The sequence below is a fragment of the Sphingomonas sp. PEI4 genome, assembly GCF_056679955.1.
Window position 1 is genome coordinate 3,491,333 of the sequence record NZ_CM155258.1, and the last position, 96,168, is coordinate 3,587,500.

Here is a 96,168-nt window from a genome sequence, read left to right on the forward strand (position 1 = left end):
GCGCGGCGACGTCGTCATCTCGGTCAACGGCACCCCGGTGCGCACCGCGGCCGACGTCCAGAACGCGGTCAACGTCGCCAAGTCCGCCGGGCGCCCGCAGGTCCTGCTACAGGTCAAGCGTGGACGTGGTCCGGCTCAGTTCCTGCCGGTCAAGATCAAGTAGGACAGACCGAACCGACCGACCTGAAAGGACCGTCGCTCACCCGAGCGGCGGTCCTTTTTCTTTGCGGTGCGCGGGATTAGGGTCGCGGCGGGTAAAGAGGACGAGACCATGAGCGACGGCATCTTCATTGGCGCGAGCGTGGACGGCAAGCCGCAGGCGCTGGAATTGAAGCGCGCCAACCGCCACGGCCTGATCGCGGGCGCGACCGGTACCGGCAAGACGGTGACGTTGCAGGGGATCATCGAGGGATTCTCCGCGAACGGCGTGCCGTGCTTCGTCGCCGATGTGAAGGGCGACCTGTCCGGCCTCGCCATGGCCGGCTCGCCGACTGCCAAGACGCATGCGAGCTTCGCCGAGCGCGCCAAGGCGATCGGTGACGACGGCTGGGCCTATGCGGACAACCCGGTCCAGTTCTGGGACCTGTTCGGCGAGCAGGGCCATCCGATCCGCACCACGATCAGCGAAATGGGGCCGCTGCTGCTGTCGCGGCTGATGGACCTCAACGAGGTTCAGGAGGGCGTGCTGACGATCGCCTTCCACGTCGCCGACAAGGAAGGGTTGCTGCTGATCGACCTCGACGATCTCCAGTCCATGCTGACCGACTGCGCCGGCCGTGCGGACGAACTGACGACGACCTATGGCAATGTGTCGAGGCAGTCGATCGGCGCGATCCAGCGCTCGCTGCTCCAGTTGCGCACGCAGGGCGCGGAGAATTTCTTTGGCGAACCCGCGCTGGAGATGAACGACTTCATCGGCACTGACGACCGGGGCAGGGGCATCGTCAATATCCTCGCCGCCGACAAGCTCATGGCCTCGCCAAAGCTCTATTCGACGTTCCTGCTCTGGCTCATGAGCGAGCTGTTCGAGCATCTCCCCGAGATCGGCGATCCCGACAAGCCGGTACTCTGCTTCTTCTTCGACGAGGCGCATCTGCTGTTCGACGAGGCCCCGAAAGCGCTGCTGGAGAAGATCGAGCAGGTGGTCCGGCTGATCCGGTCGAAGGGGGTCGGCGTGTATTTCATCACGCAGAACCCGATCGACATTCCCGACGGCGTCGCGGGGCAGCTCGGCAATCGCGTCCAGCATGCGTTGCGTGCGTTCACACCGCGCGATCAGAACGCGGTACGCTCGGCGGCGGAGACGTTCCGTGCCAACCCCGGCGTCGACGTCGCGACGATCATCACCGAGTTGAAGGTCGGCGAGGCGCTGGTGTCGCTGCTTCAAGCGGACGGCGCGCCGACGCCGGTCGAGCGCACGCTGATCAAGCCTCCCGCCTCCCGCGTCGGCCCGATCACCCCCGCCGAGCGCAAGGTCATGATCGAAACCGACGCTGTCGGTGCCAAATACGACACGCTGGTCGATCGCGAATCCGCAGAGGAACTGCTCGCGGCAAAAACGCAGGAGGCGAGCGCAGCCGCGGCAGAGGCGAAGGCGACGACGGAAGCGGAGAAGGTGGAGGCAGCGCGGGCGAAGGCGGACGCCAAGGCAGCCAAGGAGGCCGAGCGGGCTCGCGTCGCGGACCAGCGCGAGGCAGATCGCCAGCAACGCGAAGCCGACCGCGAGGCGGCGAACTCGCCTTGGACCAAGATGGCCTCGTCGGCGACGCGGGCGGCAAGCTCATCGATCGGGCGGCAGGTGGCGAACGAGATCGGCAAGCAGGTCTTCGGCACGAAGTCGCGGCGATCTTCGTCGAGCGGCGGTCTGGTCGGTACGGTGCTGCGCGGGGTTTTAGGCGGGCTGTTCCGGGGGTAGAATGGCTGCATGATCGGGGATGAGCTGTCCCCACAAGCATACCACCCCGGCGGAGGCCGGGGCCCAATTGGGGAACGGAGGTAACGTCGGACGGCGCTCCGTTACATCGACCTTTCCAATTGGGCCCCGGCCTTCGCCGGGGTGGAAGCCAGTTTTCAAGGAGCCAGACGATGTCCCTCGATTTCGAATCCACCACCGATTGGACGCCAACCGACTGGACCGCCGTCGGCGAGGACAGCCTCGACGACGCGATCACGTTGCGCCGCGCGATCCATGCCGACCCCGAAGTCGGCCTCTACTGCCCGCGCACCTCGGACAAGGTGAAGGCGGCGCTCGCCGGTCTCCCGCTCGAAATCCGCGAGGGTACTTCCACCACCGGCTTCGTCGCGATCCTGCGTGGCGGGCGCGCCGGCAACGCCGGCGGCAACGGCCGCACGGTGTTGCTCCGCGGCGACATGGACGCGCTGCCGATGCAGGAGGAAACCGGCCTCCCGTTCGCCTCGAAGATCGACGGCGCGATGCACGCCTGCGGCCACGACTCGCACACCGCAATGCTGGTCGGCGCGGCGAAGGCCCTGTGCGCGCGGCGTGACGAACTGCCCGGTACGGTCGTCTTCATGTTTCAGCCCGGCGAGGAGGGCCATCATGGCGCGCGCCACATGATCGCGGACGGCCTGCTCGACGCGCCGCTGCCCGAAGCCGGGTTCGCGCTCCACATCTCGCCCAACATGCCGATGGGCCATGTCGTCAGCCGCGCGGGCACGCTGATGGCCTCGACCGACACGCTACGCGCGACGATCACCGGGCGCGGCGGCCATGCCGCGATGCCGCACGACTGCCTCGACCCGCTGCCGATCGCCTGCGAGATCGTCATCGCGCTCCAGACCTATATCGCGCGCCAGATCGCGGTCACCGACCCCGCGGTCCTTTCGATCACCAAGCTCAACGCCGGCAGCGCGCACAACGTGATCCCGTCGACCGTCGAGATGCTCGGCACGATGCGGACGCTGTCGGAGCGCACCCGCGAACAGGTCCGCGCGGCGTTCATTCGCATGGTCGAGGGGATTGCCGCCGCCCACGGCGCAGTCGGCACGCCGACGATCGAGGAAGGCTATCCGGTCACCGTCAACGACGAGCGCGCCACCGATCTGATGAAGGCGTGCGCGACCGCGATCGGCGGCGAGGGTGCGTATCAGGTCATGCCGCCGATGATGGGCGCGGAGGACTTCTCGTACGTGCTGCAGAAGTTGCCGGGCGCGATGGCCTTCATCGGCGCCGCTCCCGAAGGCAGCGATCCGCACACCAACCCGCCGCTCCACAACACGAAGATGACGATCGACGAGCGCGTGATGGCGCACGGTATCGCAATGCACTGCGCGGTGGCGGAGCGGTTCCTGGCGAACGGGTTCGACTGACACCGTTTTGGAAGACGTCGCCTACTACACCATCATCCTGACGAAAGTCAGGACCCAGAGCCAAATGCGGTATCGCCCGTGATCCTGGGTCCTGACTTTCGTCAGGATGACGGCAGGGGTAGGCTTCCCCCCGATATCGCCGCCGCGCTCAGCTTAGAGGCCGCGTGGTCCCGGCGTAGTTCGCGACAGCCGCCGCCGCCGCCTGGATCAGCCGCTGCCGCTCCGGCATGGGGCGAATCGTATCCCCGATCATCACCGCGATCGCATAACGACGCCCATCGGGCGCGGTCAGCAACCCGACGTCGTTGAACCCCGCATTGCGTCGCCCGAGATCCTGCCCCGTCCCGGTCTTGTGCGCGATCTCCCAGCCACCGGGGAGCGCGGCGCGCAGGCGGGCGCGGCCGGTGACCGAACGGCCCATCGTGTCGAGCAGGATCTTGGTCGAGGTTTCCGACAACAAGTCCCCCTTCGCCAGCCGTGAAATCGCATCGGCAATCGCGATCGGCGCGGCGCCATCGGGCGGATTGCGGACATAGGCGTTCAGCGCAGCCTCGCGCACGGCTGGCGGCAGCCCGTTGCGTGCGGTCATGAAGCCTCCGTTGACCGCGTAGGACGGCTGCCAGACCAGCCCCGCCGTGCCGCTCTGCAACAGCCGCTCGCCCGGCCCGAACCGGATCGCGCCCAACTGCTTGCGCTCGATCATCGACCGCACCGCGGAAGGTCCGCCGACGCGCGTGAGCAACCGGTCGTTCGCGGTATTGTCGCTATGCGTCAGCGCCCGCGTGAGCAGCTCGCCGACGGTGGTGCGATAGCCGTCGCCCTTGACCAGCATCGCGATCGGCTGATGGAACAGCGTCAGGTCCTGCGGACGGACGACGATCGGCTCGTCGAGGCGGATCTTGCCCTGGTCGCGCAGGTCCATCACCGTCATCGCGACCCACAGCTTGCTGACCGACTGTTGTGGGAGCAACTGGCGCCCACCGGCCTCGACCGTCCAGCCGTCGTCGACCGCACGGACGGCAATCCCGGCCTTGCCCTGGAACCCGCTCTGCAACTCGGAGATCGCGTTGACCAGGCTGGCGGGCGCGGGTCGCGGCGTACGCGGCAGGGGCGGCGGTACCGGGATCGAAACGAACCCGTCGGCCTGATGCACCGGCGAAACGGCGGGTGGGGTCGGCCGCGACGCCGATCCGCATCCAGTGAGCGCCACGCCGAACAGGGTGGTTGCCAGAAGACGCTTGAACGCACTCGCCGATGTCATGATGGATTGAACGCCCTGCACTGAAGCAGCGACCCTTATCCGCTGATCGGGCGCGGGAAACAGCGCGCGCGCGCCACTGCGACGAAGCGCGCCGACGGTGCGCTGAGTCGCCATCATGCTATGGAACGAGAACCGTATCGACCGCGGTTGGCAGCGTTTCGGGATAATCGAGCGTGAAGTGGAGCCCCCGGCTTTCGTGCCGGTGCAGTGCCGATCGCACGATCAGTTCGGCGGTCTGGAGCAGGTTGCGCAACTCGATCAGGTCAGGCGTGACGCGGAAATGCTGGTAATATTCCGCGACCTCGTCGTTGAGCAATTCGATGCGGTGCTTGGCGCGTTCGAGCCGCTTGGTGGTGCGGACGATGCCGACGTAATTCCACATGAAGCGGCGGATTTCGGTCCAGGTCTGCTTGATCACGACCTCCTCGTCGGAATCGGTGACGCGGCTTTCGTCCCAGGGGCGGATCGGCGGGGGCGGGGGGAGCTTGTCCCAGTTGGCCGCGATGTTGTCCGCCGCCGCCTCGCCGAACACGAAGCATTCGAGCAGCGAGTTGGACGCGAGGCGGTTCGCGCCATGCAGGCCGGATTCGGTGCATTCGCCCGCGGCATACAGGCCGGGAAGATCGGTCTTGCCGTGTTCGTCGATGACGATCCCGCCGCACGTATAATGTTGCGCGGGGACGACCGGGATCGGCTGCGTCGTCATGTCGATGCCGACCGTCAACAGCTTCTCGTGGATGTTCGGGAAGTGATGGCGGATGAATTCGGCGGGCATGTGGCTGATGTCGAGATGGACATAATCGAGGCCGTAGCGCTTGATCTCGGCGTCGATCGCGCGCGCGACGATGTCGCGCGGGGCGAGTTCCATGCGCGCCGGGTCGTAATAGGTCATGAAGCGCTTGCCGGTCGACGGGTTGATCAGCCGCCCGCCTTCGCCGCGAACCGCCTCTGTGATCAGGAAATTCTTGACCTCCAGATTGTAGAGGCAGGTCGGGTGGAACTGCATCATCTCCATGTTGGACACGCGGGCGCCTGCGCGCCACGCCATCGCGATACCGTCGCCGGTCGCGCCGCGTGGCGCCGTCGAGAACAGGTAGGTGCGGCCGGCGCCACCGGTCGCGAGAATGGTTGCGCGCGCCGTGTAGAGGGCGACCCGCTCGGTCTTGCGGTCGACGGCATAGACGCCCCAGACGTTGCCCGATCCCGAATAGCGTTCCTCGTGGCGGCCGGTGGCGAGGTCGATCGCGATCTGGTCGGGGACGAGCGTGATGTTCGGATGCGCCTCGGCCGCCTTCTGCAAGGCCTCCTGCACCGCCCAGCCGGTCGCGTCGGCGACATGGACGATGCGGCGATGGCTGTGGCCACCCTCGCGCGTCAGGTGAAGTGCGTTGCCTTCGGTCTCGAACGGGACGCCGAGATGCGTGAGCCGCTCGATCGCGGCGGGTGCGCCTTCGACGACCATCTCGACGATCGCACGGTCGTTAAGGCCGGCGCCGGCGACCATGGTGTCCTCGACATGGTTTTCGAACGTGTCGCCGGGTTCGAGCACCGCGGCGATTCCGCCCTGCGCCCAGGCGGTCGAGCCTTCGTTGAGCGCGCCCTTCGCTAACACCGTGACCTTGAAGCGGTCGGCGAGGTTCAGCGCGGCGGTAAGACCTGCGGCGCCCGAGCCGACGATCAGGATATCGCTCGTCATGCGTTGGCGGCGCGAGTCAGGCTGAGGAAGACGTCCTCGAGATCGGGTTCCTTGGTCGAGACGTCGACGATGCCAAAACCGCCGGACTGGATTGCCGCCAGGACTTCGCCGGCGTTCACGCGGTCTTTCTTGTAGGTGATCTCCAGTGTGCGATTGCCCTTGAGCGCGATCTTCTGGAAGCAGGCGTTGGCGGGGATGTCGACCACGTCGCGATCGACGGTGACGGCAACGATCTTTTCCTGCGCCTTGCCGACCAGTTCGCGCGTTGGTTCGTTCGCGATGAGCCGGCCGTTGTTGATGATCGCGATCCGGTCGCAGAGTTCCTCGGCTTCTTCGAGGTAATGGGTGGTGAGGACCACCGTGACGCCGGCCTGGTTGAGGCTGCGGACATAGGTCCAGAGTTGCTGGCGGAGTTCGATGTCGACGCCTGCGGTCGGCTCGTCGAGAACGAGGACGGGGGGCGAATGGACCATCGCCTTGGCCACCATCAGGCGCCGCTTCATCCCGCCCGACAGCGTGCGCGCATAGGCGTGCGCCTTGTCCTCGAGATGGACTGCGCGGAGCAGTTCCATCGTGCGGCGCTTCGCCTTGGGCACGCCGTAGAGGCCGGCCTGAATCTCGAGCGTCTCGAACGGCGAGAAGAACGGGTCGAACAGGATCTCCTGGTTGACGATCCCGATCGATGCCTTGGCATTGCGCGGGTGGTCGTCGATGTCGAACCCCCAGATCGCGGCGCTCCCATCGGTCTTGTTGACGAGGCCCGCCAGGATGTTGATCAGCGTCGACTTGCCCGCTCCGTTGGGGCCGAGCAGGCCGAAGATCTGGCCGCGGGGGACGTCGAACGTCACGTCGTCCAATGCACGCTTGGGCGGGGCGGTGCCGACGGGCGCGTAGGTCTTGCAAAGGTTCGAGATTGCGATCGCAGCTTCGGTCATGGCTGCGACATAGCGGGGCGGGCGGGGCTGGTCATCCCCTCGGGCGTTGCAAAGAGAATTTGTTCACGCGGAGACGCGGAGACGCGGAGATGTTGCGTTTGTCGCGTAGCGGCCGCTCAATCATCTACCTACGGAACAGAGTATGATGTCTCCCGACCGACAGGCTGGATGCAACACCTCCGCGTCTCCGCGCCTCCGCGTGAACCCATTCTTCCTTCTCGCCCACGCCGAAGAACCAATTGCCCGGCCGGCGCGCGCTTGCTATCGACTGCGCATGCATCCGCCGCTCGAAACCACCCGCGTCACCCACGCCCGCGTCGCCTGCGATGGCGCCACCGACATTCCCGGCGGTGCGGCACTCGGCCATCCGCGCGTCTGGTTGCAGATCGACGAGACCGGCTATGTCGATTGTGGCTATTGCGATCGCCGCTTCATTCTGGTCGGCGGCGCGGCTGACGGCGCGGACCAGTCGACTTTGCGCGATCACGGGGATGGCGCAGGGCGCTAAGCCTCTTATATCTATCGGATGACGATAGCCGCAGACCCTCGTTCTTTTCTCTACCGCGATACTCTGGACCCCGAGCAGGCGCAGGCACTGACCGCCAAGGCGCTCGGCAAGGCCGATGACGGCGAACTCTACCTGCAGTATCGCAAGGCCGAGGCGTTCGGCTTCGATGATGGCCGGCTGAAGACCGCATCCTACGACACCAGTTCGGGCTTCGGCCTTCGCGCGGTGTCGGGCGAGATGACCGCGTTCGCGCATTCCAACGAGATGACACCGGCCGCGATCCGCCGCGCCGCCGAGACGATGGCACTGATCGAGCCGGGCGTAGCCGCAAAGGCCGGTCCGCCGCAGGGCACCAATCAGCGGCGCTACACCGCCGCCGATCCACTCGACCTCGTACCGTTCGCGGACAAGGTGAACCTGTGCCAGACGATCGACGCCGCCGCGCGTGCGCGCGATCCGCGCGTCGCGCAGGTGTCGGTGAGCCTGTCGGGAACATGGTCGGTGGTCGAGATCGTCCGCGCGGATGGTTTCGTCGCGACCGACGTTCGGCCGCTGGTGCGGTTGAACGTATCGATCGTCGCCGAGCAGAACGGGCGTCGCGAGACCGGCAGCTACGGTATCGGCGGCCGCTATCTCTACAACGATTTGTTCGAGCCCGAGACGTACAACCGCGCAATCGACGAAGCGCTGTCGCAGGCGCTGGTAAACCTCGATTCGATCGCGGCCCCGGCAGGCGAGATGACCGTGCTGCTCGGCAATGGCTGGCCCGGCATCCTGCTCCATGAGGCGATCGGCCACGGGCTCGAAGGCGATTTCAACCGCAAGGGCACGTCCGCCTTTTCCGGCCGGATCGGCGAGAGGGTTGCGGCCGAGGGTGTGACGGTGGTCGACGACGGATCGCTCCAGGATCGGCGTGGGTCGCTGACGATCGACGACGAGGGCACGCCGACGCGTGAGACCGTGCTGATCGAGGACGGTATCCTCAAGGGCTATATGCAGGACCGCCTGAACGCGCGGCTGATGGGCGTCGAGGCGACTGGAAATGGGCGGCGCGAGAGCTATGCACATGCGCCGATGCCGCGAATGACCAATACCTTCATGAAGGCCGGCAACGACGATCCCGGCGAGCTTTTGTCGCGTGTCAAGAAGGGCATCTTCGCCAAGGCGTTCGGCGGCGGGCAGGTCGACATCGTCTCGGGCAAGTTCGTGTTCAGCTGCACCGAGGCGTATCTGATCGAGGATGGCAAGCTCGGCGCGCCGATCAAGGGCGCGACGCTGATCGGGGACGGGCCGAGTTCGCTGACCAAGGTGCGCGGGATCGGCAACGACTTCGCGCTCGACCAGGGCATCGGGATTTGCGGCAAGGGCGGGCAGTCGGTGCCGGCCGGGGTCGGGCAGCCGACGTTGCTGGTCGATGGGCTTACGGTTGGCGGGACGGCGGCTTAATACCCCGAGATCAACATATCGAGCGCGGCCTTTATGTCGAATTGCGCCGTATCGAGCGTCGCCACGGTGTCTTCGATGTCGCGGACGTCGATCGCGCGGGCTAACGTCGTGATCATCGTTAGAACTTCGCCATTGATCGTGAATCTGGGCGTCAGCCTTTTGAAAATCACGGCTTCGGTTGTGCGAAGCGGCACCACGAATCGGGTCTGCAGGTCGGACAGCAAATCCGATTGGCAGTCGACCACGAGCACGTTGCCGCGGATGCGGTAGACGTCGAACTGTGCCAATCAGAGCGGCCGCAGATGGCCGAGCGGATCGCCATTCTGTTCGTACCAGCGGTTCCAGCCTTTGATCGCCTCGCGATTATCTTCCTTCCAGCGCCGCTCCTGTTCGATTTTTGTTGCGTGCCGGATAGCATGTTCGCTGATCTGAGAAAGGTTAAGCCCTGCTTCGCGCGCCGCCGCAACGATGCCGGTATCCAGCGACATGTTGACCGATTTGCGCTTGCCGGTAGCAATTGGATCATGCTTCATGCGCACAAGGTATGCGCGGATGTGGCGCGCGTCAATTCGGAGCCGACTGATGGACTTCTTCCCCGCGCTCACCGATGATCACCGTGCGTTCGTCGCCCGCCAGCCGGTGTTCTTCGTCGCGACGGCCGCCGAGGGAGCGCGGATCAATCTCAGTCCCAAGGGCATGGACAGTTTCCGCGTGCTCGATCCGAAGACTGTCGCGTACCTCGACTTCGGCGGTTCCGGTAACGAGACGAACGCGCATCTGGGCGCGGACGGGCGCATCACGATCATGTTTTGCGCATTCGACCAGCCGGCGCTGATCTTTCGCATCTATGGCAAGGGTCGTGCGGTGTTGCCGCAGGACGAAGGCTGGGCCGAGCTGTACGCGCGGTTCACGCCGTTGCCGGGGACGCGGCAGATCTTCGTGATCGCGGTCGACGAGGTGCAGACGAGTTGCGGCTGGGGCGTGCCGTTCATGACGCTGGACCGTGAGCGGCAGACGCTGTCGAAATATCACGCGAAACAGACCGAGGCCGAACGGATCAAGGAACTGGCGGGACCAACCGAGAGCATCGACGGGTTGCCGGTTCGACTCGGCACCGTCCTGCCGGACCGCGTCGGCGCATGAGCTTGGTCGAACTCGGGCGGTACGTGCGCAACGAGGCTCATATTATCGTCGGGCGGCTCGAGAGCGAAGGCATCCCGGCGGTCGCGTTCGATGGCGGGATGTCGATCATGGAGGGAAGTTGGCTGCTGATCCCGGTCCGCGTCATGGTCGACGAGGGTGATCTCGACCAGGCTCGGGGAATTTTGGCGGGGTGAGCGGGTGCGTCGAGCGTCCTTGAAGAAGCGCTGAGCTACTCCCGCAATGTCATTCCCGCGCAGGCCGGAACCCATATTTGGCAAGCTCCCGATTGGTCGATAGCCCTTGGGGATATGGATCCCCGCCTACGCGGGGATGACGAAGAGTTGGGTGTCGGTCGTGCAGACTAAGAAGGGCGGAGCCAACACCCCGTCCCGCCGGATCAGCCCCCGGCGCTGACCCGCCAGATCACGTTGCCGACATCGTCCGCGACGAGCAGCCCGCCGGTCTTGTCGGTGATGACGCCGACGGGGCGGCCTTGTGCGTCGCCGTCCTTGTTCAGGAACCCGGTGAGCACATCCACTGGCTTTGCATTGGCCGCCGGGAAGCCTGTGTCGCCGAACGGGATGTAGGTGACCTTGTAGCCGGAGACCGGCTTGCGGTTCCAGGAGCCGTGCTCGCCGACGAATGCCCCGTTTTCAAAGCGGGTGCCGAGCTTTGCATCCGCCGAGAAGGTCAGGCCGAGCGCCGCGACGTGCGGTCCCAGCGCGTAGTCCGGGCGCTTGGCATATTGCTGGAGCGCAGGGTTCTTCGGTTCGACGCGGCTGTCGGGATAGCCGCCCCAATAATACCAGGGCCAGCCGAAGTGATCGCCGAACTCGACTTGTGTCAGGTAATCGGGTGCGAGATCGGAGCCGAGCATGTCGCGCTCGTTGACCACGGTCCACAGCCCGCCCGACTTCGGGTTGATCGCCATGCCGTTGGGGTTGCGCAGGCCAGCGGCGTAGATTCGCCAGTTCTTGTCCTTCGGCCAGACCTGCAGGATGTTCGCGCGGTATTTCTCGGCATCCATGCCGTTCTCGGCGATGTTCGAGGACGAGCCGACACCGACGTACAGCGTCTTGCCGTCCGCTGCCGTGATGACGTTGCGCGCCCAGTGGTTGCCGCCTGGGTTGAGCTTGATGACAAGCTCGGGTTTAGCGGTGATCTTCGTCGCGCCGTCGGTGTAGGGGACGCGAACGAGCGCGTCGGTGTTGCCGATATAGAGCTGGCCGTCGAGCAGGGTCATGCCGAACGGCGAGTTGAGGCCGGTCATGAACACCGACTTGGTCTCCGCCACGCCGTCGCCATTCGCGTCGCGGAGCAGCGTGATGCGGTTGGCCGACGGCACGCCAGCACCGGCGCGGCCCATCAGGACCTTCATCACCCAGCCGGTGATCCCGCCACCCTCGCGCGGCGGCGAGTTGGTCTCGGCCACCAGCACGTCGCCATTGGGCAGCCGGTACATCCAGCGTGGATGATCGAGTCCGGTCGCGAACGGCTGGACCTTCAGTCCTGCGGCCGGCGTCGGCATCGCGCCGTTCTGCCAGCCGACCACCTTTGCGACCTTCACAGTCGGGATCGTCTGGATGCGCGGATCGGTGATCTTGGGCAGCTTGCCGGCAACCTGATCGACCGACAGCTCGGCCGTGTCGGGCCAGGCGACATAGGTGACGCCGGCGGCGATCACGAGCAGGATCAGGCCAAGGACGATGAGGATGTGTTTGCGCATGGGGGGAGATTAGGGGGACGAGGGGGCGGGGGCAATCTCTACCCCGCCGTCATCCCGGTTTTCGCTGGGATGACGGGTGATGGGGGTAAATCCTCACCGCCGGGGAGGAATCAGAATGGGCCGCCGGCAGTGTCGACGGCGGCCTCTGTTCGTTCGTCAGGGGCCGCGTTTACCAGATCGCCACGTCCTGCTTGGCGTGCACCTTGGCGAGGTCAAAACGGTCGGCGTTCATGACCCTTGTTCCAGGCCTTCACAGACGGACGCGGCTGCCGGTCATCGTCGTCTCGCCGGTCTTGCGATCACGCGCTTCGAAGGTCCCGTCACCGACCGCAGCCCGCTTTGCCGTGAAGCTCGTCGGCAGCAGGTTGCGCAAGAAGTCGTTGGTCAGCGTCTCGGGACGATCGGTGAACACGCCGAGCTTCGAGTCGCCATGGTTGGCGCCGAGTAAACGAAAACCACCGACCAGCACGGTCATCTCAGGCGCCGCGAGGCCCATCAGATGCGCGCGGTCGACCATCCGTTCCTGTGCCGAGTCTCACCGACAGAGTTGCGGAACGCATCGGTGCGGGGCTCGAGCGGTGCGAAAGAGATCGCATCGGTCTGCTCCTGCGACGCATCGGTACGACCCGGCGTGTTTTGGGCCTACCCTTCGACTTTGTTCAGGGCGAACGGAAATGGGGTCAGTCGTCGTCCTCGACCGGGACCACCGGTGGATGAAGGCGCAGGCGATTGATGCGGCGCTCGTCCGCGTCGGTAATTTCCAGCTTCCAGCCGCTTGGATGATCGACGCACTCGCCGATCTGGGGCACGTGGCCGGCCAACAACGCCGCCAGCCCCCCTAGCGTATCGATATCGCCATCGACCTCCGCGAGACGCGGATCGATCAACTCGGCGGCATCCTCCAGTTCGGCGCGCGCGTCCGCATCCCAGGCGCCGCCCTCGATCGGCGTCATCAGTACCTGTGGTGCCTCGTCATGCTCATCCTCGACTTCGCCGACGATCTCCTCGATCAGGTCCTCGAACGTCACCAGCCCTTCGGTGCCCGAATATTCGTCGAGCACGATCGTCAGATGGACGTGCTTCTGGCGCATGTCGGCGAGCAGATCGAGCGCACCGCGTGACATCGGCGCATAGAGCGGCTCGCGGATCAGCCCTGCGATCGATGTCGGATGTTCGGCACCCGTTGCGAGGATGTTGAAGACGTCCTTGATGTGGACCATGCCGATGATCGTATCGAGGTTGTCGCGGTAGACCGGCAGCCGGCTATGGCCTGCTTCTGCGAACAGCTTGACGAGATCGGCGAACGGCGTGTCCTCCTCGACCGCGATGATGTCCGCACGCGGCACGCCGACGTCGCCGGCATCGCGCTCGCTGAAGTGCAGCAGGTTGCGGACCATCTGGCGTTCGAGCGGGGTGAGATCGCCCTTGGCATCGGGGGCGGGATCACCTTCGTGCCGGTCGATCGCGTCCTCGAGCTGGTCGCGGAGGGATTCATCTTGAGCACCGAAGATCAGGCCCTTGAGCCCGCGCCAGATACTGTCGCTACTATCGCCGCTACCGGCATTGGGGCCATCGGCCATCGTGGTCGTCAGTCCTCTGTTATCAAATAGGGGTCGTGGAGACCAAGGGCAGCGAGCGCATCGCGTTCGATCTGCTCCATGCCTTCGGCCTCGTCATCGTCGATGTGATCATAGCCTAGCAGATGCAGCGTGCCGTGCACCATCAGATGCATCGCATGATCCTCGACCGAAATGCCGCGCTCGGCAGCCTCCGCGACGCAGACGCCATGCGCGAGGATGATATCGCCGAGCAGGACCTCGCCGTCGTCCGAATTCTGACTGACGGTGTCGAGCAGGTCGGGCTGGACCATCGGGAAGGACAGGACGTTGGTCGGCTTGTCCTTCTGGCGATACTGCTTGTTGAGCGTGTGGACTTCGTCGTCCGACGCGAGCCGGATCGAGATTTCGATGGTCGCGGTGCTGGTGAGGAGTTCGCCGTGCGGCGTCCGCTCGATCGCCGCCGTCGCCGCACGAAGCGCGAGGGCGTCCCAGTCGTGGTCTGGCCAGGGGGCGTCGGAAGAGAGCGCGATTTCGAGCATGCGGGTCCTTCAGGCGAGATCGGTCTGGGCGAAATCATTGCCCTTGTAGAGAAGTTCCGCACCATTGGTTTTCGCGCAGGCATAGGCGAAACAATCGCCCATGTTTAGCTTGGCGGGATGATAGCCCCTGCCGTATGTTTCGTGCACCGCGATCGCAAGGCCACTCTCGTGTTCGCCGATCGGCACCAGCCGAATATCGAGATCCGACACCAGCAGCTTTAGCGCGCGGTTTGCTTCCAGCGGCGTAACGGAGCGGATTCGCGCGATAGCGATCGAGGCTTCCCACGCGCCGACTGCGCAGTATATCCGGTTTTCGTCGCAATCGAGACGATCGATAAACGCCTGCGCCTCGGGCTCTTTCACGGTCAACGCGACGAGCGCCGAAGCATCGAGAAAAATCGTCAATCGTCATCCTCGTCGTAAAGCGAATCGTAGAACGCCTTGTCCGCTTTCAGCCCGGTTGGATTGCCCAACGGGTTCTCACGCCAGAACTTCTCCAGCTTCTCGCGTACGGAGGGGAGCGGCTTGGCGCGATCGAGTTCGGCTTCTCGCGCGGTCGCCAGTTCCTTTACAAGCGCAGTCTTGGTCATGCCGCTGCGTTCAGCGACCCGGCTTACCAGCGCCGCAGTTTCCTGGTCCTTGATAAAGAGAGATGCCATTATCGGTCTCCGGGGATATCCTGGAAATATAGTCCGGGATATCCCCGTTATCAACCATCGGTTCCTTCGTAGGCCTCGACGACGCGGCCTACGATCGGGTGGCGGACGACGTCGCCGACGGTGAAGCGGCACATCGCGATGCTCTCGACACCTTCGAGCCGGCGGACCGCGTCGGCCAGACCCGAGGCGGCGACGCCGCCGGGGATGTCGACCTGCTTCGGATCGCCGCAGATCACCATGCGGCTGTTCTGGCCGAAGCGGGTGAGGAACATCTTCATCTGCGCCGGCGTGGTGTTCTGTGCTTCGTCGAGGATCACGAACGCATCCGCCAGCGTGCGGCCGCGCATGAAGGCGATCGGTGCGACCTCGATCTCGCCGCTCGCGATGCGGCGTTCGACCTGCTCGGCGGGGAGGCAGTCGTAGAGCGCGTCGTAGAGCGGGCGGAGATAGGGATCGACCTTCTCCTTCATGTCGCCGGGAAGGAAGCCCAGGCGTTCGCCGGCTTCGACCGCGGGGCGTGAGAGGATCAGGCGTTGGACGCTGCCGTTGATGAGCTGCTGCACGGCTTGCGCGACCGCGACATAGGTCTTGCCCGTGCCTGCCGGCCCGAGAGCGAAGATCATGTCGTTGTTGGTCAGTTCGCGCATGTAGTGCGCCTGCGCCGGCGTGCGCGGGACGATCGTCTTCTTGCGCGTGCGGATCATGATCGGGGGCGCAGCGCCGCCGCCGGCATCGGCGCGGATGATGCCTTCGAGCACGGGCTCGTCCGCCATCGCGATCGACGCATCGACGAGGCCGGTGTCGACGTCCTCGCCGCGCTGGATGCGGGCATAGAGATCGTGGAGGACGTCGCGGGCCTTTGCGACCTGTTCGGCGGTGCCCTCCAGGCCGATCTTGTTCCCTCGCGCGGTGATGTAGACGCCGAGGCGATTCTCGAGCGCCACCAGGTTCTGGTCGTACTGGCCGAACAGCCGGACGAGCAATTGGGGCTTGTCGAACAGAAGCTCGACTCGGGCGCGGTCACCGGACTGGGCGGGAACGGGTTTACGGCTCATGCGGTCCTTTCAGGGGCAGGCTTTTGAAAAAAATGGGCTTTTGGAAAAGAAGATTAGCCCGGGTTAGGCCAACGCACAGTGCGATCGAGGTGGCGTCGGACTGAAGATGAGCACGCCAAGCGACGCGTTCAAGCCGCGCCGGAGCGCTGGCCGAAAGATGGTTCGAGTCGCGTGGGCGAAGCTGCATCGGAGGCGAGTGTGACAGGCGATCGCGGTGTAGGACAGCGAAATCGCGGGAGTGCGAGCGATGGCGTGTTAGCGTTGCCTGGACGGCTCAACGACAGGCGGTATCAGGCTCCGCATTTGATTTACTACCCTCCGTCATGCCGGGCCCTTCGACAAGCTCAGGAGAGCCTCGTTCCGGCATCCACAGCGCAGCGTGCTCTCCGAACGGTTGGTTTGCGGCACGGTGGACCCCGGAACAGGTCCGGGGTGACGGAGTCTTTGGGAAACGACGGTTTCTGAGGTCACCGACCGTCGCCGTTAAGCCGCCTCGCGCACGCGCTCCACGCCGGTCAGCGAATTGGGGCCCGCAGCCGCCAGCGTCACGTCGACGAGATCGCCGATCGCGTGGTTGCCGATGAGGTGGACCGATTGCAGCCAGGGGGATTTGCCGATCAGTTGGCCGGGAAGTTTGCCCGCACGTTCGAGCAGGACCGAGCAGGTGCGGCCGACGGTGGCGGCGTTGAAGGCGTGCTGGTCGCGGTTGAGCGCGGCTTGGAGTCGTTGGAGGCGCTCGTCCATGACCGATTCCGGAACCTGCTCGACGATCGAGGCGGCAGGCGTGCCGGGGCGGGGGCTGTATTTGAAGCTGTACGCCTGTGCGTAGCCGACCGCGTCGACCAGGCTCAACGTGTCCTCGAACTCGGCGTCGGTCTCGCCCGGGAAGCCGACGATGAAATCGCCCGACAGCGCGATGTCGGGGCGGACTTCGCGGACCCGGTCGAGCAGGCGCAAGTAGGAGTCGCGGGTGTGGCTGCGGTTCATCGCTTTCAGCACGCGGTCGCTGCCGCTTTGCACGGGCAGATGAAGGAACGGCATTAAGCTCTCGATGTCGCGGTGTGCGTCGATGAGGCCCTGCGTCATGTCGTTGGGGTGGCTGGTGGTATAGCGGATGCGCGCGAGGCCGGGGATGCGATCGAGGTCGCGGATCAGGTCTTGCAGGCCGCGCTCATTCTCCGACCAAGCATTGACGTTCTGGCCGAGCAGCGTGATCTCGCGCGCGCCGGCGTCGACTAGCGCCTTCGCCTCGTCGACGATGGCTGCGAACGGGCGGCTGATCTCGGCGCCCCTAGTGTAGGGGACGACGCAGTAGGTGCAGAATTTGTCGCACCCTTCCTGCACCGTCAGGAACGCGGAGGGGGCGACCTTCCGGCGGGCGGGGAGCGCGCCGAACTTCGACAGCAGCGGCATGTCGGTGTCGAGCGAGGGCGTGCCGGCTGCGGCCTTCGCGACGAGATCGGGGAGGTTGTGATAGGCTTGCGGGCCGACGACGATGTCGACTTTCGCGCGGGTGAAGATTTCCTCGCCCTCGGCCTGCGCGACGCAGCCGGCGACGGCGATCATCGGCGTCTTGCCGGACTTGCGGCGCTGGTCCTTCCGCAGCCGACCGATGTCCGAATAGACCTTTTCGGTGGCGCGTTCGCGGATGTGGCACGTGTTGAGGACGACGACGTCCGCGTCGACCGCGTCGGCCTGGGTTAGGCCCTGGGCGACCATGAGTTCGGCCATGCGCTCGCCGTCGTAGACGTTCATCTGGCAGCCGAAGGATTTTACGTGGAAGGTTTTGGGAGGGGACATGCGGGGGCCGTACCAAATTTGTGCGGGCGGGGGGAGGGGGCGTTGTTGAGGTGCCTCCCGGGCATCACGCCTCGCCGGCATCAGGCACTATCGCGGCATCATGCCCCACCCCGGCGAAGGCCGGGGCCCAATTGGAAAGGTCGCAGTAACGGAGCACAGACCTTCACCAGCAACGTCCCCCAATTGGGCCCCGGCCTTCGCCGGGGTGGTGTTTCAGTTTGGCGATAGGTGGGAGCTTCCCTCCTTGTTCTCCCGCGAAGGCGGGAGTCCAGTCTGGATCCCCGCCTTCGCGGGGAAACACTCTACGCTAGTGCTTCCATGCGGCGGCGTGCTTCGGCTGCTATGGCTTTACGGTCGCCATACTCTGCGGGATCGAATGGTTCGGCGAAGTTGAGCGTAGCCGCGAAACTGCCCTTGCGCTTCAGGACGCGGGCGGCGTGGTGTTGGCCGGGCTCGTCGCCGACCCAGGCAAGTTCGCTCGTCGCCGTGCCATAATCGACGCGGACGGGTTGGACCTTCACACTATGCGGGGGCGGGTCGAGGGCCGCCAGCAGCGCGGCCTTGAACGGGAGGAGAGCGGTGCCGTCTCCCGTCGTGCCTTCGGGGAAAAGGGTCACCGGCCAATCCGCGGCGAGGGCGTCGCGGATCTGGGCGATCTGCGCGGTTACGGCCATGCGGTCGGCGCGGCTCACGAAGATGGTGTGGTTGAGCGTGCAGAGCCAGCCGACCAGCGGGGCCGCGCGGAGTTCGGATTTCGCGACGAACGCGCTGCCGGTTGCGCCGGAGAGGAGCAGGATGTCGATCCAGCTCAGGTGGTTCGAGACGAAGACGACGTCGTGGCGGAGTGGGGTGCCCTCGACTCGGGCTCTGGCGCCGACGATCCGCGCGACCAACCCCAGGAAGCGTGGTGGCCATGGCGACTTCTGCCCGAACAGTCGCCACGCTCCATGCAACGGCAGCGCCAGAATCAGAGCCAGCACTAGCGCGGCCAGTCGCGCGCCAAGGCGGATCGCGCCGATCGCGTCAGTCCTTGCGGGTGAGGGCGACGCCGTAGAGTTCCATGCGGTGATCGACCAGGCGGAAGCCAAGCTTTTCCGCGATCGCCTTCTGCAACTGCTCGAGTTCGGGATCGACGAATTCGATCACCTTGCCGCTCTCGACGTCGATCAGGTGATCGTGATGCGCTTCCGGCGCGGGTTCGTACCGTGCGCGGCCGTCGCCAAAATCGTGGCGGTCGAGGATGCCGGCCTCCTCGAACAATCGCACGGTGCGGTACACCGTCGCGATCGAGATGCCGGGGTCGATCTGCGACGCGCGCTCATAGACCTTCTCGACGTCGGGATGGTCGTCGGCTTCCGATAACACGCGCGCGATGACGCGGCGCTGCTCGGTGATGCGCAGGCCCTTCTCGTTGCAGAGTGCTTCCAGATCGATCTTGCGCGGCATGTGTCGTTCCCTTGTTGATCCCCATGTAGGGCGTTCGCTCTGTTGCGAAAAGGGATAGTGACTCGCAATAAGCCTTAGGCGTTGATAACTTTCGAATATGTATGTGCGTCGTACGCTACGCCGGTCTTGCCGCGGTAATAAGCGCGGCGTTCGCCGACCTTCGTGAAGCCGTGCGCGTCGTAAATCTTGACCGCATCGTTGCCCGCGCGGACCTCAAGGTGGAGCTTGGCGATGTTGCCGACCGAGCAATCGGCGATGGCGGCGCGGATAAGAGCCGTGCCGACGCCGCGGCGGCGATAATCCGGGGCGACCGCGATCAGCAGGAGTTCTGCTTCATCGGCCACCGACCGCGTCATCGTGAAGCCGGCGGGCAAGTCGTCGACGAACGCGAGGGTGAGATGGACCCCGGTCAGCGCGAGCACCCCGAGGCACTGGCTGCGCGTCCAGGCCTCGCCGTAACGCGGGTCAAACGCGTCGATCATCAGCGCGTCGACGATCGCAAGATCGCGCGCGTCGCCGGTGCGGAGCGTGACGGTGCGCGTGGCGGCCTGGCGCGTGGCCATTATTTCGGCACCGACGGCTTGGCGTCTGGCGCGCGGCCGTAGATTGGGCTTGGCGCTAGCGCGGTGAGTGTTGATGAGAGCAGGATCGCGGAGGCTGCGTCGGGGAGCGCTTCGGTCAGGTCCAGGCTGTCGTCGAGCGCGGCGAGCCAGCGGACGCCGTTGCCGACCGCGCGCCGTCCTGCCAGCGCGGCGAGCGCGGCGTCGGGCTTCAGCGATATCATGTCGGATCGCGGCGACAGATCGGCGGAGAAGGCTTGCATGAAGACCTCGCCATGCCCGCCTTCCATGATCACCGCAACATCGTGGGTTGGTTGGTCAGCGAAACCAGCCGCCGCGATGAGGGGAAGCGAGGAAAAACCGGCGATTTCCGCACCCCAGCCGAGCGCGAGGCCGCGCGCGGCGGCGATCCCGACGCGGACGCCGGTGAAGCTGCCGGGGCCGCAATCGACGATGATGCGGTCGGCGCGGCCGCCGTTGGGAAGCTCGGCGATCATCGGGATGAGGCGCTCTGCATGACCGCGGCCGACGACTTCGTGCGCGCGGGCAATGATCGCGCCGCCTTCGATGAGTGCGACCGAGCAGGCGGTGGTAGATGTTTCGATGACTAAAGTGCGCATTACTTCTTACCCTCTCCCCTCAGGGGAGAGGGCAGGGTGAGGGGCGCCGCGAGCGCTGCCCTTCCCAACTGCCCCTCACCCCGACCCTCTCCCCGCAGGGGAGAGGGAGCAGGTCCCGCCTCAAGCGACTCTGTTGAACTTCGCGAAATCGGGGCGGGGCGAGCGGGCGAAGATCGTCGCCGGATCGCCGTGGCCGAGCGTCGAGATGAAGTTGGTCCGCACCGCCGGCGTGTCGTGGAAGAACGCCGCATCGACCTTGCCCGCGTCGAAGCCCGACATCGGCCCGGTGTCGAGCCCGAGCATCCGCGCGGCGATGATGAAATAGGCGCCCTGCAACGTCGAGTTGCGGAAGGCGGACGCTGCGCGCAATTCCGCGTTGCCGTCGAACCACGACTTCGCATCGGCGTGCGGGAACAGCTCGGGAAGATGTTCGTGGAAATTGGTGTCCATGCCGATGATCACCGACACGGGGGCCTTGAGGATCTTGGGCTGGTTCTGCGCGCTGCACGCATCGGCCAGCTTCTGCTTGGCCACGTCGCTGACCACCCAGATCAGGCGCGCCGGGAGCTGGTTGGCGGACGTCGGCCCCCACTTCATCAGGTCCCAGATCGCGTGAAGTTCCGACTCGGCGACGGGCTGATCCGTGTAGCCATTGTAGCTGCGCGCTTCGCGGAAGACGGCGTCGAGTACGCTATCGTCGAGAATCATCAGACGGCTCTCACTTCGGTGACTTCGGGGACGTAATATTTCAGCAGCTGCTCGATGCCGTTCTTCAGCGTAGCGCTCGACGAAGGGCACCCTGAGCAGGCGCCCTGCAACTGGAGGAACACCTTGCCCTTGTCGAAGCCGCGATAGACGATGTCGCCGCCGTCGTTGGCGACCGCAGGGCGGACGCGCGTGTCGATCAGTTCGCGGATTTGCGCGACGATCTCGGCATCGGCCGGGTCGTCGGTGAGGATCGCCTCTTCGCTCGGGACCGAGAAGCCTGCGCTCGCCGGGCGGAACAGCGGCATCGCAGCAGAGAAGTGATCGAGCAGGATCGCAAGCACGTCCGGCTTCAGGTCCGACCATGCGGTGCCCGGAGCGGCGGTGACCGATACGAAATCGCGACCGAAGAACACGCCGGTGACGTCGCCGAGGCCGAAGATCGCATCGGCGAGCGAACTCGCTTCGGCTTCCTCGGGGGTGGCGAAGTCGCGCGTGCCGGCTTCCATGACGGTGCGTCCCGGCAGGAACTTCAGCGTCGAGGGGTTTGGGGTGGATTCCGTTTCGATGAGCATGAGGGTCATGTGGCCCGGCGGGGGCGGGGGATCAAGCGCGGAACGGGAAACGGTTTCTTTCGGGGGGTGTGGGGAGGGGCGTTCCCCGGAGAAAGACTGTTCTCCCGCGAAGGCGGGAGCCAAGACTGGACTCCCGCCTTCGCGGGAGAACATTAAACGTCGAGCTGTTTCACCGCGGCGTTCCAGCTGCCGATATTGCGGACCGCGTCCTGGACGAAGGCGGAGCGGCGGACGATTTTCAGGAACAGGTCGGCGATCCACTTGCCGGGATTGCGCAGGGGGCGTTCGAACTGGATCAGCAACACCACCCGTGTTCCGGTCGTGTCGTTCCAGACCTCGTGCTGGTAGGTGTCGTCGAACACCAGCGTTTCGCCTTCCGCCCAGCGGACGGTGCGGTCGTGGACGCGCATCCGGACGTCGCCGTCGCGCGGGACGATCAGGCCGAGGTGGCAGGTGATGAGCCCCTTGGTCACGCCGCGATGCTCGGGGATGTGCGTGCCCGGCGCGAGGATCGAGAAGAACGCGCTGTTCAGGCCGGGGATGCGCGCGACGGCGGCGGCGGTATTGGGGCAGCGCGCGAGGCTCTCCTCGATCGGATAGCCGTAGCCGTAGAGGAAGAACGAGCGCCATTTGTCGATCTCGGCGATCGAGCGGTGATCGGGCGAGATCGTCGCGAGGCTGGGGGATGCCTCGCCTTGCAGCGCCACATGCACCGCCTCGTCGCGGATCGCGGCCCAGTTCTCGCGCAGGCCCGCAGTCCAGGCGAAGTCGCGGACGTCGAGCACCGGGTCGTTGGCGACCAGCGAGGACGAGGCGATCATTCGGTCGAACACGCCGCGCAGGTGCTTGCCGACGCGGATGATCAACGGGCGGTTGGCGTCGGCGACCATCGGTGCGCCGGGTTTCGGTGCACCGGATATGACGTTCAGATCGGGCACGCGCGCGCTGCGGCGCACGGCCGGCTCGCCCGAATCCCGCCACAATGAAGACTGCCCCAGTTCGTGGCCCAGTTCGGCTTCGACCGTCATCTCTACCCTGCATCCCGGCGCGTCGCGGCGCCGATCCCCTTGTTCGGGCACGATATACCGGCAGTGTTGGACGAAATGATGGCATCGGCGTGCTCGGTGCGAAGGCGGGGCACTGGCGAGCGACGCCTGCGACCGCTACAGATGCGCCATGGTGTCTTTCTCGCGCTTGTACCGCGCTCCCGTCCTCCTCCCCGTCATCCTTGGCCTCGCGATCCCCGCGAGCGGCCAGATGGCGACACAACAGGCCGCATCCACCCCCGCGAAGGAAGCGCCGACGCTTCCCGAACTGAGCGGGATCGATACGACCGCGTGGCTCTACAAGGGCAGTGATCTCACCCGTGATCCGGAGTGGAAGTTCGGCACGCTGCCGAACGGCATGCGGTTTGCGGTGCGCAAGAACGGCGTGCCGCCGGGCCAGGTGTCGGTGCGCGTGCGGATCGACGCGGGGTCGCTGAACGAGACCGACAGCGAACGCGGCTTCGCGCATTTCATTGAGCATCTGTCGTTCCGCGGCTCGGAATACGTGCCGGACGGCGAGGCGAAACGGGTTTGGCAGCGGTTTGGCGCGACCTTCGGCTCGGATACCAACGCGCAGACCACGCCGACCTCGACCACGTTCAAGCTCGACCTTCCGTCCGCGACCGAGTCGGGGCTCGACGAGAGCCTCAAGATCATGTCGGGCATGATGGAGAAGCCGACGATCACGGACGCGTCGGTTGCCGCCGAGCGTCCGATCGTGCTGGCGGAACAGCGCGAGCAGCCGGGGCCGCAGGTGCGGTTCGGCGATGCTATCCGCTCGACGTTCTTCGCCGGACAGCCGCTCGCGGATCGCTCGCCGATCGGCAACATCAAGACGCTGGAGGCGGCGACCGGCGCGACCGTGAAGGCGTTCCACGATCGCTGGTATCGGCCGGAGAACACCGTCGTCATCATCTCGGGCGACATGGATCCGGCGCTGTTCGGACGGTTGATCGTCAAGAACTTCGCGGATTGGAAGGGCGTCGGGCCGTTTACGCCCGCACCCAGTTTTGGGAAGCCCGATCCGAAGGCGCCGGTCTCCGCGACGATCGCCGAACCGGCGATTCCAGCGGTGGTAACGCTCGGCGTGGTGCGCCCGTGGGAGTATAAGGACGACACCGCTATCATGAACCAGAAGCGGTTGGTCGATGTGCTGGCGACGCGGCTGATCAGCCGGCGGCTGGAAACGCGCGCCCGCGCCGGCGGTAGTTACCTGCAGGCAGGCGTGTCGATCGACGACGTGTCGCGCTCGGCGAACCTCACCAGCGTCAACATCGTGCCGATCGGCACAGACTGGGAAGCGGCGTTGAAGGACGTTCGCGCGGTGATCGCCGACGCACAGACCAACGCGCCGAGCCAGGCCGAAGTCGACCGCGAATACGCCGATTTCGACACGATCATGCGGACCAGCGTGGAGACCGCGCGGGTCGAGGCGGGGTCGAAGCAGGCGGACGACATGGTCGGCGCGCTCGACATCCGCGAGACGGTGGCCGGGCCTGAAACCTCCTACAAGATTTTGCAGGACGCCAAGGCGAAGGGCATGTTCACGCCCGCCACGCTGCTCGCGTCGAGCAAGGCGATCTTCGAAGGCACTGCGACTCGCGCGCTCGTGAACACGCAGACGCCTGATGCGGGCGCGGCGGCGAAGCTGGAGACTGCGTTGAAGGCGGATGTGTCGGGGTTGGCGGGGAAGCGTCGCGCGCAAGGTGCGGTCGATTTCTCGAAGCTGCCGTCGCTCGGCAAACCCGGGACGGTCGCCAGTCGCGAGAAGATCACCGCGTTCGACATGGAGCAGGTGAACTTCGCCAACGGCACGCGCCTGCTGCTGTTCCCGAACGCCGGCGAAACCGGGCGCGTGTATGTGCGCGTGCGGTTCGGTGGTGGCTATACCGCGATACCCTCTAACCGGCCGACGCCGGCTTGGGCGGGCGATCTCGCGCTGGTCGCAGGCGGCATCGGCAAGCTCGACCAGGGTGATCTCGACCAGTTGACGGCGGGGCGCCGGATCGGTCTCGATTTCGGAATCGACGACGATGCGTTCACGCTTGGCGCGATTACGTCGCCGGCGGATTATTCGGATCAGTTGCGGTTGATGGCGTCGAAGCTCGCATTCCCTGCCTGGGATCCGGCGCCGGTGGCGCGTGCTCGGGTGGCTGCGCTGGCCGGGTTTGCCGGGTATGACTCGTCGCCCGACGGCGTGTTGTCGCGAGACCTTGAAGGGTTGCTCCGTGCGGGCGATCCGCGCTGGGGAACGCCGTCCAAGCCGACCGTCGAGGCGCTGAATGCGAAGGACTTCCGCGCGTTTTGGGAGCCTATCCTGAAGACCGGACCGATCGAGGTCTCGATCTTCGGCGACGTGAAGACGGAGGAGGCGATCGCGGCGGTCGGCAAGACGTTCGGGGCGATGAAACCGCGGACGGCGGTGTCCACGGTCGGTGCGCCGGTTGGTTTCCCTGCGCATAATGCGACGCCCGTGATGCGCGCGCATACCGGCCCTGAGAACCAAGCGGCGGCAGTGATCGCCTGGCCGACCGGCGGCGGGATCGACAATATCGTCGAGGCGCGACGTCTCGACGTGCTGGCGCAGGTATTCAGCGATCGGCTGTTCGAGCGGCTGCGGCAGGCGGCGGGCGCGAGCTACAGCCCCAACGTATCGAGCCAGTGGCCGGTCGGGATGACGACCGGCGGGCGGATGGTCGCGATCGGGCAGGTCGCGCCGGACAAGGTGTCGTTCTTCTTCCAGATCGCTCGCCAGATCGCGGCGGAACTCGTGTCGACGCCGATCGCGGCGGACGAGCTCGACCGGATCAAGAAGCCGATGGGGCAGTATATCCTGCGCGCCTCGACCGGTAACCAGTTCTGGTTGCAGCAGCTTGGCGGGGCGACGTTCGACCCGCGACGGATCGCGGCGACGCAGCGGATTGCGAGCGATCTGGTGGCAACGACGCCGGTGGAGTTGCAGGCGACCGCGGCAAAGTATCTGCGGCCGGAGAAGGACTGGACGATGGCGGTGGTGCCCGCCGCAGTGCCAACCAAAAAATGAGCGCGTGGTCCGTCGTCGGACAGGATCGAGTTCGGGCAAAGCGTCTGTAGCACGTGGTCCGTGTGCTAGGCTGCTGGGGCGGGGGCCGCGGCGTGCTCTGCCGTACACCCACAAGATCTCGTCGAGACATGACGATCATCACCCGTGCGACGTGTCACGGATCTTGGGGGCAACAGCGGCTTGATCACAGCCCATTTAGAGGCGGTCTGCTTATACCAGCTCTTGCCCCCTGCGACTCGACAAAGCCTCAGTCGTAAATTGCAAACGTGATTCAACGCTCAGGTGGCGAGCGCTTTGCCCATCGAGCGGATTGCAGCGACCTTGGCATCCAAAAGCGTCCAATCGTCATGCTCGGCGATCGGGGTCCAGATCGCTTCGACCTCGTCGATCAGCATGCTGCACGGTGCGCCGGACCAATAGGGGTGCGAGCGGTCCTTGCGGGGCTCGTAGGACCGCAGTGCGGCGCGGACCTCGGTCCAGGGTTCGGTGTAGGAAGCGGGCAGGTCTCCACCGAATGCGTCGAAAAAGAAGCGGTCGATGCCGACGCCGGAGGTGCGGAGCGCCCGTTCGGTGGCCTGGACGAGGTCGCGGTCGGTGTCCGGATCGCGCGGGCGGACGCCTAGGCGCCAAAGGATCGCCTGCGTGACTTCGGGCTGGTAGCGCGGGCCGAACTGGTCGAGTGCCGCGACGAGCGGGTCGCTCCCGGCGATCTGACGGAGCGCGACGGCGAGCTGCATCACGTCCCAGTGGATCGCCTCGGGCTGGCGGCCGAACGCATACAGGCCCTGGTGATCGAAATAGGCGGCGGTGAAGGCTGGGTCCCAGGTCGGGGCGAAGCGCCATGGGCCGTAATCGAAGCTCTCGCCGGTGACGTTGATGTTGTCGGAATTGAGCACGCCGTGGACGAAGCCGGCGGCCATGTAGCGCGCGGCGAGACGCGCGGTGCGGCCGACGACGAGGTCGAGCAGGCGGACCGGGTCGTCGCTGTCCTCGTCGTAGAGGTTGCGCAGCGTGTAGCCGACGAGTTTGCGCAAGGCGGCTTCGTCGCGTTCATAGGCGAGCCGCTGGAAGCTGCCGATGCGGACATGGCTGTGGTTGAGGCGGACGAGGACGGCGGAGCGGGTCGGGCTGGGCTCGTCGCCGCGCTGGAGTTGCTCGCCGGTCTCGATAAGCGACAGCGTGCGCGAGGTGGGGACGTTGAGCGCCTCGAGCATCTCGGTCGCGAGGATTTCGCGGACGCCGCCCTTGAGGGTTAGGCGGCCGTCGCCGGCGCGACTCCACGGGGTCTGGCCCGAGCCCTTTGTGCCGAGGTCCATCAGGCGATCGCGATCATCGCGCATCTGGGCGAAGGTGAAGCCACGGCCGTCGCCGAGATCGGGGTTGTAGCTGCGGAACTGGTGGCCGTGATAGCGCAGCGCGAACGGCTGGGGGAGCGTGTCGGGCAGAGGCTCGAACCGGCCAAAATGGCGGTTCCACTCGTCGTCGGTCAGCGCGTCGAGGCCGATCTGCGCGGCGGCGCGATCGTTGCGAAAGCGGAGCCGGGTCTCGGGGAAGTCAGCGGGCGCGACGGGATCGAAGAAACCGTCGCCCAGATCGAGGAGCTTTGCTTCGGGGCGATAGGCTTGCGGGCGGATGGGCATGCGGCGATATGGTGGGCGCTACCCGAAGGACGCAACCATGGCCGCTTACGAAAACCTCTATTGGTGGTCCAATGATGGGCTGAGACTGCACGCGCGGGACTATCCGGGCGGGTCCGAGGGCAAGCCGCCGATCATCTGCATGCCCGGCCTGACGCGGAACGCGCGCGATTTCGATGCGCTGGCGGCGCGGCTTGCGGGGCGCTGGCGGCTGATCGCGCTGGATTTGCGCGGGCGCGGCGAGAGTGCGTATGCGAAGGATCCGATGTCGTACGTGCCGCTGACGTACGTGCAGGACGTCGAGGCGCTGCTGACCGAACAGGGGATCGACAGGTACATCGCGTTCGGCACGTCGCTCGGCGGGATCGTGACGATGCTGATGGCCGGGCCGTCGCGGGGCCGGATGATGGCGGCGCTGCTCAACGACGTCGGTCCGGAGATCGATGCGCAAGGGCTGTCACGAATCCGCGGCTATGTCGGCAAGGCGAGCGTCTTCCCGACCTGGATGCACGCCGCGCGCTGCGTCGCGGAGAATAACGGCGACGTGTATCCCGACTGGCAGATCGAGGATTGGCTGGCGATGGCCAAGCGGCTGTATCGGCTGAACAGTTCGGGTCGGATCGTGCTCGACTATGATTTGAAGATCGCCGAGCCGTTCCGCGTGCCGGGGAGCGAGGCGGGGCCGGACATGTGGCAGGCGCTGGCCTCGCTCCGCGACGTGCCGACGCTTATCGTGCGCGGTGGGCGCTCCGATCTGCTCTCGGCGCCGACGGCGGAGCGGATGGCGGCATCGCTCGACCATGCCGAACTGGTGACGGTGCCCGGCGTGGGCCATGCGCCGACGTTGAGCGAACCGATGCTGCACGATCCGATCGACCGGTTGCTGGCGCGCGCGCTTGAGGGGGCCGCAATCCGCGCTTAGGGACCCCCCGCTAGGGCTGCGCGTTGAGCGTGGACGTTACTGACAAGCCGGGAACCTCGATGACCGAACGCGCCGACCTCCACACGACCGTCCGCCCGCTGAAGGGCCGCCGCGCGATCATTACCGGGGGGACGACCGGGATTGGCCGGGCGATCGCGGTATCGCTTGCAGCGAACGGCGCGAAGGTCTTCATCTGCGGACGCGAGGAGCGGTATCTGCAGGACGCGCTGACGCACATTCGGCAGGTCGGCGAGGGCGACGGGATGGTCACCGAGCTGGCCGATCCCGACAAGGTCCGCGCGTTCTTCGATGCGGGCGAAGCGTATCTCGGCGGGTTCGACATCACCGTCGTCAACGCAGCGGTCGCGGCTGGTGGGCTGATGCAGATGAGCGAGGACGAACTGCGCTATGCGATCGCGGTCGACTTCACCGCGTATCTGCTCAGCGCACACCATGCGGCGCACCGGATGACGCCGATCAGCGACCTCGTCATCATCGGCTCGATGAGCGCCCACGTCCTCGGGCCCAGCTCCACGGTGTATGCCGGGATCAAGTCGGGCATCGCCGGTTTCTCGGAGGCGCTGCGGCGTGAGCTGGGGCCGAAGGGCGTCAAGGTTTCGCTCGTCGAGCCCGGCAAGGTCGGCTCGAACATGCAGTATCCCGACGTGCCCGACGACAAGCAGCGCCAGATGATCGAGGCGGAGCAGATGCTGCGCGCGGAGGACATCGCGGCGGGGGTTGAGTTTGTGCTCACCCAGCCAACGCGCTCGGTGATCCAGCAGATCGTGATCGTACCGCGGGCGCTTGAGGGGGAATAACCTCTCCTTCTAGTTCTCCCGCGAAAGCGGGAGCCCAGGGTACGATAGGGCAGCGTTCGTGGCCCTGGGCCCCCGCCTTCGCGGGGGAACACAGATGGAATACGTATCAAGGAGAATAGCATGTTCGACCAGCTCGTCTTCACCCCCGCCGATATCGACCTGTCGCGCTCGCCGCTGGCGGGGAAGGTCGGCGCCGAGACCTATGTGCTGGGTGCATTCAATCCGGGGATGACGCGGCTGGCGAACGGCAATCTGCTGCTGATGGTGCGCGTCGCCGAAGCCCTGAAGCAGCCGGTCAAGGGCGGCAACGTCCACGCGATCCGCTGGCAGGATGGCGCGTACCTGCTTGATGCGTGGCCGTTGCAGATGGTTGATACGAAGGATCCTCGCAAGTTCCTGATCCCTGGGGGCGGGTGGAAGGTGATGGCGTTGACGTCGTTGTCCTGGTTGCTGCCGGTCGAGCTGGACCCTGAGGGACGATCGGTCGTCGCGGTGCATTACGACAAGGCGATCGCGCCGCGGACGTCGTACCAGTGCTACGGCGTCGAGGATGCGCGGATCTCGAAAGTTGGGGATCGGTATCTGATGACAACCTGTTCGGTCAGCCCGGAGCGACATTCGACGACGCTGTATTCGTCCGCCGATGCGCTCGACTGGCAGCTCGAGGGCATTGTCCTCGATCATCAGAACAAGGACATGCTGATCTTCGAAGGGCTGATCGAGGGGCAATACTGGGCGCAGACGCGGCCGCTCGGCGATCTGTATTTCGCGTATCCGCCAAATAGCGAGTGGCGCGCGGGGCCTTCGATCAACCTGTCGCGCTCGCCCGATGCGCTGCACTGGAAGCCGCACGACAAGCCCGGCATCCGGCCGCATGCGGCGACCGTGTCGACCGCGCGGATGGGCGGTGGTTCGCCGCCGATTCTTACGGATCGCGGTTGGCTGACCTTGTGGCACGGTGTCGAGCCGTCGGGCGTGGTCGGCATCTACCGGACCTATTGGTCGATCCTCGACAAGGACGACCCCTCGACCACCGTCGCGACCGATCACACCGCTTTGCTGGAACCGAACCCGGCGCTGACCGAGCCGCTGAAGGACAGCATGTATGTCGATAACGTCGTCTTCACGACGGGCATCGCCGATGCGGGCGACTTTTACGTCGTCGCGAGCGGCGAGGCCGATCTGGCGTGCCGGATCACGCATATCCGCAAGGACGTGTTCGCCGCCGCCCCGTAAACCGATGCGCGATAGCGCTTTCCACGTAACCCCGGACCGCCTAAGCGGCGCTATCCCCGGGGGGCCGCTGATGTGCGGCTGAGAGGTGGGCAGCAGCCCATGACCCGCTGAACCTGATCCGGCTTATACCGGCGTAGGGAGGGTCTGCGGCTGGCCCGTCGTCCCTCCGATTGGAGTGGACGTGACGGTTTTCAGTGCTGGTTTTTCGTTGTGACGCGCGCATTGGTAGCGCGGGGCCGTCCTGCCCTCCGGGTCGCGTTGGCCCTGACGGCAACCCTGGCCGCCAGTGCGGCAGGGGCGCAGGTCGCGTCCGAGCCGGTCGAACCCGCCGAAATCCGCGTGGTCGGTAAGCAGGACCCGGCCGGTTTGCTCCCGGACCAGAAGGTGCCGCGCGCGCAGAGTGCGATTTCCGCCGACTTCATCGTCAAGCAGGCGCCGACGCTGAACGCGTTCCAGCTCGTCACGCTGCTGCCCGGCGCGAACGTCGCGTCGAGCGATCCGTACGGCCTGTCGACGAGTTCGAGCCTGACGCTGCGCGGTCTCGGCCAGGACGAGATCGGCGTGCTGATGGAAGGCGCACCGCAGAACGACATCGGCTATTATTACGCCTACCCGTCGCAGTTCGCCGACCCGGAGAATTTAAAGCGTATCTCGCTCGCCCAAGGGTCGGTCGATATCGATTCACCCACGCTCGGCGGTGCAGGCGGGCTGTTGTCGCTGTCGCTCGACGATCCGAAGGCGCGTCCCGGTGCGCTCGTCGACCTGTCGCTCGGCAGCTATGCGGCGCGGCGCGGCTTCTTCCGCGTCGATAGCGGGACGATCGGCAATACCGGGCTGAAGGCATTCCTGTCCTATTCAAACACCCGCGCCGACAATTGGCGGGGTGCCGGCTACGACACGCGCCAACATATCGACGCCAAGATCCTGGGCGAATGGGGCGCCGGCAACCGCGCCAGCCTCGCGCTGTCGTACAATGATGCGAACTCGTCGAGCTATCCGAGCCCGACGCTCGCCGAGTGGAACGCGCAGGGTCGCGGGTTCAACTACGACAAGCGCTACACGGCAGGGAACACCAACTATTGGCGCCTGTACCGCGCGCCGTTCCGCAACCTCTACGCCTCCGCGCCGGTGCATCTGGCGCTGACCGATCGGCTTGCGCTCGACACCACCACCTATCTCCAGTTCGGCTACGGCAACTCGCCTTACGGGACGCAGCTGACCACCGAAGGAAACTTCCTTGGCACCGAAGAACTGGCAGCGCCGATCGAGCTGCCCGGTGCGGTCGACGGCGTGGCGACCGTGCTTGGCAATTATACCGGCGACCAGATGCGGACCGGCAACGTCAGCAAGCTCACCTTCAAGACCGGCGCACACACGCTCACCGCCGGGCTCTGGTTCGATTACGGCACTGATCGCGTCACGCAGTCGTACACCTCGGTCGACGAAAACGGGCAGCCGACCGACCGTTGGGGCTACCGCGCCAAGGCGATCCGCACCGCTGACGGCCGCCTGCTCGCCTATGAGAACCAGCGCACCGTGACGGTCACGAAGGGTTTCTTTCTCGCCGACAGCATCGCGCTCACGCCGCGGCTGACGATCGATGCCGGGTTCAAGGGCGTGAACGTCCTGCGCAACGGCCGCAATTATTTGCCCGGCCCGCAGGACAAGGTTCGCAACGACAGCTTCGCTGCCCTGCCGCGGGCCGCGATCCACTACCGGCTCGACGATCGCCAGCAGCTGTTCGCCAACATCACCACCAACTTCCGCACGCCCAACGAGTTCACGCTCTACAACAGCTATTACGGTGGCGAGGTGGTCGTGCAGGGGACGAACGCGCTCAAGAACGAATATTCGGTCTCGCAGGAGATCGGCTATCGCTTCATCGGCGAGCAGTTCTCCGCCTCGGTGACCGGCTTCCACTACAAGTTCCGCAACCGCCAACTCGCCACCGTGCTCGACCAGGGCGGCGCACAGGTCAACGCGACGCTCAACGCTGGTGGTCAAACCTCGTACGGCGTCGATGCGGAGATCGACTACCGTCCGGTCGCCGGGGTCAGCCTGTATCTTTCGGGCGAATATCTGCGCGCGCGGATCGACGACGATCTGCCGGTCGGCGCGGACTTCCTGCCGACCAAAGGCAAGCACGCGGTGTCCAGCCCGACCGTCCAGTTCGGCGCCGGCGGGATCTATGACGATGGCCGCTTCTTTGGCAGCGTCGCGTCGAAATATATCGGCCGGCAATATGCGAGCTTCATGAACGACGAACGCATCAAGGGCTATGCGACGCTCGACCTGTCGGTCGGCATGCACCTGGCCGACTGGCTCGACGGCAAGCGCACCGACCTGCGCGTCAATGCGATCAACGTCACCGATCCGCACGTCCTTGCCGGCGTGCAGTCGGTCAGCACCAATGCGCGGGACACGATCGGCCGTGGCGGCACGGTCATCGCCGGGTCGCCGCCCGCCTATTACATCGGGAGCGGTGCTGCGGTCATGGCGACGATCTCACGGGCGTTCTGAGATGGCGACGCAGCCGATGCATCTGGTTCACGGCATGGGCACCGCGATGGAGGCGCCGACCTGGCCTGCGATAACCGCGGACGAAGCCGAGGCGGTGCTCGCTCGCTTTCCCGCGGCGGGGCGGATGACCGGGCTGCACTGGCATTCCCCGCGACCGTTCTCCGCGGCGACGCTGGTTCACGCGACCCAAGGCGTGTTCTTGCTGAAACGTCATCACGCTCGCGTCCGCTCGATCGAAGGGCTGGCCGAGGAGCATGCATTCATCGCGCATCTTGCCGGTACCGGCGTTTCCGTCGCCGAAGTGATGGCGACCGCAGACGGCGGGAGTGCAGTTGCGAGCGGCGAATGGTCGTACGAACTCTTTCGCGAGGCGCCCGGCGCGGACCTGTACCGCGACAGCCTGTCGTGGACGCCGTTCTTCACGCACGCCCACGCGCATGCCGCGGGTGTCGCCCTCGCGACGCTGCACCGTGCCGCACGCGATTTTGCGGCTCCGGCGCGTCGACCGCAGCCGCTCGTGGCGAGTTTCACGATCCTGCCCGCAACCGATCCGATCGCGGCGGCCGAAGCCTATGTCGCCGCCCGTCCCACACTGGCCGCGGCCCTCGCAGCTCGGTCGTGGCGGCGTGACGTTGCGAGACTGTTCGGAGCGTTGGGTGGCGGGCTTTCCGTGCTGCTGGCCGCGCAAGTGCCGCTATGGACTCACAACGACTGGCATCCGTCCAACCTGCTCTGGGCAGCCGACGGCAGCGTGCGAACCGTGTTCGACTTCGGTCTCGCCGATCGCACCTGCGCCGTCCATGATATCGCCACCGCGATCGAGCGGACCGCGGTACAGTGGTTGAAGCTGGGGCAGGGGGACGACGCGGCGATTGCGGACCCGGAGGCCGCGATCGCGCTCCTGTCGGGCTATGCGACGATCCTGCCGCTGAGTCGCGCGGACATCGCGACGATCGTCCGCCTGCTGCCGCTGGTCCATATCGAGTTCGCGCTGTCGGAAATCGATTACTTTGCCGGCATCGTCGGCGACTCGAACTCCGCGATGCTGGCGTGGGACGACTATCTGATCGGTCATGCCGACTGGTTCCTGTCCGCAGCCGGGCAGGACTTCCTCCAGCGCATCGATGGCGGGAACCTGGTCCGATGACGTGGTTCGAAATCACCGCCGTCGTCGTCAGCTTCGCGGGCATCTGGCTGACCGCGACGCGACGCATGCTGTGCTGGCCGGTCAATTTCGTCGCCTGCGCCCTGTACTTCAAGCTCTTCCTCGACGTTCGCCTGTATGCGGACATGGTCCTGCAGGCGCTGTTCGGGATCGCGATCGTCTATGGCTGGATCGCGTGGGCGCGCGGCAAGGCCGATACCGGCGAGATCGTCGTAAGGCCGCTGCATCCCGCGCAGGCTTGGGCTGGACTGGCGGCTGGCGCAGTCGGCGCGCTCGCGATCGGTTGGTCCATGAGTCGCTACACCAATGCCGCACTGCCCTGGATGGATGCCGGGCTGAGCAGTTTCAGCCTGGTCGCGCAATATTGGACAGCGCGGCGCCACGCCGCGAGTTGGTTGCTCTGGATTGTGGTCGACGTGCTCTATGTCGGGATGTTCGTCGTCAAGGGGCTCATGCCGACGGCGGGCCTCTACGCGGTGATGATCGCGCTTGCGGTCATGGGGTATCGGCGTTGGCGGGCGGCGTAGCGACGGTGTTGCCGAGGGGGCGTCGACCTCGTCGCTTGCCTATCGGCGCGGATGATGGCAGCCGAGCCGCCATGATATCCGATGCCGCAGCCCGATGACGCCCTTATGACACCGCCGACCGAGACCGTGCTGGATCTTGGCTGGAACGACCATTTCAGCGTGCAGCTTTCGAACGACGAAGCGGCGCACTGCCATCCGGTCCGCGTGATGTCCGTCCACCGCGGCCAGATCGCGGTCGCAGGCGATGGCGGCCAGCGTTTCGTCTCGCCGTATATCCCCGGTGCCTTGCCGTCGGACGATCATCCGACCGTCGGCGACTGGCTGCTGATCGACAACGCGACGCTGGAGCCGGTTCGCGTGCTGCACCGGATGAACCTGTTCAAGCGGCGATCGCCGGCCGATCCACGCAAGGACCAGATGATCGCCGCCAACGTCGACACGGTGTTCCTCGTCGCCTCGTGCAACCAGGATTTCAGCGTCGCGCGAATCGAGCGCTACCTCGTGCTCGCGCGCGAGGTTGGCGTGAACCCGGTCGTTGTCCTGACCAAGATCGACCTGACGGACAGCCCGGAGACGTTCGTGGCGGCGGTGCTGGGAATTGAGCCGGGGCTGCGCGTCGAGGCGATCGACGGGCGCGATCCGGCCAGCGTCGCACACCTCGCGGCCTGGTGCGGCAGGGGCAAGACGGTGGCGTTTCTCGGCTCGTCGGGGGTTGGCAAGTCGACGCTCGTCAACACGTTGCGCGGGTCGGCGAGCATCCTTACCCAGGCGATCCGCAAGGGCGATTCGACGGGACGGCATACGACCACCGTGCGCGAGATGCACCGGCTGGAGGAGGGCGGCTGGCTGCTCGACCTGCCGGGCATGCGCGAACTGCAGCTGTCGGACGCGTCGACGGGTATCGCCGAGGTGTTCGACGATTTCGAACTGGCGGCGCAGGCGTGCAAGTTTTCGGACTGTTCGCACACCGTCGAGCCGGGCTGTGCGGTCCAGGCGGGGATCAAGGCCGGCACGCTGGCGCCGGACCGGTTCGCGCGCTGGCGCAAGCTTGCGGCAGAAGAGAAGGCCAATGCCGCGCGCTCGGCCGGGCGGCGGCCGCATTGATGCAGGGCTCGGTATCCAGGGACGTGAGCGCAGGATGACACCTCGGGAATTGATTGCCGTGGCGACGGTGCCGGGCGGCGGCGAAGAACTGCGCCTGTACAGTCGTGGCGGCGACTTCATGATCCTGCTCGATCGCGCCGAATTGATGAGTACGCGGATGACGGGCTCGGAAGAGGCGCTCGCGGTGATGACCTGTGAACGGCTGGGGAAGCGACTGGGACCGCATCTGCTGATCGGTGGATACGGCATGGGGTTCACGCTGCGCGCGGCGCTGGCGGCACTCGGTGGCGACGCGCGGATCACGGTGGTCGAACTGGTGCCGGAGATCATCGACTGGGCACGCGGACCTATGGCGACGCTGATGGCGGGCTGTCTCGACGATCCGCGCGTGACATTGGTGCAGGGCGATGTCGGCGCGGCGATCGCGGCGGCGCCGTCGATGTACGACGCGATCCTGCTCGACGTCGACAATGGCCCCGACGGGTTGACGCGGACCGACAACAACCGGCTCTACTCGGCGCGGGGACTGGCTGCGGCGAAGCGGGCGCTTGCCCCCGGTGGCGTCCTGGCGATCTGGTCCGCGGCACCGGATCCGGTCTTCGTCCGTCGTCTCGCCTCGTCCGGCTTCCGCACCGAGGAGGTCGTCGTCCGGGCACGGAGCAACGGCAAGGGACCGCGGCACGTCATTTGGTTCGCCACCTCGGCCGATTGAGCGCGGTGCTATCATAGGCGGCGCTTCGATCGCTATATGGCGCTTTGGCGACGCGAAGGGGACATGATGACCGCGGCTTTTCGAGCGCTTCTCGCGATCGTCTTCCTGATGATCCCGTCGGTCGGCTTCGCCGAGGATCAGTTCCGGGTTCTGGTGATCGCGACCCCGAGCAAATATCATTACGAATATATCCCGGTCGCGCGCGACAGTATCGAGCACCTCGCAAAGCTGCATGCGTTTCACGTCGAGTGGACCAGCGACCCTGCGGTGTTCGATCGCGACCTCAAGCAATATGCGGCGGTGATGTTCCTCAATATGCCGGCGGAACAGTTGAGCGAGACGCAGCGTCGGCATTTCGAGGCGTATATGCGTGGTGGCGGCAACGCGATCGTCGTGCACCGCGCCGCGATCATCCCGAAGAACGGCTGGCCGTGGTACGAGAGACTGGTCGGTCGCAGTTTCGTCAATCATCCGATGCTGCAGACCGGCGTCGTCACCGTGGTCGACAAGAGCTTTCCGGCGGCGTTCGGCGTGCCCGATCGCTGGATCTGGAGCGATGAATTCTACGTCACGAGCAATCCGTTTGCGGTCGCCATCGATACGGTGCTGACGGTGGACGAGACGAGCTATGATCCGACCAGGATCTGGCCGGGCCAGGTGGCGAAGCCGATGGGGAAGGACCACCCCGAAGCCTGGTATCACCGGTATGAGAAGGGGCGGGTGTTCGTCACGCTGCTCGGCCACGATGCGGAGGCGTATCGCGACGAGCGCTATCTCCAGCACCTGCTGGGCGGAATCTACTGGGCCGCGACGGGCCGGGGCCAGCGTCACTGACCTCCGGCGCCGCGCGGTCGATGCTGGTTGTCACCCGCCGCCCGCCGGCGTCTTGGCGATCTTGCCGCGGTGCATGACGAAATCGACGTGTTCGAGCCGCGTGACGTCCTGCAGCGGCGAGCCCGTCACGGCGATGATGTCCGCGGTCTTGCCGGGCGCGAGCGTGCCGATGTCATCGCGTCCCAGCAGGTCGGCGGCGCCGATGGTGGCAGCGGCGATCGCCTGCGTCGGGGTGAGGCCGTTCTTCACCATCAGCGCGAACTCGGTCGCATTGTCGCCATGCTTCGACACGCCGGTATCGGTGCCGAACGCGACCTTTACGCCGGCCACGTAGGCACGGTGGTGGCTGTCGGCCATCGCCGCGGCGGCGGCTTCGGCCTTGACGATCGTCGCGGGGGGCAAGGCGCCGCCACGCGCCTGTGCGAGCGCCGCGACCGGTGCGATCTCGGTCGGCACCAGATAAGCGCCCGTGGTCTTGAACAGCTTGATCGTGTCCGCGTCGAGGAAGGTGCCGTGCTCGATCGAATCGACACCGGCCTCCAGCGCCGCGCGCGTGCCTTCGGTCGCATGGCTATGGGCGGCGACCTTGCGACCCAGCGTATGCGCAGTCTCGATGATCGCGCGCATTTCCTCCGGCGTCATCGCCCGGCCGAGCCCACCGCTGACGTTCGAGAGAACCCCGCCGGTCGCGGCGAACTTGATGACGCGGGCGCCGAGCGCGACCTGCGCGCGCACCGCGCGGCGGCAATCGTCGGGGCCGTCGCACAGGTTCACTTCCTTGGCATGCACCATGTCGGCAAATTCCTCGGCGAGCCCGTTGCCGCCGTCGCCGTGCCCGCCGGTCACCGAGATCATCTCGCCCGCGTTGGTGATGCTCGGTCCCTCGACCGTCCCCGCGTCGATCGCGTCGCGCAGCGCACGGATGCCGCGCGGATCGCCGCCGAGATCGCGGACCGAGGTGAAGCCTGCGTTCAGCGTCGTGCGGGCGTTGGCGACGGCGGTCATCTCGTCGTCGAACCGGTCGCGGTTCAGCGCCTCCAGCCGCGCGCGCATCGGATCGCCGCCGATGCCCCAGAGATGGACGTGCATGTCGACGAGCCCCGGCAGGACGAAGGCGTTGCGCAGATCGACCAGCGTCGCGCCTTGCTCGGGCGCGACGAAGCCATCGCGCAACTCCGCCACCTTGCCGTCGCGGACGATGATCGTCGTGTTGCCGCGCGGCGCCTGGCCGGGACGATCGAGCAGCGTGCCCGCGTGGATATACGTCGTGGTCGAGGGCTTGGTCTGCGCCAGTGCCGGTACCGCGACGGTTGCCGCCAGCCCGATCAGCAATGCCTTGATCATCATTCTCTCCCCTTTGCGTACCATGCTCGCCCAACCACGGGGCGGCTGCAAGAGGGCATTGCGCGACGGACGAATGCGCGCTGCCCGGCGCGAATGTTCGATCCGACGACGACTGGTACCTTGAAAGCGCGCGCCGAAATCGGCATCGGATTGCCATGGCCGCTCCCCTGAACATCCTGCATCTCCACTCGTCGTTCGACCTGGGCGGCAAGGAGGCGCGGGCGGTTCGGCTGATGAACGCGTTCGGCGATCGCGCGAAGCACACCATCGTGTCCGCGATGCCTGACGCGTTGAGCGCCCGCGATTCGATTGCGAAGGGCATTCGCTACGAGATCGCGCAAAATCCGCCGCCGCTGACCGGCAAGCCTTCCGTGAAGCGCTACGAGGCGATCGCGCAGTATATGCGGCGGTTCGATCTGGTGCTGACGTACAATTGGGGCGCGATCGACGGGGTGATGGCGCGGCGCGCGTTCGGGAAGGGGGCGCCGCCGGTCGTCCATCACGAGGACGGGTTCAATGTCGATGAGGCTGGCGGCCTCAAGATCGAGCGGAACATCTATCGCCGGCTTGCGCTGGGCGCGGCGCACGCGCTCGTGGTGCCGTCGGAGGTGCTGGAAGGGATTGCGCTCAACACCTGGAAACAGCCCCGCGCGCGCGTGCATCGGATCGTCAACGGGATCGGCACGGCCTATTACGCGCAGAAGCCCGAGCCGAAAGCTATTCCGGGGTTCACGCGTAACGCCAAGGAGGTCGTGATCGGCGCGCTGGCGGGGTTGCGCGAGGTGAAGGATCTCACCGCACTCGTCCGCGCGGTCGGCGGCGTGTCGGGGCGCGTACGGCTCGTGATCGTCGGCGAAGGGCCGGAGCGCGCGAACATCCTGCAGGCGGCGGCGGCGATGGGGATGGCGGACAAGCTGGTGCTGCCGGGATTCCTCGATCGGCCGTACCGCTATATCGGCCATTTCGACATGCTGGCGGTGTCGTCGCGGAGCGAGCAGTTTCCGATTTCGGTGGTCGAGGCGATGGCGGCAGGCCTGCCGATCGCGAGCTATCCGGTCGGTGACCTGAAGCGGATGGTCTCGCCCGAGAACCTGCCGTTCGTGACCGATATCGCCAACGAAGTGCGGTTGCGCGATGCATTGCAGGCGCTGGTGTCCGACCCGGCGCTGCGGGCCTCGGTCGGTGCCGCGAACCAGGCCAAGGCACGGGCCGAATATGACGAGGGGGTTATGATCGCTCGCTATCGCACGCTGTACGAAGACGCCCTGAACCGTCCGGGCGCGCTAACCTAGGTCGTAATATTGCTCGCACGCTGCGTCCTTGCGATATAGGGGGCCGTATTTTCCGGGAGAGGTGACGTCGTGTTCAAGGGCCTGAAGCCTATCGTCTATAACGGTCGGGAAGTCTGGCCTCTGGTTGAAGGCGGCAAGGGTGTCGCCGCGACCAACCACGCCTCTGCCGGCGCCTGGGCTGCGGCCGGAGGCATCGGCACGGTTTCGGCCGTGAATGCCGACAGCTACGATCCCGAAGGCAAGATCATCCCGCAGGTCTACGAGGCCCTGACGCGGCGGGCGCGTCACGAGGAACTGGTCCAGTACGCGATCGAGGGTGCGGTCCAGCAGGTCGAGCGCGCGTACGACATCGCCGACGGCAAGGGCGCGATCAACATCAACGTCCTGTGGGAAATGGGCGGCGCGCAGCGGATCCTGCACGGCGTGCTGGAGCGCACCCGCGGCAAGGTCGCCGGCGTCACCTGCGGCGCCGGCATGCCGTACAAGCTGTCCGAGATCACCGCGTCGTACGGCGTCAGCTATCTCCCGATCGTCAGCTCCGGTCGTGCCTTCCGCGCGCTGTGGAAGCGCGCCTATTCGAAGGCAGCCGAGTGGCTCGCTGCGGTGGTGTACGAGGATCCGTGGCTCGCCGGCGGGCATAACGGCCTGTCGAATGCCGAGGACCCGTTGAAGCCGCAGGATCCGTATCCGCGCGTGAAGGAACTGCGCGACGTGATGCGCGAAGGCGGCATCAGCGACGACGTGCCGATCGTGATGGCCGGCGGCGTCTGGTATCTGCGCGACTGGAACGACTGGATCGACAATCCCGAGTTGGGGACGATCGCGTTTCAGTTCGGAACACGGCCGCTGCTGACGCGCGAGAGCCCGATCCCGCAGGGTTGGAAGGATGCGCTGACGCAGATCGAGGAAGGCGACGTGCTGCTGCACAAATTCTCGCCGACCGGGTTTTATTCGTCGGCGGTGCGCAATCCGTTCCTGCGCTCGCTGGAGGCTCGGTCCGAGCGCCAGATCGCGTTCTCGACACAGGAGGCTGGCGATCACGTGTTCCAGCTCGACGTCGGCGTGAAGGGCAAGAACTTCTGGGTCACGCGCAACGACTTGCTGCGGGCGCGCCAGTGGTTCGGCGAGGGGTATACCGATGCGCTGAAGACGCCGGACAACACGCTCGTGTTCGTCAGCCCGACCGAAAAGGGCATGATCCGCAAGGACCAGGCCGACTGCATGGGCTGCCTGTCGCAATGCTCGTTCTCGAGCTGGGCGGATACCGAGACCAACTCGACCGGGCGCCTCGCCGACCCGCGCAGCTTCTGCATCCAGAAGACGTTGCAGGACATCGCGCACGGCGGCGACATCGATCAGAACCTGATGTTTGCGGGCCATGCGGCGTATAATTTCAAGAAGGACCCGTTCTATTCGAACGGATTCGTGCCGAGCGTCGGGCAGCTGGTCGATCGGATTCTGACGGGGGACTGAGGCAAGGCTACCGAGCACTTTCAGGCTCGGCCGTTGTCCTGCGCACGCAGGAGTCCAGGGTAGCATGCGGCGCTGTTCTTGATCCTGGCCTCCTGCGTTCGCAGGAGAACGGGACGGTGAAGGAAAGACGATGACGTTGCATCTGTGGTGGCTGTTCGTGGTCGCGGTGTTCCTCCTGTCGGGGACCCCCGGTCCGAACATGCTGCACGTGATGACGCGGAGCGTGGCGTTCGGCGCGCGGCGCAGCATTGCCGCGATGGCCGGGTGCCTGACCGCGCTGATCCTCGTGCTGGCCGCGTCGGCGGCGGGCGTATCGGCGTTGCTCGCGGCATGGCCGCGCGTGTTCGATGCATTGCGCTATGCGGGCGTCGCGTACCTGATCTTCCTTGGTATCAAGGCGTGGCGAGGGGCCGGCTCGCCGATCGACGTCGGCGAAGGCGTTCTGCCTGTCACGCTGTCGGCACGGCGGCTGTTCCGGGGCGGGTTCGTGATCGCCATCAGCAACCCGAAGCTGCTGCTGTTCGCCGCCGCCTTCCTCCCGCAGTTCGTCGATCGCGCTTCACCGCAGGCGCCGCAGTTCGCAATCCTGGTGGTGACCTTCGCTGTGGTCGAGAGCTTCTGGTACGGCGTGTATGCGGCCGGTGGGCGGACGCTTGCCAGATACCTGACGCGGCCCGCATTGCGACGTGCGTTCGACCGCGCCACGGGCGTGATCTTCGTCGGCTTCGGTCTGGCTTTGCTGCGCGTGCGAACGTAGCCGGCGAACCGCGGCATTGCCGTTTCGGCCAATTGCGTGCATGACGACCATATTGCGGCGCTTCGTACGGGCAGGCCGCGACTGAGAGATGCTTTGCGCTCCCGCTCCAAGCCGGGAATGCCGCATGACACTCTATTCTATCATCGCAACCGCGGGCGTCACGTCGTGACGACGGGCACCGAAAAGGTCGTGCCGATCTCGCGTGCGGTGAACGTGACTGTCGAGCAGCCGCAAGTCGTCGCGATGTGCAAGAAACATAACGCGATCATCAGCGCGATCGAGACGCTGCCATCGGGCGGTACGCGCGTGGTGCTGATGAATAGCGACGATGCGGCCAAGATCATCAAGGCGTTCGGGTCGAAAGTGATGACCGGGACGGTCACGCGCACGCATTGGATGCGCGCGATTTAAGAGCGTTGCGATCCTCCCCCGCCAGGGGGAGGTGGCTGGTATTTGCCAGACGGAGGGGGAGGCAAGCGACGACCGCTGTTCCGTGTCCTCCCCTCCGCCACCTTCGGCGACACCTCCCCTGGCGGGGGAGGATCGTCCATTTCGTACGACGATCGATCAGTCGGCGACGGTGCCGACGACTGCACCGCCTGCGCCGCCGACGGCTGCACCCTTTTCGACGCTACCACCGGTCGCGGCGGCGACGCCTGCACCACCGGCTGCACCGATACCCGCGCCCTTGAGAGTCGAGCACGCGCTCATCGACACGGCTGAGGCGACCAGCAGGGCGGAAACGGCAAATTTCTTCATCTTGGATACTCCTGTTAATCCGGGGATATCCAACAAATGCTGCACCGCGGCATGAGTTCCGAAATATTGATGCAGATTGTATCGCGGGACTCAAACCCAGCCGTCGAGCACCTGATCCGGCGGGCGGTGGCCGTCTGCCCACATCCGGATATTCTGGATGACCCGCTCGCCCGACGCCATCCGCCCTTCGAGCGTCGCGGAGCCCATGTGCGGCAGCATCACGACATTGGGCAGCGCCAGCAGCCGCGGATCGATCACCGGCTCGTGTGCCCAGACGTCGAGACCGGCGCCCGCGAGCCTGCCCGCCTCGAGCGCATCGACCAGCGCGACCTCATCGACGATACCGCCGCGTGCTGCGTTGATCAGGTAGACGTGCGGCCGCATCAGGCCGATCCGGCGGGCGTCGATCAGGTTGCGGCTGTCGGCGTTCAGTGGCGTGTGGATCGTGACGATGTCGATCGCCGCGAGCATGTCGTCGAGCGAGGCGTGGAAGGTCGCCGCCAGTTGCGCTTCGCGGACCGCGGGCAGGCGCGTGCGGTTATGATAATGAATGGTGAGCCCGAACGCGCGCGCCCTGAGTGCGACCGCCTGGCCGATCCGCCCCATGCCGACGATGCCGAGCGCCTTGCCGCCGATCCGGTGGCCGAGCATCCCGCCGGGGCTCCAGCCTTTCCACTGGCCGGAGCGTACGAGCTTCTCGCCCTCCGCCAACCGCCGCGGTACCGACAGGATCAGTGCCATCGTCATGTCCGCGGTGTCCTCGGTGAGCACCCCGGGCGTATTGGTCACGATGATCCCGCGAGCGCGCGCGGCCTTCAGGTCGATGTGGTTCACGCCGGCGCCGTAGTTGGCGATCAGCTTCAGGCGGTCGCCCGCGCCGGTGATGAGTGCCGCATCGATGTCGTCGGTGACGGTCGGCACGAGCACGTCGCAGTCCGCCATCGCCGCGGCCAGTTCATCGCGCGTGCGCGGCGTATCGGCACGGTTGTTCCGCGTGTCGAACAGCGCCTCCATCCGGTCCATCAGCGTGTCCGCCAACTCGCGGGTGACGACGACCTTCGGGTTCGGACAGCGGCGTGTGTCGATCATGCGGACGGCTTGGCGAAGGTGCTCGTGCCCGTCAACGTCGGGACGTCAACTTCGGTTGAGGAAAGCGGTTCGTCGCGATAGGACGTCGGCTCGCCATTAGGACATGACCATGCGCATTCTCGCCGCCGCGCTTTCCGCTCTTGTTGCCACCGCGCTGGTGCCCGACCCGGTGGCCGCGGCCGATGCGACGAAGCGGACGCTGCCCTATTACGCGTCGATCTCGGCAACGCGCGCTCGGATGCGGACGGGGCCGGCGCGCACCTATCCGGCGAGCTGGCTGTATCAACGCCAGGATCTGCCCATCAAGGTGGTCGCGATCTTCAAGGAATGGCGGAAGATCGCCGATCCCGACGGGACCGAAGGCTGGATGCAGGCGAACCTGCTGAGCGGCACGCGTACTGCGATCGTGCACGGCGCGGGTCCCGTCGAACTCCGCGAGAAGCCCAATAGCGCCAGCCGTCTGCTGTGGCGGGCCGCGCCAGGCGTGGTCGGTCGGTTGAGCCAGTGCGGCGATGGCTGGTGCCGGATGGACGTGAAGGGGCAGGCGGGGTTCGTGCAGATTGGCGGGCTGTGGGGCGTCGAGGCTGGCGAGACGTTGCCCTGAGCCTGACGACGGGGACCAGACTATGCGGATCATTCGAGATGCGTTGGAGAACGCCGACGTCGTTGCGCTGGTCGCGCTGCATCTGCGTGAGGCCTATGCGAACTCGCCCCCGGACAGCGTCTTCGCGCTCGACATGAGTGGCTTGCGCGATCCGGCGGTGACCGTGTGGTCGTGCTGGGACGACGATGTTCTTGCCGGGATCGGAGCGCTGAAGCAGCTCGACCCCCTGCACGGCGAGCTGAAGTCGATGCGAACGTCCCCCGACCGGCTTCGACGCGGTGTCGGCCGCACGATGCTCGATCATCTGATCGCCGAGGCACGCGCGCGGGGATATGGTCGTGTCAGCCTGGAGACCGGCAGCACGGCGGCCTATGCGCCAGCGCGGTCGCTGTACGAGCAGGCGGGGTTCGTCGCGTGCGCTCCGTTCGATACGTATGAGGACACTGTATTCTCGCGCTATTACAGCCTGGAACTACAGGCGCTGCCACCATGCGCCGCGTGTTGACATCGCTCAGTATCGAACCGCGCAGAACCGCGTAAAGCGGAGCGATGGAAACTCTCATCACGACGCTCAAATGGTCCGCCGCAGCATCCGGCGTAATCGCCGCGTTCATGGTCTCGCTCGATTTCGGGCGGCGCGTGACAGGGTGGGGGTTCGTGCTGTTCGTCGCGTCGTCGATCGCGTGGCTGAGCGGTGCGGCCTTGACCGGGGACTGGGCGCTGGGCACGCAGAACATCGTGTTGTTCGGCATCAACCTCCTCGGCGTGTATCGCTACCTGGTCCGCAAGACGGGTGTCTGAGGCGGCATTCTGGGCGGTGTTGCTGGGGATGCTCGGGGCGATCATCGGGAGTTTCGTCGCAGCGCTGGTGACGCGCTGGCCCGACGAGCGATCGGTGATGCAGGGACGCTCGGCGTGCGATGGTTGCGGCCGAACTCTCCGCGCGGTCGAACTGGTGCCGTTGCTGAGTACGCTCGTTCTACGCGGTCGTTGCCGAGGGTGCGGCGTTGCGATCAGTCCCGTGCATTGGCGGATCGAACTGACCGGCCTCGTCATCGGCGTTGCCGCCGGGACGATCGCGCCGGGGGTAGTCGGCATCGCCGGCGCGGTGTTCGGATGGCTGCTTCTGGCGCTGGCGAGTCTCGATCTCGTCGCGTTCTGGCTGCCCGATCGACTGACTATCCTCCTCGCTGCGACCGGGCTCGTCGGCGCCGCGCTCGATATCGACCCGCCGCTCCCCGAGCGCCTGATCGGCGGGCTCGCCGGGTTCGGGACGTTGTGGCTGGTCGCGTTCGGCTATCGACGTTTGCGTGGACGCGACGGGATGGGCGGCGGCGATCCCAAGCTGTTCGGGGCGATCGGACTGTGGCTCGGATGGCAGATGTTGCCCGCCGTCCTGCTGATCGCGAGCATGATCGGACTCGGCGTCGTCCTCGCCGCGCACCTGAAGGGACGCAGCATGGCGGCGGACACCGCGCTTCCGTTCGGCGCGTTGCTGGCGATCGCGGCTTATCCCGCGTGGCTGTTCATGATAGGCCTGACGCCATGATATCGCTCGCTCTTATGCTCGCGCTGCAAGTCGCGACGCCTGCGCCTGCCGCCAATCCGGGGCCGAATCCCGGTCCGGGTCCCCTCGGCGCGATCGGCAAGCAGAAGCTGCCAGCGAAGGGGTGCGCCGCGTATCTCTGGAGCATGGACGCCGGACGGCAACTCGTCGCGATGGCGACCGCCGACCCCGCGCAGATCCGCCTCGCGATCGACGGCAAGACGACAGATTACGCGATGACGACCCAGTCGCCCGCGATCGGCTTCGGCTTTGGCGGCGTTACCCAGTATCGCGGCGGCGACGTGACCGCGACGCTCGACATGGCCGTCGCCGTCCGTGCGGATATCTCGGCAGGCGCGACCGTGACGTCCGCGACGCTACGGATCGATCGCCCCGGACGCGATACCGTCGTCATGCCGGTCGGTGGTCTGATCGGCTGTGTCTGAGGTAAATTTGTTGGAAACCAAGCCGTCCTATGTGCGTTACGTGGACGAAGATGGGGGTGAATCGAGCACGATCGCTGCCTGTAAAGGGGATCGTGTGACAGCTTCGAACAGCCGGCATCATTGGCTCGCTCTGGCGTTGGTAGCGTCGACAACGGGATTCGCGGGCACCGGTTCCGCACAACTCGCCAAGCCGGGCACCGCCCCTGCAAAGGGCCCCGACGCCCCCAAGCCAAGCGATCAGCCGCAGTCGAACGATCCGAGCACCGATGCGCCGATCGTGCCCGATGCCGAGTTTTCCAGCGCGTTGCCGCCGTTGAGCGGCGACCTGAATGCGCCGCTGGAGGCGATGGCGCCGCTGCCCGCTCCATCGACCCAGGCACCCGCCCAGACACCCGCGACACCCGCAACCGCGACGACCCCCGCGACCACCGTGGCGGGCGATGTCCTGCCGCCGACCGGCCCCGCAGATCCGCAACTTGCGCAACCGCTGACGCCGCTGTCGAGCTTCGACACGACCCCGCTCCAGACCGCGGCGGACATCAAGGACGAGGATGCGCCGGACATCCGCTACGAGACCGCGACCAAGGGTCTCGACAAGGCGGGCGACGGGCTCGAAGGCGAATACAAGGCATTGTCCGCGCTCGCCGAGGGCAACGGCAAGGCCGCGAACGCCACGCAGGTCGCGGCACGCGCGCGTGAGGACGAGGCGCTGGCCGTCCGGTTGCTGAAGTCGCTCGGCTATTACGATGCGACCGCGATCTCGACGATCGAGACGATTCCCGATGCCGACAAGACCAAGCCCGCGCGGCTGAAGGCGACGGTCAGCGCACAACCTGGCCGGCTCTATTCGCTGTCGTCGATCACCGTGAAGGCGGACGCCACGACGCCCCCCGATCTGGTTCGCACGCAGTTACCGTTGAAGGTCGGCGATCCGATCGAGGCTGCCCGCATCCAGGGGGCGGAGGCGAACGTCAGCCTGACGCTGCCGCAGCAGGGCTATCCGTTCGTCAAGGTCGGCGAGCGCGACATCCTGCTCGACGACCAGACCCCGACAGGTGCGTACACGTTGCCCGTCGATACCGGCCCGCGCTCGTCGTTCGGCCAGCTTCGTACCGAGGGCGATCCGGTGTTCAATCTCGAACATCTGAACCTGTTCCCGCGGTTCAAGACGGGCGAACTTTACGACAATCGGATGACCGACGATCTGCGCGACGCGCTGGTTGCGACGTCGCAGTTCTCGACCGTGTCGGTGGAGCCGGTCCGCACCGGCACGATCAATTCCGACGGCACCGAGCAGGTCGACCTGCTGGTCCGCCAGAGCAAGGGCAAGCCGCGTTCGCTTGGCGGCAATGTCGGTTTCTCGACCGGGCAGGGCTTCCGCGCGGAAGGTACGTGGCAGCACCGCAACCTGTTCCCGTACGAGGGCGCGCTGATCGGATCGGTGATCGCGGGTACGCAGGAGCAGGGCCTGTCAGGAACGTTCCGCCGGGCAAATGCTGGTCGTCGCGACCGCACGTTCAGTCTGACCGCAGGCGCGAACCATTCGAATTACGACGCATACGACGCGTTCACGACCAGCGTCGGCGTCCGCTGGAGCTACGACTCCACGCCGATCTGGCAGAAGCCGCTGACTTATTATTACGGTGGCGAACTCGTCGGCACGAACGAGAGCGTCTATGATTTCGGCCGCGGCGAGAACGTCCGCCGGACCTACGGCATCGTCGCGTTGCCGGGTCAGGTGCGGTTCGATCGCTCGGACAGCCTGCTCAACCCGACCAAGGGGTATCGCCTGACGCTGAACCTCAGTCCGGAGACGTCGGTGCAGGGTTCGGTAAGGCCGTACATCCGGACGATGATCGAGGGGACGTTCTACTACCCCGTCTCGAGCAGCATCGTCATCGCCGGTCGTGCCAAGGCCGGCTCGATCCAGGGCGTCTCGCGCGACGACCTTGCGCCATCTCGGCGGTATTATGGCGGCGGCGGCGGATCGGTGCGCGGCTATGGCTATCAGCGGCTCGGGCCGTTCGATCCCAACGGCGATCCGGTCGGCGGGCGTTCGCTCAACGAATTCGCGCTTGAGGCCCGCTACCGGTTCGGCGATTTCGGCATCGTGCCGTTCATCGACGCCGGCAACAGCTATGAGAGCAGCACGCCGAACCTGTCGTCGCTGCGCTACGGCGCGGGTATCGGCGGGCGCTTCTATACCAGCTTCGGCCCGATGCGTTTCGATGTCGCGACGCCGCTGAACCCACGCGAGGGCGACGGCAAGATCGCCCTCTACATCTCGATCGGGCAGGCATTCTGATGGCCGAAAACGGCACTCCACCTGCTGGGCGGGACCAGTTCGAGCAGACCGAAACGGTGATCGTCGAACGTCGCCCGTTGTGGCAGCGCATCCTGAAATGGCTGGCGATCCTCGTCGTCGGCTTGGTCGCGCTCGTGCTGATCGTGTTGTTCGGGATCAACACCGATCCGGGCCGGCGCCTCGTCGCGGACCAGATCGGCGGCTACACCACCGCGTCCGGCCTGAACATCAAGGTCGGCCGGATCGACGGCTCGATCTACGGCGCGATGACGCTCAGCGACGTGCGCGTGTCGGACCCCAAGGGCGTGTTCCTGACCAGCCCGAAGCTCGGCGTCGACTGGCGTCCGTTCGCGTTTGCCAAGAATCATGTCGACGTGCGCTCGTTGACGACGCCGCTCGTCACGTTGCAGCGCCGCCCGGTGCTGAACGCGACGCCGACCGATCCCAACGCGCCGCTGCTCCCCGATCTCGATATCGACGTGAACCGGCTGGTGATCGATCGCTTCCTGATCGCCAAGCCGGTCACCGGCCAGACGCATATCGTGAAGATCGACGGCGCGGTGCACATCGCGGACAAGCGCGCGCAGTTGACCACCAACGCCGCCGCGCTGACGGGGCCGGGGATTGCTGGCGGCGACCGCCTCGTGCTGAAGCTCGATGCGGTGCCCGAGCAGAACAAGCTCGACGTCAACGTGAAGCTGACCGCACCGGTCGGCGGCGTCGTGTCGACGATGGGCTCGTTCAAGGCGCCGCTCACCGCGACCGTCGATGGCCGTGGTAGCTGGGCCGCGTGGCAGGGTCGTGCGGTCGCGACGCTCGGTGGCGGGCAGTTGGCGAACTTGGGGCTGACCGCGAAGAACGGTCATATCGAAGTGCGCGGCTCGACGCGGCCCGGCCTGTATCTCGAAGGCCCGGTCGAACGCTTGACCGCGCCGCAGCTCGACGTCGCGATCGACACCACGCTCAACGACCGCAAGGCCGACACGCGGATGACGCTGAAGTCGGACGCGCTCGCGGTCGACGCTGGCGGCCTGATCGACCTCGCGAACAGCCGGTTCGGCAATTTCGCGGTCAATGCGAAGCTGCTGACGCCGGGCGCGATCCTGCCGAACCTGCGCGGCCGCGACGTTAGCGCGCGCGTCGTGCTCGACGGTGCGTTTGCGACGCCGACTGTGGACTACAAGTTGCGCGCGGCAACGATCGCGTTCGGCGACATGGGGGTGGAGAACCTCTATGCCGAGGGGCTCGCACGCGTGAACTCGGACAGAATTCTTGTGCCGGTCAAGGCGCGCGCGCGTCGCGTGACCGGCTTGAACGCGGCAGTCGGCGGGCTTGCGACCAACGTCGCGATCGACGGCGATTTCGCGATCTCGGGCGTCAACGTCCTGTCCGACAACCTCAAGATCCGGTCCGACAAGATCGATGCGACCGCGGTGGTCGTCGCGAACATGGCGACCGGACGCTACACCGGCGCGCTGAAAGGACGGATCAACAACTACCGCGTCGACGGGATCGGCATCGTCAACCTGACGACCGACGCCAAGCTGGTACCGGGGCCGAATGGCGGCTTCGGGATCACTGGCCGGGTCGTCGCGCAGACCTCGCAGATCTTCAACGAAGGCGCGCGCAGCTTCCTCGGCGGTAACGCGATCGTCCGCTCGGACATCGGCTACAGTCCCGAGGGCATCGTCACGTTCCGCAATCTTCGGATGAACGCGCCACAGTTCCGCGTCACGCGCGGCGAAGGCCGGTTCGATCCGGCCACCGGCGCCGTTCTCGTGAATGCCGATGCGTATTCCACAGCGTACGGCCCGCTGTCCGCCCGCGTGACGGGCAGCGCGACCGCGCCGGTCGTCGTCCTGCGCGCACCGCGTCCAGGCGTCGGAGTCGGGCTCGTCAACCTGAACGCGCGGATCGTCGGCCGCGGTGGCGCCTATGCCGTCACCGCCAGCGGCGGCACCAATTACGGGCCGTTCACCGCCGACGTGCTGGTCAAGCCGGGCACCCAACTCGCGGTCGACGTGCGCCGCGTGGTGTTCGCCGGGATCGTCGGCAGCGGCCGGATCGTGCAGACCGCCGCAGGTCCGTTTGCGGGCGCCCTCCAGTTTGCCGGTCAGGGCCTTTCGGGCAATGTCCGCTTGGCCAACCAAGGCGGCTATCAGCGCGCCGACGTTGCCGCGCGGGCCAATGGCGCCAAGATCCCCGGCATGGTCGACTTCACCATCGGCCGCGCGATCATCTCGGCGAGCGCAGTCCTGACGCCGACGCCGCAGATCGTGGCGGACGCGCAGATCGCCGACATGCGTTACGGCGCGATCGTTCTCTCCGCGGCGCGCGCGAAGGTGAACTACGTCGGCGGTAACGGCACCGCGCAGGCATTGCTGACCGGTTCGAACGGCGTACCGTTCCGCCTCGCGGTCAACGCCAAGCTCAGCCCCAACAATTACCTCGTCGCGGCACGGGGCCAGGCGAACGGCATCGACTTCCGCACCGTCAATCCGGCACGCATCCAGGCGGTGAAGGGCTTGTATCGCCTGTCGCCGACGCGGATCGATTTCGGTGGCGCAGGCGGCGGCTCGGCGCGTCTGGCAGGCAGCTATGGCCGCGGCACGAACGCGCAGGTCCGGCTCGATCGCCTGGACCTGTCGACGCTCTCCGCACTGGTCCCGAACCTCGGCATCGGCGGCAAGGCAACGGGCAGCCTCGACTTCTCGCAAGCGAACTCGGCCGCTCTGCCGACCGCGGACGCGCGCGTGACCGTCACCAACTTCACCCGCTCAGGCCTCGCCGCCGTTTCCGACCCGGTTGACATCGTGTTCGCCGGGACGCTTGGCGGTGAGGGGGGTACCGGCCGCGCGCTGGTGCGCCGCGGCACGTCCGTCATCGGCCGCATGGTTGCGAACCTGCGGCCGCTACCGGCCGGCAATGGCTCGTGGAGCACGCGCCTCATGGCAGCGCCGCTCTCGGGCGGCATCCGCTATAACGGCCCGTCCGCAGTGCTGTTCAGCTTTGCCGCGATCCCCAACCAGCAACTGTCGGGGCCGATCGCGGTTGCCGCCGACTTCTCGGGACGTCTGCAGGCACCGCAACTGAACGGCGTCGTTCGTGCCGACAACCTGACCTACGACAACGAGACCTATGGCACGCGTCTGTCGCAGATGCGGATCGCCGGACGGTTCTCGAACACCGACCTGCAACTGACGCAGCTCAACGCGAAGGCCGGCGACGGTACCGTGCAGGCGCAGGGCATGATCGGGTTCGCGGCGGACAGCGGTTTCCCGATCGACCTCCGCGCGACGCTGAACAATGCGCAGCTCGCCAAGAGCGACGCGATCAGCGCGACCACGACGGGTACGGTGCGCCTCACCAACGGGCGTGACGGTGGCCTGATCCAGGGCGATCTCCTGATCCCCGAGGCACGCTACCAGATCATCCGCCAGGGCCAGGCCGAGGTTCCCGAACTGACCGGCGTCCGCCGCAAGAGCGATATTCGCACGCCGCTTTCGACCGATCGCTCGCAGGTGCCCGAGGTCGGCAAGTTCAAGCTCGACCTCCGCGTGCGTGCGCCGAACCAGCTGTTCGTCTCGGGCATGGGCCTCGAATCCGAATGGGAGATGGACATGCGGATCGGCGGCACCTCCGCCGCGCCGATCGTGACGGGCGGGCTCGACATCGTGCGCGGCACGTATTCGTTCTCGGGCAAGCGGTTCGAGGTCACCAAGGGCCAGATCCGCTTCCGTGGCGGCGCGCTGACCGATCCGGACATCAATATCCAGGCGTCCACCACGACCAGCGACATCACCGTCATCATCAACGTCACGGGTACCGGCCAGCGTCCGCAGATCGCCTTTACGTCGACGCCGGTGTTGCCGCAGGACGAGGTGCTCAGCCGCCTGTTGTTCGGGTCGAGCCCGGCCAATCTCTCGGCGACCGAGGCGATCCAGCTAGCGTCCGCGCTGAACTCTCTGCGCGGGTCGGGCGGCGGTGGTCTGAACCCGCTTGGCAAGCTGCGCTCGGCAACCGGGTTCGACCGGTTGCGCGTACTCGGCGCCGACGAGGCAAGCGGGCGTGGCACCAGCCTGGCCGCCGGCAAGTACATCACGAAGAACATCTATGTGGAGATCGTGACCGACGCGAAGGGCTTCACCTCGACCCAGCTCGAGATCGCGCTGACCAGGGCGCTCAGCCTGTTGTCGGCAGCGGGATCGAGCGGCGGGCAGAGCGCCAGCGTCAAATATACGAAGGACTATTGAGTTCGGAACGGAGTCAGATAGGTTCGGTTATGAAACCTACGGCGTAACGCCGGGGCGAGGGGATGCAGCATGACCGAGCATGTCGACGTGATCGTGGTGGGCGCCGGCATTTCCGGGATCGGCACCGGCTACCACCTCCAGACGCGCTGCCCCGACCGGACCTACATGATCCTCGAGGGCCGGCAGTCGATGGGCGGGACGTGGGACCTGTTCCGCTATCCCGGCATCCGCTCCGATTCGGACATGCACACGCTGGGGTTCGCCTTCCGCCCCTGGACCGCCGCCAAGTCGATCGCCGACGGCCCTTCGATCCGGGCGTATGTCGAGGACACTGCGCGCGAATACGGAATCGACCGGAAGATCCGCTACGGCCATCACGTGAAGTCGGCCGCGTGGTCGACCGAGGACGCGCGCTGGACCGTCGAAGCTACGGGACCCGATGGTCCGGTAACGCTGACTTGCAACTTCCTCTCGATGTGTGCGGGCTATTACAATTACGCCAAGGCCTATTCGCCCGAGTTCGAGGGTGCGGAGAGCTTTGCGGGACAGATCGTCCACCCGCAATTCTGGCCGGAGGATCTCGAATATAGCGGCAAGCGAGTCGTCGTGATTGGCAGTGGCGCGACGGCGGTGACCTTGGTGCCGACGATGGCGAAGACCGCCGCGCACGTGACGATGCTCCAGCGCTCACCGACCTACATCGTCGCGCGACCCGGCGAGGACGGCGTGGCGAACTGGCTGCGCGGGAAACTGCCGGCCAAGGCCGCGTATGGCATCACGCGGTGGAAGAACGTGCTGATGGGCATGTTCTTCTACCGGATGGCGCGGAGGAAGCCCGCGGTCGTGAAGGAACGGATGATCGGCATGGTCCGCGATCATCTCGGCCCAGACTATGATGTCGCGACGCATTTTACGCCGCGCTATAACCCGTGGGACCAGCGCGTCTGCCTGGTGCCCGATGGCGACCTGTTCACGGCGATCAATGCCGGCACTGTTTCGATCGTCACGGACACGATCGCGCGGATCACCCCCCAGGGCATCCATCTCGATTCGGGAAAAGACGTGCCCGCCGACGTGATCGTCACCGCCACGGGCCTCGAACTGCAACTGATGAGCGGTGTCGCGTTCAGCCTCGACGGCAAGCCGATCGAACTCGCCGGGCGGCTCCAATACAAGGGCATGATGTTCGACGGCGTGCCGAACCTTTCGTCGACCTTCGGCTACACCAATGCCTCCTGGACGCTGAAGGCGGACCTGACGGCGGTGTACGTCTGCCGCTTGCTAAACACGATGACCAAACGCGGCCTGCGCCAGGCTACCCCACGCAATGACGACCCGACCATGAAGAGCGAGTCCTTCCTCGACTTCACCTCCGGCTACGTGCAGCGCGCCGCCGCTGCGCTGCCGACCCAAGGTGAGCGCAAGCCGTGGAAGCTCAACCAGAATTACGCGTTGGATCTGATGGCGTTGAAGTTCGGCTCGGTCGACGATGCCATGGTGTTTTCCAATCCGGTACACGCCGATCGGCAGACAATACGCCGCGAGGGTTCGAGGGTGAACGCAGCTTAGGGGCGGACGGGACGGAATGTCAGAGAACTCATTCCGACCTGTAATCTTCGCCCATCCATGACTGGTGGCAAGCGCAAGACTTCTGGCAAGCTTCGAAGTCTAATTATATCTTTAAGCGCATGGCAGTGTGACGACGCTGGCAGACAGTCGCTACTAGACTCAGCGCGTATGGCAAGGCGTCGATACTGAGCCATATTGCCAACATACACGGGTTAATGCGTCAAGTGTCGGCCCGAAATCTACGATCAGGTTAAGTGACCTGCCGTATTTCTCGAGCCGACGGAATCATTCACCAGGGGCGAATGGTACCATAAACGAGCGAGATCAAGAACTTCAGCATTTTTATGCTCCCTTATTGACACTCTTTGGAGTGCCCCCGAGTCTTAATCCCTAACGAAACGTTAAACAATAAAATTTGTAAGTTGTTAACCATCAATGTGGGTGGGCGATCTCCGGCCCATGCTTAAGAGTATGTTTATGCCTCATGTTTATCCGAAGAAGGATGAACGAGTTTCCACATTCGCAGTTCAGGCGGGCCGACCCGCGAACCGGCGCCAGGCTGGATGATTCCCTGGTGTTTCTAAACGGAAACCATGACCTCGCAGCGCAGGCGACCTACACGAGGTGGCGCTTTCTGATCCTCGCGGAGATCGCGAATTTCTCGACGTTGCGCCGGCATTTGGGACGGTCGCGGTCGGACTTGTTGATCGTAGATGTCGCGACCCGGGTATGCGAAGCGTTACCCGACGCGCGGGTCATGATCGCCGGGCGTAGCACCGCCGAAGTAGCGTTTGAAAGCGACGCGCGACTGGCGCTCGACGTGGCGATCGCAACGCTGCAAACGGTATTTGAACGGCCTTTTGACATCGATGGCGAAGCGCACGTGGTTCGTCTGCAGCTAGGCGCGGCCGCGGCTGACGGACGTCGCGACGAAGTTCATCTGGTCGAGGAAGCGGAGAACGCGTTGGCGGAGGCGCAGGTCCAGCGTGTGGCCATCGCTCGCGACGTCACGGGAAACACTGCCGCGATTGATCGGATGGAACTCGCGCTAAACCTGACGACGGCGATCGCCGACGAAGAACTGTTCCTCCAGTATCAGCCCAAGGTGCATCTGCGACGCCAGCAGATCACCAGTGTCGAGGCGCTCGTGCGCTGGAACCATCCGACGCGGGGCCTGGTCCTTCCCAGTGATTTCATCCCGCTTGCCGAAGAGTCCAAGGACATCGTCGATCTGACGCTGTGGACGATCCGACGATCGATCGCCGACCAGAAAATCCTTCTGGAACACGGTCATGACCTGCGAATCTTCATCAATATCTCAGGCGTGCTGTTGGCGGACGAAAGTTTCGTCAGCAAAGCCTGTGCCCTGGTAGAGTCCAGCGGAGCCAGTCTCGGGTTCGAAATTACCGAAACCTCGGTCATTCGCGATCCCGACAGCGCCATCGCAAATCTCAAGATATTTGCAGAGATCGGCATCGTCATAGCGATCGACGATTATGGTGCCGGTTTGTCCTCGCTCGCCTACCTCAAACAGCTCCCGGCGCGTGAGCTGAAGATCGACAAATTGTTCGTGACGCAACTGACCAGCTCGAACCGCGACCCGCTGATCGTCCGCTCGACGATCGACCTGGCACATGCGCTCGAGATGGAGGTGGTGGCTGAGGGGGTCGAGACGCAGGCGGCGATGGCCCTGTTGTCGGTCATGGGCTGCGACATGATCCAGGGCTTCCTCATCAGCCGGCCGATCGACCTGGATGCGTTGATCCGTTTTCTCGAAGACGGCAAATCGCTGGATGTCGCGGCCAATGTGCGGGCACCGTTCAACCGGCTTGCCACCGTGTGGAAGCGCGGCTGATCGGAATGCGACAGCGCCATGGGACGATCATGGGTGCCGCCGCGCTCCTCTGCCTATGTCTGGCCGCGTTGGCCGCTCCTCTGCAGGCCCAATCTGCCACTGGTGGGACGGTGGATACATCCTATGAAGCGGTAATCGCCGACGCAAAGGCGTCGATGATGATCAACCCCGATGGTGCCAGGGCGAAGGCGGTTAGAGCCGAGCGCCTCGCATCTGCACTACCCGATCCCAAGGCGCGAGGGCTCGCGATCGCTACGGCAGAGTGGTTGCAAGGCGAGGCGCTGCTGCGCGGTAACAACTCCCTGCAAGCCGACAGGCCGATTGCACATGCGCTCCAGCTCGCCACGCGACTTGCACCGCAGACCAAGCTGCATGCCGATATCCTGTTCGCCCGCGGGGGCATTGCAAGCGACCAGGGCCGCGCCGGCGATGCGCAGAAGGATTACCACGCCGCGTTCGACATCTACTCCAAGCTTGGTGATACGCGGGGCCAGGCGATGGCGCTGTTGTACATATCGATCATCTACACCGATGCGCTGGATCAGGAATCCGCGCTGAAATATTCGAAGCAGGCGCTGGATGTCTACAAGTCGGATCCCAACCTGTCGGTCTCGATATACAATAACCGCGGCGTTGCGTTCGGCGAGCTTGGTCAACATGAACTGGCGGTATCGCAGTATCTGCAGGCACTGCGATTGGCGAGGCAGCTGAAAAGTGGGCCGCTTCAAGCAAAAATCCTCAACAATATCGCCCGCGTCCGTCTCGCCCAGAACGATCTATCGGCGGCCGATCGCGCGATTGACGAAGGTATGGGTTTTGCAACGGATCATGACATCGCAGGCACGAAAGCCGAATTGACCGCGACTGCTGCGCAGGCAGCCTTGCAGCGCCGCGATTTAGCCAGAGCGGCTACCTTGATCAAACGAGCGTTCGGCAACGTCGATCTGGTACATACCAGTCTGGCGTACAGGGACTTCCACAGGACGGCATACGATGTCTTTCGAGCGATCGGCGACCCGCAAGCCGCGCTGATACACCTGCAGGCCCTGAAGCGACTCGACGACAATGCCACGAAATTGGCGACTGATACGCAAGCCGCGCTGATGTCCGCACGGTTCGATTTCGCGAACCAGGAACTGAAGATAAGCCAACTCAAATCTACCGAACTGCAACGCAGCATAGCGTTCGAACGCGCGCGGGCGCAGACGCAGCGCAACGTCTTCATCGGCGCCTCCGCCGCGGTTGCGGTGGTGATCGCGATGCTCGCGTTCGGGCTGCTGACGATCCGCCGGAGCCGCAACCAGGTGCGGGCCGCAAACGACGACCTGGCCATCACCAACGCTGCACTGGGCAAGGCTCTTGCCGCCAAGACCGAGTTCCTCGCCACCACCAGTCATGAAATACGCACGCCGTTGAACGGCATTCTCGGCATGACCCAGGTGATGCTCGCGGACGCGAAGCTTTCGCCCGAGATGCGCGATAGACTCGGCGTCGTGCACGGTGCCGGCGTGACGATGCGCGCGCTGGTCAATGACATCCTCGACGTCGCCAAGATGGAGACCGGGAACCTGACGATCGAATCCGTACCGTTCGACATCTGTGCGACGGTGACGGACGCGGCTCGGATGTGGGAAGAGCAGGCACGCGCAAAGGGGCTCTCGTTCGCGGTCGACCTTGGTAATTGCCCTGTGATGGTCATGGGCGATTCCGCACGCGTGCGCCAGATCGTGTTCAATCTCCTGTCCAATGCCCTGAAATTCACCAAGGCGGGCCGTGTGACGCTGACGATCGACGTCGATGACGGTGATACGCTGTCGGTCGCGGTCTCCGATTCGGGGATCGGTATTCCCGGCGACAAGCTCGAGGACATATTCGAATCGTTTCGCCAGGCGGACGCCGGTACGACGCGACAATATGGCGGAACCGGCCTCGGGCTCTCGATCTGCCGAAATCTCGCGCGTGCCATGGGGGGCGACGTATCGGTCAGCAGCGTCGTGGGGCAGGGCGCAACCTTCACATTCCGCCTGCCGCTGGTACGGGCCGAGCCGACCAGCGTCGCTGCGGCGGCCACGGATACCCGCCCGGCCACGCTCATCCTCGATCGCAATCCGATTACCCGAAGCATGTTCAAGGCTCTCCTTGCATCCTACGGCGGTCCCATCGTCTTGGCAACGTCGATCGATGAAGCGGTGGCGTGTCTTATCGACAAGGGTGTCGCCCACGTCCTGATCGACGACGCCACCGTTCGAGCCGGCGGTACGCCACATGCCGGCCTGTCGAGGATCGCGCGGGCGGCCACGGCATCGGGCGCGCAGACCACCTTGCTTTGGCCCGTGGCGGCGGAAGCGGAGCGCGAGGAACTGCTTGCGACCGGCGTTACGCGCGTGGTCGCCCGGCCGGTCAGCGGCGGCGCGCTCGTCGCTGCGATGTTCGGATTATCAGTTGCGAAAAACAACCTAATTCCGGACCTTGTATCGCACGCCGCATGACGCGTAGATGCGCAATGATCACCGTCTTCCCACCGCTCGCCGACGCACCGCGAACGCGGTCATGAACGTACTGTTCATCGAGGATGATCGGATGAACCGGCGGGTCGTGAAGGACATGCTCGACGTTGCCGGCGCCACGATGGTCGAAGCCGAAACTGCGGAGCGCGGCCTGGAAATCATCGACGAGCAGGAGTTCGCGATCATACTCGTCGATCTGCGCATGCCCGGCATGGACGGCATAACGGCGATCGAGCACATTCGGGCGCGTGGCGATGCCAAGGGCCGGGTTCCGATCATCGTCGTCACGGCCGATATCGCTCCCGATCTGCGCGAGCGCTGTCTGGTGGCGGGGGCGGATGACGTGATCTTCAAGCCCGTTGCGATGGATGCGCTGTTCGAGGCGATGGGTACGGTTCTCGCCCGCGATGCAGAGGGCGAAGGAATGATCGGCTGACGACCTTGGTCAGCGTCTCATCCTGGGTCAGCGTCTCAGGGCGTTGCCAAGCGATGCGGTAGCGCTGCCGCGTCTTGCCGGCTTGGGTTGCGACGGGTCCGGCGACCAGCCCGTCAGGAAGACGATCTGGAATTTCTCGTGGGTCCGGCCGCGATCGTCTGCGGCGTCGGCAAATGCGCCGATGGTTCGGCCGAGGGTTGCCGACGACAGAGGCTGGCGCTGGGCCAGGGTATTGCTGGCCGCCATGCCGCGCAGATCGCCTAACAACCGACCGAGATCGCGATAGCCGACATCGAGCGTCTCGACGTCGGCGACCGGTAAAGCGAACCCCGCACGCATCAACAGGTCGCCCGCCGACCGCACGTCGATCTGTGGATGGAGCCGCGCGGCGGGACGTTCGCTTTCCGCGGTGCGCAACGCGCTGCGCAGCGCAGGCAGACTGCCCGCGCCGACGAACGCGCCCAGGAACAATCCGTCGGGCCGCAGCGCGCGGCGAATCAGCGATAACGCACCCGGAAGGTCATTGACCTGATCGAGAACGCCGGCGCTCACCACCAGATCGAACGAGCCGTCCGCAAACGGCAGGCGATCCTCGTCGCCCTGGACGCCGGCAGACCGCGCGGCGAACGCGAAGCCCGCGTCGCAGCGGGCTACCCGCGCACCCGGCGCGGCAGCGAATGCGCCGTCGAAACACCCGAGATCGAGGATATCGGTAAAATCGCGCGTTACCGCGTCGAGCCGTTCGGCAATGCCGTCGAGCATCGTCGCGCGCAGGAAATCATGCTCGGCATAATGGGGCGCGGCACGATCGCGACGCAGGCGACGCACGGTGCGATCGAAGATTTCGGGAGCGGTTTCGGACACGGTCGCGCTTGTGACGCGTTCTAGCTTCCACGACAAGGTCCGTGTGGCAATCCGGGGAGGGGGCGGCGTGAAGATATTCGAGCCGTTTCGCCATATCGTCGGGATCGCCCTGCCGCCGCGATGCCCCGGATGCGGCTTGCCCGTCGCCGAGGATCACCGGTTCTGCGCGCTGTGCTGGACGAGCCTGCGGTTTCTGGGGCTGCCCTGGTGTGCCGGGTGCCACCGGCCGTTCGCGTTCGATCGCGGGGAGCAGGCGCTGTGTGCGCTTTGTCTCGTCGCCCCGCCGCGGCATGCCGGGGTGCGTGCCGCGGTCGCTTACGGCCCCGTCGCGCGCGATCTGGCGCTGAGACTGAAATACGGCGGTCGGATCGCGTTCGCCGGGACGATGGCGCGGCAGATGCGGAGATTTCTGCCTGCCGAGACCGACCTGCTCGTACCCGTGCCGCTGCATCGCAGGCGGCTATGGTCGCGCGGCTTCAACCAGGCGGCGCTGATTGCGGATGCCGTCGCCGAGCTGTCGGGCGTCGCCCATGATCGCGAGGTCCTGGTCCGCAGCCGTCGTACCGTGTTGTTGCGCGGGCTTGGCGGGAAGCAGCGTGCCAAGGCGGTCGCAGGCGCGTTCGCCGCCTCGAACACGGAGCGCGTGTGCGGGAAGACGATCGCCTTGGTCGACGACGTCTATACCAGCGGCGCGACGGCCGATGCGTGTACGCGCGTGCTGCTCAAGGCCGGCGCCCGGTCGGTCGTCGTGTTGTGCTGGGCGCGCGTTCTTTCGTCCGCCGCCGACGATTGACAAGCGCGAACCGAGACCACATTTCCGCCTCATGGCTAAAGTCGAAATCTACACCAAGGCGTTCTGTCCGTATTGCACGCGCGCGCTGAAGCTCCTCGCATCGAAGGGTGTCGAACCCGAGCAGTTCGACGTCACCATGGGTGGGCCGAAAAAGGCCGAGATGGTCGAGCGTTCGGGTGGCCGCATGACCATGCCGCAGGTCTTCATCGACGGAAAGCATGTCGGCGGATCGGATGATCTGGCGGCACTCGATGCAAAGGGCGGCCTCGACGCACTGCTCGCCTGATGGCGAAGATCGGCGTCCTCCAGATGACGAGCGGGATCGATCCCGCCGTCAACGCCGCAACATTGGTCGACGCGGTCCGTGACGCTGGAAAGGCCGGCGCCGAAGTCCTGTTTACGCCTGAAATGTCCGGGCTGATCGATCGCGATCGGGCTCGCGGCGCGGTCTCCATCGTCGCCGAGGACTCGGACCCGGTGCTGGCCGCCGTGCGTGCCGCAGCCGCTGACGCCGGTATCTGGGTCCATCTCGGATCGCTGGCGGTGCGGCGGCCGGATGGCAAGTTCGCCAATCGCGGGTTCGTGATCGATGCGACGGGCGTAATACGCGCGCGCTACGACAAGCTCCATCTATTCGACGTCGACCTGCCGACCGGCGAAAGCTGGCGTGAGTCCGCGGCGTATGTCGGCGGCGACACGGCGATCGTCGTTGACACACCGGCGGGCATGCTGGGTACGTCGATCTGTTATGATTTGCGTTTCGCAGACCTTTACCGCGCGCTCAGCGATGAGGGCGCCACGGTCCTCTCCGTTCCGGCCGCCTTCACTCGCCCGACCGGCGCCGCGCATTGGCATATCCTGTTGCGCGCGCGTGCGATCGAGGCCGGCGCATTCGTCGTTGCGGCGGCGCAGACGGGCGTTCATGCGGACGGACGCGAGACATACGGTCATTCGCTGGTCGTCGATCCCTGGGGGGACGTGATCCTCGACATGGGCGAGACGGCAGGGCTCGCCTTCGTCGATATCGACCTGTCCCGCGTGGAGCAGGTCCGGTCCCGCATTCCGGTGATCGCCCATCGTCGCGCGATCCCCGCCGTTACGACCCTGTCGTGATCGTCTTCGACCTCAAATGCGGCGGCGGGCACGTGTTCGAGGCGTGGTTCGGATCGAGCGACGCGTATGAAAGCCAGCGCAAGGCGGGGCAGGTGCAATGCCCGGTCTGCAACGATGGCGATGTGACCAAGGCGGTAATGGCGCCCGCGATTCCTTCGAAGAGCAACTCCAAGCCCTCTCCACCTAGCCCGGGCGCGTTGAAGGCCGCGATGAAGATGCTTGCCGCGCGACAGGCGAAGGCGCTCGAATCGTCGGAATGGGTGGGCACCGCATTCGCCGATCGCGCGCGCGCCATGCACTTGGGCGAGGAGAAGCAGGCGACGATCCACGGTCAGGCCAGTCTCGCCGAAGCGAAGGCACTGGTCGAGGAGGGCGTGCCGGTCGCCCCTCTGCCGCTACCGGTCATTCCGCCCGAAAAGACCAACTAAGCCGCGCGCGGGCGGCGCTTGGCGGAAGAGGTGGGATTCGAACCCACGGATGAGTTACCCCATCGCTGGTTTTCAAGACCAGTTCCTTAAACCACTCGGACACTCTTCCGTACCGCCGCGCTATCGCGCCGGACGATGGCGTCTAAGCGGAGAGCGTCGTGATCGCAACTGTTGCGATACGCCTTCTACACGGGCGCAACCGATTGCGCCGACGGCCGGCCATCGGCTAGGTCGCGGTCATGGACCTGGACGCGATCTCGCAGCATTTCTTCGGCACGACCGACATCGATACGCTCGATCCGGAGGCGCTGGAGGCGGGACGCGAGCGTGTGTCGATCGCGTTCGGGACCGAACGGGATGCAGGGCGACGGTTTGCGCTTTGGGCGGTTCTGCGCGCGACGGGCAACGCACCTGCGCCCCACGTCGCGTTCAAGGATGCTCGTGAGATCCGGGCTGCCGAAGCCTATGCGGCGGCGATCGGTTTCGCCGGAGGATCGGACGACTAGCCCAGTTGTCAGGCGGCGCGGCGTTCCAGCAGCGCGCGGTCGATCCGGCGGATGAGGTCGGCGATCTGCGGCCGATCATAGCTCGCGGCCAGATCGTGATGGCTCGGCGACGCGCACATCCGCTTGCCGACCAGCGTGAAGATATCCTGTTTGCGTGCCATCGATCCGCTTCCTTTCCGATCCCGCGGTTATGCCGGGCAAGCGTTAACCAAAGGTTCGGAACGGATTCGGATGCTGTTAACCGTTGTCCGCGGCTCCATACGCAACGCTCGCGGCGGTCGGCAGCCCGGACCCGACCGGTGGGTGCTCGACGGCCGCAAGAGTTTCGCGACGGGGGCGGGGCATCTCGACCGCATCCTGGTGACCGCGCGAGACGCGATCGGCGGCGAGCAGCTCGTGCTGGTGCCGATGGCGATCGCCACCGCACGCTGGGCGTGCGGTGGCGAGAACCTGGACTTCACCGAAGGGATCAAGCGGCCTCGGGGTTTTCGAACGCGGCGGCGTCCAGATCGACGTTCAGTTCGCGTTCCCAGATGCGCAGCTTGCCAAGCGTCTTCAGGAACTTGGCGACGTCATCCTTGCCACCGAGCGCGATGACGCCGTCGTCCATGTCCTCGTCCTCGATGCCGGCCTTTTCCAGGAACGGCTTGGCTTCGGCGTTGAAGCCGATGAACTTGGCATGCCCGAACGCGTCGCTGACGAAGTCCTTGGCCGGCTTGTCCTTGCCGAGCTTCTTCGCACCGTCCGCCGACACGACGATCGCGACGGCATCGTAGAGTACCGACGGCGCGCCATCGATCTTCTGCTTGCCTTCCGCGAGCGTCCCGTCGTCGAGCGTCGCGCCGGCAACTTTCGGTGCGATGATCTCGTACGTGGCTTTCGCCGCGACGATACCGTCGACCAGTGCCTGCACGATCGCCGCCGGTGCCCCGTCGGTGACGAGGATGCCGAGCTTGCGACCCTCGAAGCTGCCGCTGGTGTTCTTCAGGATGCTGAGCGCGTCCGAAGCCGGCAAGTCCTTCCGCGGCTCGACCGCAGCCTTTACCGCCTTTGGCATCGTCTTCAGGCCAAGCCCGGTCGCAACCGTCTTCGCCAGCTTCTCGTCGATGTTGAGCAGATGCCCGACCATCAGCTCGCGGATATCGACCCGCTCGACCTTCGACAGCTCGAACGTCAGCGCATCGCCGATATGCTTCTTCTCGATCTCGGTCTGGCTGATGAAGAACTGCCGCGCCTGGCTGTAGTGATCGGCGAACGTCGCCGATCGCACCTGCGCCTTGCGCCCCGTCTCCTGCGAGGGGAAGTGCTTGTACCCCTTGGTCGGGCTCTCGCGCGGGCCGTCCCAGCTGTTCGGCTCATAGTTCACGCGACCCTTGGGGTTGCGCATCGCCATGTGGCCGTCCTGCTGGTAGTTCTTCACCGGGATCTTCGGCGCATTGATCGGGATATGCGTGAAGTTGGTGCTGCCAAGCCGCTTCAGCTGCGTATCGAGATACGAGAAGTTGCGCCCCTGCAGCAGCGGATCGTTGGTGAAGCCGATCCCCGGCACGACATTCTGCGTGCAGAACGCGACCTGCTCGGTCTCGGCGAAGAAATTGTCGACGAGGCGGTCGAGCTTGAAGCTGCCGATCATGCGGACCGGGATCTGCTCCTCGGGAATGATCTTGGTCGCATCCAGGACGTCGAATTCGAAATTGTCCGCGAACTCGTCGTCGAACAACTGGACGCCCATGTCCCACTCGGGGAAATTACCTTGGTCGATCGCATCCCACAGGTCGCGGCGATGGAAATCGGGATCCGCGCCGTTGATCTTGACCGCCTCGTTCCAAGCGACCGACTGGAGGCCCAGCTTCGGCTTGAAGTGGAACTTGACGTAGGTGCCCTTACCCTCGGCATTGATGAGCCGGAACGTGTGCACGCCGAAACCCTCGACGAAGCGGAAGCCGCGCGGGATGGTGCGATCGGACATGATCCACATGACCATGTGCATCGATTCCGGCGTCAGGCTGATGAAGTCCCAGAAATTGTCGTGCGCGGTCTGCGCCTGCGGGAAGCCGCGGTCGGGCTCCTGCTTGGCGGCATGGATCAGGTCGGGGAACTTGATCGCGTCCTGGATGAAGAACACCGGGATGTTGTTCCCGACGATGTCCCAATTGCCCTCCTTGGTATAGAATTTTGCCGAGAAGCCACGCACGTCGCGCGCCAGATCGGCCGAACCCTTGTTGCCCGCGACCGTCGAGAAACGCACGAACATCGGCGTCTGCTCGCCGACTTCGGTCAGGATGCCGGCGCTGGTGAACTCTTCGAGGCTCTCGTTCAGCGTGAACGTCCCGTGTGCGCCGTAACCGCGCGCGTGAACGACACGCTCGGGGATACGCTCGTGATCGAAGTGGAAGATCTTCTCGCGGAAATGGAAGTCCTCGAGCAGCGTCGGCCCGCGATCGCCGACTTTCAGCGAGTTCTGATCGTCGGAAACCGGGATGCCTTGCTGCGTGGTCAGCACATCGCCCTCGCCGCTGGCGATCTGATGGAGTTCGCCGCCTTGGCCAACCTGCGTCTCGAACGTCGCGCCCTGCGGTGGCGTGCCGGTATCCTTGGCGATGGTCTTCGTCATGTACAGTCCTCGTAGCGTCTCAGGACCAACAGCGCGTGGCGAGGGATAAGAGTTGCAACGAGAACGGCAACTTAACACAGATCAACCCGAATGAAGCGCGGTTGGTCGCGGCGGGGAGAAACTTTCATAGGAGCGCGTTGAACGGGCGATATCCCCCAACGAAGGACCAGCCATGCACATCGACCTGACCGGCCAGGCCGCGATCGTCACCGGCGCGAGTTCAGGCCTCGGCCGCGCCTCCGCCATCGCCTTTGCAAAGGCCGGTGCGAAGGTCGCGATCAACTACAACAGCAGTGCGGACAAGGCGCACGAAGTGGTTGCCGAGATCGAGCAGGCGGGCGGCGAGGCGTTCGCGTGCGAGGCGGATACGTCGGACGAGGCGGCGGTGTTGAAACTGTTCGACGAGACGGTCGAGCGGTTCGGTGGCATCGACATCGTCTTTGCCAACGCCGGCATGCAGAAGGATGCCGCCTATGCCGACCTGACGCTCGAAGACTGGAAGCGCGTCATCGACGTCAACCTTACCGGGCAGTTCCTGGTTTCGCGCGAGGCGGTGCGCCGCTTCCGCAAGCAGGGCGACCGTGGCTTCAGCCGGTCGATCGGGAAGATCCTGTTCATGAGTTCGGTGCACGAAGTCATCCCCTGGGCGGGCCACGCCAATTACGCCGCGTCGAAGGGCGGCAGCGGGATGCTGATGCGGACGCTCGCGCAGGAGATCGCCGGCGATCGCATCCGCGTGAACGGCATCGCCCCCGGCGCGATCGCGACCGAGATCAACGCGGACGCGACCGCCGATCAGGACAAGCTGCTCAAACTGATCCCCTACGGCCGGATCGGCGATCCGGAAGATGTCGCCCGCGCGGCCCTGTTCCTGGTGTCGGATGCGGCGGACTATATCGTCGGATCGACGCTGACGATCGACGGCGGCATGAGCCTGTATCCCGGCTTCCGTGATAATGGATAACCACAGCGTATCGATCGCGGATCACGGCGCGATCGGTAACCTGGAGACGATCGCGCTGGTCGATACGGCGGGCACGATCGATTATCTTTGCTGGCCGTGCCTCGACAGCGCGTCCGTCTTCGCGCGGTTGCTCGACGGCGACAAGGGCGGGCATTTCTCGGTCGAGCCTGACCTGCCCGGTGCGAACATCGTCCAGATGTACCTGCCCGAGACCAACATCCTGCTGACCCGGTGGATGGCGGATGCGGCAAGCGTCGATCTGGTCGACCTCATGCCGGTCGGCAACGAGGCAGACGACGCGCCGTCGCGGCTGGTCCGCCGGCTGACCTGCACGCGCGGATCCGCGACGGTCCGCGTCCGCTGCGCACCGCGGTTCGACTACGGCGTGACGGGACGCACGGCCTCCGTCACGACGACCGGCACGGACGTATCGCGCGGGCGGTTCGATCACGAAAGCGGGCTCGCACTGGCACTCCACGGCGCAGCGGCGCTCGTCGCGGACGGCTGCGACCTGACCGTCGAGATCCACCTCAACGAAGGCGACACCGTCTCGCTGGTCCTCAGCAACCCCGACGACGTCTCGCTCGACACCGACGCACTCGATGCGATCGTCGAGAAGGACATGGCCTATTGGCGCGCGTGGAGCCGCAAGTCGCGCTACCGCGGCCGCTGGCGCGAGACGGTCGAGCGGTCGGCGATGGCGCTGAAACTGCTCACCTCGCGCAAGCATGGCTCGATCGCGGCGGCGGCAACCTTCGGCCTGCCCGAAGCACCCGGCGGCGTCCGCAACTGGGATTACCGCGCGACATGGATCCGCGACTCCTCGTTCATCGTCTACGCGCTGCTCCGGCTCGGCTATCAGGACGAGGCGGTCGGCTTCCTCCACTGGACGATGGACCGCGCGCAGGCCTGCTCGAAGGGTCATCTCGGCGTCATGTACGCGCTTGACGGCGGCGAGGTCGCGGACGAACGCAAGCTCGACCTCGCCGGGTTCGGAGGCGCGACGCCGATCGTCGTCGGTAACGAAGCCAAGGTCCAGACGCAGCACGACATCTACGGCGCGCTGCTCGACGCGACCTATCTCGGCAGCAAATACGGCGAACCGATCGCGCATGATTCCTGGGTCGCGATCGGACGGATCGTCGATCAGGTCTGCGAGACATGGGAGACGCCGGACTCCGGCATCTGGGAAGTCCGCGGGCCGAAGAAACACTATCTCCACTCCCGCCTGATGAGCTGGGTCGCGATCGACCGCGCCGTGCGGCTCGCGCAGAAGCGCTCGCTTCCCGCGCCGCTGGTGCGCTGGTCGGAGACGCGGACCGCGATCCACGACGACATCTGGGCGAACTTCTGGAATGACGATCTCGGCCGCTTCGTCCGCGCCATCGGTGATACGCAGGAGGATCTTGCGGTCGACGGCGCCTTGCTGATGATGCCGCTGGTCCGGTTCATCGGCGCGACCGATCCCAAATGGCTCGCGACGCTGGAGGCGATCGGCGACGACCTGTCCGACGATGGCCAGGTCTATCGCTACCGGATCGACGACGGCTTGCCGGGGACGGAGGGGACGTTCGTCGCCTGCTCGTTCTGGTACGTCGAATGCCTCGCGCGGGCCGGGCGGCTCGACGAAGCGCGGCTGAACTTCGAAAAGCTCCTCGCACACGGCAACCATCTCGGCCTGTTCGCCGAGGAGATCGCGCAGGACGGCAGCTTCCTCGGCAATTTTCCCCAAGGGTTCAGCCACCTCGCGCTGATCAGCGCCGCCTTCTACCTCGACCGCGCGCTCGATAGCGATGGTCCGAGGGAATGGGCATGACCTTTTCATCGACGTAAGGGCGACAGCATGAACCTCGATGTTGCTGTGCTCGGAGCGGGCGAGCTTCATCGCCGGTGCGGATATCCAGGTGGATTCGGCTCGGTGATGACCGTCGCGGGCTGACTGCCGGCAAGACAGCACCGTTCCCCCGCGGAGGCGGGGGCCCAGGATCTCAAGCGACACCGCCCGTAACCCTGGGCCCCCGCCTCCGCGGGGGAACGGCAAGGCGGCGGGGTAGGGCGGGGCGTGACGGGGCTCTCTACCCTTCGAACAGATCCTTATACTGCCGCGGCTGCGAGCGAAGATACTGGTTCGGCGCCTTCACCTTGCCGCCAAGATGCGCCGCCGCGTGCCACGGCCAGCGCGGATCGTACAGGATCGTCCGGGCGAGCGCGATCATGTCCGCATCGCCCGTGCCGATGATTGCCTCGGCCTGTTCGTAATCGGTGATAAGCCCGACCGCGACGACCGGAATCGACACCGCCTGCTTCACCGCACGCGCGAGCGGCACCTGATAGCTCGGCCCGACCGGGATCTGCTGCGCGGCCGAATTGCCGCCACTCGAAACGTGGATCGCGCCACATCCGCGCGCCTCCAGGGCCTTCGCAAACGCCACCGTCTGCTCCGAATCCCAGCCGCCCTCGGCCCAGTCCGTGCCCGACACGCGCATCGTCACTGCGCGATCGGCAGGGAATGCGGCACGGACGGCATCGAACACTTCGAGCGGGAACCGCATCCGGTTCTCCAGGCTGCCGCCATATTCGTCCTCGCGGCGGTTCGACAGCGGCGAGAGGAACTCATGCAACAGATATCCGTGCGCACCGTGCAACTGGATCACGTCGATCCCGAGCCGTGCGGCGCGCACCGTCGCTGCCACAAACGCGTCGCGCACCTTCGCCAGCCCCTCGCGATCGAGCGCGACCGGATCATTCTCCTCGGGCAGGAACGACACGGCGGAGGGCGCCTCGGTCTGCCACCCGTTCGCCTCGCCCGGCGCGATCTGGAGCCCGCCCTTCCACGGAACCTCGCACGACGCCTTGCGACCGGCATGCGCCAATTGGATCGCGATCGGCATGTCGGACCAGCGTCGGATGCTCTCGATCACGCCCGCCATCGCCGCCTCGGTCGCGTCGTCGTACAGGCCGACGTCGCCGTAGGTGATCCGCCCCTCCGGAAGAACGGCGCTCGCCTCGATCGTCAGCAACGCAGCGCCCGAGAGCGCCAGTTGTCCGAGGTGGATCTGGTGCCAGTCGTTCATTCGGCCATCGATTGCCGAATACTGGCACATCGGCGCGATCACGATCCGGTTGGCGAGCGTCAGGTTGCCGACTGCGAGCGGCTCGAACAGCTTTGGCCCGCTCATGCGATCAGGGTCCGCTGCGAAGGGGAGATGCTCATGCTATACCTCGATTTCGTGTGCGATTGTCGCGGTTGAACGCGCGCCGTCGCGAATGGTGACACGATGAAACTCACCGTGCCGAACGGAACATAGGACGCGGCGAGCGGGTTTCACGGCAAGGAATGCTGCGCCGCGATAAACCGCGACAGCGGCGACACGAAAAGGGTCTTCGCATTGCATCTTCTGCCTGACACGCTCGACGCCGGTTCGGCCTACCCGCTGGGTGCCTCGTTCGACGGGCTCGGCGTCAACTTCGCAGTCTATTCCGCCAATGCCGAGAAGATCGAGCTCTGCGTCTATGACGAAACCGGCCGACGCGAACTGAAGCGGTATGCGCTGCCCGAGTGGACCGACGAGGTCTGGCACGGCTACCTCCCCGACGCCCAGCCGGGCCTCGTCTACGGCTATCGCGCGCATGGCCGTTACGCTCCGGAAGAAGGTCACCGCTTCAATCCGAACAAACTGCTGCTCGATCCGTACGCCAAGCAGATGATCGGCGAACTCCGCTGGACCGACGCGATGTACGGATACCAGGTCAAGTCGCCGCGCGCCGACCTCAGTTTCGATCGTCGCGACAATTCACTGACGATGCCCAAGGGCGTCGTGACCGACAGCCATTTCGACTGGTCGCGCGACGTGCGCCCGAACACGCCCTGGTCCGAGACGGTGATCTACGAGGCGCACGTCAAAGGCCTGACCAAGCTGTTCGAGGAGGTCCAGCCCTCCGAGCGCGGCACATTCGCGGCACTCGGCAACCCCAAGGTCATCGATTACCTCAAGCGCCTCGGCGTCACCGCGATCGAGCTGCTACCGATCCACACCTACATCCAGGACCGGTTCCTGCAGGAAAAGGGCCTGCGCAATTACTGGGGCTACAACACCCTCAACTTCTTCACGCCGGAGCGCTCCTTTTTCGCAACCGACAGCCACAACGAACTCCGCAGATCGATCCGCCGCCTCCACGCCGCCGGAATCGAGGTGATCCTCGACGTCGTCTACAACCACACCTGCGAAGGCTCGGAACAGGGCCCGACGCTCTCCTGGCGCGGGCTCGACAACGCCAGCTACTACCGCCTCGTCAAGGACGACCCGCGCTTCTCGATCAATGACACCGGCACGGGCAACACGTTGAACCTCACAAAGGCCCGCGTCCTCCAGATGGTCGCGGATTCGCTCCGCTATTGGGCGACCAGCTTCGGCATCGACGGCTTCCGCTTCGATCTCGGCCTGACGCTCGGCCGGACCGACACCGGCTTCGATCCCGGTGCAGGCTTTTTCGACGTCCTCCGCCAGGACCCCGTACTCGGCAGGCTGAAGCTCATCACCGAGCCTTGGGACATCGGCCCCGGCGGCTATCAGCTCGGCAACTTCCCGCCCGGTTTCGCCGAATGGAACGACAAATACCGCGACACCGTGCGCAAATTCTGGCGCGGCGACCACGCGCAGCGCGCCGATCTCGCCGCGCGCCTGACCGGCTCGGCCGACCTGTTCGATCGCCGTGCGCGCCGCCCCTGGGCGAGCGTCAACCTGCTCGGCGCGCATGACGGCTACACGCTTGCCGACACGGTCGCATACGAGGAGCGTCACAACGAAGCGAACGGCGAGGACAATAACGACGGCCATTCGAACAACTGCTCGCGCAACTGGGGTGTCGAAGGCCCAACGGATGATCCGCAGATCATCGAAACCCGTTCGCGCGTGATGCGCTCGATGCTGACCACTTTGTTCTCGTCGCTGGGCACGCCGATGCTGGTCGCGGGCGACGAGTTCGGCCGCACCCAGAGCGGCAACAACAACGCGTATTGCCAGGACAACGAGATCAGCTGGTTGAACTGGGAGCAGGCGAAATCCCCCGAAGGCGACGCGCTGATCGATTTCACCGCGCGCCTGATCGCCCTCCGCCGTGAATACGGCATGCTGCGCGCCGGCAACTTCCTCTACGGTGAGGACACGCCCGCCGAGGGGTTGAAAGACATCGAATGGTGGGACGAGCGCGGGCAGCAACTCACCCCCGAGGACTGGGACAATACCAACGGTCGTGCGCTGGTGATGCGCCGCGCCTGCGAGCTGGAGTCGGGTGAGGTTCAGGTGATCTCGCTCCTGCTCAACGCGTCCGAAGGCCCGCTGACCTTCCACATGCCGCCGCCCGAAGAGGTCGAGCGCACCGTCCTGATCGACAGCAGCAAGCCGGACCAGGCCGCCACCCGGATCGAGAACAGCTACGAGCTTCCTCCACAGGGCGCGGCGTTGCTCTCGTGGACGATCGCCGCGGCATGACCTGGGGCCCGACTCTCGCCGCTGACGGGGTGGTTTTCCGCCTCTGGGCCCCCGACCGCGATACGGTGACGCTGGAAATCTCCGACGGCGACGCGGTCCCCATGACTCGCGAACAGGACGGTTGGTTCAGCGCGAAAGCTCCGATCCCAGCCGGTGCTCGCTACCGATTCCGGTTGGCGGATGATCTGGCGGTGCCCGACCCGGCGTCGCGGATGCAAGACGGCGGCGTCCACGGTTGGAGCGTCGTCGTCGATCCCGACGCCTACGATTGGCAGAACCCCGACTGGCGCGGCCGTGCGTGGGAAGAGATGGTGATCCAGGAGGTCCATGTCGGCACGCTCGGCGGTTTCGCGGGCATTGCGGATCACCTGCCGGCGATAGCCGAACTTGGCATCACCGCGATCGAACTCATGCCCGTCAATGCATTCGGCGGCACCCGGAACTGGGGCTATGACGGCGTGCTGCCCTATGCCCCCGCCGAAAGCTATGGCACGCCCGACGACCTGAAGGCGCTCATCGATCGCGCCCACGCGCTCGGCCTCGCCGTGTTCCTCGACGTCGTCTACAATCACTTCGGCCCCGACGGGAACTACCTCGGCGCCTACGCAAAGGGCTTCTTCCACCCCGAAGTCCACACCCCCTGGGGCGGCGCGGTTGCGGTCGATCAGCCGCCCGTTCACCGCTATTTCGTCGACAACGCGCTGATGTGGCTGAACGACTACAAGTTCGATGGGCTCCGTTTCGATGCGGTCCACGCGATCCAGAACGATGCGTTCCTCGACGCGATGGCCGCCGAACTCCGCGAGAAGACCGCCGGCCGCCACGTCCACCTCATCCTTGAAAACGAAGGCAACGACGCCGATCGCCTCCACGCTGGCGGGTTCGATGCGCAGTGGAACGACGATTTCCACAACGTCCTCCACGTCCTGCTCACCGGCGAGACCAGCGCCTATTACAGCGACTTCGCGGATCGCCCCGCCGAACGGCTAGCGCGGTGCCTGAGCGAAGGCTTCATCTACCAGGGCGAAGGCTCGCCGAACCACGCCGGCAAGCCGCGCGGCAAGCCCAGCGCACACCTCTCACCGACCGCCTTCGTCGCGTTCCTCCAGAACCACGACCAGATCGGCAACCGCGCAATGGGCGAACGCCTGACGCTGCTCGCCGACCCCCAGAAGCTCCGCGCCGCCACCGCCTTGCTCCTGCTCAACCCACAGATCCCGCTGCTGTTCATGGGCGACGAGCACGGCAGCGAAAGCCCGTTCCTGTTCTTCACCGACTTCCACGACGAACTCGCCGACGCGGTACGCGAAGGCAGACGGAAAGAGTTCGCCAAGTTCGCCGCCTTCGCCGATCCCGAAGCGCGCAAAGCGATCCCCGATCCGAACGCGCACGAAACCTTCCATGCATCACGCGCCGAGCCCGGCCCGGATGCCGCAGACTGGCAGGACCTGTACCGCACCCTCCTGAATATCCGTCACGGCGCGATCGTCCCCCGCCTGCGCGGGACCAAGTCGATCGGCGCCGAAGTGATAGGCGAGGGCGCCGTCGTCGCACGCTGGCGCATGGGCGACCGCGCGATCCTCATGATCGCGCTGAACCTGGGGGACGAGCCGGTAGCGTTCCCCGATATCGGAACCGTGCCGATCTTCTCCGACGGCGAACCGGGCAAACCGGGCAGCGTCACCGTGTGGATCGAACCATGAGCGCTTTGCAAACCCTCGCCACGGCCGCAGGCCTGCAACCCGAGTGGCAGGACGCAGCAGGCCGCCGCCAGGCGGTCACCGACGACGCATTGCGGACGATCCTCGATCGCCTTGGCCACCCCGCGAGCAACGAAAGCCAGGTCCGCGAAAGCCTGGCCGAGATCGCCAACCGGAAGGCGACCGGCGGATTCCTCTCGGTCGATATGGGCGACCCAATCCGTCTCTCCGCGACGAACTCGGGCAAGGCCGAGCTCACCCTCGAAGACGGCACCCGGACGACGGTCACGATTGACCAAGGCACCCTCCAACCCATCGCGCAGACCGGCTACCATAGCCTCGAAATCGACGGCAACGTGACTGCACTGCTAGTCGCGCCCCGCCGTTGCTACACGATCGCCGACGCCATGCCCGACCGCAAACTCTGGGCGCCCGCCGTGCAGATCCCCAGCCTCCGCGGCGACCATCCCTCTGCGTTCGGCGACTTCGCCACACTCGCCCAAGCCGCACGCGCATTCGGTGCTCGCGGTGCCGACGCGCTGGCGATCAGCCCCACCCACGCGTTGTTCCCGGCCGATGCCAGCCGCTACAGCCCCTATGCCCCGTCCAGCCGCCAGTTCCTCAACGGCGTCTACGGCGATCCGTCCGCGTTCGGCGTCACGTCGGAAGAGCCGGCTCCAGACCTGATCGACTGGCAGCAAGCGATCCCTGCAAAGCTCGAACGACTTCGCAAAGCGTTTGCCGAGGCCACGCCACACATCGACGAAACCCTTGCAGCGTTCAGGCGGGAAGGCGGCGAAGACCTCGAACGCCACGCCGAGTTCGACGCGCTCCACGCGCATTTCTTTGCCAGCACCGGTGCCAAAGGCTGGCAGCAATGGCCGGCCGAGTATCACGACCCCGCCAGCCCAACCGTCCGCCGCTTCGTCGCCGACCACGCCGAAGACGTCTCGTTCCACGTCTTCCTCCAATGGCTGGCCCGCCGCGACCTCGACGCCGCGCAGACTGCTGCGAAGGACGCCGGCATGGCGATCGGCCTCATCGCCGATCTCGCCGTCGGCATGGACCCGGGCGGCAGCCACGGCTGGAGCCGACGTGGCGATCTGCTGACGGGCCTTTCGATCGGCGCGCCCCCCGATCCGCTCGGCCCCGATGGCCAGAGCTGGGGCATCACCGGCTTCGATCGGCAAGCCCTGCGCGACACCGCTTTCGCCCCCTTCATCGCAACGATCCGCGCGGCACTCGCGCACGCCGGCGGCATCCGCATCGACCACGCATTCGGCCTCCGCCGCCTCTGGGTCGTACCCGAGGGCGCGTCGGCGGCCGACGGCGCCTATCTCGACATGCCGTTCGACGATCTGATGCGGATCGTCGCGATGGAGTCACAGCGGGCGAGGGCGATCGTCATCGGCGAAGACCTCGGCACCGTCCCCGACGGCTTCCGCGAGGCGATGGACGCGCGCGCCATGCTCGGCATGCGCGTTTTGTGGTTCGAACGCGACGGCGATGGTTTCGTGCCTCCTGCGCAATGGTCGCCGGACGCGGTCGCGATGACCGGCACGCACGACCTTGCGACGGTCGCCGGCTGGTGGAGCGGTCGCGATATCGACTGGACCTGGGAGCTTGGCCGCAAGTCCGACGCGCCCGACGAACCCGCCGATCGGGCGAGCCGCGCGGAGGATCGCACCGCGCTGTGGTCCGCGTTCGACACCGATACCGAGCAACCCGATCCCAAAGACACCGCCCCGGTCGTCGATGCGGCAATCGCGCACGTCGCCAGCACGCCCTGCGCGCTCGCGATCGTCCCGATCGAGGACCTCGCCGGACTGGTCGAACAGCCTAATCTGCCCGGCACGATCGACGAGCATCCCAACTGGCGCCGCCGCATGTCCGACACGACCGAGGCCTTGCTGCAGAGCCCGGCCATCGCCGCCCGCATAGACGCGCTCAACGCCACGAGACCCGCATGACCCCCCGCGCAACGTATCGCTTCCAGTTCCACAAGGACTTCACCTTCGCCGACGCCGAAGCGTTGGTGCCGTATCTGGACAGCCTCGGGATCAGCCACCTCTACGCCTCGCCGATCACCACCGCGCGGAGCGGGTCCACCCACGGCTACGACGTCGTCGACCCGACCCGGATCAATCCCGAACTCGGCGGCGACGAGGCCTTTCGCAGTCTCGTCACCGCCCTCCGGGCACGCGACATGGGCGTCATCATCGACATCGTCCCCAACCATATGGGCGTGGCGGGTGGCGAGAACGCATGGTGGAACGACGTTCTCGCACATGGTGAAGCCAGCGAGTTCGCGCGCTACTTCGACATCGACTGGCGCGAGAAGCTCGTCCTCCCGATCCTTGGCGATCCGATCGCCGATACGATCGCCAGCGGTGCGCTCAAGGTCGAGCAGGTCGACGGTCGCTACGTTATCGAAGCATATGGCGAGCACCGCTTGCCGATCCGCGACGAGGACCAGGCGACCGCAGCGACAGACGACATCGCCGTCCTCGTCGATCGCCAGCACTATCGCCTGGCCTCGTGGCGTGTCGCAAACGACGAACTGAACTGGCGCCGGTTCTTCACGATCAACGACCTGGCCGGTCTCCGCGCCGAAGACCCGGTCGTGTTCGATGCAACCCATGCGCTGTATTTCCGGCTTTACGCGGAGGGCCTGATCGACGGTGTCCGCGTCGATCACGTCGACGGGCTGACCGACCCGGCCGGCTATTGCCGCAAGCTCCGCGCGCGGCTCGATGCGATCGAACGCCCCGCCGATGCGCCCGCCGGCCCTGCCTATATCGTCATCGAGAAGATCCTGGCCGACGGCGAACCGCTTAGCACCGACTGGGGCGTGGACGGGACCAGCGGCTACGACTTCATGGAGCAGGTCACGGCATTGCTGCACGCGCCCGCCGGAGCCGAACCGCTCGGAAAACTCTGGGCCGACGTCAGCGGCCGCTCCGCCGACTTCGCTCCAGAGGAACTGCGCGCGCGTCAGGAACTGCTCGCATGGCAGTTCGACGCGCAGCATCGCCGCTGCGTCGAGGCGTTTCTGGATCTGGCGCGATCGACCCCGGAATGCGCCGCGCTGACGAAGGGCATGCTGCACCGTGCAATCGAGCGGCTGCTATGGGTCTTCCCGGTCTATCGTACCTACGGAACGGGCAGCGCCGCACCCGCAGCGGATGCCGCGATCCGCAAGACGGTCCGCGCGCGTGTCGCGCAATTCGTGCCGCCGGGCGAGCATGCGGTAGTCGAGCGAATCCTGTCGTGGCTCGCCGGCGAAGGCCCCGGTGACGCCGCACGCGCCGCTGATGCCGTCCGAAAATTCCAGCAACTCTCTGCACCTATCGCGGCCAAGGCAGTCGAGGATACCGCGTTCTACCGCTATGGCCGGCTGCTCTCGCGCAACGACGTCGGCTTCGACGCGGCACGGATGTCCCTCAGCATCGACACGTTCCATGCAGCGATGATTGCTCGCGCCCGCGATTGGCCATCGGCGATGCTCGCCACCGCGACGCACGATCACAAGCGTGGCGAGGACGTCCGTGCAAGGCTCGCGGTGCTGAGCGAGCTCCCCGATCTCTGGCGCACCCGCGTCGAGCAATGGCTGATACTGGCTGCCCCCTTTGCCGGGGGGGTGGATCTCGGCGACGCGTATATGCTGCTCCAGACGCTGGTCGGCGCGTGGCCCGAGGGGCTGGCTGCGACCGACGCCGCGGGGCTGTCCGACTATGCCGATCGTGTCGTCGCCTGGCAGGAAAAGGCGTTGCGCGAGGCCAAGCTCCGCTCGTCGTGGGAAGCGCCGGACGAAGCCTATGAAACCCGCTGTCACGAACTGGCGCGGGCGTTGCTCGATCCCAGCCGATCGCAGGCGTTTCTCGACGACATCACCGCGTTCGTCGCACGGATCGCGCCGGCGGCGGCAGCGAATGGTCTTGCGCAGGTGGCGCTGCGCTACACCGTGCCCGGTGTGCCCGACCTGTATCAGGGAACCGAGATCGCCGACCTGAGCCTGGTCGATCCCGACAATCGACGTCCGGTCGACTATTCCTCGCTGCGGACGAAGCAAGGCGAGGGCGCGCCGCCCAAGATGGCGCTGATCGAACGATTGCTGGCGTTGCGGCGTCAGCACCCGAAAGTGTTCGCGGCGGGGGACTACGTGCCGATCACCGTCACGGGCGTGCGGGCGGATCACGTGATGGCGTTCCGGCGCATGCATGACGGCGTGACGTTGCGCTGTGTGGTCGCACTCCGCTGCGCCGACCTTCATCTGACCGACGTGGGCGATTGGTGGGGCGATACTGCGCTGACGTCGGGGGAAAAGGTCGCCGATCTGCTCGCCGGGGAAGCGGTTTCGGTCGTGCTGCTGGAGCCGGTGGCGGACTGACCAAGTCGTCGCTAGACCGCGCCTTTATCCAACGGAGCAAGCTTATGAAGATCAGCGCACGCAACCAGATTTCCGGCACGATCGTCTCGATCACGCCCGGTGCCGTGAATGGCTCGATCAAGGTCGATATCGGCGGTGGCAACGTCGTCACGGCCAACATCACTGAGGAGGCGATCGCGGACCTTGCACTCGCGACCGGCGACACGGTCACGGTACTGGTAAAGGCGAGCGACGTCCTGATCGGCAAGTGACCCTGCGCCGCCCTGGTTATCCGGGGCGGCGTTCTTTCAGCGGCCCGCCAGATAGCGCGCGAGCGGGTCGATCATGTCCTCGGGAATGCGGCGGGCGATGACCGGCATCGTCGCCTGCGATTTGCGAGCATCGACCACCGTCTCCTCGCCGCGCCAGTGGCGGAGGCGTTGCGCGATGTAGCTAGCGCGCTGGCCGGCTAGAACCGGGTAAGGCTTGCCGGGGGCGTGGCAGCTCGAGCAGGCGGGGAGCTGGACTTTCGGCAACCCCTCTCGCGCGATCTTCGCGGCTTGGGTCGAGCCCGACGGCGTTGCGCGGCCTATGCCCGGCATCGCGGCGAAGTGATCGGCCAGCCGTGTCATCTCGGCCGGGTTCAGCGTCGCGGCTGCGTTGGACATCACCGCGCTCTGCCGCCTGCCGGTGGCATAGGCCTGCAACGCCGCGCGGAGATACGCAGGGCTCTGGCCGCCGAGCACGGGGATGTCCGGCTGGCCGCGACCGTTTCCGTCCGTGCCGTGACAGCCGGCGCACGTGGCGATCCTGGCGTCGTCGGTCTTGCCGGGCGCCTTGACGGGCGGGGCGGGGACATCGGTCAGCGCGCGATAGGTGGCCGGCGACATTTCGGGCAACAGGCGGACGAAGGCGACCATGCGGCGAACCTCGTCGTCGCGGTCTTTGGCGGCCCAGCCGGGCATGCCGGTGTATTTGACGCCGTGCTTGAGAATCCAGAAGATCTGCCTGTCGGTCCATTCGCGCGCGTTGATCGACAGGTTCGGCGCGGGCGGAGTCGCGGACTGCATCACGGGAAGCGGGCGGACGCCGGGGGCGCCGTGGCACGAGGCGCAGCTTGCCTTGAAGTGGCCGGCCGCGCTGACGAGGCCGCCGTTCGCTTTGGGCCCCGCGTTCGCCTTAGGATCGTCGGGCGCGGTGAACGCGGCGTGCGTGCGGACCGAGTTGCGCATCGTCCAGTGGAGGAACCAGTCGGTGACCTTCCAATGGCCGGACGAGGCGGCGATGTTGAACACGCCCGACCAGGCGAACAACAGCCCGGCGAGCGCCAGCGCGACGATGGCGGCGGCGGCGCGCGCCCAGGTTATCCGGATCCTCATGCGGTCGCGCTCCGTGTCTTCAACAGTCCGCCGAGCATCGCGAGCCCGCCGATGAAATAGCTCGCCGCGCCGACCATCAGCATGACGACGCCGCCGAGTTGCTGGTCTTCGAGGGCGTCGAGACCGTGGATGGCCGGGTGCATCTCCATCATCGCGTAGAGCGGTCGCGGGGCGAGGCCGATCAGCGCGCCGAGCAGCGTCATGTGCATCGAGGTCAGCAGCAACGCGGCGACTCCCGACGCGCGGCGATCGGTCGCGCCGCCGCTGCGGGTGCCGAGGGCTGCGCTCCAGAGGAGCACGCCCGCGATGAGGAAGCTCGCTTGTTCGATCAGCAACGCGAGTGGCTGCATGTCGACACGGAGCCGCAACGCGGGCAGGTGCCAGAGCCACACCACGACCAGCTCGACCAGCGACATCGCGAGCGGGGTCACGATCGCGGGCCAGCGCTCGGCCGGATCGAACCGACTGCCGGCGATGCCGTACGCCAGGAACGGCGCTGCGACCGCGACCGCGATCATGTGGCCCGTCATGTGCCCGACCATGCCGAGCGGCGCGGCGGCGAACGCCCAGCCGATCGGGAGGAGTGAGCCGCCCAGTGCAAGGCTCGCGCGTCTCATCGGCAATCGCCGAACATGATGACCGGTAGCGCCGTGAAGATCACCGCGACGAAGCTGAGCCCCGCCAGCAACCGTGTCGACAGCGCCAGGAAGCGTAGCCGGTCGATCTCGGTGCCCTGTTGATGCGGTGCCGGATCGCCCGGTGTCTCGGACTGGACGCGGGCGATATAGCCCGCCGCGACGATGCCGAGCAGGGCTAGGATCGTCGCGATCAGCGTTGCGAACGGGAACCCGGTCAATGCCGTTCGCGGCGTCGACGATTTCGCGCACGTCACCGCCACCCACAGATAGCAGAACAGGAAATGCACGGCCCAGATCGTCGGGGGGACGATCAGGGTCCACAACGTGACCTTCAGGTCGCGCGCCCAATGGCCGAACCGCCGCCGCTCGGGTTTGTCCGTCATGCGACCCCCGGGAACAGGCCGATCGTGCAGAACGTCACGATGCCGGTCAGCGCGAGGAAATGGTGGTACACGGTGATGTTGCGCAGGTCGGCGTCATAGACCGGCGTCATCTTCCCCGCGAGGCTGCGCGCGAGCGTATAGGCCTGCATGATGACCCCGATCGCGGCGTGCACCGCGGTCCAGATCGCCAGAGTCCAGACGATCGCGGGGTAGACGTGGAGTTCGGGATCGAGCCCCGAATACCACGGTCCGGCGAGCCCGGCGAACAGGCTCGCCAGCGTCGCGACCATCCCGACGATCAGCAGCGCGCGACCCGCACCGACGTTGCCGCGACGATGCACTTCGCGCGCGCCGACGGTCGCGGCCCAGCCGGCCAGGGTGAGCGCCAACGCGACCATCGGCCAGAATACGCCCGGACCGTTCAGTCCTGCGCCGCTCGGCGGGAAATCGTTGTGGATCGTCCAGAAGAAGAAATAGCCGAACACGAGGCCTGAAAACGCGGTCGCGTCGGCCATCATCGTGATGAACATCGCCCACCAGCCCGGCGCCGACGGGCCGGAGGTGTAGAGCGGCACTTCGATCCCGTGGCCGATATGCTTGGTCGGCTTTTCGGGGATCTCGGCGGTGCCGGTCCACAGCCACCACAGCACGCAGGCAAGCGTCGCGACGCCGCTCAACGCCGACAGGAGATAGAGATGGTAGGTCGTCAGGATGAACACGCCGGCCAGCGCGACCGCGGTCATCATCGGCTTCACGCTCGGCGTACCAAGGCGGATGACCTGCAACGGGCGCGCATCGAGCACGGTGGTGATGATCGACTCGCGCCGCATCTCCTCCGCGTCGGGCAGGAAGAAGCGGCCTTCGTCGACCTTCTGGACGAAGTTCTTCTGGTCCCAGATCGGATAGCGGCTCTCGATCAGCGGCACCGAACGGATGCCCCAATCCTCGTCCTCGGGTAGCGCGAGCCACTCCAGCGTGCCCGCATTCCACGGGTTGCGCGGGGCCTTCGGACGGCGTGGCGACAAAGCGAGGTCGATGCAGACGATCAGCACGCCAGTTGCGAACATATACGAGCCGGCGGTCGAGGCGAGGTTGAGCCCGCCGATGCCGAGTTCCTCCGGATAGGTGAAGACGCGGCGCGGCATGCCGAGCAGGCCGGACAGATGCATCGGGAAGAAGGTCAGGTTCATGCCGACGAACATGATCCAGAATGCGATCCGCCCGAGCCGGTCGCTCAGCTTCTTGCCCGTCACCAGCGGCCAGTAATAATACAGCCCGGCGAACAGCGGCAGCAACGTGCCGCCGATCAGCACGTAATGGAGATGCGCGACGATGAAATAGGTGTCGTGCGCCTGCCAGTCGAACGGGGCGACCGCCACCATCACGCCGGTCAGGCCGCCGATCACGAATACCGCGAGGCTGCCGGTCGCGTAGAGCAAAGGCGTCGATTTCTTGACGTTGCCGGCCCAAAGCGTCGCGATAAACACGAAGATCTGAACGCCGGTCGGGATCACCACCGCTTCGGACGCGGCAGCGAAGAAGGCGAGGCTGATCTTAGGGAGCCCGGTGGTGAACATGTGGTGGACCCACAGCCCGAAGCTCAGGAACGCGGTGCCGACCGCGGCCAGCACGATCCACGGATAGCCCAGCAGGTGCCGCTGCGCGAAGGTCGGGATCAGCATCGCGAACAGCGCGATCGACGGCAGGAAGACGATGTAGACTTCAGGGTGGCCGAAGATCCAGAACAGGTGCTGCCAGAGGAGCGGGTCGCCGCCCTTCTCCGCATTGAAGAACGGCCAGTTCAGCAGCCGCTCCATCTCGAACAGCACGTCGCCGGCGATCAACGGCGGGAAGGCGAACAGGATCATCACCGCGACGACCAGGATGTACCAGGCGTAGAGCGGCATCAGGTTGAGGCGCATGCCGGGCGGGCGGCATTTCAGCACGCCGACGATCAGCTCGACCGCCGCGGCCACCGACGACACCTCGATGAAGCTGAGGCCCAGCATCCAGATGTCCGCGCCGAGTCCGCTGAGGTCGGTCCGCGTCGTCAGCGGCGGGTACATGAACCAGCCGCCATCGGGCGCCGCGTCGAAGAAGATCGAGCCCGACACGAACACGCCGCCGATCAGGAAGCTCCAATAGCCGAACCCCGACAGCCGCGGGAACGGCAGGTCGCGCGCGCCGAGCAGTTGCGGGAGCAGGATGATCGACACCGCCTCGAACATCGGCACCGCGAACAGGAACATCATCATCGAGCCGTGCAACGTGAACAGCTGGTTGAACGTGTTCGCGGTCACGAGGTCGTTGTTCGGGACCGCCAGCTGCGTCCGCATGATGAGCGCCAGCACGCCCGCGAACAGCATGAAGCCGAACGCGGTCAGCGTGTACCAGACGCCGATCCGGTTGTTGTTGACGTCGGTCCAGTGGAAGAACCAGCCCGAGGGTGGCTTCCACACTTCGCGCAGGCGATCCTCCTGCGCCTTGCGGACGGCGGGATCGTTCTGGTCGGGGGCGACGTACGGGGTGCTCTCGTTGGTCATTTGAGCCCCTGGAGGTAGCTGGCGATCTGGTCGGCTTCGGCGGGTGACATCTGCGGGAAGGCGGGCATGCGCACGCCCGGCTTTGTCTTGGCCGGGTTGCGAACGAAGCCGGCGATGTTGGCTTGGGTCATCGGCAGGACGCCGGCGGCAAGCGTCGGGCGCGAACCGAAGTGAGTCAGGTCGGGGCCGATCTTGGCGACCGGGCCAACACCGCGGACGGTGTGGCAGCCGCTACAGCCATAGCTCGCGAACAGGCGGGCGCCGGGTGATGCGGTGACGGTCGCGGGGCGGCTCTGCTCGGCAAGCCAGCGCTCGAACGCGGCCGGCTCCATCGCGATCACGTCGAACGCCATCAGCGCATGGCCGAGCCCACAGAACTCCGCGCAGACGCCGCGATAGGTTCCGGCTTTGGTCGCGCGGACGACGAGGCGGTTGGTGCGGCCGGGGATCATGTCCATTTTGCCCGCCAAGCCCGGCACCCAGAAGCTGTGGATGACGTCGGGGCTGCGCAGCGACAGTTCGACGGTGCGGCCGACGGGCAGGCGGAGTTCGTTCGCGGTTTCGATCACTGAACCGCCGGGCGGTGCATAACGGATGCGCCACCAGAATTGCTCGCCCTCGACGCCGATGCGGAGATCTCCGTCGGCGACTTCGCGCGGGCGCATCGCGGGAAGCGCGTAGAGCAGCAGCGCGAGCAGGATGATCGACGGTCCGATGCCGCCGAGCCACAGCACCAGCTTCATCCCGCCTTGGTGCGTCAGCCGACCTTCCGGCGCGCGCATCGCGTGGCGCATGAGCAGCGCGAGGCCACCCGCGAGAATGATGGCGCCTATGACCAGAACGATGGTGATCGAACGGACCTTGTCCGCTTCCTCACCGAACGGCGCGAGCGTCGATTGGTGCTGGTTGCACGCCGCCAACAGCGGCAGGCACGCGCCCACGGAAAGAGAAATAGCCTTCCGCATCATCACCTTGCCACCCGTTTGAAGAGGGCTTTCTAAACGTGAGGGCGGGGCGGCGTAAACCCGAAAATGACAGTTAGTTCATGTTGGGCGAAGGACAGCAATACGGCGCCGGGTCGATCCTCCCCCGCCAGGGGGAGGTGGTACCGAAGGTGACGGAGGGGGAGGACACGGAGCCGAGGTTTCGCTCGCCTCCCCCTCCGTCTGGCAAGAGCCAGCCACCTCCCCCTGGCGGGGGAGGATCGCGGTCGCTTTACAGCCCGAAACGCAGGGTCGCCCGGAAATCACGACCCGCAAGCGGCCCGAAATCCTTCAGGAAGCTCGTCGCGCGCCGTGCGTTCACGTCGAACAGGTTGTTCGCGCTCAGCAGCAACGTCGTCTTCGAATCCTTGCCGAACGGGCTGAGGCCGATCGAGGCGTTGACCATCGTGTACTGGTTGGTCTTCGTCTCGAACGCGGCGATGCGGTTCTGGTCGAACACGTGCTCGACCTCGACGCGGCCGTTCAGCCGGTCGCCCTGCGCCTCGATCCCGCCGAGCACGCGCATCGGCGGGATGCGCGGGACCGGGCCCTGGTCGACGATGTTGGCATGGACGTAATCGCCCAGCACGTCGGCGTTGACCGCATAGCCGCCGATCTGCGCGACCTTCACCGACGCATCCGCCTCGAACCCGTAATAGCGCGCATCGGCCTGCTGATACTGGAAGCAGGGCAGGTCGACGGTGCGACCCGATGGATCGGCCGCCGCCTGGCAGACCGACGAGGCGACCTGGTTCTCCGAGATATAGTTCGAGAACCAGTTGTAATAGGCCGACGCGTCGAAGCTGAAACCGTCGCCATGTGCGTGCAGTGTCGCTTCGAGGCCCCACGACTTCTCGAGCCGGAAGTTCGGATTGCCGAGCTCGTAGGCCTGCGTGCCGGCATGCGCGCCGTTCGCGAACAGTTCCTCGGCCGACGGCGCACGCTCGGTCCGCGAACCGTTCAGCCCGACGCGGATGCTGTCGGTCAGCGCGTAGGAGGCACCGAGCGACCCCGACACCGAATGATAGCTCTGGCTGCCACGGAAGAAGCGCAGGTCATCCGCAAGCGTCCGTGCGGCAAGATCGGTGATCTCGTAGCGCACGCCACCCTCGGCGCGGAACTTGCCGGCCTCGTATTGCTGGAGCGTGAAGAGGCCGGTCTGGTTGGTCTCGTTCTTCGGCAGGAAGGCCTCTTCGCCGACCACGTCGAAGATGCGGTTGTAGAACTGCACGCCCGACGCGCCCTGCCAGCCGCCACGGTTCGCCTGGACGACTTCGAGGCGCCCTTCGAGGCCCTTGTTGTAGAAGGCGGTGCCGACGGAGTTGTCCTCCTCGAGTTCGAAATGACGATAGCTCGCTTGCCCGACGCGGACGCGGATCTTGCTGATGACGTCGCCGCCGGTATCGATCTCACCGCGCAGGTCGACGCGGTTCTGGACGATGTCGAGCCGTGGTGCTTCCTGCTCCTGGCCGGCTTGCGTGGCGTAGCGGATCGGCACGCCGTACAGGCTGTCGTAATGGCTGTACGACACGCCGAGGCTGCCATTGTCGGTGATGATCGACGCGCCCGCGCCCGCCGTCCATGTCTCGGACTGGGTGTTGGGGAGCTTGCCCTTCAGTTGCGCCGATGCGGCATAGTCGATCGGATCGGCCTCGTTCGGGTCGACCGGCTGCGCGGCCGCCGTCGCCAGCGCCTGCGCGCGGGCGTCGCGCGAGAGTATATAGCCCCCGGTGCGCAGGTCGCCCGACTTCAAATACGAGCCATCGGCATGCAGCACGAGGTGCTGGCCGACCGCGACGTCGCCCGCCATGCCGCCCGACCGCTCGTTCGCCGCCGAGCCATAATTGGCGATGCCGTTCACGCGGTAGCCGTTCTCGGGCACCGACCGCGGAATGCGCGTGTCGATGACGTTGACGACGCCGCCGACCGCCGACGTCCCGTAGAGCAGCGCGCTCGGCCCGCGGAGGATCTCGATGCGCTCGGCGAGCAGCGGGTCGATGATGACCGCGTGGTCGACCGAGGTGTTCGAGACGTCGATCGAGCCGATCCCATCGGTCAGCACGCGGATACGGTCGCCCTGGAAGCCGCGCAGGATCGGACGCGAGGCGCTCGGGCCGAACGAGGAGGCCGACACGCCGGGCTGGCGCGCGAGCGTTTCGCCGATCGATGGGCGCAGCTGGCGGGTGAGTTCCTGGCCGGTGAGAACGGTGGTGCCCTGCAACACGTCGCGCTCGCTGGTCTGCAGGGGTGCGGTGACGATGATGTCGCGCTGGTTGGTCGAGCCGACCGACGCTGGGGATGCGGAGTCCGCGCCCTGTGTGGAAGTCTGAGCGTGAGCCTGAGAGGCGAGGAGCGCAGCCAGGGCGGTAGCGCCGAACAGCATCGTCTTCATGAAATTCCCTTGTGTCGTCCCTGTACGACACTGCGGGTATATTTGATGATACATCATATCAAGTGACAAGAATGCCATGTGCGACGATACCTCCCGCGCTGTTGCTGCAAGGCAACATAGTCGGGGGCAGCGCGTAATGGCGACGCTATCGTCCCAGGCCGTGCAGCGAAGGCTGGACCGAGGCAGGATGGCAACGCTCGTCACGCCCGATCGTGAACACTGCAGAAGGCGGCAGAACCGCATCGGCCGGGCTCAACGGCCGCCTCTGCGCGACTTACCCCGCAACGATCAATTCCTTGATCCGCCCGGCGAGCGCCTCCATCGCAAACGGCTTGGTCATCACGTGCATGCCGGGATCGAGATGGCCGTTGCCCACCACCGCGTTCTCCGCATAGCCGGTGATGAACAGTATTTTCAGGTCGGGCCGTCCAATGCGCGCTGCGTCCGCCATCTGGCGTCCGTTCATCCCGCCCGGCAAGCCGACATCGGTGACCAGCAGGTCGACGCGCAGGTCCGATTGCAGCAGCTTCAACCCGGAGGCGCCATCCGCCGCTTCGATCGCCGCATAGCCCAGTTCCTGCGTCGATCGCCTCGAACAATGCCTGATAACGCTCCTGCGCCGGGATTGCGGCATTCGGCGTGGTATAGGGTCGCTGCATTACATCTCGAACGTCGGAGGGCGCGACCTCACGTGACAAGGCCGGCGGGCCAACGCATCAACGTGACAGACGATCCCACGGCAGGTCGGATCATGCCAGTTCAGATTTCGCCCACCCGTTCGAGCGCCAGAGGAAGCAGCCGCATCAGGCGATCAGCCCAGTCTGCACATCCTTCGGCCGAGCCGAGCAGATCCTGCCGGATTTCGATTTCGGCATAGGGGCGGGCAGGGTAGGCATGGCGCGGGATCGTGTAGTCGATCAGGTCCATCCGGTACGGCTCGTTGTCGCCGACCGTGAGATCCGCCTCGGTTCGCAACACGCCGATCAGGGCGTGCGCGAACGCCGTGTCGCCGCCGTCGTGCAGGATGCCGATCTGCCACGGCCGTTCCTGATCGCGCATCGGGCCGCTCATCAGGGGCGTGAAGCTATGCAGCGCTATAACCACGGTGGTCATGCCCAGTGCATCGCGGCGCGCGAGTTCGGCATCGATCGCGGCATGATAGGGCTCGTGGATTTCGGCGAAGCGTGCCGCGCGATCCACCTGGGTCATCCCCGCATTCCCCGGCACGACGGTCCCGTCGCTCACTGCGGCGATGACGTCGGGCTGGTCCGGGCTGCGATTGCAGTCGATCACAAGCCGCGAATAGGTCTGTCGCACGAACACCGCATCGAGCCGCTCGGCCAGCAGGACGCCAAGCTCGCCGATACCGATGTCCCAGCCGATATGGCGCGACAGGTCCGCCTCGCCGAGCCCCAGCGAGCCCAGCCGCATCGGAACCGCCTTTCCCGCATGATCGCCGATCAGCAGGAACGATGATGCGCCTGCCGGGTTGATCACCGTGACCGGAGGGGTATCCTCGGTCGTAAGCAGCGATTGGCTGACATTGCTGTTCATGCGACGTGGATTCCGGATGCCATCTCTAACGCTCTCTCATGTAACCAAATACTCGTACCGCAATCCGGTTGCGTTTGGCGAGCACCGGATCATGGTTCGCCCTCGCGAGAGCTACGACCAGCATCTGATCGACGCGCAGTTGACGATCAGCCCCGAGCCCTCCGACGTCCGCTGGCTGCAGGACGTGTTCGGCAATTCGGTCGCGATCGCCACCTTCAACAAGCGCGCGCGGGAGCTGGTCATCGACAGCACGGTGCGCCTGCTCCACACCCCGGCGGAGCTGCAGGACGTCGATATCGAGGATTACGCGCGGCTGTATCCCTTCACCTATTCGTCGGAGGAGATGCCCGACCTGCTTCGTTCGATCGAGCGCCAGCATCATGATCCACTGCGCGAGATCGACACCTGGGCACGGCGGTTCGTCGGGACCGGCGGACCGACCGACACGCTCGCGATGCTGTCCGAGATGACGGCAACGATCCGGCGCGAGTTCACCTACGTCCCGCGTCCCGAGAAGGGTACGCAGTCGCCGATGGAGACGCTGGCCAAGCGCAAGGGCACGTGCCGTGATTACGCGATGCTGATGATCGAAGCGGTCCGCGCACTCGGCTTCGCGGCACGGTTCATCTCGGGCTATGTCTATAACCCGACAAGTCGCGAGCAGCGGACCGGCGGCGGCAACACCCACGCCTGGGTTCGCGTCTACCTGCCCGGATCGGGGTGGGTCGAGTTCGATCCGACCAACGGCATCGTCGGCAATCGCGGCCTCGTCCGCGTCGCGGTCGCGCGCGACATCTATCAGGCGGTGCCGGTCTCGGGCACCTGGAGCGGCTTTCCGGGGAGCTTTCTCGACATGAGTGTGTCGGTCGACATCACCGTGGACGACGTTGCCGCAGACTATCAACACTCGCGAACGGTTTGATAAGGGGGACTTCGATGCTGATCCGCGCTGGCTATACCATCCGCTTCGAAACCGATGTGGCGACACCGATGCTGACGATGTTGAGCATCCACCCCTCCCGCAACAAGGATCTCGTTACCCCGCACCGGATCGTCGACGACCCCGACGTGCCGGCGTATGATTATCTCGATGCGTTCGGCAATGTCTGCACGCGCATCACCGTCCCCAAAGGCGGGCTGACGCTGTCGTGCGACTTCACGATCGAGGATAGCGGGCAACCCGATCCCGTGACGCCCGATGCGATCCAGCACGCGGTCGAGGACCTGCCCGACGACATCCTCATCTTCCTGCTCGGCAGCCGCTATTGCGAGACCGATCGTCTGTCGGAGACGGCTTGGTCGCTGTTCGGGCATGTCCCTGCAGGCTGGCAGCGCGTCCAGGCGATCGTCGACTTCACGCACGATCACGTCGAGTTCGGCTATCACTACGCGCGCCCGACCAAGACCGCCTGGGACGTCTATCAGGAGCGCCAAGGTGTGTGCCGCGATTTCGCCCACCTTGCGATCACGCTGTGCCGCTGCATGAACATCCCGGCGCGCTATTGCACCGGCTATCTTGGCGATATCGGCATCCCGCCGGTCGACGCACCGATGGATTTCTCGGCGTGGTTCGACGTGTATCTCGGCGGAACATGGCACACGCTGGATGCACGCCACAACCGGCCTCGGATCGGCCGGATCCTGATGGCACGTGGGAGGGACGCGACCGATACGGCGCTTACGACGACCTTCGGTCCGGCGCGCCTGGTTGGCTTCGACGTCCACACCGAGGAAGTGGTGACGGCGCCCTAAACCTGCCCTAGCGTCAAGTTAGGCCTTGTCGCGACCGTCGCCTTGGGCCTAACGGCTCCGATCCCCCAACTTATGCTGCGATGCACAACATGACTTCAACCTCCGACGACCAGTCCGCCCCGGCCAACGCGAATGCCCTGCTGTTGCAGGCGATCGCTCTGCGCAAGTGCATCACCGCCACCTATAACCGGATGGTCTGCACGCTGGCGCCGCATATCCTGTACACCAAGCATGACGACGTGTTCGTCGATGCGGTGACGTTGGAGCGCGACGGTCTACCGCCCAAGGAGATCAAGCTCGGCACGTTCAAGCTGGCGGGGCTCAAGGACATCACGGTCACGGATCGCTCGTTCGTGCCCGACGCGATCTTCAATCCCGGCGATATCAAGTACGACCGAGTGACGCTGTTCGTCGTCGACCGTACCTGATTTCTACGCCGCCGCGGCAGGCAGCCAGGCGGTCTCGATCTCGCCATAGCGATCGGTGAACCCGGTCGCGGCGACCAGGGCCGCCTCGTCCATGATCTTCACGCGCCGACCGGTCCGTTCGATCACGCCGCTCTTTTCCAGTGCGCGGATGGTCCGGTTGACGTGAACCTTGGTCAGGCCCAGCGCATCGCCGATATCCGTCTGCGTCAGCGGCAGATCGAAAGAGTCGACGATTCCGCCCGCCGTCACCCGCAGTCGGGCGATGATATCGAGCAGCAACGTCGACAACCGCTCGCTTGCGCCCATCCGGCCGATCGTCGTCAGCCGATCGCTCATCGCCACATTCTCGGCCGCGGCAATTGCATAGAGCAGTCCGCCGATACGCGGCTGCGCGCGGAAGAGCAGTCCGAGTTCGGTCTTGGGCATCTCGATCACGATGCAGTCCGAGATCGCGGTGAGCGTTGCCGCGGCCTGGGACCACGCCATGCTCGACGTGCCGATCAGGTCGCCCGCATAATGGAATCGCAGAATCTGCCGTCCGCCCGTGGCGAGTTTGGTCGAGGAATGCAGCCACCCCTGGCGCACGACGTACAAGGCATGGCTCTCGCCGCCTTCCGCCATCAAGACGTCGCCGGCCTTCAGCCGCCGCTCGCCTTTTTCGGCATGCAGGATCGCCTGACGTTCCGCATCAGTGAGATCGAGGTGTCGCCCTAGCCGTGCGATCAAACCGCTCAATTGCATTCGAGTCCCTTTTTCCTGCGTTATGCTCGCTGCTTGTCCGGCCGCGTAACGTGATATCTTGGTGAGCCATGCATCGGCACCGCTTGGTATATTTACCAAATGGACGGTCCCGATGTCGTGTCGATCCCTAGCCACCCTGTCCTAACGCCGTTTCGACGAGCGGCGCAACGCGCGCTGCGATCCGATCCACACCGGCGGGATTGGGATGAACCCGGTCCGCCTGCATCAGTTTGGGGTCGCCGATCACGCCGTCGAGAATGAACGGGTAGAGCGATGCATGGTATGTCTTGGCAAGGTTCGGCCATATCCGATTGAATTGCGACGTGTAGTCCGGGCCAAGGTTTGGCGGTGCCATCATCCCGGTCAGCATCGTCGGGATACCACGACGCTTTGCCTCCTCCAGTATCGCGGTCATGTTCGCGCGTGTCTCGGCAGGTGCAATCTGTCGCAGCACGTCGTTTCCGCCAAGCCCGATGAGGATGAGGTCCGGCTTGCGCGGCAGATTGTCGAGCGCGAATGCGAACCGCTGTCGTCCCGCGGCGCTGGTGTCTCCCGATACGCCGGCGTTGACGACGGTCGCGTTGATCCCGTCGCGTCGCAGCCTGTTCTGCACGGCATCGGGCAGGCTCTGCCCGCGATCGAGCCCGTATCCGGCGTACAGACTGTCTCCAAAAGCGAGAATCAAACGTGCTGGCCCGCTCGGCGCGGGTATCGTGGCAACGGGGGCAGGGGCCGGCGCCGCGGCATTCTCGGCCTGCGCAGTGGCGGCCGGCGCATCGTGCCTGTCGCAGCCGGTCAGCAACGCCGCTTGGAGAAGCAGCGTACCGACCCCATAGAGTGTCCAGCATCTGCCGTTTCGATTTTGCTCCAACGTGAAGATCTCCCCTCGCCCATGACTGACATTGCGCCCGCGCTTGCTGCCGACGACCCCCAGCTTACTGCCAAGGACCAAAAGCTTGCTGTCGAGGACATGGTGATCTCGATCCGCGATGTCACCCTGACGCTTGGCGCATCGACGGCGGCGACGACGATATTGAAGGGCATCGACCTGGAAATAGCGCGCGATACCAGCACCGCGCTGCTCGGACCGTCGGGATCCGGCAAGTCTTCGCTGATGGCGATCCTCGCCGGGCTCGAACAGGCGAGCGGTGGCCGAGTGCAGGTCGCGGGGCTGGATTTCGGGGCGCTTGACGAGGACGCGTTGTCCCGCGCGCGCCGGGGCCGCATCGGCATCGTCCTGCAGGCCTTCCATCTGCTGCCGACGATGACCGCGCTGGAGAATGTCGCGGTGCCGATGGAACTTGCCGGCATGGCGGACGCGTTCGATCGGGCGGAGGCCGAACTGCATGCGGTCGGGCTGTCGCATCGTATCGGCCATTATCCGACCCAATTGTCGGGCGGCGAGCAGCAGCGCGTGGCGATCGCGCGTGCGCTTGGGCCACGCCCGGCCATCGTGTTCGCGGACGAACCCACCGGCAACCTCGATGCCGCGACCGGCGCATCGATCATGGACCTGTTGTTCGATCGTCGTGCGGCTACCGGCGCGACGCTGATCGTGATTACCCATGATCCCGTCCTCGCGGCGCGCTGCGACAGGATCGTTGAACTTGCCGACGGCCGCATCGTCGCGGATCACCAACGGTGAGCGACTGGCGGCTGGCGTGGCGGCTTGCGCGGCGCGAACTGGACCTGCGTTTCCGCGGACTTCGGCTGCTGCTTGCCTGCCTGTTCCTCGGGGTGGGCGCGTTGGCGGCGATCGGCAGCCTGACGCAGGCGATCGACACCGAACTTGCGTCACGCGGTAGCGCGATCCTAGGCGGCGACGTTGAGTTCGCCGCGTCGCAACGCGCCGCGACGCAAGCCGAGCGCGCTGCGATGGCCCGCCTCGGCACCGTCTCCGAAACCGTCCGGATGCAGGCGATGGCGGTGCGCGGCACGAACAGCGTGCCGATCGAACTCAAGGGCGTCGATGCCGCTTATCCCTTGTACGGCACGTTGGCGGTGCGTGGCGGGGAGTCCGCGAGATCGCTCGATGCGAACACGGTCCTGATCGGGCCGGCGCTGGCGGAGCGGCTGGGGATCGGGCGTGGCGCGCAGCTAAGACTGGGAACCGCGGCATTCACGGTCGGCGGCATCGTCGCGAGCGAGCCGGACCGGCTGGGGGAGGGGTTCACGCTTGGCCCGGTCGCGATCGTGTCGCTCGAGGGTATCGCCCGAACTGGGCTCGTCCAGCCGGGGAGCCTGTACGAGAGCAAGTACCGCATCCGCCTGCCGACGGGAGCCTCTCCGACAGCGGCGAGCGATCGCTTCAAGGCGGCGTTCGCGACCGGCGGCTGGGAAACCAAGACCCGTGATCGTGCCGCGCCCGGCGCCGAGCGTTTCGTCGACCGGATGGGTCAATTCCTTCTGCTCGTCGGCCTTTCTGCGCTGGTCATCGCCGGGATCGGCGTCGGCAACGGCGTATCCTCCTACCTTACCGCTCGCCGTGGGAGCATCGCCGCGTTGAAAGTGCTCGGCGCGACGTCGGGCATCGTGGCGCGGATCTACGTGCTGCAGGTTGCAGTGGTCGCCGCGATGGGAATCGCTGCAGGGTTGATCGCTGGTGTCGTGACCGTGCCGTTCATCGTCTGGCTCGCGGGCGACGTCCTGCCGGTCGCACCCCGGTTCACCGTGCAGGCCGCACCGCTCGCGCTTGCTGCCGCATATGGCATGCTGATCGCGCTGGCCTTCACCGCGCCGCCGCTGATCGAGGCCGGACGTATTCCTGCCGCCGGGCTGTTGCGCGGACTGCCGGGCGAGCGCCGCGTTCCGTTGCGCCGGACGTTGCCCTGGATCCTGGGTGCGGGCGCGGCGATCGTCGCATTGGCGCTGTCGACGGCCGAGCAACCTTTGCTCAGCGCCGGGTTCCTGGCGGCCGTCGCAGCCGTCCTCGCGATGCTCGCCTTGTTCGGATGGGCTGTCCGGCGCGGCGCGGCACTGCTGCCTCGGTCCAAGCGCCCTTTGTTGCGGCTTGCGGTTGCCGGACTGCATCGTCCCGGCGCGCGGACCGGCACGCTAGTCGTCGCACTCGGCCTCGGTCTCACCTTGTTCGTCTTGCTGGCAGGCATCCGCACCAGCATCGATGCCAACATCGCGCGCACCGTGCCGAACCGTGCGCCTGCCCTGTTCGCGCTCGACGTGCCCCCCGACCGCGAAGCCGAATTTCGTCGCACGGTCGAGGGCATCGCGACGCACCCGGTGATCCGGACCGTTCCCGCGATGCGCGGCACCATCACCGGCTATGGCACGACTCGGGTCGCCGACTTGAAGACGTTGCCGGAAGGCGCCTGGGCGCTGCGCGGCGAACGCGGTTTGACCTATTCGGCGACCTTGCCCGAGGGGAGCGAACTCACCGCCGGCCGCTGGTGGCCGCGCAACTACCGCGGGCCGCCTCTGGTCTCGATTGACGAGCGGCTGGCCAAGGTGCTCGATCTCAAGATCGGCGATCCGCTCAGCTACACGTTGCTCGGTATCGAGCGGACCGCGCGGATCGCGTCGTTCCGGCGGATCAGCTGGGATACGCTCGGCTTCAACTTCGTGATGGTCTTCTCGCCCAACGCGATCGATGACGCGCCTCATAACCTGGCGGCGACGATCGATCTCGCCCCCGGGCAGGAATCGATGGTGATGCGCGCGCTGCTGCCGCGCTTTCCGTCGGTATCGGTGATCGAGGTACGCGGCGTACTGGGCCAGGTGCGCGCGATCGTGACGCAGATGGCGACGGCGATTACCGCCGCGGCCTCGGTCGCGATCCTCGCCGGTATAGCGGTGCTGATCGGCGCGATCGCCGCGGCGCGAGAGGCGCGTACCTATGACGGCGTGATCCTGCGGACGCTTGGCGCGACACGGTGGCAGGTGCTTGGCGTCCAGGCGCTGGAATATGCGTTTCTCAGCGTCATCCTGTCGTTGCTCGCGCTGCTGCTGGGGCTCGGCGGCGCGTGGTATATCGTGACGCAGTTGTTCACGTTCGAATGGCTCCCCGATTATGCGACCGTCCTCGCCACGTTGCTCGGCGGGGCGGGGCTGACCATGGCTATCGGACTGATCGGCGCATGGCCGATCCTCGGCGCACGACCCGCACAGGCCTTGCGGCAACTCTAGCCACCGATCCGCGACGACGACCCGGCACGTTTGCGTGCTTGCCGCGTTAGGCGGGTGGGGGGATCTGCCCGCCGAACCGAGCCCGAGGAGCAAGACGCTGGCCGATACCGATCACCCGACGGCCCATACCGCCACCAGCCCCTGGTCGATGTCGGCGCGTGAATGGTGGAAAGTCCTGAAGCGCACATGGACCGAAGCCGGCGACGACAATATCGGACTGATCGCGGCCGGTACCGCATTCTATGGTTTCGCCGCGATCGTCCCGCTGCTCGCGTCCGTTGTGCTGGTCTACGGTCTGGTCGCCGATACCACGACGGTGGTCGCGAACATCCGCGGGCTGTTCAATGTGTTGCCCGAAGACGCGGCGCGCGTGATCGGCGACCAACTCACCACGGTCGTCAATACGTCGGAAGGTAAGAAGGGGTTCGGGCTCGTCATCGCGCTCGGCATCGCGCTGTATGGCGGCACCAAGGGCGCGTCGTCGATCGTCACCGCGCTGAACATCGCGTATGAGGAGAAGGAAACGCGCGGGTTCGTCTTACTGAACCTGCTCGCCTTTGCGATCACCGGTGGTGCGGTCATGCTGGCCTTGGTCGCCGCACTATCGACCGCGGCGTTTGCGCTGCTCGACAGCCTGATACCCGGCGCACCTGAAATCCTGCTCTTGGCGATCCGTCTGGCCAGCTATGGCGTACTCGCGTCGTTGGGCGTCACCGCGGCCGCATGCCTGTATCGGTTCGGCCCCAACCGTCACAAGGCCAAGTGGGCATGGCTGACGCCGGGATCGCTGGCCGCGACATTGGTCTGGCTGGGCGCAACGATCGGGTTCGGCGTCTACGTCGCGCGCTTCGGCAATTACGGCGCGACCTATGGTTCGCTGAGCGCAGTAATCGTGCTGCTGACGTGGCTGTGGCTATCGGCCTATGTCTTCCTGCTTGGCGCAGAGCTGAATTCGGAACTCGAACACCAGACGACGAGTGACACGACGACCGGTCCGTCGGCTCCGATGGGCGCACGAGGCGCGACCGTC

Annotated in this window: 87 protein-coding genes, 1 tRNA gene, 1 pseudogene and 1 riboswitch (2 of these 90 only partly in view); of the genes and pseudogenes, 50 read left to right on the plus strand and 39 right to left on the minus strand. The window is 65.7% G+C overall.

Annotated features, from left to right (window positions below; genetic code table 11):
* The 3 genes from AC1MLZ_RS16165 to AC1MLZ_RS16175 form a co-directional block, all read left to right on the plus strand.
* Positions 1–163: the end of a Do family serine endopeptidase gene (locus AC1MLZ_RS16165; protein ID WP_480959366.1), read on the plus strand. 1,397 nt of this gene lie to the left of the window's left edge; the window shows 163 of its 1,560 coding nt (coding positions 1,398–1,560); its start codon lies beyond the left edge, outside the window; it ends in the stop codon at positions 161–163.
* 108 nt (positions 164–271) lie between these two features.
* On the plus strand, positions 272–1,915 hold the full coding sequence (locus AC1MLZ_RS16170; protein ID WP_480959367.1) for a helicase HerA-like domain-containing protein: 1,644 nt from the start codon (positions 272–274) through the stop codon (positions 1,913–1,915).
* 170 nt (positions 1,916–2,085) lie between these two features.
* Positions 2,086–3,330 carry a M20 metallopeptidase family protein gene (locus AC1MLZ_RS16175; protein ID WP_480959368.1) on the plus strand — a complete coding sequence of 415 codons (1,245 nt, stop codon included), beginning with the start codon at positions 2,086–2,088 and terminating at the stop codon, positions 3,328–3,330.
* 148 nt (positions 3,331–3,478) lie between these two features.
* Here the strand turns inward: AC1MLZ_RS16175 and AC1MLZ_RS16180 are convergent, their stop codons facing one another.
* The 3 genes from AC1MLZ_RS16180 to AC1MLZ_RS16190 form a co-directional block, all read right to left on the minus strand.
* On the minus strand, positions 3,479–4,591 hold the full coding sequence (locus tag AC1MLZ_RS16180; protein ID WP_480961586.1) for a serine hydrolase: 1,113 nt from the start codon (positions 4,589–4,591) through the stop codon (positions 3,479–3,481).
* 118 nt (positions 4,592–4,709) lie between these two features.
* Positions 4,710–6,287, minus strand: a complete 1,578-nt coding sequence (nadB, locus tag AC1MLZ_RS16185) for an L-aspartate oxidase (protein WP_480959369.1) — start codon at positions 6,285–6,287, stop codon at positions 4,710–4,712.
* Positions 6,284–7,222, minus strand: coding sequence for an ABC transporter ATP-binding protein (locus AC1MLZ_RS16190; RefSeq protein WP_480959370.1), 939 nt, complete (start codon positions 7,220–7,222; stop codon positions 6,284–6,286). The genes nadB and AC1MLZ_RS16190 overlap by 4 nt, the downstream gene beginning before the upstream one ends.
* A gap of 274 nt (positions 7,223–7,496) precedes the next feature.
* On the opposite strand from AC1MLZ_RS16190, the gene AC1MLZ_RS16195 reads away from it, so the two are divergent.
* On the plus strand, positions 7,497–7,730 hold the full coding sequence (locus AC1MLZ_RS16195) for a zinc-finger domain-containing protein (protein ID WP_031393477.1): 234 nt from the start codon (positions 7,497–7,499) through the stop codon (positions 7,728–7,730).
* Positions 7,731–7,748: 18 nt separating this feature from the next.
* Positions 7,749–9,176: a metalloprotease TldD gene (gene tldD, locus AC1MLZ_RS16200; RefSeq protein ID WP_480959371.1), complete on the plus strand. Its 1,428-nt coding sequence runs from the start codon at positions 7,749–7,751 to the stop codon at positions 9,174–9,176.
* On the opposite strand, the gene AC1MLZ_RS16205 is transcribed toward tldD, so the two are convergent.
* Positions 9,173–9,463 (minus strand): CcdB family protein, encoded by a 291-nt coding sequence (locus AC1MLZ_RS16205; RefSeq protein WP_480959372.1) that lies wholly within the window; start codon positions 9,461–9,463, stop codon positions 9,173–9,175. The genes tldD and AC1MLZ_RS16205 overlap by 4 nt on opposite strands.
* Positions 9,464–9,709 (minus strand): type II toxin-antitoxin system CcdA family antitoxin, encoded by a 246-nt coding sequence (locus tag AC1MLZ_RS16210; protein ID WP_480959373.1) that lies wholly within the window; start codon positions 9,707–9,709, stop codon positions 9,464–9,466.
* A gap of 46 nt (positions 9,710–9,755) precedes the next feature.
* Between AC1MLZ_RS16210 and AC1MLZ_RS16215 the strand changes: the two genes are divergently transcribed.
* On the plus strand, positions 9,756–10,319 hold the full coding sequence (locus AC1MLZ_RS16215) for a pyridoxamine 5'-phosphate oxidase family protein (protein WP_480961587.1): 564 nt from the start codon (positions 9,756–9,758) through the stop codon (positions 10,317–10,319).
* Positions 10,316–10,513, plus strand: coding sequence for a putative signal transducing protein (locus AC1MLZ_RS16220; RefSeq protein ID WP_480959374.1), 198 nt, complete (start codon positions 10,316–10,318; stop codon positions 10,511–10,513). The genes AC1MLZ_RS16215 and AC1MLZ_RS16220 overlap by 4 nt, the downstream gene beginning before the upstream one ends.
* A gap of 203 nt (positions 10,514–10,716) precedes the next feature.
* Here the strand turns inward: AC1MLZ_RS16220 and AC1MLZ_RS16225 are convergent, their stop codons facing one another.
* The 15 genes from AC1MLZ_RS16225 to AC1MLZ_RS16295 form a co-directional block, all read right to left on the minus strand.
* Positions 10,717–12,045: a PQQ-dependent sugar dehydrogenase gene (locus AC1MLZ_RS16225; RefSeq protein ID WP_480959375.1), complete on the minus strand. Its 1,329-nt coding sequence runs from the start codon at positions 12,043–12,045 to the stop codon at positions 10,717–10,719.
* 250 nt (positions 12,046–12,295) lie between these two features.
* Positions 12,296–12,562 carry a hypothetical protein gene (locus AC1MLZ_RS16230; RefSeq protein ID WP_480959376.1) on the minus strand — a complete coding sequence of 89 codons (267 nt, stop codon included), beginning with the start codon at positions 12,560–12,562 and terminating at the stop codon, positions 12,296–12,298.
* Between the two features lie 163 nt (positions 12,563–12,725).
* The gene (locus tag AC1MLZ_RS16235) at positions 12,726–13,625 is read right to left on the minus strand and encodes a hemolysin family protein (protein ID WP_480959377.1); all 900 of its coding nucleotides are present in this window, start codon (positions 13,623–13,625) and stop codon (positions 12,726–12,728) included.
* A gap of 8 nt (positions 13,626–13,633) precedes the next feature.
* On the minus strand, positions 13,634–14,143 hold the full coding sequence (gene ybeY, locus AC1MLZ_RS16240) for an rRNA maturation RNase YbeY (RefSeq protein WP_480959378.1): 510 nt from the start codon (positions 14,141–14,143) through the stop codon (positions 13,634–13,636).
* Positions 14,144–14,152: 9 nt separating this feature from the next.
* A complete protein-coding gene (locus AC1MLZ_RS16245) occupies positions 14,153–14,548 on the minus strand; it encodes a type II toxin-antitoxin system VapC family toxin (RefSeq protein ID WP_480959379.1) in 396 nt (131 codons plus the stop codon).
* On the minus strand, positions 14,545–14,802 hold the full coding sequence (locus tag AC1MLZ_RS16250; protein ID WP_480959380.1) for a type II toxin-antitoxin system VapB family antitoxin: 258 nt from the start codon (positions 14,800–14,802) through the stop codon (positions 14,545–14,547). The genes AC1MLZ_RS16245 and AC1MLZ_RS16250 overlap by 4 nt, the downstream gene beginning before the upstream one ends.
* Before the next feature lie 50 nt (positions 14,803–14,852).
* Positions 14,853–15,857, minus strand: a complete 1,005-nt coding sequence (locus tag AC1MLZ_RS16255; protein ID WP_480959381.1) for a PhoH family protein — start codon at positions 15,855–15,857, stop codon at positions 14,853–14,855.
* 483 nt (positions 15,858–16,340) lie between these two features.
* Positions 16,341–17,657: a tRNA (N6-isopentenyl adenosine(37)-C2)-methylthiotransferase MiaB gene (miaB, locus tag AC1MLZ_RS16260; RefSeq protein ID WP_480959382.1), complete on the minus strand. Its 1,317-nt coding sequence runs from the start codon at positions 17,655–17,657 to the stop codon at positions 16,341–16,343.
* Between the two features lie 302 nt (positions 17,658–17,959).
* Positions 17,960–18,745, minus strand: a complete 786-nt coding sequence (locus tag AC1MLZ_RS16265) for a lysophospholipid acyltransferase family protein (protein WP_480959383.1) — start codon at positions 18,743–18,745, stop codon at positions 17,960–17,962.
* Positions 18,681–19,103 carry a Fur family transcriptional regulator gene (locus AC1MLZ_RS16270; RefSeq protein ID WP_056047123.1) on the minus strand — a complete coding sequence of 141 codons (423 nt, stop codon included), beginning with the start codon at positions 19,101–19,103 and terminating at the stop codon, positions 18,681–18,683. Before AC1MLZ_RS16270 ends, AC1MLZ_RS16265 begins: the two co-directional genes overlap by 65 nt.
* Before the next feature lie 74 nt (positions 19,104–19,177).
* Positions 19,178–19,666 carry a GNAT family N-acetyltransferase gene (locus AC1MLZ_RS16275; protein ID WP_480959384.1) on the minus strand — a complete coding sequence of 163 codons (489 nt, stop codon included), beginning with the start codon at positions 19,664–19,666 and terminating at the stop codon, positions 19,178–19,180.
* Positions 19,666–20,283 (minus strand): tRNA (adenosine(37)-N6)-threonylcarbamoyltransferase complex dimerization subunit type 1 TsaB, encoded by a 618-nt coding sequence (gene tsaB, locus AC1MLZ_RS16280; RefSeq protein WP_480959385.1) that lies wholly within the window; start codon positions 20,281–20,283, stop codon positions 19,666–19,668. The genes AC1MLZ_RS16275 and tsaB overlap by 1 nt, the downstream gene beginning before the upstream one ends.
* A gap of 120 nt (positions 20,284–20,403) precedes the next feature.
* Positions 20,404–20,991, minus strand: a complete 588-nt coding sequence (locus AC1MLZ_RS16285; RefSeq protein ID WP_480959386.1) for a malonic semialdehyde reductase — start codon at positions 20,989–20,991, stop codon at positions 20,404–20,406.
* On the minus strand, positions 20,991–21,563 hold the full coding sequence (locus AC1MLZ_RS16290; RefSeq protein WP_480961588.1) for a NifU family protein: 573 nt from the start codon (positions 21,561–21,563) through the stop codon (positions 20,991–20,993). Before AC1MLZ_RS16290 ends, AC1MLZ_RS16285 begins: the two co-directional genes overlap by 1 nt.
* Positions 21,564–21,715: 152 nt before the next feature.
* Positions 21,716–22,453 carry an aspartyl/asparaginyl beta-hydroxylase domain-containing protein gene (locus tag AC1MLZ_RS16295; RefSeq protein WP_480961589.1) on the minus strand — a complete coding sequence of 246 codons (738 nt, stop codon included), beginning with the start codon at positions 22,451–22,453 and terminating at the stop codon, positions 21,716–21,718.
* Between the two features lie 286 nt (positions 22,454–22,739).
* Here AC1MLZ_RS16295 and AC1MLZ_RS16300 point away from each other — a divergent pair, with 286 nt between their 5' ends.
* Complete coding sequence (locus tag AC1MLZ_RS16300) at positions 22,740–25,652, plus strand: M16 family metallopeptidase (protein WP_480959387.1); 2,913 nt, start codon at positions 22,740–22,742, stop codon at positions 25,650–25,652.
* A 278-nt stretch (positions 25,653–25,930) separates the two neighbouring features.
* Here the strand turns inward: AC1MLZ_RS16300 and AC1MLZ_RS16305 are convergent, their stop codons facing one another.
* Positions 25,931–27,292, minus strand: a complete 1,362-nt coding sequence (locus AC1MLZ_RS16305; RefSeq protein WP_480959388.1) for a protein adenylyltransferase SelO family protein — start codon at positions 27,290–27,292, stop codon at positions 25,931–25,933.
* 37 nt (positions 27,293–27,329) lie between these two features.
* Here AC1MLZ_RS16305 and AC1MLZ_RS16310 point away from each other — a divergent pair, with 37 nt between their 5' ends.
* From AC1MLZ_RS16310 to AC1MLZ_RS16350, 9 genes are all read left to right on the plus strand, one after another.
* Positions 27,330–28,211 carry an alpha/beta fold hydrolase gene (locus tag AC1MLZ_RS16310; protein WP_480959389.1) on the plus strand — a complete coding sequence of 294 codons (882 nt, stop codon included), beginning with the start codon at positions 27,330–27,332 and terminating at the stop codon, positions 28,209–28,211.
* 59 nt (positions 28,212–28,270) lie between these two features.
* Entirely contained in the window at positions 28,271–29,029 is a 759-nt protein-coding gene (locus AC1MLZ_RS16315) for an SDR family oxidoreductase (RefSeq protein WP_480959390.1), read from the plus strand.
* A 120-nt stretch (positions 29,030–29,149) separates the two neighbouring features.
* Positions 29,150–30,265, plus strand: a complete 1,116-nt coding sequence (locus AC1MLZ_RS16320) for a glycoside hydrolase family 130 protein (protein ID WP_480959391.1) — start codon at positions 29,150–29,152, stop codon at positions 30,263–30,265.
* Positions 30,266–30,312: 47 nt separating this feature from the next.
* A riboswitch (TPP riboswitch) is annotated at positions 30,313–30,422 on the plus strand.
* A gap of 119 nt (positions 30,423–30,541) precedes the next feature.
* Positions 30,542–32,785, plus strand: a complete 2,244-nt coding sequence (locus AC1MLZ_RS16325; RefSeq protein ID WP_480961590.1) for a TonB-dependent receptor — start codon at positions 30,542–30,544, stop codon at positions 32,783–32,785.
* 1 nt (position 32,786) lies between these two features.
* Positions 32,787–33,932, plus strand: a complete 1,146-nt coding sequence (locus tag AC1MLZ_RS16330) for a phosphotransferase enzyme family protein (protein ID WP_480959392.1) — start codon at positions 32,787–32,789, stop codon at positions 33,930–33,932.
* Positions 33,929–34,477, plus strand: coding sequence for a nicotinamide riboside transporter PnuC (gene pnuC, locus AC1MLZ_RS16335; RefSeq protein ID WP_480959393.1), 549 nt, complete (start codon positions 33,929–33,931; stop codon positions 34,475–34,477). The genes AC1MLZ_RS16330 and pnuC overlap by 4 nt, the downstream gene beginning before the upstream one ends.
* 105 nt (positions 34,478–34,582) lie before the next feature.
* Complete coding sequence (gene rsgA / locus AC1MLZ_RS16340; RefSeq protein WP_480959394.1) at positions 34,583–35,581, plus strand: ribosome small subunit-dependent GTPase A; 999 nt, start codon at positions 34,583–34,585, stop codon at positions 35,579–35,581.
* A 34-nt stretch (positions 35,582–35,615) separates the two neighbouring features.
* Complete coding sequence (locus AC1MLZ_RS16345) at positions 35,616–36,293, plus strand: spermidine synthase (RefSeq protein WP_480959395.1); 678 nt, start codon at positions 35,616–35,618, stop codon at positions 36,291–36,293.
* Between the two features lie 66 nt (positions 36,294–36,359).
* Positions 36,360–37,127: a ThuA domain-containing protein gene (locus AC1MLZ_RS16350; RefSeq protein WP_480959396.1), complete on the plus strand. Its 768-nt coding sequence runs from the start codon at positions 36,360–36,362 to the stop codon at positions 37,125–37,127.
* Positions 37,128–37,157: 30 nt separating this feature from the next.
* On the opposite strand, the gene AC1MLZ_RS16355 is transcribed toward AC1MLZ_RS16350, so the two are convergent.
* Positions 37,158–38,474: a metal-dependent hydrolase family protein gene (locus AC1MLZ_RS16355; protein ID WP_480959397.1), complete on the minus strand. Its 1,317-nt coding sequence runs from the start codon at positions 38,472–38,474 to the stop codon at positions 37,158–37,160.
* A 152-nt stretch (positions 38,475–38,626) separates the two neighbouring features.
* On the opposite strand from AC1MLZ_RS16355, the gene AC1MLZ_RS16360 reads away from it, so the two are divergent.
* From AC1MLZ_RS16360 to AC1MLZ_RS16375, 4 genes are all read left to right on the plus strand, one after another.
* Positions 38,627–39,763, plus strand: a complete 1,137-nt coding sequence (locus AC1MLZ_RS16360; RefSeq protein WP_480959398.1) for a glycosyltransferase — start codon at positions 38,627–38,629, stop codon at positions 39,761–39,763.
* Between the two features lie 69 nt (positions 39,764–39,832).
* Entirely contained in the window at positions 39,833–41,236 is a 1,404-nt protein-coding gene (locus tag AC1MLZ_RS16365; protein WP_480959399.1) for an NAD(P)H-dependent flavin oxidoreductase, read from the plus strand.
* 130 nt (positions 41,237–41,366) lie between these two features.
* The gene (locus tag AC1MLZ_RS16370; RefSeq protein WP_480959400.1) at positions 41,367–41,993 is read left to right on the plus strand and encodes a LysE family translocator; all 627 of its coding nucleotides are present in this window, start codon (positions 41,367–41,369) and stop codon (positions 41,991–41,993) included.
* Between the two features lie 117 nt (positions 41,994–42,110).
* On the plus strand, positions 42,111–42,404 hold the full coding sequence (locus AC1MLZ_RS16375; RefSeq protein ID WP_480959401.1) for a hypothetical protein: 294 nt from the start codon (positions 42,111–42,113) through the stop codon (positions 42,402–42,404).
* Between the two features lie 156 nt (positions 42,405–42,560).
* On the opposite strand, the gene AC1MLZ_RS16380 is transcribed toward AC1MLZ_RS16375, so the two are convergent.
* Both AC1MLZ_RS16380 and AC1MLZ_RS16385 read right to left on the minus strand, forming a co-directional pair.
* Positions 42,561–42,752 (minus strand): hypothetical protein, encoded by a 192-nt coding sequence (locus tag AC1MLZ_RS16380; RefSeq protein WP_093399163.1) that lies wholly within the window; start codon positions 42,750–42,752, stop codon positions 42,561–42,563.
* Between the two features lie 90 nt (positions 42,753–42,842).
* Positions 42,843–43,841, minus strand: coding sequence for a 2-hydroxyacid dehydrogenase (locus AC1MLZ_RS16385; RefSeq protein WP_480959402.1), 999 nt, complete (start codon positions 43,839–43,841; stop codon positions 42,843–42,845).
* 103 nt (positions 43,842–43,944) lie between these two features.
* On the opposite strand from AC1MLZ_RS16385, the gene AC1MLZ_RS16390 reads away from it, so the two are divergent.
* From AC1MLZ_RS16390 to AC1MLZ_RS16440, 11 genes are all read left to right on the plus strand, one after another.
* On the plus strand, positions 43,945–44,445 hold the full coding sequence (locus AC1MLZ_RS16390) for an SH3 domain-containing protein (RefSeq protein WP_480959403.1): 501 nt from the start codon (positions 43,945–43,947) through the stop codon (positions 44,443–44,445).
* Positions 44,446–44,467: 22 nt separating this feature from the next.
* Positions 44,468–44,950, plus strand: a complete 483-nt coding sequence (locus AC1MLZ_RS16395; protein ID WP_480959404.1) for a GNAT family N-acetyltransferase — start codon at positions 44,468–44,470, stop codon at positions 44,948–44,950.
* 44 nt (positions 44,951–44,994) lie between these two features.
* Positions 44,995–45,246 carry a hypothetical protein gene (locus AC1MLZ_RS16400; protein ID WP_107963586.1) on the plus strand — a complete coding sequence of 84 codons (252 nt, stop codon included), beginning with the start codon at positions 44,995–44,997 and terminating at the stop codon, positions 45,244–45,246.
* A gap of 28 nt (positions 45,247–45,274) precedes the next feature.
* Entirely contained in the window at positions 45,275–45,994 is a 720-nt protein-coding gene (locus tag AC1MLZ_RS16405; RefSeq protein ID WP_480961591.1) for a prepilin peptidase, read from the plus strand.
* Positions 45,991–46,437, plus strand: coding sequence for a hypothetical protein (locus AC1MLZ_RS16410; RefSeq protein ID WP_480959405.1), 447 nt, complete (start codon positions 45,991–45,993; stop codon positions 46,435–46,437). The genes AC1MLZ_RS16405 and AC1MLZ_RS16410 overlap by 4 nt, the downstream gene beginning before the upstream one ends.
* A 94-nt stretch (positions 46,438–46,531) precedes the next feature.
* Positions 46,532–48,742: an autotransporter assembly complex protein TamA gene (locus AC1MLZ_RS16415; RefSeq protein WP_480959406.1), complete on the plus strand. Its 2,211-nt coding sequence runs from the start codon at positions 46,532–46,534 to the stop codon at positions 48,740–48,742.
* A complete protein-coding gene (locus AC1MLZ_RS16420) occupies positions 48,742–52,995 on the plus strand; it encodes a translocation/assembly module TamB domain-containing protein (protein WP_480959407.1) in 4,254 nt (1,417 codons plus the stop codon). The genes AC1MLZ_RS16415 and AC1MLZ_RS16420 overlap by 1 nt, the downstream gene beginning before the upstream one ends.
* Positions 52,996–53,064: 69 nt before the next feature.
* On the plus strand, positions 53,065–54,564 hold the full coding sequence (locus tag AC1MLZ_RS16425; RefSeq protein ID WP_480959408.1) for a flavin-containing monooxygenase: 1,500 nt from the start codon (positions 53,065–53,067) through the stop codon (positions 54,562–54,564).
* A gap of 574 nt (positions 54,565–55,138) precedes the next feature.
* Positions 55,139–56,419, plus strand: coding sequence for an EAL domain-containing protein (locus AC1MLZ_RS16430; RefSeq protein WP_480959409.1), 1,281 nt, complete (start codon positions 55,139–55,141; stop codon positions 56,417–56,419).
* Positions 56,420–56,529: 110 nt separating this feature from the next.
* Positions 56,530–58,908 carry a sensor histidine kinase gene (locus tag AC1MLZ_RS16435; RefSeq protein WP_480959410.1) on the plus strand — a complete coding sequence of 793 codons (2,379 nt, stop codon included), beginning with the start codon at positions 56,530–56,532 and terminating at the stop codon, positions 58,906–58,908.
* Between the two features lie 61 nt (positions 58,909–58,969).
* The gene (locus AC1MLZ_RS16440) at positions 58,970–59,362 is read left to right on the plus strand and encodes a response regulator (protein ID WP_480959411.1); all 393 of its coding nucleotides are present in this window, start codon (positions 58,970–58,972) and stop codon (positions 59,360–59,362) included.
* A 27-nt stretch (positions 59,363–59,389) separates the two neighbouring features.
* On the opposite strand, the gene AC1MLZ_RS16445 is transcribed toward AC1MLZ_RS16440, so the two are convergent.
* Complete coding sequence (locus AC1MLZ_RS16445; RefSeq protein ID WP_480959412.1) at positions 59,390–60,226, minus strand: class I SAM-dependent methyltransferase; 837 nt, start codon at positions 60,224–60,226, stop codon at positions 59,390–59,392.
* A 67-nt stretch (positions 60,227–60,293) separates the two neighbouring features.
* Here AC1MLZ_RS16445 and AC1MLZ_RS16450 point away from each other — a divergent pair, with 67 nt between their 5' ends.
* The 4 genes from AC1MLZ_RS16450 to AC1MLZ_RS16465 are packed head-to-tail and all read left to right on the plus strand — an operon-like array spanning position 60,294 to position 62,560.
* Positions 60,294–61,019 carry a double zinc ribbon domain-containing protein gene (locus AC1MLZ_RS16450; protein ID WP_480959413.1) on the plus strand — a complete coding sequence of 242 codons (726 nt, stop codon included), beginning with the start codon at positions 60,294–60,296 and terminating at the stop codon, positions 61,017–61,019.
* A 31-nt stretch (positions 61,020–61,050) separates the two neighbouring features.
* On the plus strand, positions 61,051–61,305 hold the full coding sequence (gene grxC, locus AC1MLZ_RS16455) for a glutaredoxin 3 (protein WP_480959414.1): 255 nt from the start codon (positions 61,051–61,053) through the stop codon (positions 61,303–61,305).
* Positions 61,305–62,132, plus strand: a complete 828-nt coding sequence (locus AC1MLZ_RS16460; RefSeq protein ID WP_480959415.1) for a carbon-nitrogen hydrolase family protein — start codon at positions 61,305–61,307, stop codon at positions 62,130–62,132. The genes grxC and AC1MLZ_RS16460 overlap by 1 nt, the downstream gene beginning before the upstream one ends.
* Positions 62,129–62,560, plus strand: coding sequence for a DUF1178 family protein (locus AC1MLZ_RS16465; protein ID WP_480959416.1), 432 nt, complete (start codon positions 62,129–62,131; stop codon positions 62,558–62,560). The genes AC1MLZ_RS16460 and AC1MLZ_RS16465 overlap by 4 nt, the downstream gene beginning before the upstream one ends.
* A gap of 19 nt (positions 62,561–62,579) precedes the next feature.
* On the opposite strand, the gene AC1MLZ_RS16470 is transcribed toward AC1MLZ_RS16465, so the two are convergent.
* Positions 62,580–62,669, minus strand: a tRNA-Ser gene (locus tag AC1MLZ_RS16470).
* Positions 62,670–62,799: 130 nt separating this feature from the next.
* Between AC1MLZ_RS16470 and AC1MLZ_RS16475 the strand changes: the two genes are divergently transcribed.
* Positions 62,800–63,066: a hypothetical protein gene (locus tag AC1MLZ_RS16475; RefSeq protein WP_480959417.1), complete on the plus strand. Its 267-nt coding sequence runs from the start codon at positions 62,800–62,802 to the stop codon at positions 63,064–63,066.
* Positions 63,067–63,074: 8 nt separating this feature from the next.
* Here AC1MLZ_RS16475 and AC1MLZ_RS16480 read toward each other — a convergent pair whose 3' ends face one another.
* Entirely contained in the window at positions 63,075–63,227 is a 153-nt protein-coding gene (locus AC1MLZ_RS16480) for a hypothetical protein (RefSeq protein ID WP_480959418.1), read from the minus strand.
* Positions 63,228–63,535: 308 nt separating this feature from the next.
* A complete protein-coding gene (locus AC1MLZ_RS16485) occupies positions 63,536–65,680 on the minus strand; it encodes a catalase (RefSeq protein ID WP_480959419.1) in 2,145 nt (714 codons plus the stop codon).
* 172 nt (positions 65,681–65,852) lie between these two features.
* Here AC1MLZ_RS16485 and AC1MLZ_RS16490 point away from each other — a divergent pair, with 172 nt between their 5' ends.
* Positions 65,853–66,644: a glucose 1-dehydrogenase gene (locus AC1MLZ_RS16490; protein WP_480959420.1), complete on the plus strand. Its 792-nt coding sequence runs from the start codon at positions 65,853–65,855 to the stop codon at positions 66,642–66,644.
* Positions 66,637–68,460 (plus strand): glycoside hydrolase family 15 protein, encoded by a 1,824-nt coding sequence (locus AC1MLZ_RS16495; RefSeq protein WP_480959421.1) that lies wholly within the window; start codon positions 66,637–66,639, stop codon positions 68,458–68,460. The genes AC1MLZ_RS16490 and AC1MLZ_RS16495 overlap by 8 nt, the downstream gene beginning before the upstream one ends.
* A gap of 259 nt (positions 68,461–68,719) precedes the next feature.
* On the opposite strand, the gene AC1MLZ_RS16500 is transcribed toward AC1MLZ_RS16495, so the two are convergent.
* On the minus strand, positions 68,720–69,823 hold the full coding sequence (locus AC1MLZ_RS16500) for an NADH:flavin oxidoreductase/NADH oxidase (RefSeq protein WP_480959422.1): 1,104 nt from the start codon (positions 69,821–69,823) through the stop codon (positions 68,720–68,722).
* Positions 69,824–70,033: 210 nt separating this feature from the next.
* Here AC1MLZ_RS16500 and glgX point away from each other — a divergent pair, with 210 nt between their 5' ends.
* Genes glgX through AC1MLZ_RS16525 form a run of 5 tightly spaced genes read left to right on the plus strand, consistent with a single transcriptional unit; the run spans position 70,034 to position 78,477 of the window.
* Positions 70,034–72,136 (plus strand): glycogen debranching protein GlgX, encoded by a 2,103-nt coding sequence (glgX, locus tag AC1MLZ_RS16505; RefSeq protein ID WP_480959423.1) that lies wholly within the window; start codon positions 70,034–70,036, stop codon positions 72,134–72,136.
* Entirely contained in the window at positions 72,133–73,839 is a 1,707-nt protein-coding gene (gene treZ / locus AC1MLZ_RS16510; RefSeq protein ID WP_480959424.1) for a malto-oligosyltrehalose trehalohydrolase, read from the plus strand. Before glgX ends, treZ begins: the two co-directional genes overlap by 4 nt.
* On the plus strand, positions 73,836–75,806 hold the full coding sequence (malQ, locus tag AC1MLZ_RS16515; protein ID WP_480959425.1) for a 4-alpha-glucanotransferase: 1,971 nt from the start codon (positions 73,836–73,838) through the stop codon (positions 75,804–75,806). Before treZ ends, malQ begins: the two co-directional genes overlap by 4 nt.
* Positions 75,803–78,226, plus strand: a complete 2,424-nt coding sequence (treY, locus tag AC1MLZ_RS16520; protein ID WP_480959426.1) for a malto-oligosyltrehalose synthase — start codon at positions 75,803–75,805, stop codon at positions 78,224–78,226. The genes malQ and treY overlap by 4 nt, the downstream gene beginning before the upstream one ends.
* 44 nt (positions 78,227–78,270) lie before the next feature.
* Positions 78,271–78,477: a TOBE domain-containing protein gene (locus AC1MLZ_RS16525; protein ID WP_192976138.1), complete on the plus strand. Its 207-nt coding sequence runs from the start codon at positions 78,271–78,273 to the stop codon at positions 78,475–78,477.
* Positions 78,478–78,513: 36 nt separating this feature from the next.
* On the opposite strand, the gene AC1MLZ_RS16530 is transcribed toward AC1MLZ_RS16525, so the two are convergent.
* From AC1MLZ_RS16530 to AC1MLZ_RS16565, 8 genes and pseudogenes are all read right to left on the minus strand, one after another.
* Positions 78,514–79,584: a c-type cytochrome gene (locus tag AC1MLZ_RS16530; RefSeq protein ID WP_480959427.1), complete on the minus strand. Its 1,071-nt coding sequence runs from the start codon at positions 79,582–79,584 to the stop codon at positions 78,514–78,516.
* On the minus strand, positions 79,581–80,201 hold the full coding sequence (locus AC1MLZ_RS16535; RefSeq protein WP_480959428.1) for a cytochrome c oxidase assembly protein: 621 nt from the start codon (positions 80,199–80,201) through the stop codon (positions 79,581–79,583). Before AC1MLZ_RS16535 ends, AC1MLZ_RS16530 begins: the two co-directional genes overlap by 4 nt.
* Complete coding sequence (locus AC1MLZ_RS16540; protein WP_480959429.1) at positions 80,198–80,605, minus strand: hypothetical protein; 408 nt, start codon at positions 80,603–80,605, stop codon at positions 80,198–80,200. Before AC1MLZ_RS16540 ends, AC1MLZ_RS16535 begins: the two co-directional genes overlap by 4 nt.
* A complete protein-coding gene (gene ctaD, locus AC1MLZ_RS16545; RefSeq protein ID WP_480959430.1) occupies positions 80,602–83,148 on the minus strand; it encodes a cytochrome c oxidase subunit I in 2,547 nt (848 codons plus the stop codon). Before ctaD ends, AC1MLZ_RS16540 begins: the two co-directional genes overlap by 4 nt.
* Positions 83,145–84,113 carry a cytochrome c oxidase subunit II gene (locus AC1MLZ_RS16550; protein ID WP_480959431.1) on the minus strand — a complete coding sequence of 323 codons (969 nt, stop codon included), beginning with the start codon at positions 84,111–84,113 and terminating at the stop codon, positions 83,145–83,147. The genes ctaD and AC1MLZ_RS16550 overlap by 4 nt, the downstream gene beginning before the upstream one ends.
* A 250-nt stretch (positions 84,114–84,363) precedes the next feature.
* Positions 84,364–86,523 carry a TonB-dependent receptor gene (locus AC1MLZ_RS16555; protein ID WP_480959432.1) on the minus strand — a complete coding sequence of 720 codons (2,160 nt, stop codon included), beginning with the start codon at positions 86,521–86,523 and terminating at the stop codon, positions 84,364–84,366.
* Positions 86,524–86,797: 274 nt separating this feature from the next.
* A pseudogene (locus tag AC1MLZ_RS16560) lies at positions 86,798–87,100 on the minus strand (response regulator); the annotation flags it as partial.
* 182 nt (positions 87,101–87,282) lie between these two features.
* Positions 87,283–88,077 (minus strand): N-formylglutamate amidohydrolase, encoded by a 795-nt coding sequence (locus tag AC1MLZ_RS16565; protein ID WP_480959433.1) that lies wholly within the window; start codon positions 88,075–88,077, stop codon positions 87,283–87,285.
* A 16-nt stretch (positions 88,078–88,093) separates the two neighbouring features.
* On the opposite strand from AC1MLZ_RS16565, the gene AC1MLZ_RS16570 reads away from it, so the two are divergent.
* The 3 genes from AC1MLZ_RS16570 (at position 88,094) to AC1MLZ_RS16580 (ending at position 90,257) form a co-directional block, all read left to right on the plus strand.
* Complete coding sequence (locus AC1MLZ_RS16570; protein WP_480959434.1) at positions 88,094–88,999, plus strand: transglutaminase family protein; 906 nt, start codon at positions 88,094–88,096, stop codon at positions 88,997–88,999.
* 14 nt (positions 89,000–89,013) lie between these two features.
* The gene (locus AC1MLZ_RS16575; protein WP_480959435.1) at positions 89,014–89,829 is read left to right on the plus strand and encodes a transglutaminase-like domain-containing protein; all 816 of its coding nucleotides are present in this window, start codon (positions 89,014–89,016) and stop codon (positions 89,827–89,829) included.
* 89 nt (positions 89,830–89,918) lie between these two features.
* On the plus strand, positions 89,919–90,257 hold the full coding sequence (locus AC1MLZ_RS16580; RefSeq protein ID WP_480959436.1) for a WYL domain-containing protein: 339 nt from the start codon (positions 89,919–89,921) through the stop codon (positions 90,255–90,257).
* A gap of 3 nt (positions 90,258–90,260) precedes the next feature.
* Here the strand turns inward: AC1MLZ_RS16580 and AC1MLZ_RS16585 are convergent, their stop codons facing one another.
* Together AC1MLZ_RS16585 and AC1MLZ_RS16590 are read right to left on the minus strand one after the other, a co-directional pair.
* Entirely contained in the window at positions 90,261–90,992 is a 732-nt protein-coding gene (locus AC1MLZ_RS16585; protein ID WP_480959437.1) for a Crp/Fnr family transcriptional regulator, read from the minus strand.
* A 133-nt stretch (positions 90,993–91,125) separates the two neighbouring features.
* Positions 91,126–91,869 carry an arylesterase gene (locus tag AC1MLZ_RS16590; protein ID WP_480959438.1) on the minus strand — a complete coding sequence of 248 codons (744 nt, stop codon included), beginning with the start codon at positions 91,867–91,869 and terminating at the stop codon, positions 91,126–91,128.
* A gap of 99 nt (positions 91,870–91,968) precedes the next feature.
* On the opposite strand from AC1MLZ_RS16590, the gene AC1MLZ_RS16595 reads away from it, so the two are divergent.
* The 3 genes in view from AC1MLZ_RS16595 to AC1MLZ_RS16605 are tightly spaced (at most 34 nt apart) and all read left to right on the plus strand, a layout consistent with a single transcriptional unit that may run on beyond the window.
* Positions 91,969–92,643 carry an ABC transporter ATP-binding protein gene (locus tag AC1MLZ_RS16595; RefSeq protein WP_480961592.1) on the plus strand — a complete coding sequence of 225 codons (675 nt, stop codon included), beginning with the start codon at positions 91,969–91,971 and terminating at the stop codon, positions 92,641–92,643.
* Positions 92,640–95,138 (plus strand): ABC transporter permease, encoded by a 2,499-nt coding sequence (locus tag AC1MLZ_RS16600; RefSeq protein WP_480959439.1) that lies wholly within the window; start codon positions 92,640–92,642, stop codon positions 95,136–95,138. The genes AC1MLZ_RS16595 and AC1MLZ_RS16600 overlap by 4 nt, the downstream gene beginning before the upstream one ends.
* A 34-nt stretch (positions 95,139–95,172) precedes the next feature.
* Positions 95,173–96,168, plus strand: partial view of a YihY/virulence factor BrkB family protein gene (locus AC1MLZ_RS16605; RefSeq protein WP_480959440.1) — the 5' portion only. It continues 252 nt past the right edge of the window; only the first 996 of its 1,248 coding nucleotides appear in the window; the start codon lies at positions 95,173–95,175; its stop codon lies beyond the right edge, outside the window.

Coding starts and splice junctions, on each gene's coding strand:
- treY (WP_480959426.1), top strand. CDS start 75,803: ATGACCCCCCGCGCAACGTATCGCTTCCAGTTCCACAAGGACTTCACC.
- AC1MLZ_RS16420 (WP_480959407.1), top strand. CDS start 48,742: ATGGCCGAAAACGGCACTCCACCTGCTGGGCGGGACCAGTTCGAGCAG.
- AC1MLZ_RS16525 (WP_192976138.1), top strand. CDS start 78,271: ATGAAGATCAGCGCACGCAACCAGATTTCCGGCACGATCGTCTCGATC.
- AC1MLZ_RS16320 (WP_480959391.1), top strand. CDS start 29,150: ATGTTCGACCAGCTCGTCTTCACCCCCGCCGATATCGACCTGTCGCGC.
- AC1MLZ_RS16370 (WP_480959400.1), top strand. CDS start 41,367: ATGACGTTGCATCTGTGGTGGCTGTTCGTGGTCGCGGTGTTCCTCCTG.
- AC1MLZ_RS16210 (WP_480959373.1), bottom strand. CDS start 9,709: ATGAAGCATGATCCAATTGCTACCGGCAAGCGCAAATCGGTCAACATG.
- tldD (WP_480959371.1), top strand. CDS start 7,749: ATGACGATAGCCGCAGACCCTCGTTCTTTTCTCTACCGCGATACTCTG.
- AC1MLZ_RS16595 (WP_480961592.1), top strand. CDS start 91,969: ATGGTGATCTCGATCCGCGATGTCACCCTGACGCTTGGCGCATCGACG.
- AC1MLZ_RS16440 (WP_480959411.1), top strand. CDS start 58,970: ATGAACGTACTGTTCATCGAGGATGATCGGATGAACCGGCGGGTCGTG.
- AC1MLZ_RS16175 (WP_480959368.1), top strand. CDS start 2,086: ATGTCCCTCGATTTCGAATCCACCACCGATTGGACGCCAACCGACTGG.
- AC1MLZ_RS16170 (WP_480959367.1), top strand. CDS start 272: ATGAGCGACGGCATCTTCATTGGCGCGAGCGTGGACGGCAAGCCGCAG.
- AC1MLZ_RS16295 (WP_480961589.1), bottom strand. CDS start 22,453: ATGGTCGCCGACGCCAACCGCCCGTTGATCATCCGCGTCGGCAAGCAC.
- AC1MLZ_RS16555 (WP_480959432.1), bottom strand. CDS start 86,523: ATGAAGACGATGCTGTTCGGCGCTACCGCCCTGGCTGCGCTCCTCGCC.
- AC1MLZ_RS16385 (WP_480959402.1), bottom strand. CDS start 43,841: ATGATCGACACACGCCGCTGTCCGAACCCGAAGGTCGTCGTCACCCGC.
- AC1MLZ_RS16565 (WP_480959433.1), bottom strand. CDS start 88,077: ATGAACAGCAATGTCAGCCAATCGCTGCTTACGACCGAGGATACCCCT.
- AC1MLZ_RS16580 (WP_480959436.1), top strand. CDS start 89,919: ATGACTTCAACCTCCGACGACCAGTCCGCCCCGGCCAACGCGAATGCC.
- AC1MLZ_RS16330 (WP_480959392.1), top strand. CDS start 32,787: ATGGCGACGCAGCCGATGCATCTGGTTCACGGCATGGGCACCGCGATG.
- AC1MLZ_RS16350 (WP_480959396.1), top strand. CDS start 36,360: ATGACCGCGGCTTTTCGAGCGCTTCTCGCGATCGTCTTCCTGATGATC.
- miaB (WP_480959382.1), bottom strand. CDS start 17,657: ATGTCCCCTCCCAAAACCTTCCACGTAAAATCCTTCGGCTGCCAGATG.
- AC1MLZ_RS16180 (WP_480961586.1), bottom strand. CDS start 4,591: ATGACATCGGCGAGTGCGTTCAAGCGTCTTCTGGCAACCACCCTGTTC.
- AC1MLZ_RS16400 (WP_107963586.1), top strand. CDS start 44,995: ATGGAAACTCTCATCACGACGCTCAAATGGTCCGCCGCAGCATCCGGC.
- AC1MLZ_RS16195 (WP_031393477.1), top strand. CDS start 7,497: ATGCATCCGCCGCTCGAAACCACCCGCGTCACCCACGCCCGCGTCGCC.
- AC1MLZ_RS16235 (WP_480959377.1), bottom strand. CDS start 13,625: ATGGCCGATGGCCCCAATGCCGGTAGCGGCGATAGTAGCGACAGTATC.
- AC1MLZ_RS16305 (WP_480959388.1), bottom strand. CDS start 27,292: ATGCCCATCCGCCCGCAAGCCTATCGCCCCGAAGCAAAGCTCCTCGAT.
- tsaB (WP_480959385.1), bottom strand. CDS start 20,283: ATGCGCACTTTAGTCATCGAAACATCTACCACCGCCTGCTCGGTCGCA.
- treZ (WP_480959424.1), top strand. CDS start 72,133: ATGACCTGGGGCCCGACTCTCGCCGCTGACGGGGTGGTTTTCCGCCTC.
- AC1MLZ_RS16345 (WP_480959395.1), top strand. CDS start 35,616: ATGACACCTCGGGAATTGATTGCCGTGGCGACGGTGCCGGGCGGCGGC.
- AC1MLZ_RS16570 (WP_480959434.1), top strand. CDS start 88,094: ATGCCATCTCTAACGCTCTCTCATGTAACCAAATACTCGTACCGCAAT.
- AC1MLZ_RS16310 (WP_480959389.1), top strand. CDS start 27,330: ATGGCCGCTTACGAAAACCTCTATTGGTGGTCCAATGATGGGCTGAGA.
- AC1MLZ_RS16375 (WP_480959401.1), top strand. CDS start 42,111: ATGCCGCATGACACTCTATTCTATCATCGCAACCGCGGGCGTCACGTC.
- AC1MLZ_RS16225 (WP_480959375.1), bottom strand. CDS start 12,045: ATGCGCAAACACATCCTCATCGTCCTTGGCCTGATCCTGCTCGTGATC.
- AC1MLZ_RS16390 (WP_480959403.1), top strand. CDS start 43,945: ATGACCATGCGCATTCTCGCCGCCGCGCTTTCCGCTCTTGTTGCCACC.
- AC1MLZ_RS16495 (WP_480959421.1), top strand. CDS start 66,637: ATGGATAACCACAGCGTATCGATCGCGGATCACGGCGCGATCGGTAAC.
- AC1MLZ_RS16275 (WP_480959384.1), bottom strand. CDS start 19,666: ATGGCCACGCGCCAGGCCGCCACGCGCACCGTCACGCTCCGCACCGGC.
- AC1MLZ_RS16460 (WP_480959415.1), top strand. CDS start 61,305: ATGGCGAAGATCGGCGTCCTCCAGATGACGAGCGGGATCGATCCCGCC.
- AC1MLZ_RS16300 (WP_480959387.1), top strand. CDS start 22,740: ATGGTGTCTTTCTCGCGCTTGTACCGCGCTCCCGTCCTCCTCCCCGTC.
- AC1MLZ_RS16475 (WP_480959417.1), top strand. CDS start 62,800: ATGGACCTGGACGCGATCTCGCAGCATTTCTTCGGCACGACCGACATC.
- AC1MLZ_RS16575 (WP_480959435.1), top strand. CDS start 89,014: ATGCTGATCCGCGCTGGCTATACCATCCGCTTCGAAACCGATGTGGCG.
- AC1MLZ_RS16480 (WP_480959418.1), bottom strand. CDS start 63,227: ATGGCACGCAAACAGGATATCTTCACGCTGGTCGGCAAGCGGATGTGC.
- AC1MLZ_RS16315 (WP_480959390.1), top strand. CDS start 28,271: ATGACCGAACGCGCCGACCTCCACACGACCGTCCGCCCGCTGAAGGGC.
- AC1MLZ_RS16530 (WP_480959427.1), bottom strand. CDS start 79,584: ATGAGGATCCGGATAACCTGGGCGCGCGCCGCCGCCGCCATCGTCGCG.
- AC1MLZ_RS16405 (WP_480961591.1), top strand. CDS start 45,275: ATGCTCGGGGCGATCATCGGGAGTTTCGTCGCAGCGCTGGTGACGCGC.
- AC1MLZ_RS16380 (WP_093399163.1), bottom strand. CDS start 42,752: ATGAAGAAATTTGCCGTTTCCGCCCTGCTGGTCGCCTCAGCCGTGTCG.
- AC1MLZ_RS16490 (WP_480959420.1), top strand. CDS start 65,853: ATGCACATCGACCTGACCGGCCAGGCCGCGATCGTCACCGGCGCGAGT.
- AC1MLZ_RS16290 (WP_480961588.1), bottom strand. CDS start 21,563: ATGCTCATCGAAACGGAATCCACCCCAAACCCCTCGACGCTGAAGTTC.
- AC1MLZ_RS16500 (WP_480959422.1), bottom strand. CDS start 69,823: ATGAGCGGGCCAAAGCTGTTCGAGCCGCTCGCAGTCGGCAACCTGACG.
- AC1MLZ_RS16485 (WP_480959419.1), bottom strand. CDS start 65,680: ATGACGAAGACCATCGCCAAGGATACCGGCACGCCACCGCAGGGCGCG.
- malQ (WP_480959425.1), top strand. CDS start 73,836: ATGAGCGCTTTGCAAACCCTCGCCACGGCCGCAGGCCTGCAACCCGAG.
- AC1MLZ_RS16190 (WP_480959370.1), bottom strand. CDS start 7,222: ATGACCGAAGCTGCGATCGCAATCTCGAACCTTTGCAAGACCTACGCG.
- AC1MLZ_RS16535 (WP_480959428.1), bottom strand. CDS start 80,201: ATGAGACGCGCGAGCCTTGCACTGGGCGGCTCACTCCTCCCGATCGGC.
- AC1MLZ_RS16285 (WP_480959386.1), bottom strand. CDS start 20,991: ATGATTCTCGACGATAGCGTACTCGACGCCGTCTTCCGCGAAGCGCGC.
- AC1MLZ_RS16550 (WP_480959431.1), bottom strand. CDS start 84,113: ATGCGGAAGGCTATTTCTCTTTCCGTGGGCGCGTGCCTGCCGCTGTTG.
- AC1MLZ_RS16425 (WP_480959408.1), top strand. CDS start 53,065: ATGACCGAGCATGTCGACGTGATCGTGGTGGGCGCCGGCATTTCCGGG.
- AC1MLZ_RS16270 (WP_056047123.1), bottom strand. CDS start 19,103: ATGCCGCGCAAGATCGATCTGGAAGCACTCTGCAACGAGAAGGGCCTG.
- grxC (WP_480959414.1), top strand. CDS start 61,051: ATGGCTAAAGTCGAAATCTACACCAAGGCGTTCTGTCCGTATTGCACG.
- pnuC (WP_480959393.1), top strand. CDS start 33,929: ATGACGTGGTTCGAAATCACCGCCGTCGTCGTCAGCTTCGCGGGCATC.
- AC1MLZ_RS16395 (WP_480959404.1), top strand. CDS start 44,468: ATGCGGATCATTCGAGATGCGTTGGAGAACGCCGACGTCGTTGCGCTG.
- AC1MLZ_RS16220 (WP_480959374.1), top strand. CDS start 10,316: ATGAGCTTGGTCGAACTCGGGCGGTACGTGCGCAACGAGGCTCATATT.
- AC1MLZ_RS16355 (WP_480959397.1), bottom strand. CDS start 38,474: ATGATGATCAAGGCATTGCTGATCGGGCTGGCGGCAACCGTCGCGGTA.
- AC1MLZ_RS16360 (WP_480959398.1), top strand. CDS start 38,627: ATGGCCGCTCCCCTGAACATCCTGCATCTCCACTCGTCGTTCGACCTG.
- ybeY (WP_480959378.1), bottom strand. CDS start 14,143: ATGCTCGAAATCGCGCTCTCTTCCGACGCCCCCTGGCCAGACCACGAC.
- AC1MLZ_RS16255 (WP_480959381.1), bottom strand. CDS start 15,857: ATGAGCCGTAAACCCGTTCCCGCCCAGTCCGGTGACCGCGCCCGAGTC.
- AC1MLZ_RS16540 (WP_480959429.1), bottom strand. CDS start 80,605: ATGACGGACAAACCCGAGCGGCGGCGGTTCGGCCATTGGGCGCGCGAC.
- AC1MLZ_RS16410 (WP_480959405.1), top strand. CDS start 45,991: ATGATATCGCTCGCTCTTATGCTCGCGCTGCAAGTCGCGACGCCTGCG.
- ctaD (WP_480959430.1), bottom strand. CDS start 83,148: ATGACCAACGAGAGCACCCCGTACGTCGCCCCCGACCAGAACGATCCC.
- AC1MLZ_RS16250 (WP_480959380.1), bottom strand. CDS start 14,802: ATGGCATCTCTCTTTATCAAGGACCAGGAAACTGCGGCGCTGGTAAGC.
- rsgA (WP_480959394.1), top strand. CDS start 34,583: ATGACACCGCCGACCGAGACCGTGCTGGATCTTGGCTGGAACGACCAT.
- nadB (WP_480959369.1), bottom strand. CDS start 6,287: ATGACGAGCGATATCCTGATCGTCGGCTCGGGCGCCGCAGGTCTTACC.
- AC1MLZ_RS16230 (WP_480959376.1), bottom strand. CDS start 12,562: ATGGTCGACCGCGCGCATCTGATGGGCCTCGCGGCGCCTGAGATGACC.